119 protein-coding genes, 2 tRNA genes and 2 pseudogenes (1 of these 123 only partly in view) are annotated in these 112,854 nt (G+C 69.5%); 83 read left to right on the top strand and 40 right to left on the bottom strand.

The window, feature by feature from the left end; translation table 11 throughout:
• The 11 genes from ABFX45_RS16355 to ABFX45_RS16305 all read left to right on the top strand — a co-directional run.
• On the top strand, positions 1-983 hold the 3' portion of the coding sequence (locus tag ABFX45_RS16355) for a putative cobaltochelatase (RefSeq protein WP_346130781.1). The gene continues 919 nt to the left of window position 1, outside the view; the window shows 983 of its 1,902 coding nt (coding positions 920-1,902); the start codon falls outside the window, past its left edge; it ends in the stop codon at positions 981-983.
• 12 nt (positions 984-995) lie between these two features.
• The gene (gene cobO, locus ABFX45_RS16350; RefSeq protein ID WP_346130779.1) at positions 996-1,610 is read left to right on the top strand and encodes a cob(I)yrinic acid a,c-diamide adenosyltransferase; all 615 of its coding nucleotides are present in this window, start codon (positions 996-998) and stop codon (positions 1,608-1,610) included.
• A complete protein-coding gene (locus ABFX45_RS16345) occupies positions 1,607-2,983 on the top strand; it encodes a cobyrinic acid a,c-diamide synthase CobB (RefSeq protein ID WP_109635159.1) in 1,377 nt (458 codons plus the stop codon). The genes cobO and ABFX45_RS16345 overlap by 4 nt, the downstream gene beginning before the upstream one ends.
• A gap of 28 nt (positions 2,984-3,011) precedes the next feature.
• Positions 3,012-4,046: a cobalt-precorrin-4/precorrin-4 C(11)-methyltransferase gene (locus ABFX45_RS16340; protein ID WP_346130776.1), complete on the top strand. Its 1,035-nt coding sequence runs from the start codon at positions 3,012-3,014 to the stop codon at positions 4,044-4,046.
• Positions 4,046-4,867 (top strand): hypothetical protein, encoded by an 822-nt coding sequence (locus ABFX45_RS16335; protein WP_346130774.1) that lies wholly within the window; start codon positions 4,046-4,048, stop codon positions 4,865-4,867. Before ABFX45_RS16340 ends, ABFX45_RS16335 begins: the two co-directional genes overlap by 1 nt.
• Complete coding sequence (locus ABFX45_RS16330) at positions 4,849-6,120, top strand: cobalamin biosynthesis protein (protein WP_346130772.1); 1,272 nt, start codon at positions 4,849-4,851, stop codon at positions 6,118-6,120. Before ABFX45_RS16335 ends, ABFX45_RS16330 begins: the two co-directional genes overlap by 19 nt.
• Positions 6,121-6,220: 100 nt before the next feature.
• Positions 6,221-7,582 carry a M36 family metallopeptidase gene (locus ABFX45_RS16325; protein WP_346130770.1) on the top strand — a complete coding sequence of 454 codons (1,362 nt, stop codon included), beginning with the start codon at positions 6,221-6,223 and terminating at the stop codon, positions 7,580-7,582.
• Positions 7,583-7,704: 122 nt separating this feature from the next.
• Positions 7,705-8,478, top strand: coding sequence for a S1 family peptidase (locus ABFX45_RS16320; protein WP_109633883.1), 774 nt, complete (start codon positions 7,705-7,707; stop codon positions 8,476-8,478).
• Positions 8,479-8,586: 108 nt separating this feature from the next.
• Positions 8,587-9,300, top strand: a complete 714-nt coding sequence (locus ABFX45_RS16315; protein WP_109635157.1) for a PIG-L deacetylase family protein — start codon at positions 8,587-8,589, stop codon at positions 9,298-9,300.
• A 51-nt stretch (positions 9,301-9,351) separates the two neighbouring features.
• Positions 9,352-10,560: a uroporphyrinogen-III C-methyltransferase gene (gene cobA / locus ABFX45_RS16310; RefSeq protein WP_346130767.1), complete on the top strand. Its 1,209-nt coding sequence runs from the start codon at positions 9,352-9,354 to the stop codon at positions 10,558-10,560.
• A gap of 82 nt (positions 10,561-10,642) precedes the next feature.
• Positions 10,643-11,542 (top strand): ricin-type beta-trefoil lectin domain protein, encoded by a 900-nt coding sequence (locus ABFX45_RS16305; RefSeq protein ID WP_346130765.1) that lies wholly within the window; start codon positions 10,643-10,645, stop codon positions 11,540-11,542.
• Here ABFX45_RS16305 and ABFX45_RS16300 read toward each other — a convergent pair.
• Both ABFX45_RS16300 and ABFX45_RS16295 read right to left on the bottom strand, forming a co-directional pair.
• Positions 11,461-12,681: an MFS transporter gene (locus tag ABFX45_RS16300; protein ID WP_346130762.1), complete on the bottom strand. Its 1,221-nt coding sequence runs from the start codon at positions 12,679-12,681 to the stop codon at positions 11,461-11,463. The genes ABFX45_RS16305 and ABFX45_RS16300 overlap by 82 nt on opposite strands.
• A gap of 66 nt (positions 12,682-12,747) precedes the next feature.
• On the bottom strand, positions 12,748-14,490 hold the full coding sequence (locus ABFX45_RS16295) for a proline--tRNA ligase (RefSeq protein WP_109633874.1): 1,743 nt from the start codon (positions 14,488-14,490) through the stop codon (positions 12,748-12,750).
• Positions 14,491-14,627: 137 nt separating this feature from the next.
• On the opposite strand from ABFX45_RS16295, the gene ABFX45_RS16290 reads away from it, so the two are divergent.
• Positions 14,628-14,987 (top strand): VOC family protein, encoded by a 360-nt coding sequence (locus ABFX45_RS16290; RefSeq protein WP_109633871.1) that lies wholly within the window; start codon positions 14,628-14,630, stop codon positions 14,985-14,987.
• On the opposite strand, the gene ABFX45_RS16285 is transcribed toward ABFX45_RS16290, so the two are convergent.
• Positions 14,984-15,940: a GNAT family N-acetyltransferase gene (locus ABFX45_RS16285; protein ID WP_346130759.1), complete on the bottom strand. Its 957-nt coding sequence runs from the start codon at positions 15,938-15,940 to the stop codon at positions 14,984-14,986. The genes ABFX45_RS16290 and ABFX45_RS16285 overlap by 4 nt on opposite strands.
• An 86-nt stretch (positions 15,941-16,026) precedes the next feature.
• On the opposite strand from ABFX45_RS16285, the gene ABFX45_RS16280 reads away from it, so the two are divergent.
• Complete coding sequence (locus tag ABFX45_RS16280; protein ID WP_346130757.1) at positions 16,027-16,782, top strand: SAM-dependent methyltransferase; 756 nt, start codon at positions 16,027-16,029, stop codon at positions 16,780-16,782.
• Positions 16,783-16,792: 10 nt separating this feature from the next.
• Here ABFX45_RS16280 and ABFX45_RS16275 read toward each other — a convergent pair.
• The 3 genes from ABFX45_RS16275 to ABFX45_RS16265 form a co-directional block, all read right to left on the bottom strand.
• Positions 16,793-16,863, bottom strand: a tRNA-Glu gene (locus tag ABFX45_RS16275).
• Between the two features lie 6 nt (positions 16,864-16,869).
• Positions 16,870-16,941 (bottom strand) — tRNA-Pro (locus ABFX45_RS16270).
• Positions 16,942-16,957: 16 nt separating this feature from the next.
• Entirely contained in the window at positions 16,958-18,295 is a 1,338-nt protein-coding gene (locus ABFX45_RS16265) for a hypothetical protein (RefSeq protein ID WP_346130755.1), read from the bottom strand.
• A gap of 60 nt (positions 18,296-18,355) precedes the next feature.
• Between ABFX45_RS16265 and yaaA the strand changes: the two genes are divergently transcribed.
• The 3 genes from yaaA to ABFX45_RS16250 all read left to right on the top strand — a co-directional run bounded on the left by yaaA (position 18,356) and on the right by ABFX45_RS16250 (position 22,064).
• Complete coding sequence (gene yaaA, locus ABFX45_RS16260) at positions 18,356-19,084, top strand: peroxide stress protein YaaA (protein WP_109633861.1); 729 nt, start codon at positions 18,356-18,358, stop codon at positions 19,082-19,084.
• Between the two features lie 202 nt (positions 19,085-19,286).
• Positions 19,287-20,255 carry a serine protein kinase RIO gene (locus tag ABFX45_RS16255; protein ID WP_428834154.1) on the top strand — a complete coding sequence of 323 codons (969 nt, stop codon included), beginning with the start codon at positions 19,287-19,289 and terminating at the stop codon, positions 20,253-20,255.
• 234 nt (positions 20,256-20,489) lie between these two features.
• Positions 20,490-22,064 (top strand): DEAD/DEAH box helicase, encoded by a 1,575-nt coding sequence (locus ABFX45_RS16250; RefSeq protein WP_109633858.1) that lies wholly within the window; start codon positions 20,490-20,492, stop codon positions 22,062-22,064.
• 52 nt (positions 22,065-22,116) lie between these two features.
• Here ABFX45_RS16250 and ABFX45_RS16245 read toward each other — a convergent pair whose 3' ends face one another.
• From ABFX45_RS16245 to ABFX45_RS16235, 3 genes are all read right to left on the bottom strand, one after another.
• On the bottom strand, positions 22,117-22,761 hold the full coding sequence (locus ABFX45_RS16245) for a hypothetical protein (protein ID WP_109633856.1): 645 nt from the start codon (positions 22,759-22,761) through the stop codon (positions 22,117-22,119).
• The gene (locus ABFX45_RS16240; RefSeq protein ID WP_346130750.1) at positions 22,758-23,348 is read right to left on the bottom strand and encodes an AAA family ATPase; all 591 of its coding nucleotides are present in this window, start codon (positions 23,346-23,348) and stop codon (positions 22,758-22,760) included. The genes ABFX45_RS16245 and ABFX45_RS16240 overlap by 4 nt, the downstream gene beginning before the upstream one ends.
• 85 nt (positions 23,349-23,433) lie before the next feature.
• Complete coding sequence (locus ABFX45_RS16235; protein WP_346130748.1) at positions 23,434-24,414, bottom strand: DUF8017 domain-containing protein; 981 nt, start codon at positions 24,412-24,414, stop codon at positions 23,434-23,436.
• Between the two features lie 118 nt (positions 24,415-24,532).
• Here ABFX45_RS16235 and ABFX45_RS16230 point away from each other — a divergent pair, with 118 nt between their 5' ends.
• The gene (locus ABFX45_RS16230; RefSeq protein ID WP_233439298.1) at positions 24,533-25,492 is read left to right on the top strand and encodes an ABC transporter permease; all 960 of its coding nucleotides are present in this window, start codon (positions 24,533-24,535) and stop codon (positions 25,490-25,492) included.
• Here ABFX45_RS16230 and ABFX45_RS16225 read toward each other — a convergent pair.
• The 3 genes from ABFX45_RS16225 to ABFX45_RS16215 are packed head-to-tail and all read right to left on the bottom strand — an operon-like array spanning position 25,388 to position 27,330.
• The gene (locus ABFX45_RS16225; protein WP_109633846.1) at positions 25,388-25,795 is read right to left on the bottom strand and encodes a secondary thiamine-phosphate synthase enzyme YjbQ; all 408 of its coding nucleotides are present in this window, start codon (positions 25,793-25,795) and stop codon (positions 25,388-25,390) included. The genes ABFX45_RS16230 and ABFX45_RS16225 overlap by 105 nt on opposite strands.
• A gap of 4 nt (positions 25,796-25,799) precedes the next feature.
• Positions 25,800-26,357: a sugar O-acetyltransferase gene (locus tag ABFX45_RS16220; protein ID WP_346130745.1), complete on the bottom strand. Its 558-nt coding sequence runs from the start codon at positions 26,355-26,357 to the stop codon at positions 25,800-25,802.
• 10 nt (positions 26,358-26,367) lie between these two features.
• The gene (locus ABFX45_RS16215; protein WP_112229828.1) at positions 26,368-27,330 is read right to left on the bottom strand and encodes a GlxA family transcriptional regulator; all 963 of its coding nucleotides are present in this window, start codon (positions 27,328-27,330) and stop codon (positions 26,368-26,370) included.
• 115 nt (positions 27,331-27,445) lie between these two features.
• Between ABFX45_RS16215 and ABFX45_RS16210 the strand changes: the two genes are divergently transcribed.
• From ABFX45_RS16210 to ABFX45_RS16185, 6 genes are read left to right on the top strand one after another with little or no spacing between them, the layout of a single operon-like run.
• Complete coding sequence (locus tag ABFX45_RS16210; RefSeq protein ID WP_346130743.1) at positions 27,446-28,285, top strand: NAD(P)-dependent oxidoreductase; 840 nt, start codon at positions 27,446-27,448, stop codon at positions 28,283-28,285.
• A gap of 1 nt (position 28,286) precedes the next feature.
• Positions 28,287-28,856 carry a maleylpyruvate isomerase N-terminal domain-containing protein gene (locus ABFX45_RS16205; protein WP_346130741.1) on the top strand — a complete coding sequence of 190 codons (570 nt, stop codon included), beginning with the start codon at positions 28,287-28,289 and terminating at the stop codon, positions 28,854-28,856.
• Positions 28,857-28,865: 9 nt separating this feature from the next.
• A complete protein-coding gene (locus ABFX45_RS16200) occupies positions 28,866-29,813 on the top strand; it encodes a glycosyltransferase (protein ID WP_346130739.1) in 948 nt (315 codons plus the stop codon).
• 11 nt (positions 29,814-29,824) lie between these two features.
• Positions 29,825-30,289 carry a DUF4442 domain-containing protein gene (locus ABFX45_RS16195; RefSeq protein ID WP_109633833.1) on the top strand — a complete coding sequence of 155 codons (465 nt, stop codon included), beginning with the start codon at positions 29,825-29,827 and terminating at the stop codon, positions 30,287-30,289.
• Positions 30,282-31,235, top strand: a complete 954-nt coding sequence (locus ABFX45_RS16190; RefSeq protein WP_346130737.1) for an aminotransferase class V-fold PLP-dependent enzyme — start codon at positions 30,282-30,284, stop codon at positions 31,233-31,235. Before ABFX45_RS16195 ends, ABFX45_RS16190 begins: the two co-directional genes overlap by 8 nt.
• A gap of 55 nt (positions 31,236-31,290) precedes the next feature.
• On the top strand, positions 31,291-32,019 hold the full coding sequence (locus tag ABFX45_RS16185) for a hypothetical protein (protein WP_109633829.1): 729 nt from the start codon (positions 31,291-31,293) through the stop codon (positions 32,017-32,019).
• A gap of 4 nt (positions 32,020-32,023) precedes the next feature.
• Here ABFX45_RS16185 and ABFX45_RS16180 read toward each other — a convergent pair whose 3' ends face one another.
• Together ABFX45_RS16180 and ABFX45_RS16175 are read right to left on the bottom strand one after the other, a co-directional pair.
• Positions 32,024-32,452 (bottom strand): ferritin-like domain-containing protein, encoded by a 429-nt coding sequence (locus ABFX45_RS16180; protein ID WP_346130735.1) that lies wholly within the window; start codon positions 32,450-32,452, stop codon positions 32,024-32,026.
• Entirely contained in the window at positions 32,449-32,892 is a 444-nt protein-coding gene (locus ABFX45_RS16175) for a hypothetical protein (protein ID WP_233439296.1), read from the bottom strand. Before ABFX45_RS16175 ends, ABFX45_RS16180 begins: the two co-directional genes overlap by 4 nt.
• 128 nt (positions 32,893-33,020) lie before the next feature.
• Between ABFX45_RS16175 and rimP the strand changes: the two genes are divergently transcribed.
• From rimP to ABFX45_RS16070, 21 genes are all read left to right on the top strand, one after another.
• Entirely contained in the window at positions 33,021-33,545 is a 525-nt protein-coding gene (rimP, locus tag ABFX45_RS16170; protein WP_109633824.1) for a ribosome maturation factor RimP, read from the top strand.
• Positions 33,542-34,555: a transcription termination factor NusA gene (nusA, locus tag ABFX45_RS16165; protein ID WP_109633822.1), complete on the top strand. Its 1,014-nt coding sequence runs from the start codon at positions 33,542-33,544 to the stop codon at positions 34,553-34,555. The genes rimP and nusA overlap by 4 nt, the downstream gene beginning before the upstream one ends.
• A gap of 18 nt (positions 34,556-34,573) precedes the next feature.
• Entirely contained in the window at positions 34,574-34,921 is a 348-nt protein-coding gene (locus tag ABFX45_RS16160) for a YlxR family protein (RefSeq protein WP_109633819.1), read from the top strand.
• Positions 34,922-35,008: 87 nt separating this feature from the next.
• Positions 35,009-38,185 carry a translation initiation factor IF-2 gene (gene infB, locus ABFX45_RS16155; RefSeq protein WP_346130732.1) on the top strand — a complete coding sequence of 1,059 codons (3,177 nt, stop codon included), beginning with the start codon at positions 35,009-35,011 and terminating at the stop codon, positions 38,183-38,185.
• 71 nt (positions 38,186-38,256) lie between these two features.
• The gene (locus tag ABFX45_RS16150; RefSeq protein WP_109633814.1) at positions 38,257-38,553 is read left to right on the top strand and encodes a DUF503 domain-containing protein; all 297 of its coding nucleotides are present in this window, start codon (positions 38,257-38,259) and stop codon (positions 38,551-38,553) included.
• A 13-nt stretch (positions 38,554-38,566) separates the two neighbouring features.
• Positions 38,567-39,016, top strand: coding sequence for a 30S ribosome-binding factor RbfA (gene rbfA / locus ABFX45_RS16145; protein WP_109633811.1), 450 nt, complete (start codon positions 38,567-38,569; stop codon positions 39,014-39,016).
• Positions 39,017-39,151: 135 nt separating this feature from the next.
• Positions 39,152-40,138, top strand: a complete 987-nt coding sequence (locus ABFX45_RS16140) for a DHH family phosphoesterase (protein ID WP_109633809.1) — start codon at positions 39,152-39,154, stop codon at positions 40,136-40,138.
• Positions 40,135-41,268 carry an ROK family transcriptional regulator gene (locus tag ABFX45_RS16135; protein ID WP_109633807.1) on the top strand — a complete coding sequence of 378 codons (1,134 nt, stop codon included), beginning with the start codon at positions 40,135-40,137 and terminating at the stop codon, positions 41,266-41,268. Before ABFX45_RS16140 ends, ABFX45_RS16135 begins: the two co-directional genes overlap by 4 nt.
• A gap of 530 nt (positions 41,269-41,798) precedes the next feature.
• Entirely contained in the window at positions 41,799-43,136 is a 1,338-nt protein-coding gene (locus ABFX45_RS16130; protein ID WP_346131015.1) for an MATE family efflux transporter, read from the top strand.
• A complete protein-coding gene (locus ABFX45_RS16125) occupies positions 43,105-43,398 on the top strand; it encodes a hypothetical protein (RefSeq protein WP_346130728.1) in 294 nt (97 codons plus the stop codon). The genes ABFX45_RS16130 and ABFX45_RS16125 overlap by 32 nt, the downstream gene beginning before the upstream one ends.
• Positions 43,399-43,435: 37 nt before the next feature.
• The gene (locus tag ABFX45_RS16120; protein WP_428834153.1) at positions 43,436-44,797 is read left to right on the top strand and encodes an MFS transporter; all 1,362 of its coding nucleotides are present in this window, start codon (positions 43,436-43,438) and stop codon (positions 44,795-44,797) included.
• A gap of 11 nt (positions 44,798-44,808) precedes the next feature.
• Positions 44,809-45,696: a tRNA pseudouridine(55) synthase TruB gene (truB, locus tag ABFX45_RS16115; protein ID WP_267900053.1), complete on the top strand. Its 888-nt coding sequence runs from the start codon at positions 44,809-44,811 to the stop codon at positions 45,694-45,696.
• 35 nt (positions 45,697-45,731) lie between these two features.
• Entirely contained in the window at positions 45,732-46,664 is a 933-nt protein-coding gene (locus ABFX45_RS16110; protein ID WP_109633800.1) for a bifunctional riboflavin kinase/FAD synthetase, read from the top strand.
• Positions 46,665-46,748: 84 nt separating this feature from the next.
• Positions 46,749-47,225: a helix-turn-helix domain-containing protein gene (locus ABFX45_RS16105; protein ID WP_109633797.1), complete on the top strand. Its 477-nt coding sequence runs from the start codon at positions 46,749-46,751 to the stop codon at positions 47,223-47,225.
• Positions 47,222-47,668, top strand: coding sequence for a 2'-5' RNA ligase family protein (locus ABFX45_RS16100; protein ID WP_109633795.1), 447 nt, complete (start codon positions 47,222-47,224; stop codon positions 47,666-47,668). The genes ABFX45_RS16105 and ABFX45_RS16100 overlap by 4 nt, the downstream gene beginning before the upstream one ends.
• A gap of 127 nt (positions 47,669-47,795) precedes the next feature.
• Positions 47,796-48,065, top strand: coding sequence for a 30S ribosomal protein S15 (gene rpsO / locus ABFX45_RS16095; protein ID WP_030471762.1), 270 nt, complete (start codon positions 47,796-47,798; stop codon positions 48,063-48,065).
• A 229-nt stretch (positions 48,066-48,294) separates the two neighbouring features.
• The gene (locus ABFX45_RS16090) at positions 48,295-50,541 is read left to right on the top strand and encodes a polyribonucleotide nucleotidyltransferase (protein WP_109633792.1); all 2,247 of its coding nucleotides are present in this window, start codon (positions 48,295-48,297) and stop codon (positions 50,539-50,541) included.
• Positions 50,542-50,645: 104 nt separating this feature from the next.
• Positions 50,646-51,938 (top strand): M16 family metallopeptidase, encoded by a 1,293-nt coding sequence (locus ABFX45_RS16085; protein ID WP_170154811.1) that lies wholly within the window; start codon positions 50,646-50,648, stop codon positions 51,936-51,938.
• Positions 51,935-52,672, top strand: a complete 738-nt coding sequence (dapB, locus tag ABFX45_RS16080; RefSeq protein ID WP_112229795.1) for a 4-hydroxy-tetrahydrodipicolinate reductase — start codon at positions 51,935-51,937, stop codon at positions 52,670-52,672. The genes ABFX45_RS16085 and dapB overlap by 4 nt, the downstream gene beginning before the upstream one ends.
• Entirely contained in the window at positions 52,669-53,106 is a 438-nt protein-coding gene (locus ABFX45_RS16075) for a tetratricopeptide repeat protein (protein WP_109633785.1), read from the top strand. Before dapB ends, ABFX45_RS16075 begins: the two co-directional genes overlap by 4 nt.
• Positions 53,103-53,660, top strand: coding sequence for a GrpB family protein (locus ABFX45_RS16070; protein WP_346130721.1), 558 nt, complete (start codon positions 53,103-53,105; stop codon positions 53,658-53,660). The genes ABFX45_RS16075 and ABFX45_RS16070 overlap by 4 nt, the downstream gene beginning before the upstream one ends.
• A gap of 25 nt (positions 53,661-53,685) precedes the next feature.
• On the opposite strand, the gene ABFX45_RS16065 is transcribed toward ABFX45_RS16070, so the two are convergent.
• Complete coding sequence (locus ABFX45_RS16065; protein WP_346130719.1) at positions 53,686-54,729, bottom strand: hypothetical protein; 1,044 nt, start codon at positions 54,727-54,729, stop codon at positions 53,686-53,688.
• A gap of 84 nt (positions 54,730-54,813) precedes the next feature.
• On the bottom strand, positions 54,814-56,013 hold the full coding sequence (locus ABFX45_RS16060) for a winged helix-turn-helix domain-containing protein (RefSeq protein WP_346131012.1): 1,200 nt from the start codon (positions 56,011-56,013) through the stop codon (positions 54,814-54,816).
• Positions 56,014-56,083: 70 nt separating this feature from the next.
• On the opposite strand from ABFX45_RS16060, the gene ABFX45_RS16055 reads away from it, so the two are divergent.
• Positions 56,084-56,626: a GNAT family N-acetyltransferase gene (locus tag ABFX45_RS16055; protein WP_109633778.1), complete on the top strand. Its 543-nt coding sequence runs from the start codon at positions 56,084-56,086 to the stop codon at positions 56,624-56,626.
• A 21-nt stretch (positions 56,627-56,647) separates the two neighbouring features.
• Positions 56,648-57,154 (top strand): YqaA family protein, encoded by a 507-nt coding sequence (locus tag ABFX45_RS16050; RefSeq protein ID WP_325051032.1) that lies wholly within the window; start codon positions 56,648-56,650, stop codon positions 57,152-57,154.
• Between the two features lie 170 nt (positions 57,155-57,324).
• Here ABFX45_RS16050 and ABFX45_RS16045 read toward each other — a convergent pair whose 3' ends face one another.
• Together ABFX45_RS16045 and ABFX45_RS16040 are read right to left on the bottom strand one after the other, a co-directional pair.
• On the bottom strand, positions 57,325-58,191 hold the full coding sequence (locus tag ABFX45_RS16045; RefSeq protein WP_346130716.1) for an SRPBCC domain-containing protein: 867 nt from the start codon (positions 58,189-58,191) through the stop codon (positions 57,325-57,327).
• Complete coding sequence (locus tag ABFX45_RS16040; RefSeq protein WP_109633772.1) at positions 58,188-58,730, bottom strand: winged helix-turn-helix domain-containing protein; 543 nt, start codon at positions 58,728-58,730, stop codon at positions 58,188-58,190. The genes ABFX45_RS16045 and ABFX45_RS16040 overlap by 4 nt, the downstream gene beginning before the upstream one ends.
• Before the next feature lie 128 nt (positions 58,731-58,858).
• On the opposite strand from ABFX45_RS16040, the gene ABFX45_RS16035 reads away from it, so the two are divergent.
• Genes ABFX45_RS16035 through ABFX45_RS16025 form a run of 3 tightly spaced genes read left to right on the top strand, consistent with a single transcriptional unit; the run spans position 58,859 to position 60,968 of the window.
• Positions 58,859-59,842 carry an aldo/keto reductase gene (locus ABFX45_RS16035; RefSeq protein WP_346130713.1) on the top strand — a complete coding sequence of 328 codons (984 nt, stop codon included), beginning with the start codon at positions 58,859-58,861 and terminating at the stop codon, positions 59,840-59,842.
• A gap of 4 nt (positions 59,843-59,846) precedes the next feature.
• The gene (locus tag ABFX45_RS16030) at positions 59,847-60,455 is read left to right on the top strand and encodes a TetR/AcrR family transcriptional regulator (protein ID WP_346130711.1); all 609 of its coding nucleotides are present in this window, start codon (positions 59,847-59,849) and stop codon (positions 60,453-60,455) included.
• A gap of 18 nt (positions 60,456-60,473) precedes the next feature.
• Entirely contained in the window at positions 60,474-60,968 is a 495-nt protein-coding gene (locus tag ABFX45_RS16025) for a hypothetical protein (protein ID WP_109633765.1), read from the top strand.
• Between the two features lie 30 nt (positions 60,969-60,998).
• Here ABFX45_RS16025 and ABFX45_RS16020 read toward each other — a convergent pair whose 3' ends face one another.
• Positions 60,999-61,892: a DUF4097 family beta strand repeat-containing protein gene (locus ABFX45_RS16020; protein ID WP_109633763.1), complete on the bottom strand. Its 894-nt coding sequence runs from the start codon at positions 61,890-61,892 to the stop codon at positions 60,999-61,001.
• A gap of 5 nt (positions 61,893-61,897) precedes the next feature.
• On the bottom strand, positions 61,898-62,401 hold the full coding sequence (locus ABFX45_RS16015) for a toxin-antitoxin system HicB family antitoxin (protein ID WP_109633761.1): 504 nt from the start codon (positions 62,399-62,401) through the stop codon (positions 61,898-61,900).
• Between the two features lie 68 nt (positions 62,402-62,469).
• Here ABFX45_RS16015 and thyX point away from each other — a divergent pair, with 68 nt between their 5' ends.
• The 10 genes and pseudogenes from thyX (at position 62,470) to ABFX45_RS46475 (ending at position 70,539) form a co-directional block, all read left to right on the top strand.
• Complete coding sequence (thyX, locus tag ABFX45_RS16010) at positions 62,470-63,174, top strand: FAD-dependent thymidylate synthase (RefSeq protein ID WP_109633759.1); 705 nt, start codon at positions 62,470-62,472, stop codon at positions 63,172-63,174.
• Positions 63,175-63,179: 5 nt separating this feature from the next.
• Positions 63,180-63,581 (top strand): ACT domain-containing protein, encoded by a 402-nt coding sequence (locus tag ABFX45_RS16005; protein WP_109633757.1) that lies wholly within the window; start codon positions 63,180-63,182, stop codon positions 63,579-63,581.
• A gap of 68 nt (positions 63,582-63,649) precedes the next feature.
• The gene (locus ABFX45_RS16000) at positions 63,650-65,092 is read left to right on the top strand and encodes a serine/threonine-protein kinase (protein ID WP_109633755.1); all 1,443 of its coding nucleotides are present in this window, start codon (positions 63,650-63,652) and stop codon (positions 65,090-65,092) included.
• A 1-nt stretch (position 65,093) separates the two neighbouring features.
• A complete protein-coding gene (locus ABFX45_RS15995) occupies positions 65,094-65,507 on the top strand; it encodes a hypothetical protein (protein ID WP_346130707.1) in 414 nt (137 codons plus the stop codon).
• Positions 65,508-65,530: 23 nt separating this feature from the next.
• Positions 65,531-66,142: a TIGR03085 family metal-binding protein gene (locus ABFX45_RS15990; RefSeq protein WP_109633751.1), complete on the top strand. Its 612-nt coding sequence runs from the start codon at positions 65,531-65,533 to the stop codon at positions 66,140-66,142.
• 19 nt (positions 66,143-66,161) lie between these two features.
• A complete protein-coding gene (gene dapA, locus ABFX45_RS15985; RefSeq protein WP_109633748.1) occupies positions 66,162-67,058 on the top strand; it encodes a 4-hydroxy-tetrahydrodipicolinate synthase in 897 nt (298 codons plus the stop codon).
• A complete protein-coding gene (locus tag ABFX45_RS15980; protein ID WP_109633745.1) occupies positions 67,055-68,734 on the top strand; it encodes a ribonuclease J in 1,680 nt (559 codons plus the stop codon). Before dapA ends, ABFX45_RS15980 begins: the two co-directional genes overlap by 4 nt.
• 82 nt (positions 68,735-68,816) lie before the next feature.
• Positions 68,817-69,614, top strand: a complete 798-nt coding sequence (gene atpB / locus ABFX45_RS15975) for a F0F1 ATP synthase subunit A (protein WP_346130704.1) — start codon at positions 68,817-68,819, stop codon at positions 69,612-69,614.
• Between the two features lie 58 nt (positions 69,615-69,672).
• Positions 69,673-69,849, top strand: coding sequence for a hypothetical protein (locus tag ABFX45_RS15970; RefSeq protein WP_346130702.1), 177 nt, complete (start codon positions 69,673-69,675; stop codon positions 69,847-69,849).
• 95 nt (positions 69,850-69,944) lie between these two features.
• Positions 69,945-70,539, top strand: a pseudogene (locus tag ABFX45_RS46475) (DUF6891 domain-containing protein).
• Here the strand turns inward: ABFX45_RS46475 and ABFX45_RS15965 are convergent.
• On the bottom strand, positions 70,536-71,150 hold the full coding sequence (locus ABFX45_RS15965) for a class I SAM-dependent methyltransferase (protein WP_109633740.1): 615 nt from the start codon (positions 71,148-71,150) through the stop codon (positions 70,536-70,538). The pseudogene ABFX45_RS46475 and the gene ABFX45_RS15965 sit on opposite strands and share 4 nt — an antisense overlap.
• 138 nt (positions 71,151-71,288) lie before the next feature.
• Here ABFX45_RS15965 and ABFX45_RS15960 point away from each other — a divergent pair, with 138 nt between their 5' ends.
• Genes ABFX45_RS15960 through ABFX45_RS15950 form a run of 3 tightly spaced genes read left to right on the top strand, consistent with a single transcriptional unit; the run spans position 71,289 to position 75,567 of the window.
• Positions 71,289-74,060, top strand: a complete 2,772-nt coding sequence (locus tag ABFX45_RS15960; RefSeq protein ID WP_346130700.1) for an AfsR/SARP family transcriptional regulator — start codon at positions 71,289-71,291, stop codon at positions 74,058-74,060.
• 9 nt (positions 74,061-74,069) lie between these two features.
• Positions 74,070-74,843, top strand: coding sequence for an alpha/beta fold hydrolase (locus ABFX45_RS15955; protein WP_109633735.1), 774 nt, complete (start codon positions 74,070-74,072; stop codon positions 74,841-74,843).
• 43 nt (positions 74,844-74,886) lie between these two features.
• Complete coding sequence (locus ABFX45_RS15950; RefSeq protein ID WP_346130698.1) at positions 74,887-75,567, top strand: hypothetical protein; 681 nt, start codon at positions 74,887-74,889, stop codon at positions 75,565-75,567.
• On the opposite strand, the gene ABFX45_RS15945 is transcribed toward ABFX45_RS15950, so the two are convergent.
• Positions 75,464-76,207 (bottom strand): lysophospholipid acyltransferase family protein, encoded by a 744-nt coding sequence (locus ABFX45_RS15945; RefSeq protein ID WP_346131010.1) that lies wholly within the window; start codon positions 76,205-76,207, stop codon positions 75,464-75,466. The genes ABFX45_RS15950 and ABFX45_RS15945 overlap by 104 nt on opposite strands.
• 148 nt (positions 76,208-76,355) lie before the next feature.
• On the opposite strand from ABFX45_RS15945, the gene ABFX45_RS15940 reads away from it, so the two are divergent.
• On the top strand, positions 76,356-78,746 hold the full coding sequence (locus ABFX45_RS15940; RefSeq protein WP_109633730.1) for an FtsK/SpoIIIE family DNA translocase: 2,391 nt from the start codon (positions 76,356-76,358) through the stop codon (positions 78,744-78,746).
• A gap of 17 nt (positions 78,747-78,763) precedes the next feature.
• On the opposite strand, the gene ABFX45_RS15935 is transcribed toward ABFX45_RS15940, so the two are convergent.
• The 8 genes from ABFX45_RS15935 to ABFX45_RS15900 form a co-directional block, all read right to left on the bottom strand.
• The gene (locus tag ABFX45_RS15935) at positions 78,764-79,300 is read right to left on the bottom strand and encodes a phospholipase (RefSeq protein WP_346130695.1); all 537 of its coding nucleotides are present in this window, start codon (positions 79,298-79,300) and stop codon (positions 78,764-78,766) included.
• A 13-nt stretch (positions 79,301-79,313) separates the two neighbouring features.
• Positions 79,314-79,967, bottom strand: coding sequence for a nitroreductase family protein (locus tag ABFX45_RS15930; protein ID WP_346130693.1), 654 nt, complete (start codon positions 79,965-79,967; stop codon positions 79,314-79,316).
• 4 nt (positions 79,968-79,971) lie between these two features.
• On the bottom strand, positions 79,972-81,126 hold the full coding sequence (locus tag ABFX45_RS15925; protein WP_170154808.1) for a YcaO-like family protein: 1,155 nt from the start codon (positions 81,124-81,126) through the stop codon (positions 79,972-79,974).
• Complete coding sequence (locus tag ABFX45_RS15920; protein WP_346130691.1) at positions 81,123-81,647, bottom strand: hypothetical protein; 525 nt, start codon at positions 81,645-81,647, stop codon at positions 81,123-81,125. Before ABFX45_RS15920 ends, ABFX45_RS15925 begins: the two co-directional genes overlap by 4 nt.
• Before the next feature lie 153 nt (positions 81,648-81,800).
• Positions 81,801-82,589 (bottom strand): hypothetical protein, encoded by a 789-nt coding sequence (locus ABFX45_RS15915; protein WP_109633718.1) that lies wholly within the window; start codon positions 82,587-82,589, stop codon positions 81,801-81,803.
• Positions 82,573-83,424 carry a MerR family transcriptional regulator gene (locus ABFX45_RS15910; protein ID WP_233439295.1) on the bottom strand — a complete coding sequence of 284 codons (852 nt, stop codon included), beginning with the start codon at positions 83,422-83,424 and terminating at the stop codon, positions 82,573-82,575. The genes ABFX45_RS15915 and ABFX45_RS15910 overlap by 17 nt, the downstream gene beginning before the upstream one ends.
• Before the next feature lie 63 nt (positions 83,425-83,487).
• A complete protein-coding gene (locus ABFX45_RS15905; protein WP_267899903.1) occupies positions 83,488-83,988 on the bottom strand; it encodes an amino-acid N-acetyltransferase in 501 nt (166 codons plus the stop codon).
• A 5-nt stretch (positions 83,989-83,993) separates the two neighbouring features.
• Positions 83,994-84,617, bottom strand: coding sequence for a hypothetical protein (locus ABFX45_RS15900; protein ID WP_109633712.1), 624 nt, complete (start codon positions 84,615-84,617; stop codon positions 83,994-83,996).
• 55 nt (positions 84,618-84,672) lie between these two features.
• Between ABFX45_RS15900 and rimO the strand changes: the two genes are divergently transcribed.
• The 7 genes from rimO to ABFX45_RS15865 all read left to right on the top strand — a co-directional run bounded on the left by rimO (position 84,673) and on the right by ABFX45_RS15865 (position 91,156).
• Complete coding sequence (gene rimO / locus ABFX45_RS15895; RefSeq protein WP_211337210.1) at positions 84,673-86,085, top strand: 30S ribosomal protein S12 methylthiotransferase RimO; 1,413 nt, start codon at positions 84,673-84,675, stop codon at positions 86,083-86,085.
• Positions 86,082-86,660 carry a CDP-diacylglycerol--glycerol-3-phosphate 3-phosphatidyltransferase gene (pgsA, locus tag ABFX45_RS15890; RefSeq protein WP_109633706.1) on the top strand — a complete coding sequence of 193 codons (579 nt, stop codon included), beginning with the start codon at positions 86,082-86,084 and terminating at the stop codon, positions 86,658-86,660. Before rimO ends, pgsA begins: the two co-directional genes overlap by 4 nt.
• Positions 86,657-87,136 carry a CinA family protein gene (locus ABFX45_RS15885; RefSeq protein ID WP_109633703.1) on the top strand — a complete coding sequence of 160 codons (480 nt, stop codon included), beginning with the start codon at positions 86,657-86,659 and terminating at the stop codon, positions 87,134-87,136. Before pgsA ends, ABFX45_RS15885 begins: the two co-directional genes overlap by 4 nt.
• A gap of 102 nt (positions 87,137-87,238) precedes the next feature.
• A complete protein-coding gene (locus ABFX45_RS15880) occupies positions 87,239-87,667 on the top strand; it encodes a helix-turn-helix domain-containing protein (RefSeq protein ID WP_109633701.1) in 429 nt (142 codons plus the stop codon).
• A 358-nt stretch (positions 87,668-88,025) separates the two neighbouring features.
• On the top strand, positions 88,026-88,877 hold the full coding sequence (locus ABFX45_RS15875) for a PspA/IM30 family protein (RefSeq protein ID WP_346130686.1): 852 nt from the start codon (positions 88,026-88,028) through the stop codon (positions 88,875-88,877).
• 37 nt (positions 88,878-88,914) lie between these two features.
• Positions 88,915-89,736 (top strand): phage shock envelope stress response protein PspM, encoded by an 822-nt coding sequence (gene pspM, locus ABFX45_RS15870; protein WP_109635138.1) that lies wholly within the window; start codon positions 88,915-88,917, stop codon positions 89,734-89,736.
• A 235-nt stretch (positions 89,737-89,971) separates the two neighbouring features.
• Entirely contained in the window at positions 89,972-91,156 is a 1,185-nt protein-coding gene (locus ABFX45_RS15865) for a uracil-xanthine permease family protein (protein WP_325051031.1), read from the top strand.
• A 16-nt stretch (positions 91,157-91,172) separates the two neighbouring features.
• On the opposite strand, the gene ABFX45_RS15860 is transcribed toward ABFX45_RS15865, so the two are convergent.
• The 6 genes from ABFX45_RS15860 to ABFX45_RS15835 are packed head-to-tail and all read right to left on the bottom strand — an operon-like array spanning position 91,173 to position 96,191.
• Positions 91,173-92,150, bottom strand: coding sequence for a quinone-dependent dihydroorotate dehydrogenase (locus tag ABFX45_RS15860; RefSeq protein WP_346130683.1), 978 nt, complete (start codon positions 92,148-92,150; stop codon positions 91,173-91,175).
• A 49-nt stretch (positions 92,151-92,199) separates the two neighbouring features.
• Complete coding sequence (locus tag ABFX45_RS15855) at positions 92,200-92,718, bottom strand: hypothetical protein (protein WP_346130681.1); 519 nt, start codon at positions 92,716-92,718, stop codon at positions 92,200-92,202.
• Complete coding sequence (locus tag ABFX45_RS15850) at positions 92,715-93,269, bottom strand: RNA polymerase sigma factor (RefSeq protein ID WP_109633688.1); 555 nt, start codon at positions 93,267-93,269, stop codon at positions 92,715-92,717. Before ABFX45_RS15850 ends, ABFX45_RS15855 begins: the two co-directional genes overlap by 4 nt.
• A gap of 51 nt (positions 93,270-93,320) precedes the next feature.
• Complete coding sequence (locus tag ABFX45_RS15845; RefSeq protein ID WP_346130679.1) at positions 93,321-94,571, bottom strand: cytochrome P450 family protein; 1,251 nt, start codon at positions 94,569-94,571, stop codon at positions 93,321-93,323.
• 20 nt (positions 94,572-94,591) lie between these two features.
• Positions 94,592-95,353 carry a DNA-formamidopyrimidine glycosylase family protein gene (locus ABFX45_RS15840; RefSeq protein WP_112229742.1) on the bottom strand — a complete coding sequence of 254 codons (762 nt, stop codon included), beginning with the start codon at positions 95,351-95,353 and terminating at the stop codon, positions 94,592-94,594.
• The gene (locus ABFX45_RS15835; protein ID WP_109633683.1) at positions 95,346-96,191 is read right to left on the bottom strand and encodes a ParA family protein; all 846 of its coding nucleotides are present in this window, start codon (positions 96,189-96,191) and stop codon (positions 95,346-95,348) included. Before ABFX45_RS15835 ends, ABFX45_RS15840 begins: the two co-directional genes overlap by 8 nt.
• 33 nt (positions 96,192-96,224) lie before the next feature.
• Here ABFX45_RS15835 and ABFX45_RS15830 point away from each other — a divergent pair, with 33 nt between their 5' ends.
• Both ABFX45_RS15830 and ABFX45_RS15825 read left to right on the top strand, forming a co-directional pair.
• Positions 96,225-96,944, top strand: coding sequence for a class I SAM-dependent methyltransferase (locus ABFX45_RS15830; protein ID WP_346130676.1), 720 nt, complete (start codon positions 96,225-96,227; stop codon positions 96,942-96,944).
• A 99-nt stretch (positions 96,945-97,043) separates the two neighbouring features.
• Positions 97,044-97,613 carry a sigma-70 family RNA polymerase sigma factor gene (locus ABFX45_RS15825; protein ID WP_109633678.1) on the top strand — a complete coding sequence of 190 codons (570 nt, stop codon included), beginning with the start codon at positions 97,044-97,046 and terminating at the stop codon, positions 97,611-97,613.
• Positions 97,614-98,014: 401 nt separating this feature from the next.
• On the opposite strand, the gene ABFX45_RS15820 is transcribed toward ABFX45_RS15825, so the two are convergent.
• Positions 98,015-98,293: a hypothetical protein gene (locus ABFX45_RS15820; protein ID WP_346130674.1), complete on the bottom strand. Its 279-nt coding sequence runs from the start codon at positions 98,291-98,293 to the stop codon at positions 98,015-98,017.
• A 56-nt stretch (positions 98,294-98,349) separates the two neighbouring features.
• On the opposite strand from ABFX45_RS15820, the gene ABFX45_RS15815 reads away from it, so the two are divergent.
• The gene (locus tag ABFX45_RS15815; RefSeq protein ID WP_346130672.1) at positions 98,350-98,505 is read left to right on the top strand and encodes a hypothetical protein; all 156 of its coding nucleotides are present in this window, start codon (positions 98,350-98,352) and stop codon (positions 98,503-98,505) included.
• Between the two features lie 259 nt (positions 98,506-98,764).
• On the opposite strand, the gene ABFX45_RS15810 is transcribed toward ABFX45_RS15815, so the two are convergent.
• Positions 98,765-98,953 carry a hypothetical protein gene (locus tag ABFX45_RS15810; protein ID WP_346130670.1) on the bottom strand — a complete coding sequence of 63 codons (189 nt, stop codon included), beginning with the start codon at positions 98,951-98,953 and terminating at the stop codon, positions 98,765-98,767.
• 137 nt (positions 98,954-99,090) lie between these two features.
• Between ABFX45_RS15810 and ABFX45_RS15805 the strand changes: the two genes are divergently transcribed.
• The 3 genes from ABFX45_RS15805 to ABFX45_RS15795 are packed head-to-tail and all read left to right on the top strand — an operon-like array spanning position 99,091 to position 102,208.
• Entirely contained in the window at positions 99,091-100,212 is a 1,122-nt protein-coding gene (locus tag ABFX45_RS15805) for an ABC transporter substrate-binding protein (RefSeq protein WP_346130668.1), read from the top strand.
• Entirely contained in the window at positions 100,197-101,669 is a 1,473-nt protein-coding gene (locus ABFX45_RS15800; RefSeq protein ID WP_346130666.1) for an FAD-dependent monooxygenase, read from the top strand. The genes ABFX45_RS15805 and ABFX45_RS15800 overlap by 16 nt, the downstream gene beginning before the upstream one ends.
• Positions 101,666-102,208, top strand: coding sequence for a cupin domain-containing protein (locus ABFX45_RS15795; RefSeq protein WP_346130664.1), 543 nt, complete (start codon positions 101,666-101,668; stop codon positions 102,206-102,208). Before ABFX45_RS15800 ends, ABFX45_RS15795 begins: the two co-directional genes overlap by 4 nt.
• A 605-nt stretch (positions 102,209-102,813) precedes the next feature.
• On the opposite strand, the gene ABFX45_RS15790 is transcribed toward ABFX45_RS15795, so the two are convergent.
• Together ABFX45_RS15790 and ABFX45_RS15785 are read right to left on the bottom strand one after the other, a co-directional pair.
• Entirely contained in the window at positions 102,814-103,041 is a 228-nt protein-coding gene (locus tag ABFX45_RS15790; protein WP_346130662.1) for a hypothetical protein, read from the bottom strand.
• Between the two features lie 91 nt (positions 103,042-103,132).
• Positions 103,133-103,450, bottom strand: coding sequence for a hypothetical protein (locus tag ABFX45_RS15785; RefSeq protein WP_346130660.1), 318 nt, complete (start codon positions 103,448-103,450; stop codon positions 103,133-103,135).
• A gap of 592 nt (positions 103,451-104,042) precedes the next feature.
• Here ABFX45_RS15785 and ABFX45_RS15780 point away from each other — a divergent pair.
• The 7 genes and pseudogenes from ABFX45_RS15780 to ABFX45_RS15750 all read left to right on the top strand — a co-directional run bounded on the left by ABFX45_RS15780 (position 104,043) and on the right by ABFX45_RS15750 (position 112,354).
• A pseudogene (locus ABFX45_RS15780) lies at positions 104,043-105,079 on the top strand (family 2 encapsulin nanocompartment cargo protein polyprenyl transferase).
• Positions 105,080-105,102: 23 nt separating this feature from the next.
• On the top strand, positions 105,103-106,326 hold the full coding sequence (gene ispH, locus ABFX45_RS15775) for a 4-hydroxy-3-methylbut-2-enyl diphosphate reductase (protein WP_346130658.1): 1,224 nt from the start codon (positions 105,103-105,105) through the stop codon (positions 106,324-106,326).
• On the top strand, positions 106,323-108,113 hold the full coding sequence (locus ABFX45_RS15770) for a 1-deoxy-D-xylulose-5-phosphate synthase (RefSeq protein ID WP_346130656.1): 1,791 nt from the start codon (positions 106,323-106,325) through the stop codon (positions 108,111-108,113). The genes ispH and ABFX45_RS15770 overlap by 4 nt, the downstream gene beginning before the upstream one ends.
• Positions 108,113-109,231 carry a flavodoxin-dependent (E)-4-hydroxy-3-methylbut-2-enyl-diphosphate synthase gene (gene ispG / locus ABFX45_RS15765; protein WP_346130654.1) on the top strand — a complete coding sequence of 373 codons (1,119 nt, stop codon included), beginning with the start codon at positions 108,113-108,115 and terminating at the stop codon, positions 109,229-109,231. The genes ABFX45_RS15770 and ispG overlap by 1 nt, the downstream gene beginning before the upstream one ends.
• Positions 109,228-110,565, top strand: a complete 1,338-nt coding sequence (locus ABFX45_RS15760; protein WP_346130652.1) for a cytochrome P450 — start codon at positions 109,228-109,230, stop codon at positions 110,563-110,565. Before ispG ends, ABFX45_RS15760 begins: the two co-directional genes overlap by 4 nt.
• A gap of 38 nt (positions 110,566-110,603) precedes the next feature.
• Positions 110,604-111,269, top strand: coding sequence for an isoprenoid biosynthesis enzyme family protein (locus ABFX45_RS15755; protein WP_346130650.1), 666 nt, complete (start codon positions 110,604-110,606; stop codon positions 111,267-111,269).
• A gap of 74 nt (positions 111,270-111,343) precedes the next feature.
• Positions 111,344-112,354, top strand: a complete 1,011-nt coding sequence (locus ABFX45_RS15750) for a terpene synthase family protein (RefSeq protein ID WP_346130648.1) — start codon at positions 111,344-111,346, stop codon at positions 112,352-112,354.
• The last annotated feature ends 500 nt before the right edge of the window (positions 112,355-112,854 follow it).

Here is a 112,854-nt window from a genome sequence, read left to right as displayed (position 1 = left end):
GCCGCGACCCGTTCGACGAGCCCGGCATCGAAGAGCAGCAGCTCGAGGACGCCATGCGGCAGGCGGCCGAGCACGCCGAGGAACCCGACGGCCCGGACGACGACAGTCCCGGCGGCGGTGAGCTGCCCGAACCGCAGGAAGGCCCGGCCGGCAACGGGAACGCGCCCAACGACCGCCCGGCTCCGGAACCCGCCCCGGCGTTCAAGGCACGGCTGCTGGAGGTTCCCGGCGTCGGTGAAGGCGCGCCCGGCAAGCGGTCCAGGGCCCGCGCCCGCACCGGCCGGATCGTCCGGTCGTCCAAAGTGGACGGAAGCGGTCTGCACCTCGTCGACACCCTCACCAACGCGGCCCCGCACCAGCAGGCGCGCGGCCGCAGCGGTCCAGGACTCCTGCTGACCGCCGCGGACCTCCGCAAGGCGGTCCGCGAGGGCAAGGAGTCCAACCTCATCCTGTTCGTCGTCGACGCCTCCGGCTCGATGGCCGCGCGCCAGCGGATGTCCGCGGTGAGCGGTGCGGTCGTGTCGCTGCTGCGGGACGCCTACCAGCGACGCGACAAGGTCGGCGTGATCACGTTCCGCGGCAGGGCCGCCGAGGTCGCCCTGCCGCCCACCACGTCCGTCGACGCGGCGGCGACCCGTCTGAAGAAGATGCGCACGGGCGGCAGGACCCCGCTCGCGGACGGCATCCTCAAGGCGCACAAGGTTCTTGAGATCGAACGCCTGCGCGACCCGCGGAAACGCCCGCTGGTCGTCCTGCTCACCGACGGCAGGGCGACGTCGAGCGGACTCGGCGGCGACCCGACCAAGGACGCGCTGAAAGCGGCAGGGCTGCTCGAACAGACCGCGGTCGTCGTCGTGGACTGCGAACAGGGCCACATCCGCCTCGGCCTCGCGCAGAAGATCGCGGAGGCGTTGCAGGGCACCTGCGTCCGCCTCGACCAGCTCAGCGCCGACCAGCTCGCCGGCGTCGTCCGCGCCGCGTAAGGAGAAACCCAAGTGCCACAGGGACAGCCCACCGAGGTGCCGAAGGACGGCCTGACGACGCGGCAGCGTCGCAACCGGCCGTTGCTCATGCTGCACACCGGTGAGATGAAGGGGAAGTCGACGTCGGCGTTCGGCATGGCGTTGCGAGGCTGGAACCAGGGCTGGGACATCGGTGTGTTCCAGTTCGTGAAGTCCGCCAAGTGGAAGGTCGGCGAGGAGTCCGCGTTCAAGGCGCTCGGCAGGCTGCACGACGAGACCGGTGAGGGCGGCGCCGTCGAGTGGCACAAGATGGGCGAGGGCTGGTCCTGGTCCCGCAAGCAGGGCACCGAGTCCGACCACGCCGCCGCGGCGCTCGAGGGCTGGCAGGAGATCGCCCGCAGGCTCGAGTCGGAACGCCACGGCTTCTACGTGCTCGACGAGTTCACGTATCCGCTGCACTGGGGCTGGATCGACGTCGACGAGGTGGTGAACACCCTGGTCAACCGCCCCGGCCACCAGCACGTCGTGATCACCGGCCGGTACGCGCCGCAGCAGCTGGTCGACGCCGCCGACCTCGTGGTCGAGATGACCAAGGTGAAGCACCCGATGGACGCCGGGCAGAAGGGCCAGCGGGGGATCGAGTGGTGAACAGGCTGGTCGTCGCCGCTCCCGCCTCGGGCAGTGGCAAGACGACCGTCGCGACGGGCCTCATGGCCGCGTTGCGCCGCGCCGGGTCGCGGGTCGCTCCGTTCAAGGTCGGCCCCGACTACATCGACCCCGGCTACCACTCGCTGGCCACCGGGCGGCCGGGGCGCAACCTCGACCCGGTCCTGGTCGGCGAGCACCGGATCCCCGGCCTGTTCGCGCACGGCGCCAAGGGGTGCGACATCGCCGTGGTCGAGGGCGTCATGGGGCTGTTCGACGGTCGAGTCGACACCGCTGGCGTCGGCTCGACCGCGCACGTCGCCAAGCTGATCAACGCGCCGGTGCTGTTCGTGGTGGACGCGCGGGGCCAGAGCCGGTCGCTCGCGGCGCTGCTGCACGGCTTCCGCGGCTACGACCCGACGGTCCGGCTCGGCGGCGTGATCCTCAACCAGGTCGGGTCGGAACGGCACGAGCAGGTGCTCAGGTCTGCCTGCGACGAGGTCGGCCTCGACGTGCTCGGAGTGCTGCCGCGCGATCCGCAGTTCTCCTTGCCCTCCAGGCACTTGGGGCTCGTGACGGCGGCGGAGCACGGCCCGGAGGCGATCACCGCCGTCGACGCGATCGCCGCCGCCGTGGCCAAGCACGTCGACCTGGACGCAGTGCGCGCGCTCGCGTCGTCTGTGCCGTCGATGGCCGTGGCCGCGTGGGAGCCGCAGGTCGAAGCGGTGACCGGTGAGCCGTTGATCGCGGTCGCGGGTGGAGCGGCCTTCACGTTCGGCTACGCGGAACACGTCGAGGTGCTCAAAGCGGCAGGTGCGGCCGTGGCCGTCGTCGATCCGCTCAACGACGAGGATCTGCCGGAAGGAACCGCAGGTCTTGTGCTGCCGGGCGGATTCCCGGAGCAGCACGCGGAAGCGTTGTCCGCCAACGCGAAGTTGCGCGAGGCCGTGGCCGGGTTCGCTCGATCGGGCGCGCCGGTCCACGCCGAGTGCGGCGGGCTGCTCTACCTCGCGAGATCACTCGACGGGCACCCGATGTGCGGCGTGCTCGACGCCGACGGGTTCATGACCCCGAAGCTGACCCTGGGCTACCGGGACGCCGTCGCGTCCACCAGTTCGCCGCTGCACCCGCCCGGCAGCCGCGTGACCGGCCACGAGTTCCACCGGACCCAGCTGTCCACACCGCACTCGACGCCACCCGCGTGGCACTGGCGCGGCGTCGACTCCCGGCCCGTCACGGAGGGTTTCGTGGCCGGGGGAGTGCACGCTTCGTACCTCCACACGCACCCCGCAGGTGATCCGGAAGCCGTAGCCCGGTTCGTGCGGGCCTGCCACCCGTTCGTGGCACGGGCGGGAGGCGGTACGGTCTTCGCCTAAGCCTTCGTCAAACCCCTGTGGAGCTGTCGTGACGACGACCGGTCGGGTTTCTTTCGTCGGCGCCGGTCCGGGCGCCGCCGACCTCATCACTCTCCGAGGCGCGCGCCGCATCGCGGAAGCCGACGTGGTCATCTGGGCTCCCAGCGCGATCGACGCCGAGTGCGTCCGCGAGCACGCCCGCGCCGACGCCGAGCTGGTCGACTTCTCCCGCGTCACGCAGGAGGAGATCACGGACCTGTACCGCCGCGCCGCCGCGTCGCGTCAGGCGGTCGTCCGGCTGCACGCGGGTGACGCCGCGACCGGTGGTGGCGTGCAGGAGCAGCACGACCTGTGCGTGCGGCTCGGTCTGGACGTCGAGGTGGTGCCCGGCGTGTCCGTCGTCGCCGCCGCTGCCGCCAAGATCGGCCGCGAGATCACGCTGACCGAGGCCTCGTCGGCCGTCCTGGTCTCGCCGGAGAGCAGCGAGCTGGTCGCCGAGTTCGCCGCGCTGCAGACCACGATGGCCGCGACGGTCTCGGGCGCGCGCACCGGCCAGTTCGTCGAGAAGCTGCTGCAGGGCGGCTACTCGGCCGAGACGCCGGTCGTCGTCGCGTACAAGGTCAGCCAGGCCGACGAGCTGGTCGTGCACACCACGGTCGGCGAGCTGGAGTCGGTGGTGAAGCAGCACAAGCTGTACCGCCCGACGTTGTTCCTGGTCGGTGCGGCCGTGAAGGCGCCCACCCGGCGCGTCTCCACCTCGGCCGCGGCGTCGGTCGACGAGCCGATCCGTGCCGCCCGCCCGACCCGTTGGTCGCGCCGCGCCGCCTCGCGCATCGCGACGCGCCCCGACGAACCGGTCCCCGCCGCCATCCCCGCCACCCCCGCCGCCGAGCCGAACCCGGCGTGGACCGCGGTCGAGGAAATACAGCAGTCCGTGCGCAAGCCGGCTGAGGAGGCCGCGCCGAAGCCGAAGCTGACGGTCGTCGCCGCGGAGAAGACGAAGCCGACGACCGTGCGCGCTTCCACCTCGACTCCCGCCAAGAAGAAGCCCGCCGCCCGCAAACCCAAGAGGCCTACTAGCTGATGACAGTGGAGAAGCTGCTGGAGGCAGCCGGCCGTCCCGCCGAGATCGTCGACGCGGCAGACGGCCTGCGCCCCGCGCTGAACGTGTGCCGCGCCCGTTCCGCCGTGATCGTCAAGCTCGCCGACGGCATCGGCCCCGCCGAGATCGGCGCGGGACTCGCGGGGTGGCGCCGCACGCTGACGGTGGCGGACTCCGGCGAGCTGACCACTGTGGACCCGCGTGACGCGGTGACCAGGCGCTGGACCGCGCCGGACGCCGTGTTGTGCTTGGCGGACAACGAGTTCCTCACCTCCCGCGACGGCTGGGCGCTGCCGGACGAGGAGTTCGCCAGCCGCTCGCACGTGCTCGGTGCCGAGGTCCGCGCGTTCGTGCTGGCGAGGCTCGCCCCGCGGCCCGGTGTCCTGGTGTGGGACGTGCTGGCCGGTTCCGGCGCGGTGGCCGTGGAGTGCGCACGCCTGGGTGCGGCCGTGCTCGCGGTCGAACCGGATCCCGTGCAGTGCGTGCGGATCATCGCGAACGCGTCTGCGCACGGCGTCGACGTGCGCGTCGAGGAAGCCGAGCTGGACACGGCTTCGCTGCCGCGCCCGGACGCGGTGTTCGTCGGCCGCGGTCAGCTTGCCGAGGTGAAGGCGTGCGCGGCCGTGAGCGCACGGCGCGTGGTGGTCGTGACCGAGAGCGTGGACGAGATCGTGCCCGCCCGTGACGCGTTGCAGGCCGCCGGCTACGAGGTGGAGGGCGTGCACTGGACCGCCTCCCGCCTGCTCGACTCGGGGTTCGCTCCGGCCGTTCCGGTGACGGTGCTGTGGGGAAGCAAGAAGTGATCGGTGTCTTCGCGGGAGCGGCGCAGCGTGGCGACGCCGCAGACCTCGCAGGCCTGCTGGGTGCGGACGCGGTCGTCCCGGACGGCTCGGTCAAGCCCGCCGTGCAACGGCTGTGGTCCCGCCTGGGCGGAGCCGTCCTCTTCCTGGACGCGGGCTCCGCGGTCCGCCTGATCGCGCCCCTGTTGCGGGACAAGCGATCCGACCCCGCCGTGGTCTGCGTGGACCAGCACTTCGTCGTGGCGCTCGCCGGTGACGCCGACGCGCTCGCCCACCACGTCGCCGACCTGCTCAACCGCACGCCCGTCGTGACCGGCGGCCCGTCGATCGACTCGGTGCTCGACGAGCTCGTCGAGCAGCTCGACGCCACCGCAGACGGCAACGTCGAGGGCTGCGCCGCCGCCATCGAGGCGGGAGAGAAGGTCGTGCTGCGCAATCCGCTCGGCTTCCCGCTGCCCGCGTTGCCGCCCAACGTCGTCCCGGCCGGCGAGGACGCCACGTGGATGATCATCATCGACGACCGCGCCGCCGCTTCCAAGGACAACGTGCTGCGAATCGTGCCTCGCACGCTCATCGTCGGCGTGGGCTCGACGCGCGGAGCGTCGGCCACGAGCGTCGGCGCCGCGCTGGCGGAACTGGACGCGCAGGGCGGGCTGGACCTGCGTGCCATCAAGGCCTTCGCGACCGCGGAAGCCAAAGCGGACGAGCCCGGCATCGTGGACGCCGTGGAGGACTGGGGTTTCTGGCACGGCGACACCGCCGAGCTGCTGACGTTCCCGACCGAGGAGCTCGCCGAGATCGGCGTGCCGAACCCGAGTTCGGTGGTGCGCAACTCGATGGGCACCGCGAGCGTGGCGGAAGCGGCGGCGTTGCGCGGCGCGCAGATCCTGGGCCACGGCGCCCCGATCGAGCTGGCGGCGGAGAAGTTCAAGCGCGACAACGTGACGGTGGCCGCGGCACGGGTGCTGCCGCGCGGCAGGCTCGCGCTGATCGGGCTGGGGCCGGGTGCGTCAGAGGAACGCACACCGCGCGCGGAGGCGGAGATCAGGCGCGCGGCGTTCGTCGTCGGCACGCCGGAAGCGATCGACGCGGTCTCGTCCCTGCTGCGCTCCGGTACCGAGATCCGGCACGAGGGTGCGTCCGACCTGGCCGCCCGTGGTGCGGCGGTCGCGTTCGTCGCGTTCGGAGCCGGGCCGACGCTGGACGATCCGGTCGAAGCCGACGTGGTTGTTGTTCCCGGGGTCTGGGACCGGTAACAGATTTCCTCCTTTCGTAGGGTCTTGGTTCAGGATCTCTCGAATTAGCGTCGCCAGGCACACGGCCCACCCTGCGGGCCCGAGTGCATCGGAGACCGGCATGAGATCCCGTCGTCTCGTCGCGGTGGCCTGCACGGCAGGCGTCGCCCTGTCCCTGCTCGCGATCAACGCCCAAGCCGCCGCGCCCAAGGAAGGTCTGCGTCTGCTCACCGTCCGCGACTCCCTGCTCGCGACGCACACCTGGTACGAGCAGACCTACGACGGAAAACCCGTGCTGGGCGCCTACTACGTCGAGCACGTCGACAAGGCGACCGGCGTGAAGACCGTGGACGACGGCCGGATCGCGGTCGGCACGATCGACGCCACGCCCGCTGTCACCGCGGACCACGCGAAGCGCAAGGTCGCGGCGCCGCAGGACGCCAAGCTGTCGGTGCTGCCCGGTACGGGGCTCGTCTACGAGGTGATCTCGGGCGACACGACCGAACGCACGCTCGTGCACGCGGAGACCGGAGCGGTCGTCCACAGCGAGAGCCTTCTCGTGCACGCGGATGGAACCGGCAAGGTGTTCAGCCCGAACCCCGTGTCGTCGCAGCAGAACCAGAACCTGGTCGACGGGAACGACGAGGACTCGGCCGTGCCCAGCGCGGCCTACCGGTCCGTCACACTGTCCGGCCTGGACGGTTCCGGCTACCTGAAGGGCACGTACGCCCAGATCACGGGAACCAAGAACAAGCTGGCGTTCAGCAGCACCAACGACTTCAGCTACACCCGCAGCAACGACCTCTTCGAGCAGGTCAGTGCCTACTGGGGTGTCACCGAGTCGCAGAAGTACATCCAGAGCCTCGGTTTCACCAACGTCAACAACGAGCAGCAGGACATCACGACCCTCGGTCTGACGGCGGACAACTCGAACTACAACCCGCGCAAGGACCTGATCACGTTCGGCACGGGTGGCGTGGACGACGCCGAGGACGTCGAGGTGGTGTGGCACGAGCTCGGCCACGCCATTCAGGACGCCCAGGTGCCCGGCTACGGCACCAACGTCGAGTCGCGCTCGATCGGTGAGGGCTTCGGCGACTGGTGGGCGTTGATCATGTCCGCGGCCGACTCCCAGGACACCGCGACCACCCCGTTGGCGTGCATCGCGGACTGGGACGCGGTGTCCTACGCGCCTGGGACCCCGCACTGCCTGCGTCGCACCGACACCGAGCTGAAGTACGCGGACCGCAACGGTTCCGTGCACCACGACGGCCAGATCTGGTCGCGGGCGCTGTTCGACGTCTTCAAGGCGTTCGGCCGGGACAAGGCGGCGAAGATCGTCCTCGAGTCGCAGTTCTCGTACGCCCCCTCGACGACGTTCTCGGCGGCCGCCGCGGCGACCGTCGCGGCGGCGAAGAAGCTCTACGGCGACGGGGACGCGGCCGTGGTGCAGGCGGCCTTCACGGCCCGCGGCATCTCGTAGTCAAATGTCAAATCGCCCGTAACGACTAGTGGCGGTTGTGCGTTTGATTCCACGACCGTGACGCTGTGTGTGCCGTCGCTGTACACCCTGCACACACAGCGTCATCGGGAAGGACTGGCAACATGGCGAAAACCCTGCATCGCCTGATCGTGTCCGTCGTGGTGTCCGCTCTCGCGAGCATCTTCTTCGTTGCCCCGGCCGCCAGCGCCGACGTCTCACCGATGATCGTCGGTGGTACGAGGGCCAGCACCTCCACCTATCCCTGGGTCGTCTACCTGGCGTCGACCTCCGGCTCCCAGTTCTGCGGCGGAACGCTGGTGAAGGCCAACAAGGTCGTCACCGCCGCTCACTGCGTGAAGGGTCGTACGCCCGCCAGCACGCGAGTCGTGCACGGCCGTGACGACAAGCAGAGCACCGCGGGCACCGTGGCCAGCGTGACCCGCATCTGGGTGCACCCGAGCTACACCACCGCGACCGCCGGCTACGACGTCGCCGTGCTGACGCTGGACCGCAACATCAGCTCGGCCACCCTGCCGCTCGCCACCCCCGCCGACACCGCGCTGTACGCCGCGGGCAACTCCGCGCTGATCCTCGGCTGGGGCACCACGTCCTCCGGTGGTTCGGCCTCCCGGTACCTGCTCAAGGCGAACGTGCCGCTGACCTCGGACGCGACCTGCAAGTCCGCGTACTCGCAGTACAGCAACACCTCCATGGTGTGCGCGGGCTTCCCGCAGGGTGGCGTGGACACCTGCCAGGGCGACTCCGGTGGCCCGCTGGTGTTCGGTGGCAAGCTCATCGGTGACACGTCGTGGGGTCGCGGTTGTGCCGCGGCCGGCTACCCCGGCGTGTACGGCCGCATCGCCCCGTACTACTCGGTCATCAACGCCCAGCTGTAGCACCGGCAAGCCTTCGACGGCCACCACACCGATCCGCATCGGACGGTGTGGTGGCCGTTCTGGTAGGTCGGTTGCAGCGCGTGCGTGGTCACGCGCATCCTGCTGGGCATGGCTGATCTGGAAGCTGTGCCGGAAGACTGGTCGAGCGCGCTGGTCGTCGTCGCTCATCCCGATGACATGGAGTACGGCGGCGCGGGCGCTATCGCGCGTTGGACCGCTCAGGGCAAGAACATCGCGTACGTGCTGGCGTGCCGTGGCGAGGCGGGCATCGACTCGATGGAACCGTCGGTCGCCGGGCCGTTGCGGGTCGAGGAGCAGATCGCGTCGTGCGCGGCGGTGGGGGTCTCCGTCGTCGAGTTCCTGGACCACCCGGACGGCGTGATCGAGTACGGCGTGCCGTTGCGGCGCGACATCGCGGCAGCCATCCGCCGGCACCGGCCGGAGTTCGTGATCACCGGCAACTTCCGGGAGACGTGGCCGGGTGGCGCGCTGAACATGGCGGACCACATCGCGGTCGGCCGCGCGACCGTCGACGCCGTCCGGGACGCGGGCAACCGGTGGGTTTTCCAGGACCTGGGCCTTGAGCCGTGGAATGGCGTCAAGTACGTGGCGGCGGCGTCCTCACCGATGTCGACTCACGCCGTGGACATCACCGACTCGTTCGACGCTTCGGTGGCGTCACTACGCGCGCACAAGGCGTATCTGGCTGCGCTGAGCGGCGACATGGCGGATCCGGAACTGTTCCTCCGCGGCGCCGCGGAGGCCGTCGGGCAGCGGTTCGGCGGCGTGCTGGCCACCTCTTTCGAGTTGCTGCGGCTGTGAGCATGTTCCCTTCGGCTGGACACGGCCGGTCCGGTGTGGATGCTTCTACGCATGCCCTTTGAACAGCACTACCTGGCCGGCCTCGACCTGCGGGGCCGGCGCGTCCTCGTGGTCGGCGGAGGCACGGTCGCTCAGCGCCGCCTGCCCCGCCTGATCGCCAGCGGCGCCGCCGTCGAGCTCGTGTCGCCGTCCGTCACACCCGCAGTCCAGGGCATGGTCGACGCGGGGGAGCTGACCTGGCACCAGCGGCGCTTCCAGCCCGGTGACGTCGAGGGCGCGTGGTACGTGGTGGCCTGCACGTCGAACGTCCAGGTGAACACGCAGATCGGCGAGGAGGCGCTCGCTCAGCGCGTCTTCTGCGTGCGCGCGGACATCGCCGTGGAGGGCACGGCCGTGACCCCGGCGGTCGGCACGCACGACGGCCTCGTGCTCGGTGTGCTGGCGGGCGGCGAGCACCGCCGTTCGGCCGCCGTTCGCGACGGGCTCGTGGCGGCCCTGCGCGACGGCCGGATCGCGGACCAGGCAGCTCCGCCGGTCGGCGTGGCGCTGGTGGGCGGCGGCCCCGGCGACCCCGAACTGATCACCGTGCAGGGCAAGCGTTTGCTGGCCCACGCGGACGTGGTCGTCGCCGACCGCCTGGCACCGCGCGAGCTGCTGGAGGAACTGCCGGCACACGTCGAGGTGGTCGACGCGGCGAAGATCCCGTACGGCCGCGCGGCCACGCAGGAGTTCATCAACCAGACGCTGATCGACCGCGCCAAGGAGGGCAAGTTCGTCGTCCGGCTGAAGGGCGGCGACCCGTACGTCTTCGGCCGCGGCTTCGAGGAGCTCCTGGCGTGCGCGGAGGCCGGCATCCCGGTGACCGTCGTGCCGGGCGTGACGTCGGCGTTCGGCGTGCCCGCACTGGCCGGTGTGCCGGTGACACACCGAGGCGTGGCGCACGAGGTGGTCGTCGTCTCGGGTCACGTTGCCCCAGATGACCCTCGTTCGCTGGTCGACTGGTCGGCGATCGCACGCCTGCAGGGCACCGTCGTGCTGATGATGGCCGTCGAACGGGCCGGTGCGTTCGCCACGGCGTTGATGGAAGGCCGCCCCGGTTCGACCCCCGTCGCCGTGATCCAGGAGGGCAGCACGGCGGCCCAGCGCGTCTTCCGGTCCACTTTGGACTCGCTGGCCGAGGACGTGAAGCGCTGGGAGGTCCGCCCGCCGGCGATCATCGTCGTGGGCCCGGTCGCGGGCCTTGCTTCCGCAAATAGTTAGATAAGTTTCTTTACAAAAGCCGCGCGACCGGTGGACTCTGCAATCACGCCGCCTCAGTCCACCGGTTCTTGCGGAGGCACGCATGAAACGCGCCCTGTCTGTGGCGGCAGGCATATTGCTGATCATGTCCGGTTTGTTCGCTTCATCCCCGGCAACCGCGGCATCCCAACAGGTCTTCTGGACCTTCTACGGCTGGTACGACAACACACCGCCCGGCGGTAACATCGCCTACCCGCAGATCCACAACACCGCCGGCGGCAAGGGCACCTGGTCGGACCCGATCACGTTCGCGACGTCCCGCAAGGAAGCCAAGCCGGGCACGAAGATCTATTTCCCGCGCGTGAAGAAGTACTTCATCATGGAGGACTCCTGCTCCTCCTGCGAGCAGGACTGGGACGGCAACGGCCCCAACGGCGGCCCTCGCCTGTGGCACTTCGACGCCTGGGTCGGCGGCAAGGGCGGCAACGCCATGAACGTCATCGACTGCGAAGACGCCCTGACCAACTACCACCCCGACGGCAAGCCGGTGATGGAGGAAACCATCATCAACCCGCCGTCCAACCTGACCGTCGACCCGACGCCGATCTTCAACACCGCGACCGGTGAGTGCTACGGCGGCGCCAAGCCGAAGACCACCAACGGCGAGTACAAGAACGTCGCCACCGGCAAGTGCCTCCAGGGCGGCGCCTCCGGCTCGCAGCTGACGACGGCGGTGTGCAACGGCTCCGCCCCGCAGCAGTTCAAGTTCCACGGCGCCTTCATGGAGCAGGGCTCACCGCAGCTGTGCACCACCCTGTCGTCGGGCAAGGTCGTGCTGCGCAAGTGCGACGGCGGCCCGGCCCAGCAGTGGTCCATCAACCCGAACAAGACCATCTCGGACATGCAGCACAACACCAAGTGCTACCGGGACTCCTCGGGCAAGGCGGCGTCCTGCTCGGGGGACGCGGCCAAGTGGACGTTCAAGGCCGCGCCGGTGAAGTGATCGCGTAGCGGCTTGAGGCTGCCCACGCCGACCGCGGTTCGCAGCCCCACGGCCACGAACCACGGCGCCAGCAGCCCGAAGTGGTCAGCGACCAGTCCGCCCAGCAGCGCGCCGACCGGCTGAACACCCCAGGTGATCAGGGTCTGCGCGCTGCTGACGCGTCCGAGCAGGTTCGTGGGCACCGCCCGCTGCCGCAACGCCGCCGTGGCCACACCCCACACCGCGGTGCAGAACGAGCTGACCACCGCGAACACCGCAACCGTGGGCAGATCACGGGCGAGCGTCGCAATTCCCAGCCACATCAACGGAATCAGCACCACGGTCACCGCGACGGTGTGGCGGTACCTGGCGAGCATCCGCTCGGCGAGGAGCCCACCGGCGACGCCACCGCACGCGAGCGTGGCGAGAAACGCCCCGAATCCGGCGTTCGTCAGCCCCAGCCTCTGCTGCGCGAACAGCACCAGCGTCGCCATGGTCATCGCGATGCACAGGTTCGTGGTCGCGGACACGACCGTGACCGTTCTCAGCGCCTTGTGCTTCATCAACCACCGCAGGCCTTCGACGACCTTCGGCTTGGCCGGCCGAGGTTGCCGCCTCGTGCGCATCCTGGTCACCAGCAGTGCTGCTGTGGCGAACGTCAGCGCGTTGACCCAGAACGGTGCCGGTACCGCGATCGCGAACAACGACCCGCCCAGCGGCGGCCCCACGAACTGCAATGCCACCGCCTGCGACGCGAACAGCCTGCCGTTGGCTCGCTCCAGCAGGTGGTTCTCGACGGTCGCCTTGATGAGCGGCTGCCCCACCGCCCTCGGCACGTTCTCCGCGGTGCCGATCAGGAACGCCATGCCGTACAGGAACGCGATGTGCGCGCTGTGGAAGGCGGCGAGGACCGCCATGAGCGCGCATTGGATCCACAGGGCGGTGAGGAGGAGACGACGGCTGTCGTAGCGGTCGGCGGCTGCGCCTGCGGGGAGTGAGGCGAGGAGCCAGGGCAGGGATCCGAAGAAGCTGACCCCGGCGATCAGTTTCGGGTCCTGGGTGAGTGTGGCGGCCAGCAGCGGGAGTGCGGCGAGAAAGATGCCGTCGCCGAGCGCCGAGATCGCGCTGCCGCTCCACAGCAGGTACCAGTTCCGCCCCATGCCGCACCCTAGACGCGACGAACGCCCGGCCGGAGAACCCGGCCGGGCGTTCGGACGAAACAGGGATCAGCCGCGAACGACCTGGACCAGGTGGTCGACAGCCTCGGCCACCGGCACCTCGACGCGGTCTCCGGACTTGCGGTCCTTCACCTCGACGACGCCGTTGGCGAGCCCCCGGCCGATCACCAGGATCGTCGGGATGCCCACGAGCTCGGCGTCCGCGAACTTCACGCCGGGGCTCGCCTTGCGGTCGTCCAGCAGCACCTTCAGGCCGCGCGCGCTCAGCTGCTTCGCGAAGTCCTCACCGGCGGACACGAGCGTCTCGTCCTTGCCCGCGATGACCACGTGCACGTCGGCAGGCGCGACGTTGCGGGGCCAGATCAGGCCGCGGTCGTCGTGCGACTGCTCGGCGATGGCCGCGACCAGGCGCGAGACGCCGATGCCGTACGAGCCCATGGTGATGCGGACGGGCTTGGAGTCCGGGCCCAGGGCGTCGAGCGAGAACGCGTTGGCGTACTTGCGGCCCAGCTGGAAGATGTGGCCGATCTCGATGCCGCGCGCGGCGACGAGGACGCCCTTGCCGTCGGGCGACGGGTCGCCCTCGCGGACCTCGGCGACGTCGATGACGCCGTCGGGGGTGAAGTCGCGGCCTGCCACGAGGTCGACGACGTGGTGGTCGGCCTTGTCGGCGCCGGTCACCCAGGCCGTGCCGCGCACCACGCGGGGGTCGGCGAGGAAGCGGATGCCGTTCGCCTGGATCGCTCCCGGGCCGATGTAGCCCTTGACCAGGAACGGGTTCTTGGCGAAGTCCGACTCCTCGAGCATCGCGACCTCGGCGGGCTCGAAGGCCGCCTCGAGGCGCTTGAAGTCCACCTCGCGGTCGCCGGGGACGGCCACGGCGAGCAGTTCCCAGTCCTTGCCGGGGTGCTTGAGCTTCACGAGAACGTTCTTCAACGTGTCGGCCGCGGTGAACTTGCGGTCGGTGTTCGCGTTGAGGAAGTCCACCAGCGTTTCGATGGTGGGCGTGTTCGGCGTGTGGTGCACCTGGGCGGCGGGCTTGTCGTCGATCGGCTGCTCGGGGGGCGCGGGGGTCGTGACGGCCTCGACGTTCGCCGCGTAGCCCGACTCGGTGCTGCGGACGAAGGTGTCCTCACCCGTCTCGGCGACGGCCAGGAACTCCTCGGACGCGGAGCCGCCCATCGCGCCGGACGTCGCCGACACCACCACGTACTCCAGGCCGAGGCGGTCGAAGATGCGGATGTAGGCGTCGCGGTGGTCCTGGTAGGACTTGCTCAGGCCCTCGTCGGTCAGGTCGAACGAGTACGAGTCCTTCATCAGGAACTCGCGGCCGCGCAGGATGCCCGCACGGGGACGCGCCTCGTCGCGGTACTTGGTCTGGATCTGGTACAGCGTGACCGGGTAGTCCTTGTACGAGCTGTACTCACCCTTCACGGTGAGCGTGAACAGCTCCTCGTGGGTGGGGCCGAGCAGGTAGTCGGCGCCCTTGCGGTCCTTGAGCCGGAAGATGTTGGGGCCGTACTCCTCCCACCGGTTGGTCGCCTCGTAGGGCTCCTTGGGCAGCAGGGCGGGGAACTGGATCTCCTGCGCGCCGAACGCGTCCATCTCCTCGCGGACGACGGCCTCGATGTTGCGCAGCACCCGCAGACCCAGCGGCAGCCAGGAGTACCCGCCCGGCGCGACGCGGCGGACGTAGCCGGCGCGCACCAGCAGCTTGTGGCTGGGCACTTCGGCGTCGGCCGGGTCCTCGCGAAGGGTTCGCAGGAACAGCGACGACATCCTGGTGATCACGGTGGGTACTCCTCGTTCACGGGCTGTTGGGGCAGCGTACTGGTTGCGCTGCCGACGAAATCGCGGGCGGTCGGTTTGTTGGGCTCTGACCAGCGCGGACCTGGAATTGTCAGACCCCCTGAGTAGCGTCCGGAAGCATGTCCCTGACGATTGCCATGATCACCATCGACACCGGCGACGCGCGCAAGCTCGCCGAGTTCTGGACGGCGGCGCTCAACACCACCGTCCAGAACGACTGGGGCGAGTTCATCGTCCTCGCTCCGAACACCGAGAACGGCCCCGCGTTGGGCATCCAGCAGGTGCCGGACGCCACGCCGGGCAAGAACCGCGTCCACTTCGACTCGCACGTGCCGGACCGCAAGGCGGAGGTGGCCAGGCTGGTCGGGCTCGGGGCCACCGAGATCGCGGTGCACAGCATGCCGGGGCTCACCTGGTCGGTGCTGGCCGACCCGGACGGCAACGAGTTCTGCGTCGCCCAGGACGGCGAAGAGGTCTAGAGCGAGACCGGCAGGCCGTAGTCGATCCAGGTCCGCTTCAGCTCGAACCCCGCGCGCTCGTACACGCCGAGTGCGCGGGTCGGGTTGGCCGAGTCCACGGAGAGCCCCGCGCGCTGGTAGCCCTGCCCCTTCGCCTGCGCCAGCGTCCAGCTCAGCAGGGCGGAGGCCACCCCACGCCCGCGGTGTTCCCGCAGGGTGCCGACGTCCCCGATCCACAGCTCGCGCACGCCCGTCAGCTCCTCGACCACCGGGTAGTGCCGCGAGAGCACGAAACCGGCCACGGCGCCGTCTGCGAGCGCCAGGAAGGAGGTCTCCGGAACGAACCGCTTGCTGTTGGTGAACGACGCCGCCCATTCCTCCGGGCTGCGCTCGACCGAACCCCAGTGGCCGGCGAACGCCGCGTTGCACACCTCGCGGACTTCTTCGTCGCGGGCAGCGGAGAACGGCACGATCTCGTAGGCGGGCGGGATCGGGACCTGGGCGAGTGACTCGCCCAGTGCCACCTCCAGCTCGTTGAAGTAGCGGTCCGCGGTGAAGCCGAGCTCGGCGCACAGTGCGACGTGGCCTGCGCAGCGGCTCTCGACCATGGTGTTCACCACCATGGGCATGGCCGGGTGGCGTGCGGTGTGCAGCTTGCGCGCCAACGGGATGAGGCGCTGCAGCAGCTGCCGCCCGATGCCGTTGCGGCGGAAGTCCGGGTGCACGGCCCCGTCGAGCCGGACGCGGTGCGTGTTCACGGGATTGTCCCGCAGCGCGACCAAGCCGTACGCCACGAGTGCGCCGTCCACGAGCGCGGCCAGCGACCCGCCCGGCAGGTCCGTCTCGTCGAACCGTTCGGCGAAGTCCTCTTCGGACAGCAACTCGCCGGTGTCGTCGACCGCCTCGACGGCGCAGTAGAGCGCGGCCACCGCAGGGATGTCCGCTGTCGTGAGCGCGCGCCACACGAGTTCCACGTCAATGAAAGCTACGGGGAGGCGATGACCCCAACAACTGAATAAGCCGTTGTCCGGAACAGGGCGGCAACGCCATCCTGCGTGCGATGACGAAACCAGAGATCGCGCCACTGCACGAGGACCTCACCTTCCACGGACCGCTGTCCGAGGAACGGGCCGAGCGTCTCATCCGCAGCCTGCACCCGCTCGACGACGCACACGTGCTCGACGTCGGCTGCGGCTGGGCGGAGTTCCTGCTGCGGACCCTCGAAGCCGCGCCCACCGCCACCGGCACCGGTGTCGACCTCGACGTCACCGCCATCGCGCACGCCCAGGCCACGGCCGCAGCGCGAGGCCTGGCCGACCGGGTCAGCCTGCAGGTGGCCGACGTCGCCCAGTGGCAACCGGGCAGGCCTGTCGACGTGATCATCGTCAACGGTGCCAGCCAGGTGTGGGGCGGAGATCCGTTGCAGCACACGGCGAACGCGCTCACGGCGGCGAAGCAGCTGCTGCGGTCGGGCGGGAAGCTGTTGCTGGGTGAGGGTTTCTGGGAGCGCGAGCCGACCGACGAGCAGCTCGCCGCGATGCCGATCCCGCGTGACCAGTACGGCTCGCTCGCCGACCTGGTGGACCTCGCGCACGAGCACGGCTACCGGCTGCTCGCGGTGGAGCAGGCGAGCCTCGACGAGTGGGACGTGTTCGAGAACGGGCACGCCCTGGCGTGGGAACGCTGGCTGCGCGACAACCCGGACTCCGAGCACGCGGACGAGATCAGGACGAAGGCCGACACGCACCGCGCCCACCGCTTGCGCGGCTGGCGCGGCACGCTGGGCCTCGCGTACCTGACGCTGCAGGCGTCCTGAGACACCACGGAGAACACGGCCGGGCTCGAACCGGCGTCCTCCCGGATGAGAGCCGGGGCTCTACCACTGAGCTACGTGTTCCACGCGTCCGGCCGGCCGGGCTCGAACCGGCGTCCACCCGGTCCCGAGCCGGGCGTTCTACCGCTGAACTACAGCCGAACGAGGGCCAGCCTGCTCAGCCGGCGGCGTCCTGTCCACCGAATACCCCGGTGCGGACGGGCTTGCCGCTGAACACCCGAGCGTGCCGCAACGCCATCGCCCACACCGGGTCCGACACGGACACGCCGTGCACCAGCTCCGGGGTGGGGCGGAAGCGCGCGATCGCGGCGTGCGCGCGGGGTGCGGTCCATCCGGAGCGTTCCGGGTCGACGCCGTGCTCGCGGCACGCCGCCTCCACATCGGCGCGCGTGCAGACCGCTGTGCCGTCGAGCACTTCCCACGGCAACGGCAGGCGCGACCACACCGAGGTGTCCGGGTGGAGGCCGCCGCCCGCCTCGTGGTGCCAGAAGGCGAGGTCGGCGGCCATCACGCGCATGACCTTGCCCGGCCACGCGTGGTCCAGCAGATCCGGCACACCCGCGGCGTGCAGGCAGGCGATCCAGCCGTTGCGTGCGGCGTTGTAGGCGCCGGCCAGCGCGTTCCAGCTGGACGAGTCCACGCCGGTGCGCACGACCATGGTCGCCTTGTCGATCTCGGACGAACGCCACAGCCCGGCCAGCAGGCCCGCGACCGACCTGGTCACCGCCGACCACCGGCCGAGCAGCTCGCCGAGCTGGTCCGGCCGCAGGTGGCGCAGGACCTCCCAGGCCGGGCAGGCCAGCGCGATCATCGCCCAGTCGGTGTCGCCGCGAGCCCTGCATCGCGCGAGCAACGCCTCCGCGACCTGGTCGAACGGATTCACGCGGCCGGTCAGCGAGAACTCACGACGCAGCTTGCGCCGTGCCGTGTAGTAGGCGATGAAGCAGGCGGCGTCGGCATCCGCGCGGAACCGGTCGCGGTCGATCGCGCCGACGAATCCGGCCGAGGCGATGAGCGTCAGGCGGCGCAGCTCACGTACGCGCTCCAGCCTCGACGCCTTCGCCGAGAGCCGGCGCAGCATCCGGAAGCGCCGGTTGTACTGGCGCTTCGACAGCTCGATGCCCGCGGCGGCGCGCGCCTCGCGGTTCAGCCGGTCGGCGAGGAAGTCGGCGCGGTCCGGGTCCCAGTTGATCTCGGCACCGACGAACGACGCGAACTCCAGCACGGAGACGGGATCGTCGGCGTCGACCGGGCAGGTGTCCACACCGAACACGACTCGCGTCGCGGCGACCTGCCGCGCGGCACCGACAGGGCGGGCGTAGTCGGTGCTCATACCGGTGAAGCCGTGCCAACGGCTCGCGTGCGCCGCCACCTCGTTGATCACCGAGCGCTGGCGGCGCGTCAACGAGGGCAGCGCCTCCCGCACGAGGACGGCCACGTCCTCCGGGCGCAGCCGGGCGTCGAGCGAGTCGTAGAGACGGTCCAAAGCGTCCACGCATTCCAGAGCACCACGCCGGTCCAGCGGTTTTCCCGCATTGGCCTACGCTTGCCAACCGTGCTGGTGCTGCTTCCCCCGTCGGAGACCAAGGCGATCGGCGGCGAGGGTGCGCCGCTCGATCTCGACGCGCTGTCCTTCCCCGAGCTGAACCCCGTGCGCGACAAGCTCGTGTCCGCGCTGGCCGACCTCGCGACGGACGTCCCGGCGAGCCTCAAGGCGCTCGACATCTCGGAGCGCCAGGTCGACGAGGTGCACCGCAACGCGGCTTTGCGCACGTCAGAGACGACGCCCGCACTCCTGCGCTACACCGGCGTGCTCTACGACAACCTGGACTTCCCGTCGCTCAGGAAGGCCGACCAGGAGCGGGCCTTCGAACGGCTGGCGGTCGCGTCGGCGTTGTTCGGGGCGATCCGCGGCGGTGACCCGGTGCCCGCGTACCGGTTGTCCGGCGGCAGCACGCTCCCGTCGCACGGCAGCCTGCGCACGGTGTGGAAGCCCGCGCTGGAGCCGGTGCTCAGGCAGGCCGACGAGTTCGTCGTCGACCTGCGTTCCGGCGCGTACTCGAGCCTCGCGAGGATCCCGCACGCCGTCGTCGTCCGGGTGGTCACCGGCGAGGGCAAGGTCGTCAGCCACTTCAACAAGGCGCACAAGGGCCTGCTCGCCCGTGCCATCGCGACGAGCAAGACCGAGCCGGGCGACCTGAAAGGCCTGGTCAAGCTCGCGCAGAAGGCCGGGCTCACGATCGTGCCGACCGGCGAGAAGACCGCTGACCTGATCACCGGTTAATTCGGTTGCGGCCCCCGAGGGGACCGGGCAAGCTTCAGCGAGCCGACACGCGGCGAGAAGGAACGAAGGAGGTGCGTCGTGTCTGAGCCTGTCTTTGGACGTGGCACCGCGACCCGTCCTCCCGCCCCTCGCGCCTGATCAGCAGCGTCTGATCGCAGAGCGCCAGTGGGGCGGTCACCTTCACCTTCCGGGAGACCCCACCGTGCGCGAGCACGATCTTCACGAGCGTTTCGAATCCTCCTTTGACGACGCCGACACCATGCGGCGCAAGGGAAAGCGCGGTAAGCGCGCCAACGCCGACGACACGGAGCCAACGCGTCGCGGCCGCATGACAGAAGAAGAAAAGCTGCGGATCGCACGACTGCGCGAGGACCAGCTCAGCACGGCTGACACCCCCGAGGACGGCGACCGCTGGTCCACGTGGGGCGACGCCGAGCAGGGGCCCAGGCCGCACCCGGACTGGCTCGTCACCGAGCTGGCCGCGGTCGACCGCGAGCTGGGCATCGTGAAGACCGGCAAGGAAGCGGACGTCTTCCTGCTGGAACGCGCGATGGGCGAGAAGGCGTGCCTGCTCGCCGCCAAGCGCTACCGCAGCAACGACCACCGGATGTTCCACCGCGACGCGGGATATCTGGAGGGCCGGCGGATGAAGAAGTCCCGCGAGATGCGGGCCATCCAGAACCGCACCGCGTTCGGGCGCAACCTGATCGCGGAGCAGTGGGCGGTCGCGGAGTTCACCGCGCTCGCCAGGCTGTGGCAGATCGGCGCGCCCGTGCCGTATCCGGTGCAGCGCAGCGGCACCGAGCTGCTGCTGGAGTTCATCGGCGACGACGAGGGCAACGCGGCACCGCGGCTCGCGCAGGCGCGTCCGGACGAGGACGAGCTGCTCGACCTGTGGCGCCAGCTGGTCGCCACGCTGATGACGCTCGCCGAGGCGGGTCTCACGCACGGCGACCTGTCCGCGTTCAACCTGATGGTCCACGAAGGCAGGCTGATCATGATCGACCTGCCGCAGGTGGTCGACCTCGTCGCGAACCCCCGCGGCGTGGAGTTCCTCGACCGCGACGTCCGCAACATCAGCGGTTGGTTCGCCTCGCGCGGCCTCCCGCCGGAGATCGCCGACCCGTCTGCGCTGGTGGCGACGCTGCTGGACGTCGCGGGTATGGCGTGACCCACCTTGCGCGCCCGGCCGTGTCCAACGACACTGCCGGGCGCGCAAGGCATGGCCATTGATCAGCTAGACTGTGCTGTACACCGATGAAGGCTTGACGGCCGTTGACCGGTGTTTCCACCCACTCATCAGCGGCGTGACCCTCACGCCGGGCCCGTCCTTGTGATCGGCACCGCGGTAGCGCGCGGGGCAGCCTCGAGACGTGCCATGTCCCGGAGGTTTGTTTTGCCATCAATGTCCGAAGGTCGTTCCGAGCGCTCTTTCAGCCGCGGCAAGCCGCGTCGCCGCTCGGGCCGCCAGGGCAACTCCCGTCCGCAGGCGCGGGTCGAGGAGCCGATCGTCGCCGAGCACTTCGAGAGCACGCTGCCGGAAGGCCCGCTGCCCTCGTTCGCTGAGCTCGGCCTGGCAGACGCGCTGATCAAGTCGCTCGTCGCCAACGAAATCACCGCACCGTTCCCCATTCAGGCCGCCACCCTGCCCGACGCGATGTCGGGCCGGGACATCCTCGGCCGTGGCCAGACGGGCTCCGGCAAGACGCTGGCGTTCGGCCTCGCCATGCTGAGCCGCCTCGCGGGCGGCCGCTCGACGCCGCACAAGCCCCGCGGCCTGATCCTGGTTCCGACCCGCGAGCTCGCGATGCAGGTGGAGACGGCGCTCATGCCGCACGCCCGCGCGCTCAACATGTGGTGCCGCGTCGTCGTCGGCGGCACGTCGTTCCCGCGCCAGATCGATCACCTGCGCCGCGGCGTCGACCTGCTGATCGCCACGCCTGGCCGTCTGTCCGACCACGTGCGCCAGGGCACCTGCGACCTGTCCCAGGTCGAGATCACCGCGCTGGACGAGGCCGACCAGATGGCGGACATGGGCTTCATGCCCCAGGTCCGCGCGATCCTCGACCTGACCCCGCAGGACGGCCAGCGCCTGCTGTTCTCCGCGACGCTCGACGGCGACGTGGACAAGCTGGTCCGCCAGTACCTGCACAACCCGGTGACGCACTCGGTGGCCCCGGCCACCGCGAGCGTCACGACGATGGATCACCACCTGCTGTTCGTGTCCGCTGAGGACAAGCAGAACGTGGTGACCGAGGTGGCCGCGCGCGAGGGCCGCACGATCATGTTCGTGCGCACCAAGCACCACGTCGACCGCCTCGCCAAGAAGCTCCGTTCCGTCGGCGTCCACGCGGGCGCCCTGCACGGCGGCAAGGCGCAGAGCGCCCGCACCCGCGTGCTCGGCGAGTTCCGCGAGGGCACCACGCCGGTTCTCATCGCGACCGATGTGGCGGCCCGCGGCATCCACGTGGACGACGTCTCGCTCGTCGTGCACGTCGACCCGCCGGCCGACCCGAAGGACTACCTGCACCGCGCCGGCCGCACGGCTCGCGCCGGTCAGTCCGGCACGGTCGTCACACTGGTCACGCACGACCAGCGGCGCGCCGTCCAGGGCATGGCCGCCCGTGCGGGCATCCGCCCGGAGAGCACGAAGGTGCGCCCCGGCGACGACGACCTGATCCGCATCACGGGTGCCCGCACCCCGAGCGGTGAGCCGGTGATCGAGCGCGAGAAGCCGGCCCGTCGCGGTGGCGGTGGCGGACGCCGTTTCGGCGCCCCGGCCGCCGGTGGCCGCGGTGAGTACCGCGGCGGCTCCGGCCGTCGTACCGAGGGCGGCGAGTTCCGCAGTGGACCGCGTCGTCCCTCCGGTGAGAGCGGCGAGCTCCGCAGCGGCCCGCGCCGCTCGGAGCGCTCAGAGGGCGGCCGTGCTTTCGGCCGGACCGAGCGCACCGGCCGTCCGCGCCGGGCTCCGCAGCACTGACACGACGAGCAAAGGCCGCCTCTCCCGTGCCGGGGAGGCGGCCTTTGCCGTGTCAGCCCGCCCTGCGGTCCACGAGCGGCATCAGGTCCAACGCGGGTTCCGCGAACCAGGCGGCGGCACGCTCCTGCTTCTCCGAACGCACCGCGCGGGGCAGCTGGTCGGCCACGACGTCGCGCACCAGGCAGTGCCGGAAGCCGTATTCGATCTCGCCCGTCTCGCTGTTGCGGCCCTGGCGGCGCAGGAAGTCCCGTTGTTCCAGCAGTTCCAGCGCCTTGGCGACGTCACCGGGCTCTCGCTGACCGGTAGCGGCCACCGCGCCGGGGGACACGAGATCACCTCCCACGGCGGCGTCCCCGAGGACTGCCTTCACCGCCAGTGGCAGTGAGTCCAGCTGAGCCGTGATCACACTGCGCACGGGAGGCGGCATCGGCAGGCCGCCATCGTTGTGCACACAAGGCATGCGCGGGTCGGACACCATCCGCGCGTACTCGGTCGCGAAGAACGGGTTGCCGCCCACGCACGAGACCAGGGCCTGCCGCAGTTCGGCGGACAGTTCCCGAGCCTCCAGCAGCGAGTTCAACAGGCTGTGGGTGCCGTTGTGCGACAACGGTTCCAAGCTGATCGTGGTGGCGTTGCGCTTGCCTCCGAACCAAGAACGACGGCGCTGCAACAGCTCCGGCCGCGCGGTGGCGATCACAAACAGCCGGCTTGTTCGCTCAGCTCCTCCACGAAGTCGAGCACGATGTCGTTGGCCCGGTGCACGTCCTCCAGGAAGACGACCAGCGGCCCGGAATCGGCGATCTCCTCCAGGAACCGCCGCCACGCCGGGAAGTCGGCCGGCACCTCGGGCGACGTCCCGGCCAGCCCGGCGAGGCTCGAGTGCAGCCGATCGGCCAGCTCTGCGGCACCGACCAAAGAAGACAGAGCGGCGCGCAGGTTCTCGGGCGACGCGAAGCCGCGCACGACGTCGGACAACGGGCCGTAGCCGTGGTCGTCACCGAAAGCGGTGGCGGTGCCGCACAACGCCATGACCGGAGACGTGCAGGCGGCGGCCAATTCGGAGACCAGCCGGGTCTTGCCCACGCCCGCCTCGCCCAGCACGGTCACGAAGTGCGGGCGGCGGCGCACGCGAACCTCGTCCAGAAGCCCTTGCAGCACAAGGAGTTCACGTTCGCGCTCGACGAACGGCACGGGAACCCGGGCACGGCGGGTCGCGCCGCGCGGGCAGATGCACGAGACCGCCTGCCGGCCGCCGGTCGGGGCGGGGTCGGCGGCCCACGTCACCGACGCACTCGCGGCACGGGTCGCGGTGCAGGGACGGACGGCGCCCAGCGGTGCGAGTGCTGTCGGCTGACGGTCGCTGACCGGACTACGTGGTCGGCACCAGCGAGTCGATCATCTTCTGCAGCTCGGCCTCCTTGGGCAGCGGCGGGTTCGTGCCACCACCACCGCCCTCCAGGTCGCCGTTCACCACCAGCGCGTGCAGCTTGTTGCTGCCGTTGAGCACGACGACCTTGACCGCGCCCTTGCTCGCCAGGCACTTGTTGGCCGACTGGGTGATCGTGGCGTCGACCTGCACGCCCTCGACGACGACCTTCTTGCCGTCCTTCTGGGTGTGCTGGATCTGCACGGCCTTGGGCTGCGTCAGCGTCACCTGCGGGGTGCCGCCCGACGCGTAGAACTGCTCGGCCACGGCCTTGGTGAAGTCGGTCGCGGTCTGGTTGATGTCGCCCTTGGGGAGCAGCGCGCCGCCGTTGGTGCCCTTCGTGAACGGCTTGCCCTCGCACTCGTAGTCGCCGTAGGTGGTGACGGCGGACAGCGAGATGCCGGGGAACTTGTCGATCGGGATCCGCGCGTCGCTCACGACGTCCCAGTTCTTCGGGACCTCGTAGTTGTAGCCGAGCGACGTCTCGACGCACTGCACGCCCTCGTTCTTGCAGGCGCCGGTGGTCGGCTGCGACGAGGCACTGGTCGGGGTGGTCGGGTTGTTCTGCGCGTTCGGGTCGCCCGAGCCGCGCGAGAGCAGGTACCACGTCAGGCCGCCGCCGGCCAGCAGCACCAGCACGACGGCGCCGAGCACCAGCCAGAGGGTCTTCTTGCTCTTCGGCGGTTCGCTGTCGAAGCCGCCGTAGACGCCCAGGCCGCCGTACTGGCCGTAGCCCTGCTGCGGGAAGCCGCCCTGCTGCGGGTAACCGCCCTGGTCCGGGAAGCCGCCCTGCTGGGAGAAACCGCCCGTCTGCGGAGGGCCGCCGGCCTGGTAGCCACCGCCCGAGTAGTCACCACCCTGCTGCTGGCCCCAGCCCTGCTGGTCGTTCCAGCCGCCCTGTCCGCCGCCACCTGGGTAAGTCACGGGGAAACGGTACCTGGTGGGTCTGACGGGGCTTAATTCATCAAGCGTTGACTTCGACGGTGCGCCGGGCGTACCGTTCCATCAAATTCAACGTGTGATGAACAAATGGAGGTCAGTGATGCGCACCGCGCTGGTCACCGCCGTCGCAGGCGCGGTGGTGGCGTTTCTCCTGGGACTGCTGACATTCGGCGTGCAGGCGACCGTGCACCCGCACGACGTCCCGCTCGCCGTGGTGGCGCCTCCGCCGATCGCGGAACGCGTCAGAGCCGCCGACTCGGCCGAGGTCGACATCAGAGCCGTGGACGCGGCCGAGGCCCGGACCCTGCTGGCGGACAAGGAGGTCTACGGGGTTCTGGAGATCTCACCCGGCCAGGCGACGATCCGGCTCAACCCCGCGGTCAACCCGTCCGGCACGCAGGTCGCGCAGCAGGTGCTGACCGGTGTCGCCCAGGGCGCCGGGCTGCCGGTCAAGACGGAGACCCTGGCCGTCACAGCGGCCGAACGCACAGCGCCGCTCGCCGCGAGCGCACTGCTGTGGGTCGGCGGGATGGTCGCCGGGCTGTTGTTCGTGGTGCTGAAGGGAAGGCGGTTCCGGCTGCTGTCGGCGCTCACCACGTCCGTGCTGGTCGTCGGCGCGGTCATCGGCCTGCTCGCGTGGTGGGGCGTCACGTTCGGCGCGGCCGCGATCACGTTCATGTTCGCCGTCGCCGTGTCGTTCGCCCTGCTGCAAGCCGGGCTGTTCAAGCACCTCGGCATCCGCGCGATGGGCGTTCTCGGCCTGCTCTACCTGATGGCGCCCGCGGTGGCGGGTCAGGTGCCGGAACTGCTCAACCCGGCCTACAAGGCGGTCCTGTGGTCGTGGACGCCGTTCCGGTTCTCGACGGAAGGCCTGCGCAGCCTCATGTACGACGGCTCCATCAGCACCGAGTGGTGGGTGTTCGGCGGGATCGCGCTCGTCGGCCTGGTGCTGCTGCTAGCCGGCAAGGAAGCTCAGCCGGACCGTCCGGACGGGGTTGTCGACGTTGGTGTCGACCAGGCAGATGGACTGCCACGTCCCGAGCGCCAGCACACCGCCTAGCACCGGGATCGTCGCGTACGGCGGCACCAGCGCGGGCATCACGTGGTCACGACCGTGACCGGGGGTGCCGTGCCGGTGCCGCCACTTCACGTCGCGGGGCAGGATGCGCTCCAACGCGGTCAGCAGGTCGTCGTCGCTGCCCGCACCCGTCTCGATGATGGCGACGCCGGCGGTCGCGTGCGGCACCCACACGTGCAGCAGGCCGTCGCCGGTCTCGTCGTCGAGGAACCGCTCGCACTCACGCGTGAGGTCGTGGACGACCTCCTCGGAACCGGTGCGGATCTGGATCTCCTCGCTGCGCATGGCTTCAGATCTTACGAACGATCCGGGCGGGGTTGCCGACCGCGAGCACGTGATCAGGCAAATCACGCGTCACGACACTGCCGGCGCCGACCACCGTGTTGTCGCCGACCGTGACTCCGGGACACACGATCACGCCACCGCCGAACCACACCCTGTCGCCGATGACGATCGGCGCGGTCGTCTCCCAGCCCGCGATCCGGGCCTCGTGGTCCTCTATCGGGTGCAACGCCGTCAGCAGCTGCACGCGCGGTCCCATCATCACGTTGTCGCCGATGGTGACCAGCCCGCAGTCGAGGATGATGCCGTCGTAGTTCATGAAGCTGTTCGAGCCGATGCGCGTGTTGTAGCCGTACTCGATCTGCAGGCGGGGCAACAGGACCGTGTTCTCGCCGATCTCCGCGACGAAGTCCTTCAGCAGAGCGTGCATGCCCTCGTAGTCGCCCGGTTCGGAGGCGTTGTAGCGGATCATCAGGCGCTGGGCCCGCTGCCGGTCGTCCTCCAGTTCGGGGTCCATCGAGAGGTACGGCTCGCCGTTGATCATCTTCTCGCGGTTGGTTCCCAAGGTGGTCCCTTCAAGCGGTGTAAGCGCGACGGTAGTCAGTGGGCGGGACACCGACATGGGCGGTGAAGTGGCGGCGCAGGTTCGCCCCCGTCCCCAGGCCGCACCGCCCAGCGACCTGTTCCACGGACAGCGAGGTCGTCTCCAGCAACGCCTGGGCGTGGGCGACGCGCTGGGCGAGCAGCCACTGCAACGGCGTGCTGCCCGTGGCGTCATGCAGGCGGCGGAAGAACGTGCGCTGGCTCATCCCGGCGCGGCGGGCGAGCTCGGCGACGGTGAGCGGCCGTTCGAGGTGCCGCACCGCCCACTCCAGCACCGGCGCGATGCTGTCGTCGTCGGTCTCGGGCACGTGCCGGGTGACGAACTGGGCCTGGCCCCCGGTGCGGTGCGCGGGCACGCACAGCTTGCGGGCCAGCTGGTTGGCCACGTGCGCGCCGAGGTCCTGGCGCACCAGGTGCAGGCACAGGTCGAGCCCGGCGGCCGCGCCCGCGCTGGTGAGGACGTTGCCGTCCTCGATGTAGAGCACGGAGTCGTCGACCTCGACCCGCGGATACCGGCGGGCCAGACGGTCCGTGTAGGACCAGTGCGCGGTGGCGCGGCGGCCGTCGAGCAACCCGGCTTCGGCGAGCACGAACGCTCCGTTGCACAACGCGGCGATGCGCACGCCGTGGTCCGCCGCGTCCTGGAGTTCCTTGACCAGCAACGGGTTCAGCGGCTCGGTCCCGTCGAGAACGGCCTGCGGGACGGACGGGACGATGATCGTGTCCGCCCCGTGCAGACCTTCCAGGCCGTGCTCGGGGTTGAGCGTCCAGCCGTTCCCGGCCCGCGGTGCCGCGGGGTCCAGGCCGCACAACCGCATCGTGTACCAGGGATCGAAGTGGTCGACGCCGAACACCACGCACGCCAGCCCGGCCTCGTACACGTCCCAGAGAGCCGGCGCGTCGTCGTCGGTCACCAAGATCGCCACCACGCTCATGCCACCAGGCTAGCTGGCAGCAATCGTTCGACAGGAGGCATTTCTGCCACTGTCGGTGCGCGGCGCGACTTGCGAGGGTGGTGAACATCAACCACAACCCTTGGGGGACAACGCAATGCGATCCGATGTTGCCGTGCTCGGCCTCGGTCAGATGGGTTCGGCACTCGCGGAGGCATTCCTGCGCGCCGGGCACCGCGTCACGGTCTGGAACCGCTCGCCCGCCAAAGCCGAACCGTTGGTGGCACAGGGGGCTCAGGCGGCGAGCTCGGCCGTGGAGGCGCAACGCTCGGCACCTGTCGTCGTGGCCTGCGTGCTCGACTACCCGGCACTGACCGAGATCCTCGACCCCGAGCTGCCCGGCATCCTGGTCAACCTCACCTCGGGCTCACCGGAACAGGCCCGTGAGATGGCCGGGCGCGGCGGGCGCTACGTCGACGGCGGCATCATGACCACCCCGCCGGGCATCGGCGACCAGCGCTCGATGATCCTCTACAGCGGCGACCAGGACGCCCTCGCCGAGGCGTCCGGCCTGTTGTCGGCGCTGGCCGAGCCGATCAACCTCGGCGCAGACCCCGGCCTGGCCGCCCTGTACGACACGGCACTGCTCGGCATCATGTGGTCCACGCTCACCGGGTGGCTGCACGCCACCGCACTCGTCACCGCCGACGGCGCCACCGCCGAGCACTTCACGCCGCTGGCCACCCGCTGGCTCGGCCCGGTCGCGGGGTTCATCAGCAGCTACGCGCCGCAGGTCGACTCCGGTTCCTACCCCGGTTCGGACGCGACGCTCGACGTACATCTGGCCACGCTGGACCACCTCGTGCACGCCAGCGAAGTGCGGAAGGTCGACGCGGCGCTGCCGCGGTTGCTGCACGACTACGCGCGGAGGGCGGTCGAATCCGGTCATGGCGCGGACGGCTGGGCCCGGATCATCGAACTGCTGCGGGCGGCCTGAGATGGACTGGTCCACACTGCTCGACGCCACGACCGACGACTGCGTGCGGGTCCTGGGCACGCTGCCGGAAGACGGTTTCTCCCGCCACGCCAACGGTTTGAACTGGTCCTGCCGCGTGACGCTCGACCACGTCGTCGAGGGCCTGCTCGGCTACACGGCCCTGTTGACCACTCGTGCGGAGCGCCGCTGGACCAGCCTGCACGGCAGCCTGCGCGCCGAGTCCCTGGAGCACTGCCTGGAGGGTGTCGCGACCGCCGCCACGTTGCTGTCGCGCACAGTCGCCGCGGCCACTCCGGACGCGCGGGCGTGGCACCCGTGGGGCACTTCGGACGCGGCCGGGTTCGCCGCGATGGGCATCACCGAGCTGACGATGCACACGCACGACATCACTCGGGCCTTCGGCGTGGAGTGGCGGTCAGAGCACTGCGCGCCCGTGGTCGAGCGGCTGTTCCCTGACGCACCACGGCATTCCGACCCGTTCGCGCTGCTGCTGTGGTGCACCGGACGCGGTGAGCTACCCGGCGTGCCGCGACGAGAGCAGTGGCAGTGGTACGGAGCGGTCGCCGCGTAGATTCGCGTCATGCGCGTGCTCTTCGCGAGCATGGCCACCGTCGGCCACACCTACCCGTTGACCCCGCTGGCGCTGGCACTGCGCAACACCGGGCACGACGTCCACTTCGCGGTCGGCGACGAGATGCATCCCGAGCTGAACAGGCTTGGGCTGCAGCCGTTCCGTCCGGGCCTGGTCTTCGGCGAGATCTACGCCGAGGACATCAGGCCGGAGCTGGAACGCCTCCTGCCCGACCTGGTGATCAGCGGGTGGGCCGTGCCCGAGGTGTTCAAGGAGGCGCGCAGGCGGGCGTTCCCGGTGCTGTGGCACGGCTTCGGCCGCATGTTCCCGGACGGCATCGGGCTCACGCGCCCGGACGGTGGCAGGCACATCGACATCTGCCCGCCCTCGTTGCAGGACGCCGGCTTCCAGGACGACCGCATCCTGCTGCGGCCGGTGCCGCACTCAGCTCCCGATGAGGTGCCCCAGCGCACCCACGACAAGCTGATCTACCTCACGCTCGGCACCGCGTTCGGCACGGAGTCCGTGCTCACCACGGCCATCGCGGAGCTCGGGAAGCTGGACGCGCAGGTGGTCGTCGCCGCACCCCGCGTCCAGCTCACCGGCCTGCCACCGAACCTCACGGTGCACCCGTGGCTGCCGCAGACCGAGGTGATCAGGCAGGCGGACGTCGTCGTCCACCACGGCGGCAGCGGCACGATGCTGGCTGCTCTGGCCGAGGGGGTCCCACAGGTCGTGCTGCCACAAGGCGCCGACCAGTTCGGCAACGCCGCCGCTGTCGTCGAAGCCGGTGCGGGCGTGCGGCCGGACGCGGTGAGTGCCGAGGCGGTCGCGGAGTGCGCACGACTGTTGCCGATGGACGGAGAACACAGAAAAGCTGCAGGTCAGATGGCGGAAGAGATACGTCACATGCCTTCGCCGCAGGAAGTTGCGGACAGTCTGGCGGACGTTGTGTAACACTGTTTTTTATGAAGGCAAGCCGCCTGCGCCTGGGCATGAACCTGTGGCCGCCGTTCCTGTTCGCCGGGATCCGCGTTGTCGAGATCTCGCCGGACTACCGGTACGCGCGCGTCAAGATGCGTCTGCGCCCGTGGAACCGCAACTTCTTCGGCACCCACTTCGGTGGCTCGCTGTTCGCGATGACCGACCCGTTCTGGGTGCTGCTGCTGTTCAACCAGCTCGGCGGCGAGCACGTGGTGTGGGACCAGGCGGGCGAGATCGAGTTCGTCGCGCCCGGCCGCGGCACCGTCTACGCCGAGTTCCGGCTGACCGACGAGCACGTCGAGCGGGTGCTGGACCAGACCGCGTCCGGGGAGAAGGCGTTGATCTGGTTCGAGACGGACGTCGTGGGGCAGGATGGAACCGTGATCGCAAAGGTGAAGAAGCAGGTCTACGCGCGACGTAAGCGCGGTAAGCAGCTCGCCCATGCGTGAGGCGTTCGGGGCGGTCTTCGACATCGAGCCCGGTTACCTCAACACGGCGTCCATCGGCGTGCCTCCGCGGCACGTCGCCGACGCGGTCGCGGCCTCGCACGAACGATGGCGGCGCGGCCAGGACACGTCGTCGTCCTTCAACGAGGTCGTCGAGACCTCACGTGCGGCGTTCGGCCGGTTGATCGGGGTGCCCGCGACATCGGTCGCATGCGGCGCCACGGTCTCGCAGTTCGTGTCGATGGTCGCGCAGGCGTTGCCGGCGGGCTCGAAGGTCTTCCTGCACGACGGCGAGTTCACCAGCGTGACGCTGCCGTTTGTCGCGGCCGGGCACAAGATCGTGTCCACTGTGGACGAAGCGGATCTCGTCGCGCTGAGCGTGGTCCAGTCGGCGGACGGTGCGATCGCGGACCTCGAAGCGTTGCGGGCGTCGGGCAAGCCGGTGCTGCTCGACGTCTCGCAGGCCGCGGGGTGGATGCCGTTGTCGCTGGCGTGGGCCGACTTCGTCGTCGGTGTCGCCTACAAGTGGCTGATGGCACCGCGCGGCGCGGCCTGGATGGCGGTGCGGCCGGACCGGATGGACTTTCTCAGACCGGTGGCCGCGAACTGGTACAGCACCGAGGAGAACTACGGGATCGAGCTGCTGCTCCGTCCGGACGCACGGCGGTTCGACCTCTCGCCGACATGGTTCGCACACGTGGGTGCCGCCGTGGCGCTCCCGTGGATCGCCACACTCGACCTGGAGGCCGTGCGCGCGCACTGCGTGAATCTGACGGATCACCTGCTGACCGGACTGGGACTCAGCCCCCACGGCTCGGCGATCGTCTCGGTTGACGTGCCCCACATCCCCGGCGTCGTGTCGTCGATTCGCGCAGGCAGGACGCGGTTCGCCTGTCACCTGTACAACACGGTCGAGGACGTGGATCGGGTGCTCAAAGCGCTTGGCTGACCGCCGTCCGTTACCGTGGGTCCTTGTGTCGGAACCACGCCAGTCACCTGAAGAGGTGACCCAGAACCTGCCTCGCTTCCCACCGAGGCCAACCGACACCGCGCCGCTCTACCCGGCCGACGAGCTGATGAAGCTCCAGTCGATCATGGACAACCGCCAGGGGCAGCTGCCCCCGCAGCCGCCGTCACCGCCGCGCAGGACGACGTGGGTGGGCAAGGCGCTGGCGCTCGTCGGCGTCGCGGTGGTGTCGGGGTTCGTGTGGTGGGTGTTGCAGCCGTCGGACCCGGTGGACCAGCCCGTGGCGCAGCCGCAGAAGACCGCGGGGGAGTTCGAGTTCACCACCGTGCCGCAGCTGCCGGAGCCGGTGAAGGACAGCGACTGCGCGGCCCACGCGACGGGGCAGACGCAGGCGTTCCTCAAGACCACGCCGTGCCTGCAGCTGACGCGGGCCTTCTACACGGCCAAGCTGCCCGACGGCAGGGCCGTGTTCTCGTCGGTGTCCGTGGTGAAGATGCGGACGGCCGACGAAGCCAGGCAGCTGCGGGAGCTGACCCAGAAGGACGGCACCGGCAACGTCAAGGACCTGGTCCTGGACAAGGCGATCAGCGTGCCGCCGCTGACCACGCTGGCCAACGGCGGGTACGCCTCCGAGCAGCGCGACCAGCTGGTCGTGATCGTCGAGTCCGACTCGCCGGTCAAGTCCGCCGACGCGCTCACCCACAACAAGGAGATGAAGAAGGTCTCCGCGGACGCGATCAGGCTCGCGTCCTCCTTCGGCAGCTAACCGGCTAGCCGGAGGCGACACCCGGCATCGCGATCGATGCCGGGGTGGTTCCGGCGGCCTTGCGCCACCGGGTCGCGCGCACCGCCGCCGTCGTCAGCGCCTCCAGCGCCGTGGTCCGCAGCGCCGCGTCGTCGGTGCGCTCCAGCACCCCGCGCCACGCGGCACAGGTGTCCTGTTCGACGGCGACGAGCGCCGCGAGCGCGGACGGCCCGTCCGAGACGGGTGACGGCGGCAGGTAGGCGGCGGCGGGCGGGTTCGGCGTCGCGTTCTGGTCCCGCAGCCACCGCTCGGTCGTGTCCCGGCGCGCGCGGTGCGCGTTCGAGCCCTCCGCGACGGCAGCGGCCTGGTTGCCCAGGAACGCCGCCACCATGCCGTAGGTCCACAACGCCGCGTGCTCGGTGCCGAGCGCGGTCTGAACGGCGTCCACGTTCACGAGAGCACCTCCCGCAGCGAGGCGCAGCCCGCGGCCACCGAACCGACGAGACCGGCGCGGTAGGTGGGCACCTTGGCGACGAGGGCCGACGCCTCGCGCACCGCGTCGTCGAGCGCGGTCCGCAGCGCCGCCAGCGGATCCGGCGGAGTGGGCGGGATGGTGGGCGCCGGCGGGGCCGTCGAGGAGAGCGGGGGCCGTTCGCGGTCGACCTCCGCCTGCAGCAGGCCGGCGTGGGTCTCACGAGCCTTGGCGATCTCCGCGGCCGCGGGCACCGTGGTCAGCGTCTTCGCCAGCGCTGCGTCCGCACGGGCCTGAGCCGCGAGCGCCGACAACGGGTCCGGCGGCGGTGGCGCGGGAGGTTCTGTGGTGCACGCAACGGCGAGCGGTGCGACGGCCACCGCGAACAGCACACGGCGGCGGCTGACCGATTCGGAGATCACGCGAACCCATATTGCCAGCAGCCGTGCGGCGCGGTGGGAGGCGGGCAAAGGAGATAGTCTGGGCGTCCACGGCCGCCGAAACACCGTCGGCCGGGGTTTTCATGCGTTCGAACTGAAGGAGACACCACGTGTCCAGCCCGCCGCGCGGAGAGCTTGCCGCGCAGCTAGCACCCGTTGTGCGGGAAGCGCTCGAAGCGATCGGCTTCGACCTCGACGCACTCGACGTGAATCAGGCTGGGCGCCGCCGTCTGGTCAAGGTCGTGGTGGACGGCGAGGACGGCATCGGGCTCGACGAGGTCGCCGAGGCGAGCCGGGTGGTCTCCGCCGCGCTCGACGCGCACGACCATCTGATCAACGGGCCGTACACCCTCGAGGTCACCTCGCCGGGTGTCGACCGCCCGCTCACCCGCCCGCGCCACTGGAAGCGCGCGCACCTGCGTCTCGTGAAGATCAAGCAGCCGGAGCAGGTCGAGTGGTTCGGCCGGGTCGGCGAGTGCGACGAGACCGGTGTCGAGCTGCTGCACCAGGGCGAGCTGAAGCGCGTGGAGTACCGCCACATCGAACGCGCGGTCATGGAGATCGAGTTCAAGCAGCCGCCGGTCGAAGAACTGGCTCGGCTCACTCGGAAAGCACCGAAGGAGGAGCCGAGGTGAACGTCGACATCGCCGCCCTCAGGGCGATCGAACGTGAAAAGGACATCCCCTTCGAGACGGTCCTCGAGGCGATCGAGTCAGCACTGCTGACCGCCTACAAGCACACCGAAGGGCATCACTCGCACTCGCGAGTGGAGATCGACCGCAAGACCGGGGTCGTGCGCGTGCTCGCGCAGGAGCTGGGTCCGGACGGCGCGGTGCAGGAGGAGTGGGACGACACTCCGGAAGGCTTCGGCCGCATCGCCGCGACCACCGCGCGCCAGGTGATCCTGCAGCGCCTGCGCGACGCGGAGCACGAGCGCACCTTCGGCGAGTTCGCCGCCAAGGAGGGCGAGATCATCGCCGGTGTGGTGCAGCGCGACGCCCGCGCGAACGCCCGCGGCATGGTCGTCGTCCAGGTGGGCGACACCGAGGGCGTGCTGCCGCCGGCCGAGCAGGTGCCGGGGGAGCAGTACAACCACGGCGAGCGCATCAAGTGCTACGTCGTGAGCGTGTCCCGCGGTGCGCGCGGACCGCAGATCGCTCTCTCGCGGACGCATCCGAACCTCGTGCGGCGGCTGTTCGCCCTCGAGGTGCCGGAGATCGCGGACGGCACCGTGGAGATCCCCGCGGTGGCACGTGAGGCAGGTCACCGTTCGAAGATCGCGGTCCGTTCGACGGTCTCCGGCGTGAACGCGAAGGGCGCCTGCATCGGCCCGATGGGTGCCCGTGTGCGCAACGTGATGCACGAGCTCGGCGGTGAGAAGATCGACATCATCGACCACTCGGACGACCCCGCTACTTTCGTCGGGAATGCTTTGTCACCTGCGAAGGTTGTGTCCGTACGGGTGCTCGACGAGCGTGCCAAGACGGCACGTGTCGTGGTGCCGGACTTCCAGCTGTCGCTGGCGATCGGCAAGGAGGGGCAGAACGCCCGCCTGGCCGCCCGCCTGACCGGCTGGCGCATCGACATCCGCAGCGATGCGGAGTCTCCGGCTGCCGGAGCAGTCACATCCAGTTCGGCCGAATGAGCTCCAGGGGATAGACTCATCAACGGTTCAACGTCGGGTTCGGTCACCCAACACATCGGCCCTGTTCGCACGTGCATTGGATGCCGTACCCGGACGTTGCCCTCTGAGCTGCTGCGTGTGGTCGCGGTGGACGGTTCGGTGGTTCCGGACGTCCGCAGGCGGCTTCCTGGTCGGGGTGCTTGGTTGCATTTCGATCTCGAATGTCTGCGCAACGCCGAGCGGCGACGGGCGTTCTCGAGGGCCCTCCGGGTCCAGGGGGCACTCGACGTCGCTTTGTTGCGCGAGCACTTGGAGCAGCACGGGAACAAGGCCTCGGGACAGCCCCGAGGTCAGCAAGAAACAAGGAAGCAGGTCGACCCGTCATGAGTCAGCCGTGAAGCTGAAGACATGAACGCGCGACGTTAAGACGAGGTCGATGGGACTTGCCCGCCGGCCTCACGACCAAGGAGAGCAGTGGCAGGCAAGGCCCGCGTGCACGAGCTCGCGAAAGAGCTCGGTGTTACGAGCAAGGAAGTTCTCAACAAGCTCGCCGAACAAGGTGAGTACGTGAAGTCCGCGTCCTCGACCGTCGAGGCCCCCGTGGCCCGGCGGCTTCGTGACGCCTACGAAGCCAAGTCCTCGAAGCCGTCGGCTCCCAAGCCGGCCGCTCCGAAGCCCAAGGCACCCGCACCCGCTGCTGCCGCAGCGCCCGCCGCCCCGGCGGAGTCGAAGCCGGCAGCCACGACGGACAGCAAGCCCGCTGCGCCCAAGGCCGTTCCCGGCCCGAAGCCCGCGGCTCCGCGTCCCCCGGCCCCCAAGCCCGCGCCCGCCGCTCCGGCCGCGCAGGCTCCGGCCACGCCCGTCCAGCAGCCCGAGGCTCCGGCCGCCGCCGCACCGGCACCCGCCGCGTCGGCTCCGGCCGCTCCCAAGGCTGCCCCGGCTCCCGGCGGCAAGCCGGGTGGCCCGCGTCCGGGCCCGCGCCCGGCTCCGCAGCAGCAACAGCCCCAGCAGCCGCAGGCTCCGGCCGCGTCCGCTGGTGCGCAGACCCCGTCCGTGGTGCCGCCGCGCACGCAGGCTCCCAAGCCTGCCGGCCCGCGTGCCCCGCGTCCGGGCAACAACCCCTTCGGCGTCGGTGGCGGCAACGCTCCCGGCCCGCGTCCTGGACCTCGTCCCGGCCCGCGTCCGGAGCAGGGCGGCGACCGCCCCTCCGGCCCGAAGCCCGGTGACCCGCGTCCTGCCGGTCCCCGTCCGGCGGCTGCCCAGGGTGGCGGCCGTCCTGCTCCCGGTCAGGGCGGACCTCGTCCTGCTCCCGGCCAGGGTGGGCCTCGTCCCGCTCCCGGTCAGGGCGGTCCTCGCCCCAACCCGGGCAACATGCCTCCGCGCCCGAACCCCGGCATGATGCCGGGCCGTCCGGCCGGCAACCGTCCTGGCCCTGGTGGCGGCGGTGGCCGTCCCGGTGGCGGTGGCGGTGGCGGCGGTCGTCCCGGTGGGGGCGGCGGCGGTGGCGGCTTCCGCGGTGGCGGTGGTGGCGGTGGCGGCGGCGGTGGCGGCTTCCGCGGTGGCGGTGGCGGTGGCGGTGGCGGCGGCTTCCGTCCCGGTGGCGGCGGTGGCGGTGGCGGTGGCTTCCGTCCCGGCGGTGGTGGCGGTGCCGGTGGCGGCGCCCCGGCCGGTGGTGGCGGCGGTTTCCGCGGTCGTCCCGGTGGTGGCGGCGGCGCAGGCCGCGGCGGTACCGCTGGTGCCTTCGGTCGTCCGGGTGGTCCGGCGCGTCGTGGACGCAAGTCCAAGCGGCAGAAGCGCCAGGAGTACATGGACAACATGCAGGCGCCTTCGGTCGGTGGCGTCCGCCTGCCCAAGGGGCAGGGCGAGACGATCCGGCTGCCGCGCGGTGCCTCGCTGACCGACTTCGCCGACAAGATCAACGCCAACCCGGCGTCGCTCGTGCAGGTGCTGTTCCACCTGGGCGAGATGGTCACGGCGACCCAGTCGGTGTCCGACGAGATCCTGGAGCTGCTCGGCTCCGAGATGAACTACGTCGTGCAGGTCGTGTCCCCCGAGGAGGAGGACCGCGAGCTGCTCGAGACGTTCGACATCACCTACGGCGAGGACGCCGGTGACGAGGACGACCTGCAGGTTCGCCCGCCGGTCGTGACCGTCATGGGTCACGTCGACCACGGTAAGACGCGACTCCTCGACACCATCCGCAAGGCGAAGGTGCACGAGGGCGAGGCCGGTGGCATCACCCAGCACATCGGTGCGTACCAGGTGGAGACCGAGCTCGAGGGCAACCCGCGGCTCATCACCTTCATCGACACCCCCGGTCACGAGGCGTTCACCGCCATGCGTGCCCGTGGTGCGAACGCGACCGACATCGCGGTCATCGTCGTCGCCGCTGACGACGGCGTGATGCCGCAGACGGTGGAAGCGATCAACCACGCCCAGGCGGCCTCCGCGCCGATCGTGGTCGCGGTGAACAAGATCGACAAGGAGGGTGCGAACCCCTCCAAGATCCGTCAGCAGCTGACCGAGTACGGCCTGGTCGCCGAGGAGTACGGCGGCGACACGATGTTCGTCGACATCTCCGCGAAGCAGGGCATCAACATCGACAGCCTCCTCGATGCCATCCTGTTGACCGCCGACGCTTCGCTGGACCTCCGCGCCAACCCGGACATGGAGGCCCAGGGTGTCGCGATCGAGGCGCACCTCGACCGCGGGCGCGGTCCGGTCGCCACGGTGCTGGTCCAGCGCGGCACGCTCCGCGTCGGCGACTCGATCGTCGCGGGCGATGCCTACGGCCGCGTCCGCCGCATGGTGGACGAGCACGGCGACGACGTCCACGACGCGACCCCGTCGCGTCCGGTGCAGGTCATCGGCCTCACGTCGGTGCCGCGCGCAGGTGACTCGTTCCTCGTCGTCGACGAGGACCGCGTCGCCCGCCAGATCGCCGAGCGTCGTCAGGCCCGCACCCGCAACGCGCAGAACGCCGCGAAGCGCAAGCGCGTCAGCCTGGAAGACCTGGATGCGGCGCTGAAGGAAACCAGCGCTCTCACCTTGATCATCAAGGGTGACAACTCGGGTACCGTCGAGGCCCTCGAGGACGCGCTCATGAAGATCGAGGTCGGCGACGACGTCGAGCTGCGCGTGATCCACCGCGGTGTCGGTGGCATCACCGAAGGCGACATCAACCTCGCCGTGGCCGGTTCCGCCATCGTCCTGGGCTTCAACGTCCGGGCCGAGGGCAAGGCGACCGAACTCGCGAACCGCGAGGGTGTGGACGTCCGTTACTACACGGTCATCTACCAGGCGATCGACGAGATCGAGGCGGCCCTCAAGGGTCTCCTCAAGCCGGAGTACGAAGAGGTCCAGCTCGGCCGCGCCGAGATCCGCGACGTCTTCAAGTCCTCCAAGGTCGGCACGATCGCGGGCTGCATGGTCCTGTCGGGCGAGATCCGCCGCAACGCGCGCGCTCGCCTGATCCGTGACGGCAAGGTGATCGCGGAGAACCTCCCGATCAGCTCGCTCAAGCGGTTCAAGGACGACGCCACCGAGGTCCGCGAAGGTTTCGAGTGTGGTCTCACGCTCGGCAACTACAGCGACCTCAAGCTCGAGGACGTCATCGAGACCTACGAGATGCGCGAGAAGCCGCGCGCCTGATAGGCCTGGATGGGGGTGCGGAGCCGTTTAACCGGTGGCTCCGCACCCTTTTCTTCTGGAGGATCTTGCCCATGTACGTGGGGGCTCTGGAACTGGACGTGCTTTTGGGCGACGTCCACTCGTTGAAGGAGAAGCGCTCGGTGGTCCGGCCCGTCGTGGCCGAACTGCGCAAGCGCTTCGAAGTTGCCGCTTCCGAAGCCGGTCATCAGGATCTGCATCGGCGCGCGTTGATCGGTGTTGCCGCGGTCTCCGGTGATGCGGCGCATGTCAGGGAAGTCCTGGCCGGCTGTGAAAGGCTGGTCGCAGGACGACCCGAACTGGAACTGCTCTCCGCCCGCACGCGTCTCGTCGGGCCGGAGGACGACTAGGAAGGGGAGGCTCGTGGCCGACACGGCACGTGCCCGCAAGCTCGCCAAGAGGATCTCGCAGATCGTCGCTTCCGCTCTGGAGCACGAGGTCAAGGATCCTCGGCTGGCTCGGGTCACCATCACCGACACGAAGGTGACCGGGGACCTGCACGACGCGACCGTGTACTACACGGTTCTCGGCGAGCGGTTGGATTCCGAGCCCGATCTCGCCGGAGCCGCCGCGGCTCTGGAAAAGGCCAAGGGTGTGCTGCGGTCCATGGTCGGGCAGCAGACCGGGGTCCGGTTCACGCCCACTTTGACGTTCATCACGGACACCGTGCCGGACACGGCGCGGAAGATGGATGAGCTGCTGGCCCGCGCTCAGGCGGCTGACGCCGAGGTGGCCCGGCTGGCGGCAGGGGCTCAGCCCGCCGGCGAGGCGGATCCTTACAAGGCGCCTCGTGAGGACGAGGACGACGACTGATCGTCCGCGTGTGGGGTGGGACGGAACCACCCCACCTCGCGTTGTCAGGCGCGGTCACCTCGTCAGACCGCGGAAATGGTCTTGTCGGTGGGTGCCCTGCGGCACATTGCGATCGTGAGCAGCTAACGTCTCCCTGTGGCAGATGACCTGAGCACCACCATTGCCGAGGCTGCGCGGTTACTGGCCGACGCCCGTGATGTGACCCTGTTCGGCCACATCAACCCCGACGCGGACACGCTCGGGAGTGCGTTGGCGGTGGGGCTCGCGCTGCATCGGCGCGGAGTCGTGGTGCGCGTGGCCTTCGGTGAGCCGGAGGACGTGCCCGAAAGTTTGAAGGCCTTGGACACGGCCGGGCTGCTGGTGCACAGAGACGACGTGCCGCAGGAGCCCGAGCTGCTCGTCGTCATGGACACCGGAAGCTTGCAGCGGCTGGGGCCGCTCGCTGACCGGGTTGAGCGGGCCAAGGGGCCCGTCATCGTCATCGACCACCACGTGTCGAACACGCGCTACGGCACGTTGCACTGCATTGACGAGCACGCCGAGGCCACAGCGCTCATCGCGCTTCGACTGCTCGACGAGATGGGCGTTGAAGTCGACGAGCCGATCGCGCGGTGCATCTACGCCGGGCTTGTGACGGACACCGGGGGCTTCCGGAAGGCAGGGCCCGCGGCGCACGAGACGGCGGCCCGGCTGTTGCAGACCGGCGTCGATGCGTACAGCGTCACTCGTCCGTTGATGGACGCGCATCCGTTCGCTTACTTGGGCATGTTGTCGCGAGTGCTCGCCAAGGCCGAGCTGGACGAGCGTGCCGCCGGCGGGCTAGGGCTCGTGCACGCCGTTGTGGGCATGGACGACGCGCGGGACGTGCGCAGCGAGGAGGTGGAGAGCGTGATCGACGTCGTGCGCTCCGCATCCGAGGCCGAGGTGGCCGCTGTGCTGAAGGAGTTGCGGCCCGGGTTCTGGTCGGTCTCGCTACGAGCCGTCAGCCAGGTCGATGTGCGTGAGGTGGCGCAGGCGCTCGGCGGTGGTGGGCACCGGCTGGCGGCCGGATTCACGTTCGACGGGGCCGCGGAGCAGGTCGTCGCCGCGCTCAAGGGCGCGTTGGAGCGGGTGGAGTCATGACCAGGACAGGAAGCCCGCGGCTGCTGCGGGAGATCAACGACCGGGCGGCCATCGAAACGTTGCTGCGCAGCGGCGCGATGACACGCGCCGAACTGGAAGAGGTCATCGGCCTCTCCAAGCCCGCGACAGCGCAGCTGCTGGCGCGGCTCGAAGAAGACGGCATGGTCGTCCGCACCGGCTTGCGCGGCGGCGGCCGTGGCCCGCGCGCCCAGATGTGGGCCGTCAACGGCGGCGTGGGGCACGTGGCGGCCGTAGCGCTGACGCCGGACCTCATCGACGTGGCCATCGCGGACATCACCGGCTCGCTGCTGGCCGAACACAGCGCGCCGATGCCCAAGGAGAACACCCTGGCGGCGTTCCGCGAGACCGTGCAAAAGGCAGCGGCGCTGGCCGGCCTGCGCCTGGACGCCCTGTCCCACGTCGTGGTCGGCACGCCGGGCGCGGTCGACCCCGCCACCGGCCACCTGGGCTTCGCGCCGCACCTGCCGGGACTCGTGGACGTAGACCTCCCCGCAACCCTGCGCGAGCTGCTGGGCACGTCGGTGTCGATCGAGAACGACATCAACCTGGCCGCCCTGGAGGAGATGAGCTCCGGCAAGGCCGTGGGCGTGCGCAACTTCGTGCTCTTCTGGCCAGCCGACGAGATCGGCTCGGCAGTCGTGGTCAACGGCGTGCTGCTGCGCGGCGTCACCGGCGGCGCGGGCGAGATCGACTCGATGCAGGTACCGGGCGGACGCTACGGCGACCAGGTGGACAGCGACGCCATCGTGGCGCTGGCCGCCACCCACGGCATCTCCGCCGACTCCGGCCTGGAGGCCGTCGCACACGCGCTGACCACCGGCACCGAGGGACGCGCGTTTTTGTCAGACCTCGCTCGTAGGATCGCTTTGGGTCTGGCGAACGTGGTGTGCGTGCTCGATCCGGAACTGGTGCTGCTGTCGGGCGGAGTGGCACAGGCCGGCGGCGAGACGTTGTGCGAGCTGGTGTCGTCGGAACTGCGCAAGCTGGTGGTGCCGCGCACTCCGGTGCAGCTCGCGCAGATCACCGCCAACCCCGTGCGCTCGGGAGCTCTGCACTCGGCTCTCGCGGTGGCTCGGGAGCGGGTGTTCGGCTTGCCGCAGCGGGCTTAGGTCGGCTTTGGCGGCTGGTCCGCGTCCTGCGGATCTGTTCGGTGTTCGTGTGGGTCTCTGATGGTGTTGCTGTCGGAGGGCTTCCTCGGGCGCGGTTGTTGCGGACGGGTGTGCGGGGCGTGGTCTTGGTCGCTCGTGCGGCTGAGACGTGTCCTGAGGGTTCGTTCGGTGCCGTCGTCTTCGTGCGGGTTTCTGATGGTGTTGCTGTCGGAAGGCTTCTCGGGCGCGGCTGTAGGAGGCTTCGCGGTCGCGGCTGTTGTGGACGGGTGTGCGGGGCGTGGTCTTGGTCGCTCGAACGGCTGATCCGTGTCCCGAGAGCTCGTTCGGCGCCGTCGTGTTCGTGCGGACATCTGGCGGCGTCGCCGTCAGAAGGCTCGCCGGACGCGCCTGCCGCGGACGAGGCGTGCAAGACGCGGCTCAGGTCGCTCAACCGGGTGAACCGTGTCCCGAAACGCTGTTACCGAATCTCGCGTACGAGGAAGCGCGCGGGGGAGCGGAACAGGAGGTGAGTGCTTTCCATCGCTAAAGAGATGGAGTGCGCTTCCCGACCACCTAGGTTCGGTCGTGTGGAGGATCGGGTTCCCGCGCGGCGGGTGATCGGGCTGGCGGTGCCCGCACTGGGGGTGCTGGCAGCCGAGCCGTTGTACGTGCTCGTCGACACGGCCGTGGTCGGGCACCTGGGCGCGCTGCCACTGGCCGGCCTGGCACTGGGCGGTGTGCTGCTTACGCAGGTGTCGACGCAGCTGACGTTCCTGTCCTACGGCACGACGGCGCGCACGGCCCGGCTGCACGGAGCCGGGCGGCGTGCGGAGGCGGTCGAGGAGGGCGTCCAGGCGACGTGGCTGGCGGTCGCGGCGGGCGTGCTGGTGGTGTTGCTCGGGCAGCTGTTCGTCCGGCCCGTGGCGGAGGTGCTCGCGGGCGGCGGCGCCGTGGCCGATGCCGCGGTGCAGTGGGTGCGCATCGCGTTGTTCGGGGCGCCGTTCATCCTCGTCACGATGGCGGGCAACGGGTGGATGCGTGGCGTCCAGGACACCCGGCGGCCCCTGAAGTACATCCTGATCGGCAACGGCATCAGCGCGGTGCTCTGCCCGGCGCTCGTCTACGGCGCGGGCTGGGGGCTTGAGGGCTCGGCCATCGCCAACGTGGTCGCGCAGCTGCTGTCGGCCGGGTTGTTCATCAAGGCGCTCTTCGCCGAACGCGTGCCGTTGCGGCCGCATTGGGCTGCGATGCGCGCGCAGCTCGGCATGGGGCGCGATCTGGTGTTGCGGAGCCTGGCGTTCCAGGCGTGCTTCATCAGCGCGGCTTCGGTGGCGGCGCGGACGTCTGTCGCGGCCGTGGGGGCGCATCAGGTCGTGCTGCAGCTGTGGACGTTCCTCGCGCTGGTGCTGGACTCGCTGGCGATCGCGGCGCAGTCGCTCGTCGGTGCGGCGCTCGGGGCGGCGAACCGCCGGCAGGCCGAGAAGCTGGCGTGGCAGGTCACTCGGTACGGGCTGGTGTTCGGGATCGGGCTCGGGGTGGTTTTCGCCGCGCTGGCACCGGTTTTGCCGCAGGCGTTCACTTCGGACGCTGGCGTGCTGGGGGAAATTCCGAACGCGTGGTGGTTTTTCGTTGCGCTGCAACCGATCGCGGGCGTGGTGTTCGCGTTGGACGGGGTGTTGCTGGGCGCGGGCGACGTGAAGTTCATGCGGACGGCGACGCTCGGGTCCGCGGTGATCGGGTTCCTGCCGCTGGTGTGGGCCTCGTACGTGTTCGGGTGGGGGCTCGCGGGGATCTGGACCGGGCTGTCGGCGTTCATGGTGTTGCGGCTGGTCGCGGTGGTGTGGCGTACACGATCGGGTGATTGGGCGGTGGAGGGCGCGGTCCGCTGACACCCACGCCGTCGGCACTCACGCCGTCGGCACTCACGCCGTCGGCACTCACGCCGTCGGCACTCACGCCGTCGGCACCGACGGCGCTGACACCGACGGCGCTGACACCGACGGCGCTGACACCGACGGCGCTGACACCGACGGCGCTGACACCGACGGCGCTGACACCGACGGCGCTGACACCGACGGCGCTGACACCGACGGCGCTGACACCCACGCAGCTGACACCCAGGTGGGCGCTGTGTCCGACCTCACGGCATGAAATCGTTACCAAGAAGGTTGTTTAGGCGATGTAACTAATGTCTACCCGCCTCCGACCTGGGGAGAGTGCCGTCTTGCCGTCGGTCGATCGCGCCACCCGTACCTCGTGGCTGATCTGGACCACCGCCGTCTTCGTCTACTTCGCCGCCGTCTTCCACCGCACCACGCTCGGCGTCGCCGGGCTGGAGGCGAGTGAGCGGTTCGGGCTCGGGCCCGCGCAGCTCGGTGTGTTCACCGTGTTGCAGGTTGGCGTCTACGCCTTCCTGCAGATTCCCACCGGTCTGCTCGTGGACCGTTTCGGTCCGCGCAAAATTCTCACCATCGCCGCGTTGCTCATGGGCACCGGCCAGTTGCTCTTCGCTGTCGCCGACTCGTACGGGCTGGGGCTCGTCGCACGGGCCGTGCTCGGCATGGGCGACGCGATGACGTTCATCAGCGTGATCCGGATCGTGGCGGCGCACTTCCCGCCGCGCCAGTACTCGCTGGTGGTCGCGGTCACGGCCGCGCTGGGCGGTGTCGGCAACCTCGTCGCCACGGTGCCGTTGACGCTCATGCTTGGCTCGATCGGGTGGACCTGGGCGTTCCTCATCGCGGGCGGCGCGACCGCCGCGTACTCGATCATCGCGTTCCTGCGGCTGCGGGACGTGCCGGACGGCTTCACGGCTCCCAAGCCCGAAGCCGTGCCGCTCAAGAAGATCTGGCCGAAGGTGCGGCAGGCGTGGAGCGTGCCCGGCACCCGGCTCGGGTTCTGGGCGCACTTCAGCACCATGTCCACACCGGCCGTGATCGGTCTGCTGTGGGGGTACCCGTACCTCGTGCAGGCGCAGGGCATGTCGCCCAAGGCGGCGTCGTCCACGCTCGGACTGCTGGTCATCGGTGCGATTGTGTCGAGTCCGATCGTTGGGGCGTTGTTCTCTCGCAATCCCGAGTGGCGCATGCCGATCGCGGGCTGGTTCCTGGCGTTCGCGTTCGCCGGGTGGGGCGTGCTGCTGCTGTGGCCGGGCGGTCACGTGCCGGTGCCTGTCATCGCGGTCGTGTTCCTCGTGCTGACCGTCGGCGGGCCCATCTCCGGCGTCGCGTTCGCGTTGGCCCGCGACTACAACCCGTCGCACCGCCAGTCCACGGCGAGCGGCCTGGTCAACGTCGGCGGCTTCCTCGCGGTGACCGTCGCGGCACTGGGTGTGGGTGTGTTGCTGGACCTGCTCGAGAACCTCGTGACGCCGCAGACGGCGTTCCGGGTCGCGCTCAGCTTCTGCGTCGTCGTGCTGGCGTTGGGCGGCTGGCGGATGCTCGTGTGGTGGCGGCGCGCGCGTGCGGCGGTGTTCGCGGCAGAGGAGCGTGGTGAGACGGTGCCGGTGCAGTTGCGGCGTCGTCGTTGGGACGCTCTGCGCGTCGCTTAGGATTTCGCGCCGTGAAACCCTCTGTTGCACCGGGCCTGGTGGTCGTCGACAAGCCGGACGGCATGACCTCGCACGACGTGGTGGCGCGTGTGCGCAGGATTCTCGGCACCCGCAAGGTCGGGCACGCCGGCACGCTGGACCCGATGGCGACCGGCGTGCTCGTGCTCGGCATCGAACGCGCGACGAAGCTCCTCGGCCACCTCGCGCTCGACAGCAAGGCCTACCTCGCGACGATCGTGCTCGGCGCGTCCACGACGACGGACGACGCCGAGGGCGAGGTTCTGTCCACTGTGGACGCGTCGGGGGTGGCCGACGACGCGATCGCCGCGGAGGTGGCCAAGCTGACCGGCCCGATCCAGCAGGTGCCGTCGGCCGTGTCCGCGGTGAAGATCGACGGCAAGCGCGCCTACGCACGGGTGCGTGCGGGTGAGCAGGTCGAGATCCCCGCACGGCCCGTGACCGTGCACCGCTTCGACGTGCTGTTCACGCGCCGTGAGGACAAGACGGTCCTGCTCGACGTGATGGTCGAGTGCTCCTCCGGCACCTACGTGCGCGCGTTGGCCCGCGACCTCGGCGCGGCGCTGGGCGTCGGCGGGCATCTGGGTGCGTTGCGGCGTACCAGGGTCGGCCCGTTCGACCTCCGCGTGGCCAAGACGCTCCAGCAGCTTGAGGAGACGCCCGGTCTGTCGCTGGACCTCGACGCCGCGGTGGCAACGGCGTTCCCGCGCCGCGAGATCGACCCGCGCGAGGCGTCGGCGCTCTCGCACGGGCAACGGCTGCGCGCGGGCGGGTTCGAGGGCACCTACGGGGTCTTCGGGCCGGACGGTCACGTCATCGCGCTGGCGAAGGACGAGGGCGACGCGTGCAAGCCCGTGGTGGTCCTCAGTCCGGCTGGGTGACGCCACGAGTCGTGCCGCGACGTAGGCTGATCACCGTGCAACGCTGGCGCGGACTAGATCACCTTCCCGGCGGCTGGGGCCGCTGCGTCGTGACGATTGGCGTGTTCGACGGTGTCCACAAAGGCCACCAGGCCCTCATCGGGCGGGCGGTGGCCCTCGCGGAGCAGCGCGGGCTGCCGAGCGTGCTGATGACCTTCGACCCGCATCCCTCCGAAGTGGTCCGGCCCGGCAGCCATCCCGCGCAGCTCACCACGCTGCGGCGCAGGGCGGAGCTGGTCGAGGAGCTGGGCGTCGACCACTTCGTGGTGGTGCCGTTCAGCCTGGAGACCTCCCGGATGCCCGCGGACGAGTTCGTGCACGAGGTGCTGGTCGAGAAGCTGCACGCGGCGGCTGTCGTGGTGGGGGAGAACTTCACCTTCGGGCACAAGGCGGCGGGTAACGTCGCGTTGCTGCGCAGGCTCGGGCAGCGGTTCGGATTCGTGACCGAGGGGGCTGATCTGGTGTCCGCTGACGAGGTGACCTACTCGTCGACCTACGTCCGGGCGTGCATCGACGCCGGGGACGTCAAGGCGGCGGCGGAGGCGCTGGGCCGGCCGCACCGGCTCGAAGGGATCGTCGTCAGAGGAGATGGGCGCGGGAAGGATCTGGGTTTCCCGACCGCCAACCTCTCGACGCCCAAGTTCGCGGCTGTTCCCGCCGACGGCATTTACGCCTGCTGGTTCACCGATTCGAAGGGCAAGAAGCTCAAGGCCGCGGTGAGCGTGGGGACGAACCCGACGTTCTCCGGCCGGGAACGCCGGGTCGAGGCGTTCGTGCTGGACGTGGACGAGGACTACTACGGGCAGCGGGTCGCGGTGGACTTCGTCGACCGTCTGCGCGAGATGGTGAAGTTCGACTCGGTCGAGGCGCTTCTCGAACAAATGCATCGCGATGTAGACCGAACGAGGGAACTGCTGACTGAGTCGTGACCGTCAGATTGGGCGAAGCGGCCGTGGGGGCGTCCGCAGGCTGGCAGGATGCGGGTCGGAGTGCGGGCTACGGGAGAGGCCAAGGTGGAGGACCACAAGATCGTTCAGCGCAACCTCGCCCTGCAGAGGGAGTGGTACGGGGAGCCTCTGGGTGACCGCGTGCGCCGGTTGGTCGTCGCCTTCAACGTGTCGCAGGCCCAGCTCGCGGACGTGCTGGGGATCAGCGCGCCGATGCTCAGCCAGGTGATGAGCGGCCGCCGGGCCAAGATCGGCAACCCCGCCGTGCTGGCGCGGCTGATCATGCTCGAGCGCAAGATCCTCACGCCGGACGTGGCGACCGGGGCGCCGGAGGCGTTGCAGCGGGCGCTCGACGACGTGCGCGAGTCCAAGCCGACCGTGTCCCGCGACTCGCTGCCGGTCAACGGGGACGAGAGCGTCGCGTACCCGGTGCTGCGCAGGGTCGCCGACCGCACCGAGCTCCAGCAGGCCGCGGACCTGCTGTCCGCGGACTTCCCGGCGATCGCCGAACTGTTCCGCAGGGCCGTCCGCGCCGCCAGGTGAAGTTCTTCACCGCGCTCTTCCCGCCGCGGCACGTGGTCGCGGAGCTCGAAGCGGTGCTCGACCGCACGCACGGCCTGGAGTGGACGAAGCCGGAGAAGTGGCACATCACGCTCTGCTTCCACGGCGAGACCGCCGATGAGGAACGTTTCCGGGCACTTGAGGGCCACGAGGTGCCGCAGCTGCGGCTGAAGGACTTCGGCGACTTCCGCGGCAGGATCCTGTGGGCGGGAGTGGACGGCGAGTTAAATCGGTTGGCAAGGGCAGCGGGCGCGAACGACAATTGGCAGGCGCACCTGACAGTGGCGTACGGGTACCGGGGGCAGCCGATGCCGGCGTTCCTGAGCAGCCCGTGGCAGCCGTCAGAAGCAGTGCTCGTGAGCAGCGCCGATGGTGTCTACACGCCCGTCGCACGGGTGGGCTTGCGCACGTCAGCGCGCCGCTGAGCACCGTGCCTGATAACCTTCCCAGTTGGGTCTGGCTGCGGTCCGTGGCGGCCAGTACCGGCTACCCCGGCCAGCAATTCGGCGGGCGTGGGGCCGCACGGACCTGAACATGTAGGAGAAGTACCTAGTGGCACTGTCCACGGAGCAGAAGAAGTCCATCCTCGGCGAGTACGGTCTGCACGACAGCGACACCGGCTCCACCGAGGCCCAGGTCGCCCTGCTGAGCAAGCGCATCGCTGACCTCACGGAGCACCTGAAGCAGCACAAGCACGACCACCACTCCCGCCGTGGTCTTCTGCTGATGGTCGGCCGTCGCCGCCGTCTGCTGAACTACCTGACCAAGGTGGACATCAACCGCTACCGCGCGCTGATCCAGCGCCTCGGTCTGCGCAGGTGATACTTGCCGAGGGGGAGTGACCGGCCGGTCACTCCCCCTCGGCGTACAGCCGGGTGTATACAGACCCCTGGTTGAAAGACGAACAAAACAGGGCCCGCAGCGCGCGAAGCAGTTTTCGCCGGTCCTCGGTAGTGGCCCCCTGGTGGAAACGCCCCAGGGGACTTCGATCGAAGACCGGCCTCGTCAGAACGCGCGTAGCGGTGTCCAAAAGACGAGGAGCAACAAGTAAATGACGGACATCGAGGTCCACGAGGCGACTGCCGTTATCGACAACGGCAAGTTCGGCTCGCGCACCATCCGCTTCGAGACCGGGCGCCTCGCGCGTCAGGCCGCCGGAAGCGTGGTCGCGTATCTGGACGACGACACGATGCTGCTCTCCGCCACCACGGCGTCGAAGCAGCCCAAGGAACACTTCGACTTCTTCCCCCTCACGGTGGACGTCGAGGAGCGCATGTACGCCGCGGGTCGCATCCCCGGCTCGTTCTTCCGGCGTGAGGGCCGTCCGAGCACGGACGCCATCCTCACCTGCCGCCTGATCGACCGTCCGCTGCGCCCGTCCTTCGTGGACGGCCTGCGCAACGAGATCCAGGTCGTCATCACCGTGATGAGCCTGAACCCGGCCGACCTGTACGACGTCGTGGCGATCAACGCCGCGTCCGCGTCCACGCAGCTCGCCGGCCTGCCGTTCTCCGGCCCGATCGGTGGCGTCCGCGTCGCTCTGATCGAGGGCCAGTGGGTGGCGTTCCCGACGCACGAGCAGCTCGAGAAGGCCGTGTTCGACATGGTCGTCGCGGGTCGCGTGGTCGAGTCCGGCGACGTCGCGATCATGATGGTCGAGGCCGAGGCCACCGAGAACGTGATCGACCTGATCGGCGAGGGCGCCGTCGCCCCCACCGAGGAGGTCGTGGCCGCCGGTCTCGAGGCGTCCAAGCCGTTCATCAAGGTCCTCTGCGAGGCGCAGGCGCAGCTCGCGCAGGTCGCCGCCAAGGAGACCGGCGAGTACCCGACGTACCCGGCCTACCAGGCCGACGCGTTCGAGGCCGTCGAGGCCGCCGCTTCGGGCGAGCTCGCCCAGGCGCTGACCATCGCGGGCAAGCACGAGCGCGAGGACAAGCTCGACGAGATCAAGGCCGCCACGCTGGACAAGCTGGCCGAGCAGTTCGAGGGCCGCGAGAAGGAGGTCGGCGCCGCGTTCCGCTCGCTGACCAAGAAGCTCGTCCGCCAGCGGATCCTGCGCGACAACGTCCGCATCGACGGCCGTGGCCTCACCGACATCCGCGACCTGGGTGCCGAGGTGGCCGTGATCCCTAGGACGCACGGCTCGGCGCTGTTCGAGCGCGGCGAGACCCAGATCCTGGGTGTCACCACGCTGAACATGCTGCGCATGGAGCAGCAGATCGACTCGCTGTCTCCCGAGACGCACAAGCGCTACCTGCACCACTACAACTTCCCGCCCTACTCGACCGGTGAGACCGGCCGCGTGGGTTCGCCGAAGCGCCGCGAGATCGGCCACGGCGCACTGGCCGAGCGCGCGCTCATGCCGGTGCTCCCGAAGCGTGACGAGTTCCCGTACGCGATCCGTCAGGTGTCCGAGGCTCTCGGCTCCAACGGCTCGACCTCGATGGGCTCGGTCTGCGCGTCGACCCTGTCGCTGCTCAACGCCGGTGTCCCGCTGAAGGCCCCGGTGTCCGGCATCGCGATGGGCCTCGTGTCCGACGAGGTCGACGGCGAGACCCGCTACGTGGCGCTGACCGACATCCTCGGTGCCGAGGACGCTTTCGGCGACATGGACTTCAAGGTGGCGGGCACCAAGGAGTTCGTGACGGCGCTGCAGCTCGACACGAAGCTCGACGGCATCCCGTCCGAGGTGCTGGCGGCGGCGCTGGGCCAGGCCCGCGACGCGCGCTACACCATCCTGGAGGTCATGGCCGAGGCCATCTCCGACCCGGACGAGATGAGCGCCTACGCTCCGCGCGTCACGTCGGTCAAGATCCCGACCGACAAGATCGGCGAGGTCATCGGCCCGAAGGGCAAGATGATCAACTCGATCACCGAGCAGACCGGTGCCGACATCTCGATCGAGGACGACGGCACGATCTACGTCGGTGCGGCGGACGGCCCGTCGGCCGAGGCCGCGATCGGCATGATCAACGCGATCGCGAACCCGCAGCTGCCGAAGGTCGGCGAGCGCTTCCTGGGCACCGTGGTGAAGACCGCGGCGTTCGGCGCGTTCGTCTCGCTGCTGCCCGGCAAGGACGGCCTCGTCCACATCTCGAAGCTGGGCAACGGCAAGCGCATCGCGAAGGTGGAGGACGTCGTCAAGGTCGGCGACAAGCTCCGCGTCGAGATCGCCGACATCGACCAGCGCGGCAAGATCAGCCTCGTCGTCGTGAACGACGACGACGCCGCCAAGCCGGCTGACGCCCCGGAGGCCGCAGAGGCCACCGAGGCTGCTGAGGCGGCTCCCGCGCAGTGAGCGTGACAGACAAGGGGACGGCCGCGGGTGCATCCACCCGCGGCCGTCCGCGTACCGGACGGTTGGGGCACCTCCAGCGGCCGGGCAGCACGCGGGTGCTCGAGATGTCCGAGGGGTCCGAGGTGCGGCGCAGCATGCTGCCCTCCGGCCTGCGGGTCATCACCGAGCGCATCCCGAGCGTGCGGTCCGCCTCGGTCGGGCTGTGGGTGCAGGTCGGCTCCCGTGACGAGCGGCCGGAGGTGGCGGGCGCCGCGCACTACCTGGAACACCTGCTGTTCAAGGGAACCGCGCGCCGGTCGGCCGCCGCCATCGCCGAGGAGATCGACGCGGTCGGTGGCGAGCTGAACGCGTTCACCGCCAAGGAACACACCTGCTACTACGCGCACGTCCTGGACGAGGACCTGCCGCTGGCGGTCGACCTGGTCGCGGACGTGGTGTTCGAGGCGATCTGCGGTCCGCGTGACTTCGAGACCGAACGCGGTGTCGTGCTCGAAGAGATCGCGATGCGCGACGACGACCCCGAGGACCTGCTGCACGACGCGTTCATCGAGGCGTTGTTCGGCGGACATGCCCTGGGGCGTCCGGTGCTGGGCACCGAGAAGTCCATTCAGGACATGGAGAGGGACAACCTCTACTCGTTCTACAAGAAGAACTACACGTTGCCGCGCATGGTGTTCTCCGTCGCGGGCAACATCGAGCACACGCACGTGATGCGCCTGGTGCGCAAGGCGATCGGCGACCGGTTGTCGCGGGTGGGCAACGCGGTCGCACCGCGAGCGGGCCGCGCGCGCATCGCCGACGCCCGCAAGCTGGTGCTGCACACCGACGACACCGAGCAGGCGCACATGATGCTCGGCATGCGCGGCCTGGACCGCCACGACGAGCGCCGGTTCGCGCTGAACGTGCTGAACGCGGCCATCGGCGGCGGCATGAGCTCGCGGCTGTTCCAGGAGGTGCGTGAGCGGCGGGGCCTGGCGTACCAGGTGTACTCGTCCGTCGGCCTGTACGCGGACACCGGCACGTTCTCCGTGTACGCGGGCTGCCAGCCCGATCGGCTGGGCGAGACCGCCGGCGTGATCCGCGAGGTGCTCGTGGACGTCGCTCGTGGCGGCCTGTCCGACGCGGAGGTGGCGCGGGGCAAGGGCCAGCTGCGCGGTGCGTTGGTGCTGGGCCTGGAGGACACCAGCTCGCGGATGTCGCGCATCGGCAAGTCCGAGCTGAACTACGGGGACCACCTGAGCGTCGAGGCGACTCTCGCGCGCATCGACGAGGTCTCCGCCGACGAAGTGGCGTCGCTCGCACGTGATCTGCTGCGCCGCCCCGTCGCTGCCGCCGTGGTCGGCCCCTACGATCATGCCGACGATCTGCCGGACCAGGTACACGAGGTGATTGCATGATTCGCGTCGGAGTTCTCGGCGCGCGGGGCCGCATGGGTTCCGAGGTGGTCCGCGCGGTCGAGGCCGCGAAGGACATGGAGGTCGTGGCCGCCCTCGACGCCGACGACCCGCTGTCCGGGCTCGTGGATGCCCGTGTCGAGGTCGTCGTCGACTTCACGCACCCCGACGTGGTGATGGACAACCTCTCGTTCTGCATCGAGAACGGAATCCATTGCGTCGTCGGCACTTCCGGCTTCGACCAGTCGCGTTTGGACGCTGTCGCCGCACTGCTCGCGGACAAGCCGTCCGTCGGCGTGCTGATCGCGCCGAACTTCGGCATCGGCGCCGTGCTGCTGATGCGCTTCTCGGAGATCGCCGCCCGCTACTACGAGTCGGCCGAGATCATCGAGCTGCACCACCCGCGCAAGGCCGACGCCCCGTCGGGCACGGCCGCCCACACGGCTCGCCTCATCGCGGCGGCTCGCTCCGGCATGGACCCGATGCCCGACGCGACCACGCAGGAGGAGCCGGGCGCGCGCGGTGCGGTCGTCGACGGCGTGCGGGTCCACTCGCTGCGGATCTCCGGGATGATCGCGCACCAGGAGGTCGTGTTCGGCGGCGAGAGCGAGACCCTGACGCTGCGCCAGGACTCGCTGCACCGGACGTCGTTCATGCCGGGCGTCGTGCTGGGCGTGAGGGAGATCGTGTCCCGCCCCGGCCTGGCCGTGGGCCTCGACAAGTACCTGGACCTGTGAAGGTCAGGGTCACCGTCGGGCTGCTGATCGCGGCCCTCGCGGTCTACTTCGTCCTGCTCACCGGTCGCGCTCTGGCTCTGCTGCAGACCGGTGAGCTGGTCGGGATCCTGCTCGGCGCGGGCGTGCTGATCCTGCCGCTGCTCGGGGTGTGGCTCGTGTACTCCAACCTGCGGTTCGGGTGGGAGACCGAGAAGATGGCCCGCGAGCTCGACGCCGAGGGCCTGCTGCCGGACGTCTCGCACCTGCCGCGCCGGCCGTCCGGCCGGGTGGACCGGGACGCCGCGGACTCGTGGTTCGAGGAGCGCCGGGCCGAGGTCGAGGCGTCGCCCGAGGACTGGCGGGTGTGGTTCCGGCTCGCGTACGCCTACGACATCGCGGGGGACCGCGGGCGGGCGCGCGAGACGATGCGCAAGGCCATCCAGCTGCACTCATGAGCGAGGGTGCTCCGGCGTGGGCTCATGAGCGGGCAGAGGTTCGTCCGCACGACCCGCGGTGGATCGCGCGTGCGGAGGCGGAGTGCGCCAGGCTCGCCGGTCTGCTCGCACCCTGGCTGGTCGACGGTGTCGAGCACATCGGGTCGACGGCGGTCCCCGGCTTGGCCGCCAAGCCGATCGTGGACCTGATGGCTTCGGTGTCCGACCTGGACATCGTCGTCGCGCAGGCGTCCGGACGTCTCGTGGCTGACGGCTGGTCGTACGTGGCTCCGGAACTGGATCGCCGGCCGTGGCGCCGTTTCTTCGTCAAGCCGGACGCGTCGGGGCAGCGGCGCGAGGCGCACCTGCACCTCATCGAGGCCGGGCACGCCAGGTGGACCGACCATATCCGGTTCCGTGATGCGCTGCGCAACGACGCACGCCTCGTACAGGCCTATGAGGACTTGAAGCGACGGTTGGCCCAGCAGAGTGGGCACGACCGTGAGGCGTACACGGCGGGCAAGGCGGCCTTCGTCGCGAGGGTTCTTGCTGATCCTGACTGCCAGACTCGTTGAGTACAGCCGTCTTCGACGCCTTGGCTCAGGTCGTGGTGAGGTCGTCGAGTGCGTTCTGGATCCGGTACAGGTACGTGAAGTCGCTCTCCCTGACTCCTCGCGGCACGGGGTTCGACGCCCAGTTCGCCGCGACCGAGGCCATTGCGGCGCCTGTAGGTCCCGCTACCGCAGCGCCTGCGCCAGCAGCCACGGTGAACCACGCCGTGCGCCGTACCCAACCTCCGAACCTGCATCGCCCGGCCTGCTCCAGGTCGGCCAGGGCCTGATCCAGTTCTTCCCGCACATCACGTTCGACGTCGGCCGGTTCCTCCATTCCGTGGGTGCGAGCCGCCTCCTTGACCAGGCGTTCAACGGCACGGATCAGTCGTCGCCGTTCATCGTCATAGCGTTGCCTGAACGCGATCACCGCAGCGGTGTCGACACCTGGAGGCGGTTCCGGCAAAAACCGGCCCACGTCCATGCGCGTAAGCAGATGCCCACCAACGCCAACGGCTGTGCAGTCACGTACCACCTGCGAGACTTCATTCGGATAAGCGGGCAGAAGGAGCGGTGCAGCGACGTCTCGCCTGAGCCGGCCGGCGAGTGCCACTGCGGTGCCCACCAAGATGGCCGTCTGCCAACTGTCGACTGCTACTGGTGCCACGGGCCGCGGCTGCCCTGCCCTCCACCATCCACCCGAGATTTCGTCGACCACTTCAGCCACAACCTCTGACCAAGCGGTTGGCCAGGAAGCGAAGTCGATTGCAACGAGATTCACCTCGGAGTCATGGGCGCCCGACGGCTTCGTCCCATCGGAAGCCCCGAAAGTGATCACGTGCCCGTTTCGGCGGGCAGCGGTTTTCAGACTCCGGCGCATGCCTTCGACCGATTCCTCGCGCACAGACGGGTCGTGCCACACGTCACGGATCGAACGTGGATGGAACACACCCGCATCCTGCGCGAGCGCGGTTCGATGTGACAGGCGGTGGCCGACGGGTACCAGAGTCGAGATCCTGTCCCTGTAGAGGATCGCGTGGTGGAGAACCTGTTCCGGCGGATTGATCTCGGGAACGCAGAGCAGCTCACGCATCTGGTGTCCTCCGGGGGCGGGGCAACGGTTCCCCAGTTCAACGCACCTGAACCAGCAACCGTTGCGTCCAGAGCCTCCGGCCACTCAGCCGACCGCGACCGCCAGTTGCGCGGCGAGATCTCCCTTCTGCACCACCAGAACGTCCTCCAGTCCCAGCCACTCGGCCATGTGCTTCAACTCGGCCGCCAGCTCGGCCGCGACCCGGCCGCGCTCAACCCCTTCCTCCGCGAACGCCGACTGCACCCGCAGCACGCCTGCTGCCCGGTCCGCCTTCAGGTCGACCCGCCCCACCAGCTGACCGTCCAGCAGGAACGGGAACACGTAGTAACCGTGCACCCGCCGCGGCTCCGGTACGTAGATCTCGATGCGGTACCGGAAGCCGAAGATCCGTTCCGTGCGCGCCCGCTCCCAGATCAGCGGGTCGAACGGGCACAGCAACGCGCGGCCCTCCACGCGCCGCGGCGCCTTCGCCTCGACGTGCCGGTAGCCGGTGCCGCGCCAGCCGTCGACCGACACGGGCTCCAGCACGCCGTCTTCCACCAGCGAGGCCACCGCGGTCTGGGAGCGGCGGGGGTCCAGGCGGTAGTAGTCGCGCAGGTCGGGCTCGGTGGCCACGCCCAGGGCCACGGCGGAGCGCTTGACCAGTTCGCGGGCGCCCTCTTCCGGCGTCCACCTCTGCGCCAGGACGTCCGGCGGGATGACGCGCTCGGTGAGGTCGTACAGGCGCTCGAAGCTGCGGCGGGTGCCGGTGGTCAGGACGCCGACGCCGAAGAGGACCTCGCACACCCGCTTGACCTCGGACCAGTCCCACCACGGGCCCTTGGAGCGGCTGGAGTCGCCGATCAGGGCCTTTTCCAGGGCGCCTGCACCGATCGGGCCGAGCTCCTTCACGGCGGCGAGGACCTCGTCCACCAGCTGCGGGGAGCGTTCGAGGATGGTCTGGTAGTTCTGCCACCAGCCGCGCTTCTTGGCTCCGGAGTGGAACAGCGGCCAGTCCAGCACCGGGACCAGCGACGCCTCGTGCGCCCAGGTTTCCACCAGCATGCGGGGTCTGCGCGACGAGTGCGTCCACGCGGCCTCGTCCAGCAGCGTCGGCTCGTAGGCGCCCAGGCGGGAGAAGAGCGGCATGTAGTGCGCGCGCACGGCCACGTTCACCGAGTCGATCTGCAGCAGCTGCACGCGCGAGAGCACCCGTTGCAGGTGCCTGCGGGTGGCCGTGGACGGCCTGGGGTCGGTGAAGCCCTGTGCGGCCAGGGCGATTCGGCGGGCCACGTCCGCGCTCATCCTCTGCACGTGGCCGATGTTGCCACGCACCCCTGACAATTCTGCGACGCGGCGTCGATAAGGTGCGGTTATGGCCGACGCCGGCGTGCACACCGCCACCGCTGCTGATCTTCCGGAGATCGTCCGCATCCATCGGGAGACGTGGCGGCTCGCCTATGCCCAGCTGCTGCCGCCGGAGGTGCTGGACACGCTCGACACCGACGAGGCGTGGGCGTTGGCCGTCCAGCAGAACGCGGTGCTCAAAGCGACTGAGGGCGACTTCATCGTCGGGTTCGTCGTGGCGAGCAAGGCTCCGGACGACGAAGTGGCCAGAGCGGACGGGTCGCTGCCACCGGACGCGGCGACGACCGCGCTGCTCAGCGTTCTCGTCGAACCGCGCTGGGGGAGGCGCGGCCACGGAACGCGGCTGGTCGCGGAGGCGTGCAGGCGCTTGGAGGAAGCCGGTGCGACGCGGGGGATCGCCTGGGTGCCGGAGGCGGACAAGGCGTCGCGGAACTTCTACGAACGGTTCGGCTGGACGGGTGACGGCACGGTACGCACGTTGGACGCAGGCGGGCGTCCGCTGCGCGAGGTCCGGGTGTCCGGGCCGCTGACCGTCCGGCTCGAGCACTGAGACCTGTGTAGCCTCGGCCAGGTGCTCGCCTTGGTTGGCCTCACCTTCGGGGTCGCGCTCGGCTCAGCGGTGGTCCCCTTCGTCAGCATCGAAGCCTGGGTTCTGGGACTGTGCACGCGCTGGCCGGACATCTCGTTCTGGATCGTCGGCCTGGTCGTGGCCGTCGGCCAGGTCCTGGGCAAGCTCGTTTACTTCTACGCGGCGCGGGGCGACATCCACCTGCCGAAGTTCTTCCACCGCAAGCCGAACGACAAGCCGTCGCGGTTTCGGCGCTGGTTCGGGCCGGGCACGCGCGTGCACCGCTGGTACGACTGGGTGCACGTGAAGTGCAAAGCGCACCCGAACTGGATGGCCGGCACCCACGCCGTGAGCTCGCTGGTCGGGGTGCCGCCGTTCATGGCGACGAGCGTTCTCGCCGGGCTCGCGGGCATGTCCACGGTGATGTTCGTCGTGACCGGCATGGTGGGCAGGTTCGCGAGGTTCAGCTTCCTCGCGGCCTCGCCGGCCATGGTGATGGCCTGGTTCTAATGGCTGAGGACGATCGACGCGGTCACTGAGAACGCGATCACGAGCGCGGCAACGGTGATGCGGGCTGAATCGAGCACGAAGTTGACGATATAGATCCGCCGCCGACGAAAGCCACGTGCAAACGGGTGAGAGCCGAATGATCTGGCTCTCACCCGCCGTTTCACGCCCGATTATTCAAGAACGAGGATGCCGTCGGGCAAGCCGGGAATGTCGTACGAATGCCACATCGGACGCCAGCCGGGCAGCTCCAGCATCCGGCGCAGGTCCGCGAAACCGCTGAGCCAGCCCATCCACGCGCCGTAGGGCGGCTTGCCGGTGTCGAACCCGCTCTGCACGAACGTCAGGTGCGTCCGGCCCTCCGAGCCCTTCAGCTCCCAGGACGCCACCATTCCTTCCTGGAAGTCGAGCGCGAAGTGCCCCTCGTCGAGCGCGATGATCTTCGCCGGGTGGTCGTTCTGCTCGAAGCTGCCCATCGTCCACCGGCCGCCGACGTGCGGCTCGATCTCCATTCGCGCCCCGAACCACCGCGCGAACACGTCCGGGTCGGTCAGCGCGTCGATGATGGCCGCCGGTGAGGCGGCGATGTCGAACTCGAACCGCTGCTCTGGCGTCGTGAAGTCGCAGAACCCCAGCACCGGCCGGCCCTCGACGTGTTCGACCAGGTTGCCCAGCACCAGCGGCCAGAACGTCTGGAGGATCTCCGCCTGCTCGTCCCCGAGGCCCCAGGACGGGTACGGCGTCTGCGCCACCGCGATGAGCGTCTCGCCGTCACGCTGCTCCACGCCGAGATCGACCGTGTACTCGGTGCCGTACAGCTGCCACGAGAAGCGCACCGACGTGTCGTCGTGGCCCAGCAGCTTCTGCCGGCCGCGTTCGCCGTCCGGGGTGTAGCGCCCCCAGAACTCGTACTCGCCGCCCTCCAGGTCCACGTGCGCGTGCTCGGCCAGCCACACCCGCAGGTCGTCGGCGGTGGTGAGTGCCTGGTAGATCCTGGCGACAGGCGCGGACGTGCGAACGCGGATGGTTCCGGTGCTCATCGGTTGTCTCCTTTGGGGTAGCAGGCGAGCGCGATGCGGAACGCATCCCCTTCCGCGCCGCCGTATCGGGTGAAGAGGTCCTGCAACGTCGTCTGCAGCTCGGCGAGGAACTGCTGGCGCTCTTCCGGCCGGACTCTGATCTCGCCGGACACGCCCACGGACGGCAGCTCGGCGTTGCGGTCCAGTGCCGCCACGTCCGCCTGCACCTGCTCGGCGAGGTCCACGAGATGCCCCAGTGCCAGCTCGTCGCGCGACCCGATCCGGCCGACCAGCCGCGGCGACAGCCAGTACGAACGCGCCACGGCCTGGTAGAGGCCTTCCTGGACGCCGCGCACCTTGCGTTCGGCGACCTGCGTGGCCAGGCCGGCCTTGACCAGCTGTTTCACGTGGTAGTGCACGCGTTGCGGCGTCTGGTCGAGCATCTCGGCGACCTCGGTGCACGAGCGCGGCGCGGCGAGCTGCCGCAGCACCTCCACGCGCTGCGGCTTGAGCAGGGTCTCGGCCTGCTCCATCCGGTCCAGATAGATCACGTCTCTCATCGTAAAAACAACTTTGAACGTTCAAAACTGTTTTGTCAATCCCACAGACAACTGACGGCTGACGGATATTGAAATCTGTCAGTCCATCGGCCACGGTGGAGTCACCGAAGAGACGAAGGAGTTCGGAGATGCAGAAGCGTCAGCTCGGAGCCACCGGCCCGGTCGTGTCCGCCATCGGGCTCGGCTGCATGGGCATGTCCCACAGCTACGGCCCGGCCGACCGTGACGAGAGCATCGCGACGATCCGCGCGGCGATGGACGCGGGCGTCACGTTGCTCGACACCGGTGACTTCTACGGGATGGGGCACAACGAGCTGCTCATCAGCGAGGCCGTCCGGGGCCGCAGGGACGAGGTGCAGCTCAGCGTCAAGTTCGGCGGGATGCGGGACGCGGACGGCGGGTTCATCGGCTTCGACACGAGGCCGGCCGCGGTCGCCAACTTCCTCGCGTACTCGTTGCAGCGGCTCGGCACCGACCACGTCGACATCTACCGGCCCGCGCGGCTCGACCCGAGCGTGCCGATCGAGGACACCGTCGGCGCCATCGCCGAGCAGATCGAGAAGGGCCACGTCCGGCACATCGGCCTCAGCGAGGTCGGCGCGGAGACCATCCGCAGGGCCCACGCCGTCCACCCGATCGCCGACCTGCAGATCGAGTACTCGGTGCTGGAACGCGGTGTCGAGCGGGAGATCCTGCAGACCACGCGCGAGCTCGGCATCGGCATCACGGCCTACGCGGTGCTCGCTCGCGGGCTGATCTCGGCCGCGCCGCCCGCCCTCGACGCCGGCGACTGGCGCGGCCACTCGCCCCGGTTCCAGGGCGACAACCTGAACCACAACGTCGTGCTCGTCCAGAAGCTCGACGAGATCGCGGAGAACAAGGGCGTCACGGTCGCGCAGCTGGCCATCGCCTGGGTCGCGGCGCGCGGTGAGGACGTGGTGCCTCTCGTCGGCACGACCAAGCGTGCGAGGCTGAGCGAGGCGATCGGTGCCGTCGACGTGACGTTCACCGAGCGGGAATTGCAGGAGATCGAGGCCGTTGTTCCTGTTGGGGCCGCTGCGGGCACGCGCTACGCGGCCGCGCAGATGGCCATGCTGGACAGCGAGAGGTGAGTACGTGGCGGAGGCGTTGACCTCAGAGGCGATCCTCGCGGCGACCGAAGAGGTCCTGCGCAGGTACGGGCCCGCCAAGGCGACGGTGGTCGACGTCGCCAAGGCGCTCGGGGTCAGCCACGGCAGCGTCTACCGCCACTTCGCCACGAAGGCCGCGCTCAGGGAGGCGGTGACCCGCCGCTGGCTCGACGCCGTCCACGAGCAGATGACGCCGAGGTTCGACCAGGGCCTCACCGTCGCCGAGACGTTGAAGACCTGGCTGCAGCAGCTCTTCGACAAGAAGCGGCACGGCCACACCGAGGACCCTGAGCTGTTCGCGACGTTCCAGGTGCTGGTCAAGGAGAGCAAGGCCATCCCCGAGTACCACATCAGGCACATGGTGGGTCTGGTCGCGCGCATCATTTCGGCGGGAGTGGAAACCCAGGAGTTCGTGACCGACGACGTGGCCGCGACGGCGAAGGCGGTCTGGGACGCGACGGAGAAGTTCCACCACCCCGCGCACGCGCAGGAGTGGGGGGATCCTCACATTCAGGACGCGTTCGACGCCGTCGTCTCACTGGTCATCGCCGGACTGCGGTACAACCGAACCCCGAGTGCCGCAGGCGATGCTTGAGGGTCACGGAGGTGAGCGGTGCCGCCTGACGAGTGGATCGATCTGCTGGGAGCGCCGGAAAGGCGTCCTGACCCGGTTGACTGGGACGCGGTCAAAGCGCGGGCGGGCACGGAACTGCCCGGCGACTACGTCCACCTCGCTGAGGCCTACCCCCCGCTGATCGTCGGCGGCTACGTCCGGATCCTGCACCCCACCGCGCGGGCCGGATTCATGAACTGGATGGCGCAGGCGCCCAAGATCCTGCGGGCGTTGCGCAGGCAGCCGGGTCTCCGCGTGCACCCGGACGTGCCGGGTCTGCTGCCGTGGGGCACGACGCTCAACGGCGACCACTGCCTCTGGTACACCCGCGGCGAGCCGGACGAGTGGACCGTGGTGATCACGGACCTGCGCCAGAGCTGGTCGTTCGACGGGAGCTTCTCGGCCTTCGTCCGGAAGTTCCTGACCGGCGAGATCCGCTGCCCGATCTTCCCGGACGACGTCCCCGGCGGCTCCAAGCCGTTCCAGGAGCCGTAGGGGACGCCGTCCGTTTCCTCCGACCCCCGGTCAGTTCGCGGCGGCTGTCACGAGCGCGTTGCCACTGCCTGTGCGGCCCGTGACCGACAGCGACGCGTCACCCAGCGGTTCGGCCGAGACCTCGAAGTCGCTGCGGGCGTTGCCGGACGTGGACACCAGGTCGATGCGCGCGAGCGTGCCCTGACGGATGCCCACGCGGATGTTGCCGGACCCGGTGCCGAGATGGATCTCGCCGGAAGCCGCGTCGGCCACGGTCAGGTCACCGCTGCCGGTGCGGACCTGGACGTTGCCCTGCACCGCGCCCAGCCACACGTCGCCGGTTCCGGTGATCAGCGTGGTGTTGCCGCCCACGGACGACACCTCGACGTCACCGCTGCCGGTCTTGGCCTTCAACGACGCGAGCATCGTGCCCAGCCGCACGGTTCCCGCGCCCGAGTTGACCTTGGCCTCGCCGGCCGCCCGGTCCGCGGACACGCTGCCCGTGCCGGTGTTCAGGTCGAGCCGGCCGGCGCCACCCGTCACGGTGACGTCAGCCGCGCCCGTCCGTGACGTCACGTGTGACCCCGCAGGTGCCGTCACGACCACGGACAGCGGCACCGCGCGCAACGGCAGCGCCTTGGACGACTCGATGCGCAAACGGTTGCCCAGCAGCTCGACGCGGGCGTCCCGGACCGCCTCCTCGGGACCGGCCGCCGCGGGAGCGCCCTTCTCGGGCCCGAACTGGCCGCTCACCCAGCTGAGCACGCTGGACAGGCCCTCTGTCCACGAGTTGCCGGCGGTCGGGTCGTGCCGCACCTCGACGTGCACGCCCGGCTCGTCCACCAGCCGCACCTGCACGCGCCCGCTGAGCAGCGAGATGTCGATCTCGGCGATGCCCGCGAACTCGAAGCTCTGCTGACGCACCACGCCTGTCGGTTCGGTCATCCCGCTCACCCCTGCACCCATCCGCGGACACGCGACCCGGAGCCGGTGCCTCCGCTCCACCCCTTGTGCTGATGCTTGTGCTTGCCGTGCACCGCGCCACCCACGGCCTGCTGGATGAACGAGTTCAGCGACACACCCTGGGCCGCCGCGGCGGCCTCGGCCTTCGACTTGAGCTCGTTGATCATGCGCAGCGTGATGCGGCTGATGTCACCCGTGGCGTCACCGAGCGGCACCTCGTGCCGCGGGGCGGGCTCAGGCTCCGGCTCCGCGGACCCGGTGACGACCACCTGGACGTCCCGGCCGGCCAGCCGAACCTCCACGACCTGGCCGTCCAGGGAGGCGGTGACCTCCGCGGCCAGGTCCGACAGTGCGTTCATGATTGCCAGTCGCGCGGCTGGTTCGAGCGCTGCGGACAACGCGGCGGCCGTTCGACGGGTGTTCTCGTCCCCCGCTGATGCGGCCGTCGCCAGGTCCTCGCGCAGTGACGCGATGTACGGCGACAGATCCATGACACCACTATGACGTCACTTCTGGTGTCGTGCAACCGCCACCTGGCATCAGGACTAATGTCCGGGGCATGCCGAGAGTGCGCTTGGTGGCGAAAACCGAGTTCATCCCACCGGACGACGTGCCGTGGACGACCGACGCGGACGGTGGCGCGGCGCTCGTCGAGTTCGCCGGCCGGGCCTGCTACCAGTCGTGGGACCGCTCGAACCCCATGACGAACACGAACGCGACGTTCCTGCACCACCTGCTCGACGTCGGCCACCTCGCCGCGTTCGAGCACGGCAGCGCGACGCTCTACCTGACCGAGCTGCCCCGCTCGCTCACCCACGAGCTGATCCGGCACCGGCACTTCTCGTACTCGCAGCTCTCCCAGCGCACCGACCCGACCGACGTGGTCGAGCCCGGGCTCATCGCCGGGGACCCGGAGTTGCACGCCCGGTTCGTCGCGGCGACCGAGGCGAGCCTCAAGGCGTACGAGGACCTGGTGCGGAGCCTGGAGAAGACGGTCAACGGCCGGCGCGCGCGGCAGATCGCCAGGTCAGTGCTGCCCAACGCGACCGGCACCGAGATCGTCGTGACGGGCAACTACCGCTCGTGGCGGCACTTCGTCGCGATGCGCGCGACCGAGCACATCAACGTCGAACTGCGCGAGCTCGCCGTCGCCTGCCTGCGTGAACTGATCAAGGCCGCGCCGAACGCGTTCGCCGACTTCGTGATCTCGACACTCCCGGACGGCACAGAAGTTGCTTCGAGCCCACTGGTGGTTGAAGGCTGACGCCCATGAAGCGGCTCATCGTGGACGTCCGCCCCGGCGAATACACGGTCACGCGCCTGGCGGCGGACGCCCCGCTCCCCGCCGGGCTGCTCGACCTGACCGACGTGCTGGTCTCCGTGACGAGGACCCCGGACGAACTGTCGATCATCGCGCCGTCGTCGTTCGCCCTGCCCGGCGAGAACGCGGAGAAGGGCTGGCGGCTGCTCACCGTGCGCGGGCCGCTGGAGTTCACGCTCACCGGCATCATGGCCGCGCTCGCGGGTGAGCTCGCCGCCGCGGGTGTCTCGCTCTTCGCGGTGTCCACTTACGACACCGACCACCTGCTCGTGAAGCACACCGACCTCGGTCGTGCCGTGCTCGCGCTGCGTGCCGCAGGTCACGAACTGGTTGTAGCGCCGGAAGTGTAGGAACCGATCCTCCACATGGCGGGTCTGAAGTACCGTCATCGCCCCCGGTTCTTCTGGTGTAGGAGCGCATGTTGCACGGACAGGCTGTCGAACCACGCGTCATCGCGGGCAGGTACGCCCTGGTAGCGGAGCTCGGTCGCGGTGGCATGGGCATCGTGTGGCGCGCGCAGGACCGTCACATCGGTCGCTTCGTCGCGATCAAGGAACTGCATCTGCCCGACGGCATCGCGCCCGAAGAACGCCGTGTGCTCGAAGAGCGCGCTCTGCGTGAGGCACGCACCGCGGGCAAGCTCAACGATCCCGGCATCGTGACGGTGTACGACGCGATCAACGAGAACGGCACGACGTACATCATCATGGAGCTGGTCGAGGCGGCGACGCTGTCGACGTTGATCAGCACCCACGGCCCGATGCCGCCGAACCAGGTGGTGTCGATCGCGCTGCAGGCGTTGTCCGCGCTCGAGACCGCCCACGCGGCCGGGATCGTGCACCGCGACGTCAAGCCCGGCAACCTGATGGTCCGCCCGGACGGCAAGCTCAAGCTCACCGATTTCGGCATCGCCCAGGCCGTCGACGACCCGCGCCTGACGACCAGTGGCAGCCTCATCGGCTCACCCGCGTACATGGCGCCGGAACGCATCCACGGCCACGAGGCGGGCCCGGCGGCCGACCTGTGGGCCCTGGGCGCCACCCTTTGCTACGCCGTCGAGGGCTGGAGCCCGTTCGAGCGCTCGTCCACGGCCTCGACGCTGCACGCGATCATGAGCGAGACGCCGCGGCTGACCCGCGCGACCGGTGTTCTCGGTGCCGTCATCACCGGTCTGCTGATCGCCGACCCGAACGCGCGGCTGTCCGGCCCGCAGGCCCGCGCGATGCTCGGCAGCATCGGCAACCAGCCGACGCCGCCCACCGGCATCCCGCCCGCTCAGACCCAGCAGTACCAGCAGACGAAGGCCGTCGACCCGGCGAAGAAGAAGCGCAACCGCATCCTCGCGCTGGTTGGTGCCGTGGTTCTCGCCGCGGCCGCGTTCACCGGCGGCATCTACGCGCACAGCTGGGCCACGGCGCCGGGCGGCAGCGGCAGCCAGGCGCTGACCTATGGCGAGGGCGGTGAGATCCCCGTCTTCGGTCTCTCCGAGAACGTCTGCGGCAACGGCCAGGTCGCGCCCACCAAGCAGCTCGACTCCGACAGCCGCGAGGAGTGCGACAAGCCGCACGACTTCGAGGTGTTCGACGCCGTGGAGACGCTGCCGGTGCAGTCGAACCTGCCCGACGCGGCCTACCCCGGCATCGACGCGCTGAGGAACCTCGGCCTCTCCCGCTGCGAGCTGACGCTGAAGTCGCAGTGGATCAAGGACGGCGGCAAGCTCAAGCTCACCACCTTGATCCCCACCGAGTCGGCGTGGAAGAAGGACAAGAACGACAACGCGCAGCGCCGCATCTACTGCGTGGCGGGCAAGAAGGACGGCAGTTCTCTCGACGGCACCATCAGCGCGAAGAAGGACAACTAGCGTGAAGAGAAGGATCATCTCCGTCCTGCTGGCGCTCGGCTGCGCGGCCACCCTGTCGGCCTGCTCCGGCAACGAGGACAAGTTCGTCGCCGAGCTCAAGGCCGCCGGTTTCACCGGCATCGGCGAGCCCAGCACGGAGAAGTCGAAGAAGTCCAAGAAGATCGGCAAGCGCACGGTGAAGTCCTCGGAGAAGACCATCGAGGTCACCGTGCGGGTGAAGGGCTGCGACCTGGAGTTCGCCAAGACCTCCGGCCAGTCCGGCTACTGGCTGGACGAACTGCACGTCAACGGGCAGGAACCGGACTGGCCCGGCTACCCGGAGAACCTGAACCGCGAGCAGGTGGTCGCCCTGATGGCCGGCAACTCGGCCAAGCCTGACGGCTTCACCAGCTGCTACGAGCCGAACGAGTCCTGAGCCGGTTGTGGTGCAATGGTCGGGTGAGTCTCGCCCGTGAAGAGCGCAAAGCACTCGTCGAACTGATGACCGAGCTCGGCCCGGACGCGCCGACGTTGTGCGGCACGTGGCTGACCAAGGATCTTGCCGCCCACCTCGCGATCCGCGAGCGGCGGCTGGACACCGCGCCCGGCATCCTGCTGCCGGTCTTCACGAAGTGGACCGAGAAGGTCCAGGAGGACTACGCGCACAAGGCGTGGAGCGAGCTCCTCGACCTCGTGCGCACGCCGCCGTTCTGGGTCCAGCCCATCGACGCGTACATCAACGCAACCGAGTACTTCGTGCACCACGAGGACGTGCGGCGCGCACGGACCGACTGGGAGCCGCGGCCGTACGACGCGAGGCGGGAGAACGCGCTGTGGAAGCTGCTGCCGTTCACCGCCAAGTTCACCTACCGGTCGTCCCCGGTCGGCGTGACCCTCGTGCGGCCCGATGGCGAGCACATGGTCGCCAAGCCGGGCGCGAACGGCGTGGTGATCACCGGCGAGGTGTCCGAACTCGTGATGCTCGCGTTCGGGCGCGACGAGGCTCGCGTGGAATACAGCGGTGACGCCGACGCGGTCGAACGCGTGCGGTCGTTGAACCGAAGTGTCTGATCTCGGGTAGTTTCTGCGCATGCCCGGAAGCCCGTACGCAGCGCCGAACCGCCCGTTCGGCCGCGTTCTCACCGCCATGGTCACGCCGTTCGACACCCGCGGCGAGGTCGACCTCGCCAAGGCGCAGGAGCTGGCGAAACACCTGGTGGACCTGGGCAACGACGGCCTGGTCGTCAACGGCACGACCGGAGAGAGCCCGACGACGACCGACCGCGAGAAGGCAGCGCTGATCACGGCCGTCGTCGAAGCCGTGGGCGACCGGGCCACCGTGGTGGCCGGCGCGGGTACCTATGACACCGCGCACAGCATCCACCTCGTGCAGCAGGCCGAGAAGGCGGGCGCGCACGGCGCACTCGTCGTGACGCCGTACTACTCGCGGCCGCCGCAGGAGGGCCTGCTCGCGCACTTCACCGCCGTCGCCGACGCGTCGGACCTGCCGGTGATGCTCTACGACATCCCGCCGCGCGCGGTCGTGCCGATCGAGGTCGACACGCTCCTGCGCCTGGCAGAACACCCGCGGATCCTGGCCGTGAAGGACGCCAAGGGCGACCTGCACGCGGGCAGCAGGGTGATCGCGAGCACCGACCTCGCCTACTACTCGGGTGACGACCCGCTGAACCTGCCGTGGCTGTCCGTCGGCGCCGTCGGGTTCGTGAGCGTCATCGGCCACCTCGCCGCGGACCGCCTCCGCGACCTGGCCGACGCCTACGAGTCGGGTGACGTGGTGCGCGCGAAGGAGATCCACGAGTCGCTGCTGCCGCTGCTGCGACCCTTCCGCCGGGTTCCCGGCGTGACCTACACGAAGGCCGCACTGCGCCTGCGCGGACTGGACGTGGGCGACCCGCGTCTGCCGCTGGTGCCCGCCGCGGCCGAAGACATCGAGGCCATCGCGGCCGAACTGGGAGTCAACGCGTGACCCAATCGACCGAAATCCCGCCCGCTCTGCCGGAAGGCGGTCTGCGGATCGTCGCACTCGGCGGAATCGGCGAGATCGGCCGCAACATGACGGTTTTCGAGCACGCCGGCCGGCTGCTCGTCGTCGACTGCGGCGTTCTTTTCCCCGAAGACGACCAACCGGGCGTCGACCTGATCCTGCCCGACTTCCGCGCCATCGAGGACCGGCTCGACGACATCGACGCCATCGTCCTGACGCACGGCCACGAGGACCACATCGGCGCGGTCCCGTTCCTGTTGAAGCTGCGCCCCGACCTGCCGGTCGTGGGCTCCCGCTTCACGCTGGCGCTGCTCGCGGCGAAGTGCAAGGAGCACCGCCAGAACCCGCGGCTGGTGGAGGTCCGCGAGGGCCAGCGTTCGTCCTTCGGGCCGTTCGAGCTGGAGTTCTTCGCGGTCAACCACTCGATCCCGGACGCGCTGGCCGTCGCCATCAGGACCACCGCCGGGCTCGTGCTGCACACCGGTGACATCAAGCTGGACCAGCTGCCGCTGGACGGCCGGCTGACCGACCTGGCGGGCTTCTCGCGGCTGGGCGACGAGGGCGTGGACCTGTTCCTGGTCGACTCGACCAACGCCGAGGTGCCCGGCTTCGTCGTGCCGGAGCGCGAGATCGGCCCGGTGCTGGAGAACGTGATCCGCAAGGCCCGTCAGCGGGTCATCGTCGCGTGCTTCGCCTCGCACGTGCACCGCGTGCAGCAGGTTCTCGACGTCGCCGTGCAGTACAAGCGCAAGGTCGCGTTCGTGGGGCGCTCGATGGTCCGCAACATGGGCATCGCGTCGGATCTGGGCTTCCTGAACGTCCCCGATGGCCTGTTCGTCGACCTGGACGAGGCCATGCGGATGGAGGAGGACGAGGTCCTCTTCGTGTCGACCGGTTCGCAGGGCGAGCCGCTGTCGGCGTTGTCGCGCATGGCCCGCGGCGAGCACCGGCAGATCTCGATCCGCGAGGGCGACACGGTGATCCTCGCGTCGTCGCTGATCCCCGGCAACGAGAACGCGGTCTTCAACGTCGTCAACGGCCTCGCCAAGCTGGGCGCGACCGTCGTGCACCAGGGCAACGCCAAGGTTCACGTCTCCGGTCACTCCCCGGCGGGCGAGCTCCTGTTCCTCTACAACGCCGTCCGGCCGTCCAACGTGATGCCGGTGCACGGCGAGTGGCGGCACCTCCGGGCGAACGCGGCTCTCGCGGTCGCGACCGGTGTGGCCGAGGACCACGTGGTGATCGCCGAGGACGGCGTCGTCGTGGACCTGATCGACGGCAAGGCCGCCGTCAGCGGCCGCGTCGTCGTCGGCCACGTGTACGTCGACGGTCTGTCCGTGGGTGACGTCGGCGAGTCGACGTTGTCCGACCGGCTGGTCCTGGGCGAGGGCGGGTTCATCTCGATCTCCGTCGCCATCGACACCGCGACCGGCAGGGCCGTGTCGTCGCCGACGATCTCCGGGCGCGGCTTCTCGGACGACCCCAAGGCGCTGGACCAGGTCGTGCCGCTCGTCGAGATGGAGCTGGCGCGCACCGAGGCCGAGGGCATCACCGACACGCACCGGGTCGCTCAGGCGGTGCGGCGGGTCGTGGGCCGCTGGGTCGCCGAGACGTACCGCCGCCGGCCGATGATCGTGCCCACCGTCATCCCGGTCTGATCAACGACCGTGACCCTGCTGTGATCTGCGTCCCTCTCGTCCGCTAAAGTCAGATCTCTGACCTTGGACGAGGGGGACGCCCATGGCCGATGAGTTTGTTCCGCCCGGCAAAGACGACATTCTTCTGCCGCCCATCTTCACCTGGCACGATCCACTCGGACTGCCGTTCACGTTCGCGCCGACCAAACCGCAGGTCCTGCTGGTCCTGTCGGTCGTCATCATCCTGACGTTCTTCCTCGTCACCACGAGGAACCTGAAGATCGTCCCGAGCCGCTGGCAGTTCGCCGCCGAGTCGGTCTACGACTTCGGCCGCAACACGATCGCGCGGGAGCAGATCGGTGCGAAGGAGTTCACGCCGTACGTGCCGCTGATCGTCAGCATCTTCTGCTTCGTGCTGGTGAACAACGTCTACGGGCTGATCCCGCTCGTGCAGTTCCCGACGTTCACGCACAGCGGGTTCCCGTTCGCGATCGCGCTGATCATCATCTTCCCGCTCTACCACTTCGTGGGCATCAGGAAGTTCGGCCTCAAGGGCTACCTGCGCAACCAGTTCATCATCGCGGACGTGCCGAAGCCGGTGCTGTGGGGTCTGCTGATCCCGACCGAGGTCATCCTGAAGTTCTTCTTCGACCCGGTGAACCTCGCGATCCGGGTGTTCGCGGCGATGTTCGCGGGCCACCTGCTGGTGCTGGTGTTCACGCTCGGCGCCGAGTTCCTGTTGCTGCAGGCCCCGATCTGGCTCAAGCCGTTGTCGGCGCTGGGCTTCGCGCTCGCCATCGCGCTGTACCTGCTCGAGGCGCTGGTGCAGGTCCTGCAGGCCTACATCTTCGCCCTGCTGTCGGCGCACTTCATCGGCCGTGCGCTGGCCGAGCAGCACTAAGGGATCTGCGCATGCTCGAGATCGTGGTGAAACGGAGAACGGGGAGCGGCACGTCCGTGTGTCCATCGAGGAGCTGGCTGCGCTGGTCCGGCGAATCGGTGGCGAGGGTGACCGGTTTCTGGTGGTTCAGCGGATACCCGACCTGCCCGACGTCTCGTCCAGGTCTGGCACGAGGCCGGTGGTGACTACGAGCTGGAGCATCGCGCAGGTGCCGCTGACCGGCACTTCCAGGTGACGTCGGACGCGCCCGACGTCGTGATCGAGACGATCACCGGCTGGGCCCGCCAGGACGCCGGTCGGAACAACGGTCCGGCCTGGTCGCTGCTGGACATGGGGCCCGTCCGCGAGGCGCCGCGGCTCGATCTCGACGAGGACGAGCGCGCGGAGTTGGAGAACCGCGTCCGCGAGGTGCTGGTCGGCGGCTACGCCTCCCGCGCCGAACTGGCCGAGCTCGCCGAGGAGTACCTGGTCACCGAGAACCGCAGGCCCGTTTCGCGTGCGCAGGCGCAGGCGCTGGCCGACCGGTTGTGGCTCGAGCGGGTCGCGGAGCAGGCCTCATGGCAGGGGAGACCGATCCTGAGCGGCTCACTCGCGCGTTCGCCGCACTGCGGGAGGCAGGTATCACCGCCCGCGAGAACTTCACCTGTTGCCGTAGTTGCGGCGAGTCCGAAATCGGCGGTGAAGGCGGCTCCGATCCCGCGGCTTCGTCTACTTCCACACCCAGTGCACGGATTCCGCCGCGGCCAGTCACGGGCTGACGCTCGTCTACGGCGGCTTCGACGGGTCGTCCGAGACCACTGCGGCCATCGGCCACGAGGTCGTGGCCGCCCTCGAAGCGGTCGGCCTCCACACCGAGTGGGACCGCGACCCCGGCAGGGCCATCACCGTCAGTCCTCTGGACTGGCGCCGCCGCCTGGTCGGTTAGGGACGTTGGCACACCAGGTGCAGCGACTCCTCGGGCGTGGCGCCGGGGAAGGACGGCGTGAAAACCGGCCGGCTCCGGCGCACGACCCGCAGACCGACGTTGCCGAGGTGCTCCTCGAAGTTCTCCTCGGAGAACGAGGACACCTCGATCTCCTGGCCCATCCACGGCAGCGTGATCTGCTCGACGTCGATGGCCACGGTGGCGAGGAAGAAGTGGCCGCCGGGCCGCAGCCACGCCGAGACGCGGCCGAGGGTCTGGATGATCTCGGCCTGCGGCATCTGCAGCAGGGAGAAGACGGCGCAGATGACGTCCCACGAACCGGCCGGCGACTCGAAGTCGCGGATGTCGATCTTGTGGAACGTCGCTTCCGGGACCTGGGCGGTCGCGATGTCGACCATCACCGGGGACACGTCCAGGCCGGTGACCTTCATGCCCGCCTTGGCGAGGGTGCGCGCGACGGGAACGCCCGTGCCGCAACCGATGTCGAGCACGCGCGAGCCGGAGGGCTGCGTCGCGGCGAACCAGGCGAGGGTGCCGTGCAGCGCCGGCTGGTGCGACCAAGCGCGTTGGTATTCCAGCCCGAGCGTGTCGAAGACATCGGCCGCGTTCATCTCCGCCCCCTCATTTCGGCCCAATCCACCTGATGTGAAGTGTGGAGAAGCCCTCTGCACGGCCTCTGGATGGCTTCTGGACGAAAACTGACGGTAGGTTGCTAGGTGACTGCGGACAGCGACGGAGTGAGACACACGGTGCGGAACGAGTTGCGCGTCAGCATGCTGGGCGCGCTCGCGGCGACGGTGGACGGTCAGGAGCTCACCCTGGGTCCACCGCGGCAGAGAGCTGTGCTCGCGGTGCTCGCCTTGCGTGCCAACCACGTCGTCTCCCGCAGCGAGCTGATCGACGCCGTCTGGGGTGACGAGCCGCCCGCCAGCGCGGACAACGGCATCCACACCTACGTGGCCGGCCTGCGCAGACTCTTCGAACCGGGCAGGGCCTCGCGGGCGCCGAGCTCGGTGCTGCTCTCGACGGACGCTGGATACTTGCTGAGGCTCCCGTCCGGTAGTTCCGACGTCGCCATGTTCCGCGCCCATCTGGACGAGGCCGGACGGCTGCGTGCTCAACCCGCGGACGCCATCAGCGCGTTCGACGCTGCTTTGGGCTTATGGCGCGGCATCGCGCTGGAGGGCGTGCCAGGACCGTTCGCCGCCGTGGAACGTGCGCGCCTCGCCGAAATGCGACTGACGGCCGTGGAGCAGCGCGCCGCGTTGATGCTGTCCGTCGGGCGTGAGGCTGAGGTGGCGGCGGAGCTCACGACGTTGATCAGTGCGCACCCGTTGCGCGAGAGGCTCCACGGCCTGCTGATGTCCGCGTTGTATCGCGGCGGCAGGCAGGCGGAGGCTCTCGCCGTCTACACGGACCTGCGCCGGCTGCTGATCGAGGAGCTCGGCATCGAGCCCGGACCAGAGCTTCGCCAGCTCCACGAACGACTTCTCGTCGGCCGCCACGACCCGCAGCCGGAACCCGCGGCGCCCGCGCTGGTGCCCGTCCAGCTGCCGCACGAGATCCGCGACTTCACCGGCCGCGCCAAGGAACTCGCGAAGCTCGCCGAACTCGTCCCGCACGACCACTCCCCGGTGCTCGTCGCCATCACCGGCACCGGCGGTGTCGGCAAGACCGCGCTCGCCGTCCGGTTCGCGCACCAGGTCGCTTCCCGGTTCCCCGACGGGCAGCTGCACGTCGACCTGCGCGGGTTCGACGCGTCGTCGCCGCCCGTGCAGCCCGTCGCCGCTCTGCACCAGCTCCTGCAGAGTCTCGGTGTGCCGGCCGAACGCATCCCGGACGACCTGCCCGCGAAGTCCGCTCTGTACCGGAGTGTGCTCGCAGGCAAACGGGTGCTGGTGCTGCTCGACAACGCGCGGCTCGCCGAACAGGTGCGCCCGCTGCTGCCGGGCCGTTCGTCGTCGATGGTGCTGGTGACCTCGCGCAACCACCTCGGCGGCCTGGTCGCCCGCGATGGCGCGCACTCGGTGACGTTGTCGACGCTGACCCGCGACGAAGCCTTGGCGTTGCTGACTTCCGCGGTGGGTTCGGACCGTGTCGCCGCCGAACCCGATGCCGCCGCGAAACTCGTCGAGCTGTGCGGCCACCTGCCGCTGGCGGTGCGGATCGCGGCCGAACGCGTCGTCACCCGGCCGCACCTGACGCTGGCCGATCTGGCCGGCGACCTCGCCGACGAACGCGACCGGCTCAACGTGCTGGCGACCGGCGACGACGAGGACACGGCAGTGCGCGCGGCGTTCTCGTGGTCGTACCTGGCCCTGAAGCCGGACGCGGCGAGGATGTTCCGCCTCATCGGCCTGCATCCCGGCGCCGAGATCAGCCTGAACGCCGCCGCCGCGCTGACCGGCGTGCCGGTGTCCAAGGCGCGGATGCTGCTGGACGTGCTGGCAGGCGGTCACATGCTGGAGGAGGTCGCTCGCGGCCGCTTCCGCCTGCACGATCTGCTGCGCCTGTACGCCACGGAGCTCAGTGCCACCGAGGAGTCTTCCGAGGGCCGCTCCGAAGCCGTGAAACGCCTGCTGCGGTGGTACTTCGACACCGCGAACGCCGCCGGCACCGTGATCGCCCCGCCGGACCACCCGTCGTTTCTGCTCCCGTCGCTGTCCACTCAGGACTTCACCTCCCACGACGAGGCCTTCTCCTGGTGCCGCAGGGAGTCCTCGAACCTGTTGGCAGTGTCCCGCCTCGCCGAGGACCACCACTCGCCCACGGCCTGGCAGATCCCGGTCGCGCTGTGGAACTACTTCATCGTCTCCAGCGCACTGGACGAGTGGACCCGCACCTACCGCATCGCCGAACGCGCCGCGGCCCGCGACGGCAACCAGGCCGCCCGCTCCTGGGCGATCCACGGCCAGGGCCTCGCCGCCTTCCGCGGCCAGCGCTTCGCCGACGCCCTCGAGCTCTTCGACCGTGCTCTGTCGATCCGCCGCGAGATCGGCGACCAGGTCGGCGCCGCGTGGAGCCTCACCGGCCTGGGCATGGCGTACGGCGGCATGCGCCAGTTCGACCTCGCCGTCGACAGGTTCGGAGAGGCTCTGAAGGGCCACGCCGAGGTGGGGTCGTGGTTCGGCGAGGGCGGCACGCGCATGTTCCTGAGCGACATCCTCCGCTCGGCCGGCCAGTACGAGGCCTCGCTGGCCTCGGCCCGGACGGCGTTCGAGCTGATGGACTCCCACGACGCCGTGCACGGCAAGGCGATGGCCCTGGTCAGCATCGGCTGGGCGCAGTTCAAGCTGGACCACCGGATCGAGGCCCGCGACTCGTTCCGGCGCGCGCTCGGTTTCCTGCGGGTGCTGGGCGACCGCAAGAGCCTCGCGGAAGCGTTGCACGGTTTGGGGGAGACGAGCGCGGGCCAGCCCGACGTCGCCCGCACGCACCTGCTCGAAGCGTTGACGATCTACGAGGACTACGACCACCCGCTCACCGCGGAAGTGCGGGCGCGGCTGCACGAGTTGGCATAGAACTATTTCGTGCACTTCGTAGAACACGGTGCGGGCACCCCGGTGCTCGCGATTCACGGCTGGACCCCCGACCACCGCCTGATGCTCGGCTGCCTGGAGCCGTTCTTCGAGACCAGGCCCGGTTATCGGCGCCTTTACCCCGACCTGCCGGCGATGGGGAAGTCGCCGGCGGACGGCATCGACTCCAGCGACGACATGCTTGCGGCGCTTGAGGAGTTCGTCGACACCCAGATCGGCGGCCCGTTCCTGTTGGTCGGGGAGTCCTACGGCGGTTACCTCGCACGGGCCTTGGCGCATCGGCGACCGGATCAGGTGCGCGGGCTGGCGCTGATCTGCCCGACCGGTACCAACGTGTTCCTGGCCGACCGGACGCTGCCGCGGTTCCAGGTGCGCCGGTCGGACGGCGTCGTGCTCGATCCCGGACTGGCCGCGCAGTTCGACGGCATGGCCGTGGTGCGGACGGCGGAAACGGCGCGGCGCTTCGCCGCCGAGATCGTGCCCGGTCTCGAGCTCGCGGATCGCGACGCGATGGAGCGGATCCACGGGAGGTGGGTCCTGTCCGCCGATCCGGAGCTGGGGACGTACGAGCGGCCCGCGTTGTTCCTGACCGGCCGCCAGGACAACGTGACCGGCTACGAGGACGTCTACGCGTTGCTGCCGCACTACCCGTACGCGTCGTTCGCCGTGCTGGACACCGCTGGGCACAACCTGCAGATCGAGCAGCCTGTGCTGTTCAACGCGCTCATGGGGGAGTGGCTGGATCGGGTTGCCGAGTCAGGGTGATCCCTGATGCGTGACGCCATGATATGTAGGCAAGCTACATGTCATGGCGAAACGCGCGAGAACGCTGGTGGTGTGGCTGCACGTCGTGACCTCGGTCGGCTGGCTCAGCCAGGCCGTCGGGCTGCTGGCGCTGGTGCTCTACGGAATGAACACGGGTGACATCAACGCGTTCAGGATGGCACGCGTGCTGGATCACCAGGTGCTCGCGTTCATGGGCGCCGCCAGTGCGTTCACCGGCATGATGCTCAGCGCGACGACGCCGTGGGGCTACTTCCGGCACTGGTGGGTGCTTTCGAAGTTCGCGATCACCATCGTTCAGCTCTACATCGGCATCTTCATCCTGAGCGACAACCTCGAAGCTGCCGCGCACGGTCACGTGACCCCGTGGTTGCCGGTCGGCACCGCCTGCATGATCAGCGGGTTCGCGTTCCAGACGTGGCTCAGCGTCGCGAAGCCGTGGGGCCGCACGCCGTGGGCGGACCCGAAGGTCAAGCTGCCCACGGCGAGCACCAAGGCGTTCGTGCTGGCATTGGTGATCCCGTTGGCGGACCTGGTGATCGGCATCTACACCAGCAGCCCGGCGCCGTTCCTGATGCTGATCACCGTGATCGCCTACTCGATCAGGCGGGCCGCCAGGGGGAGGAACCGGTCGTCGGTCGTGTCGGGTCGTGGAAGCGCGGCAGGTCCGGCTCGTCGAGACGCAGCGGCACCAAGCCCTCGGTGATCGCGATCATGATGCGCTCGTGGGCGCGGCGGGCGTCGCCCATCGTCTCCGCCGAGAGGTCCGAGAGCTCGACGGGCTTGCCGAAGTGGACCTTGAACGTCGGGCGCTTGCGGATCGCGGACAGCCACGACCTCAGGTACGGCAGGAAGTCCCGCCAGCCGGAGACGTGCAGGTTGCCCCAGTACACGGCCTCGTGGGCGCCCCACTGGCTGATCGGGATCACCGGGATGCCGCCGCCCAGCGCCATGCGGGCGACACCGGTCTTGCCGCGCTCCGGCCACATGCCGGGGTCGAGCGTGATCTTGCCCTCGGGGTAGACGGCGATCGGGTCGCCGCCCTTCCGCAACGCCTCGACGGCGCGGTGCATCGCCTCGCCGACGTTCGCCGACCTGCGGTCGACGCGCAGGTGGCCGCACGCCTTCAGGGCCGGGCCCATGATCGGTGCGTCGAGGAGGCCGCCCGCGAGCATGAAGCGCGGGTTGATGCCGATCTTGCGGCACGCCGCGATGAGCACGAACGGGTCGAGGTTGCCGATGTGGTTCGAAGCGAGCAGCAACGGTTTGCCGAGCAGCTCCTGAGGAACGTCGCCGGACACCTCGAGCCTGCCGGTCAGCGCGACGAAGCCACGGTCGATCGCCATGAGCACGCGCCAGAAGAGCGGTGTGGACACGCGGGGCAGCGTACGGCGTGTCGGAACGACACCGTGCCGAATCCGGTGAACCATGAGCTTTCGCACGCGTCCCAGTTGCAAACGTGGCTGGTGAGACGCGAGGGACTACCTTATACACATGGCCGGGCGTACAGGGACTTCGAGAAAGACCACGTCACGCGGCAAAGCACCAGCCAAGCCGCGGGCGCGCTCCACCGCGTCCAGAAAGCCCGCCCCGCGCAAGAGCGGCGGCGCCATCAGCGCCGTGTGGGGCGCGTTGGGACGTGGTGTCGGCAGCCTCGTGCGGACGGTCAGCCGTACCAAGGACCTGGATCCCGAGCACCGCCGGGACGGGCTCGGGCTGCTGCTGATCGCGCTCGCGTTCATCACCGGCGCCGGCGTGTGGTGGCAGGCGGGCGGACCGGTCGGCCAGTGGGTCGACGTCGCGGTGCGCAGCTCCGTCGGGTTCCCTGCGGTGATCGTGCCGGTCGTGCTGCTCGGCATCGGCATCACGCTGATGCGCACCGACCCGAAGCCGGAAGCGCGGCCGCGGCTGATCATCGGCTCGCTGCTGATGATGATCGGCGTGCTCGGCATGTTCCACCTCATCGGCGGCCTGCCGATGGATCCGATCGAACGCCGCAGCGCCGGTGGTGCGCTGGGCTACCTGGCCGGCGGTTTCCTCGCGCAGGGCCTCACGTCGTGGGTCGCGGGCCCGTTGCTGTTCCTGATCTTCGCGTACGGCCTGCTGGTCGTGACGCACACGCCGATCCGCCAGGCGCCCGAGCGGATCCGCTCGCTGCTGCACCCCGGCGCGTCCAAGGAAGAAACCCCGTTCGACGAGGAAGAGACCGCGGAGGAGCCGAAGCCGGTTCGCCTGCGCCGTCCGTCGCGCCGCCGCCAGGCAGCCGCGCCCGTCGAGGAGGAGCCGCAGGCCGAACTGCCGCTGGAGGAGCCGGAGCCCGCGCCGAAGCCTGCCCCTGCTTCGAAGAAGGAGAAGGCCGCTGCCACGGCGATGGTCGTGCGCGCCGTCGAGGGTGAGTACCAGCTGCCGCCGCCGGACGTCCTCAAGAACGGTGACGCGCCGAAGACCCGCAGCAAGGCCAACGACCAGATGATCGAGGCCATCACCGGCGTGCTGGACCAGTTCTCGATCGACGCCCAGGTCACCGGCTTCACCCGCGGCCCGACGGTCACGCGCTACGAGGTCGAGCTCGGCCCCGGCGTGAAGGTCGAGAAGATCACCGCGCTGACCAAGAACATCGCGTACGCCGTGGCGACGGACAACGTGCGCCTGCTGGCCCCGATCCCCGGCAAGTCGGCGGTCGGCATCGAGGTGCCGAACAGCGACCGCGAGATGGTGCGGCTCGGCGACGTGCTGCGTGCGCCGTCCACGGTCAAGGACACGCACCCGATGCTGATCGGCCTCGGCAAGGACATCGAGGGCCACATGGTCACCGCGAACCTGACCAAGATGCCGCACCTGCTGGTCGCGGGCTCCACGGGTTCCGGCAAGTCGTCGTTCGTCAACTCGATGCTGGTGTCGCTGCTGTCCCGCGCGACGCCGGACGAGGTCAGGATGATCCTGATCGACCCGAAGATGGTCGAGCTGACGCCGTACGAGGGCATCCCGCACCTGATCACGCCGATCATCACGCAGCCGAAGAAGGCCGCGGCCGCGCTGGCGTGGCTCGTCGAGGAGATGGAGCAGCGCTACCAGGACATGCAGGTCAACCGGGTGCGCCACGTCGACGACTTCAACCGCAAGGTGAAGTCCGGCGAGATCACCGCGCCGCCCGGCTCCGAGCGCGTCTACCGGCCGTACCCGTACATCATGGCGATCGTCGACGAGCTCGCCGACCTGATGATGACCGCACCGCGTGACGTCGAGGACGCCATCGTCCGCATCACGCAGAAGGCGCGTGCGGCCGGCATCCACCTGGTGCTGGCGACGCAGCGCCCGTCCGTCGACGTCGTCACCGGTCTGATCAAGACGAACGTGCCGTCGCGGCTGGCGTTCGCGACGTCGTCGTTGACCGACTCGCGAGTGATCCTGGACCAGCCGGGCGCCGAGAAGCTGATCGGCATGGGCGACGCCCTGTACCTGCCGATGGGCGCGTCGAAGCCGGTGCGCATCCAGGGTGCGTTCGTCGGCGACGAGGAGATCTCGTCGATCGTCGAGTTCACCAAGAACCAGGCCCAGCCCGAGTACACCGACGGCGTCACGTCGCAGAAGGCCGGCGAGAAGAAGGAGATCGACGCCGACATCGGCGACGACCTCGAACTGCTCGTGCAGGCGACCGAGCTGATCGTCACGTCGCAGTTCGGCTCGACGTCGATGCTGCAGCGCAAGCTCCGCGTCGGGTTCGCGAAGGCGGGGCGCCTCATGGACCTGCTGGAGACCCGCGGGGTGGTCGGGCCGTCCGAGGGCTCGAAGGCACGTGAGGTGCTGATCAAGCCGGACGAGCTCGAGTCCGTGATCCACCTGATGCGTGGAGGCGGCCCCGCCGACGTCGGCGACGAGGACTGAGTCCTGCTTTCAGGGACTTACTTCAGGCCTGCCTGCTGGATGCTCGTGGCCGTGGAGCTCGCGCTGCCACCGAACTCACGAACCGCCGCGTAGTAGAGATCGGCGGTCCGCCTGCACGTCCAGTTGCTGCCGCACTGCTTGTACATGTCGGACTTGAAGTTGTTGTCGATGCGCAGCCGGTTCGCCTCGCTGAACCGGCCCTGGCGCTTGTAGTTGCGGTAGCCGAAGTCGTGCCGGTGGCAGGTCGGCAGGAACTTGAAGCCGAAGGGGTTGTCCGGCGAGTACGAGCAGCCGTCGGACGACCAGTCGAGCTGGCCGGCGTGGGCTGTTGGGCGCGCAGTGTTGTGAACTGGCTGAGTGTCTTCGAGTAGAGGTAGTTGTCGGTCACCGCGACGATGTCCACGGCGTGGGCCGGTGCACCCGTGAAGATCAGGGCCAGGGATGCGGTGGCACCCACGAATGCCGAGCGCAGGGTCTTCGACATGGCGAGCTCCTCGGTGTGTGAGCAGGGTCTCGCCAGTTGTAGCGTGTGATCGACAGTCCTCGGTAGACACGATCTGATGAACGTCAGGTGATCAGGTGACCGCACGCGATCGCTGTGGCCACGCGAAGTTCGCGCGGTAAGCCGAGTGAGTGAAGCATCTCGTGGTCCGCTACTCCGCCGAGCAGGTAGCCGCCGAGTTTCTGCTCCGCCAGACGGAGGCAGATGCTCTGGGCGGCGGCGCCGGCCTCGAGCAGGCCGAACCTGCCCGCTCGTTCGCCGTACTTCTCGAACGCCTCGTCGTCCTTCAGCACCAGCACGATCGCGAGCGGCGGCACCTCGGGCGTGCCGAGGATCTCCGCCAGATCCGCCGGCGCCGGGCCGATGTCCTGCAGGGCGTGCCGGCGGATGTCGTAGCGGACGGCACGATCGTTCACGAACGCGTAGCAGCGCAACGGGTACAGGCCGCCGGCGGACGGGTGGCTGTTGTCGCCCAGCGCGCCGAGGACTGCGCCGAGTTGCTTGTCCGTCAACGGTTTCGGCGCGAACTCGCGGGTGCTCTTCCGTGCCTGGAACAGCTTCTGCAGCCGGTCGTGAGGTTTCGGCAGCGGTCGTGGCGCGGAAGGCAGTTCCAGCGGGTCGATCAACGGCGGCTGCGGCCGGAAGTCGCGCAGCCGTTCGCCGAGCCTGCGCTGGTGCAGCGGTGAGAACCGGCTGGCGGCCCAGAAGTCGTCGAACACGCGATCACCCCAACGGATGTGGTGCTGGATTGGGGAACACGCCCGGTGAGGCGTGCGGGTAGCGCCAGTGCAGCTCGCGGACGCGGCCGCCGAGGTGCGGCCAGCGGTGGTCCGAGTGCAGCGGCGCGAGGTCGGGGGAGAGGACGCGGACGCAGTGCAGGCCGACCGCCGACAGTTCCGGCGTGGTGAGCTCCCGGTACGCGAGCCGGATGCCGCGGTCGTCCAGCGCGTGCACCAGCTCGGTGAGTTCAGCGGCGACACCGCGGCATGCCGCGTCCGGTGGCGGGTCCGTTTCGATGCCGTTCCACCACGGCAGCGCTTCCCACTCGTCGGGGTGGGTCGCGTAGTAGACCGCGTGCTTGTCGAAGTCGGTGACGTCCAAGACGGGCTGATCACCGTTGCGCGCCAGCCACACCTCGATGAACACCGTGCCCTGCACCCACTCCTCGTACGCCTTCCGCAGCGCCTCCGCCACGGTCGCGCGGCAGGCGAGGCCGAGTGTCGGCCGCGGTTTGCCGGCGATCGGCAGGGAGCCGGCGACGGCGATCACCGGGTGCGGGCTGTAGTCGGGCGTGAGGTCGAACGCCTGGGCGCCGTGCGGAAGATCGGCAGCGAACCGTTGTGGTGCAATGGAATGCAGCCACGTCGTGGTGAACGCGTCGCGCTCGACCAGTTCCTGCGTGGCCCTCAGCAACGCGCTGGTGGTCGACGGGCCTGCCGCCAGACCGGACGAGGTCGTGGGCAGACCATGTGAGGCGTCCAGGCCGACGAGCCCGGCCGGCACGCGGATCGGGGAGTTGCCGGGCAACGTCCAGGCCCGCGTGTACCGCGTGTCGACGTATCCCCTGCGGTAGCGGTAGTCGCCCCGAACCCGCTGTTCCACGGTGTGCAGGCTGAAGTGCTCCAACGGCCAGCACTCCCCGTCGGTCGCGACCTCCAGCGGAGCACGCGCGGCAGCGTGCCGTTCCAGGGCTTCGGCAACAGCCGCGACCCGGGTCGTGCCGCCGGAAGTGCCGCCGCTCGCGAAGGGCTCCGGCACCGCTGCCCAGCCCTCGATGTCCACATCGGACAGACTGTGCGGCACGGGGTGCAGCTGTGACACGACACCCTGCCGCCACCCGACCGCGCGCTCGATCAGCGCCTCGGCGACGGTCTTCACCGCTTGCCCCGGTAGTGCCGGAAGAGCCGGTACCCGAACGCCGATGCGCCGCCGACGTAGATCACCGCGATCACCGAGATGTGCGTGGCTTCGGCGAGCGGTCCCAGCAGAGGCAGCACGACGAACGGCTCGACGCACCACAGGAACGCCCAGCCGAGCAGCCGTATCGCGCTCATCCCCGGCCTCGGCGATCGAGCGATGACGCCGGACGCGACCGCCCACCCGAGCGCCACCCCGAAACCGCCGACCCACCAACCCCAGTGGAGGTCGAAGACCTCGCCCAGCGTGACGAACGGCAGCACGACGACGAGCAGCGGGTAGAGCGCGGCGGGCAGTACCAGGAGGCTGCGCGGGCGTTCGAGCTCTTTGGTGTCCTGGTGCAGCGCTTCCGGGATGTGCACGGCGGCGCCGACCGAGGAAATCGCGCAACAGCAACAACAACAGCAACAGGTGGGCGTCGCGGCGTTCGCGGCGGCCGCACCGGGTGAGAACTGGTCGGGCAACCGGACCGCGGTGGTCATCGCCTGGACCTCCTCAAGAGGTGGACAGCACCGAAGACGAGGCCCGTGAGCAGGCCTGACAAGACCGCCGCGCAGGCGACGACCACGAAGAAGAAGAAGACCCAGGCGAGCAGGTCAAGCATCACGAGCCCGCCGGCCACGCCGTCGAGTGGTTCAGGTGGTGGCTGTACCGCTTTCACTGTCCCCCCAGGGCAACGACACGCGCCCGACGGGAAGCACCGGGCAGATCTCGCAGTCGGCGGCGGGCAGCACGCTCTCGCGCGTGGTCGTGAACTCGTCGAGGTTGACGGTCACGACCGCGTCCAGCAGCGCCAGCGAACCGTTGCGGATGTTCTGAACCGCTTGCAACGCAAGAGAAACCGGGAACTCCGAAGACATCGCTCCCGGCTGCGGGGGAGGTGGCGGGTCCCCCCACCGCCGCCCCGCCCGCACCGCGAGGCACGCCAGGCACGCGCCCGCGCCGGGCACCACGAGGGGCCCGATCGCGGCGGTGTGGTGGTACGCGAGGTCCAGCAACAGGTGCGGAACCTCGGTGGTGCGCGCCACCTCGACCAGGTCGACCAACGTGCCGGTGGTCCGCACAACGAGCAAGAGGTCCGGATCGTCGTTGTGCGGCAACCGCTCCACCAGCCCGGCGGGTGCCTCGCCGACGAACCGCGTGCCGACCCCCATCGGCTTGCGCTCGTCGGCGGGCAACCGCGCCGGGCGGAGAGCGCCCAGGGTCCTCAGCTGGGCCACGTGCCGGCGAACCGGTTCCCCCAACCGGCTTTCGTCGACCGTTCGAGCCACTCCCCTCAAAACCGGCTCGAACAGTCCCGCCAGCGCCACGGCCACCGCCCTGGGCAGGTCTGGAATCAGGTACGCGAGGTCAGCGCCCGCGTAGACGACCAGGCCTTCGTCTCTCATCTGCGCGTGCCACCGGGGATCAGCGACCAGGCTCATCCTCGTCCCCCCTCGCCAGAAAACACTCGATCTCCTGCTCGCTCGGCAGTTCCCCGTCCGGATCGACGATCTTCTCGGCGATCGGCGGCAGCGGCTGCTCCGCCCACGCGGGCTGGAACTCGTCGCTGGGCAGCAACCCGTGCCGCGACGCGAACTCCTCCGCCGCGTCCCTGATCGACTCCCGCAGCGTCCCCACCACCGCGGTCTCCGCCGTGTAGGTCAGCTCGACGAGCAACGTCCGCACGTTCTCCAGCTGGTTCTCGTCACCGGCCTTGCGGGCCAGCTCCGGCCAGAACTGCTGCTCGAACAACCGCACGAAGTCCGCCGCGATCGCGTCGGTCGCCGTGCGCAGGCGCGTGAAGCTGTCCATGACGTCATCGCTGGGCACCCTGAGGCCGGCGAGCCTGCCGCCCGCTTCGAGTGCCCAGCGACGCGCGTGCGGCCAGCCGTACTTCCACCGCACCAAGCCCAACCGCATAGCCCGGAGGAGGAGTCGCGGTTGGACGTCTCCCATCGGAATCAGGTGCTTGATGTCGCGCACCTTGATCCGAACCCAGTCGTCGGGTCCCTCGGCCTCGCCCATGCCGAGCACCGCGGCGACCGACTCGCCCTTCTCGCGTGCCGTGATCAGCTCCGCGATCGCCGGCAGCGAGAACCCCCGCTGCTGCAACCGCTGGACCAGCGTCAACCGCTCGACGTGCGAGGCGTCGTAGAACGCCACGCGCCCCTGCCTTCTCGGCGCGTGCAGCACACCCTTCGTCTGGTACATGCGAATGGTGCTGCTGGGCAGGCCGATCCGGGCAGCGAGCTCGTCGATGGTCAGCGATTCGGGCACACCGCAAATCTTGGTGTGCCCAGGTTCGTCGAGTCAAGACTCTTCGAGTAATTACTCGAAGAGTTACAACTCCAGGAGCATCCGGCTGTTGCCGAGGGTGTTCGGCTTCACGTAGCTCAGGTCGAGGAACTCGGCGACACCCTCGTCGACGGACCGCATGATCTCCTCGTAGACCTCGGGGCTCACCGGCGTGCCCTCGATCTCCACGAACCCGTGCTTGCCGAAGAACTTGGTCTCGAACGTCAGCACGAAGATGCGCGCGAGCTGCAGCTCCTTGGCCGTCGCGATGAGCTGCGCCACGATCCGGTGACCCACGCCGCGGCCGAGCGCCAAGGGGGAGACCGCGACGCTGCGGATCTCGGCCAGGTCCTCCCACATCACGTGCAGGGCACCGCAGCCGAGCAGCTCACCGTCCTCCTCGGCCACCCAGAACTCCTGGACGGCCTCGTAGAGGGTGACCAGCGGTTTGGACAGCAGGACCTTCCCCGCGTACCCGTCGATCAACGCCTTCATGGCGCGCACATCACTGGTGCGGGCGCGCCGCACGACTACCCCACTGGTCACGATCGTCAAGTATGAGTGCCCATCACGGACGTCCACCGGCGGGCAAGCACCTCGCGTTCGGCGGGGGTGTACAGGTCCTGCTCCAGCCCCCAGGCCGCCGCGACCGCGCAGTCCCGTGCGTCTCGCCACATCTCGTCGTCGCGGTACTCGGCCGCGCGTTCGACTGCGCGGTGCACCTCCAGGTACGAGTTGCCCCAGCCGTCGTCCCAGTGCTTCTCGTACAGCCTTCGCTCATGGGTCCCGTCCATCGCCGCGATGCGGTCCACCTGGTCGTGGCGCAGCCGCGCGGCCTGGTCGAGGATCGTGAGCACCTGGTCGCCGCGCGGGCCGAAGAACTGCCACGACGGAAGTTCCTCGACGACTGTCAGTTCCCGGACGCGAGAGAACTTCAAATGAGGGTGTTCGCTCACGGGCGGGCCCACGTCCGTCACGCGCCAGATGCGGCACGGCCACGCCACAACGTCGCGCGGACTCTCGTGCACGACCATCCCGTCGTACGGGTCGAGCTCGCGTGGTGGGACCTGGGCGAAGAACACGTCCGGGTCGAACGTGCACCGGGCGCCGGGGGCGAGCGGTGGCGAGCCGTAGAACCCAGAGCCGTCCGGGCGGGTCGAGACGAACAGGTCCACGGCCGGGACCGTAGCAATTGAAGGCGGGAGACCTGGGCCGGTTACGCTGAGCGCCGTGTCTTCTCCCACCACTCCGCGACGCGTGTCGCTGCTGACCCTGGGCTGCGCCCGCAACGAGGTCGACTCCGAGGAACTCGCCGGGCGCCTCGGCGAGGGCGGCTGGGAGCTGGTGGACGAGGGCGCGGACGTCGTCGTCGTCAACACGTGCGGCTTCGTCGAGCAGGCCAAGAAGGACTCGGTCGACACGCTGCTCGCCGCGTCCGACACCGGCGCCAAGGTCGTCGCGGTCGGCTGCATGGCCGAGCGGTACGGCAAGGAGCTCGCGGACAGCCTGCCGGAGGCGGCGGCCGTGCTCGGCTTCGACCAGTACAACGACCTGGCCGAGCGCCTCGACGACGTGCTGCACGGCAAGCGGGTCGAGTCGCACGTGCCGGTGGACCGCCGCACGCTGCTGCCCATCACGCCGGTGAAGCGCCAGGAGGCGGCCGCCGACGTCCAGGTGCCCGGCCACGGCTGGGGGCCCACCAAGGTCCAGCGCCGCAGGCTCGACGACGCCCCCGTGGCCCCGCTGAAGATCGCGAGCGGCTGCGACCGGCGGTGCTCGTTCTGCGCGATCCCGAGCTTCCGCGGCGCGTTCGTGTCGCGGCACCCCGACGAGGTCGTGGCCGAGGCCATGTGGCTCGCCGAGAACGGCGTCAAGGAGCTTTTCCTCGTCAGCGAGAACTCGACGAGCTACGGCAAGGACCTGCCGCGTGAGCACGGCGCGCTGGAGCAGCTGCTGCCCCGCCTCGCGAGCATCCCGGGCGTCGAGCGCGTGCGGGTCAGCTACCTGCAGCCGGCCGAGACCAAGCCGTCGCTGGTGGCCGCCATCGCGAAGACCGAGAAGGTCGCGAACTACTTCGACATGTCGTTCCAGCACTCCAGCGAGAACGTGCTGCGGCGCATGCGCCGGTTCGGCGACACCGACAGCTTCCTCAAGCTCGTGTGGCAGATCCGCGAGCACGCGCCGGAGGCGGGCATCCGCAGCAACTTCATCGTGGGCTTCCCGGGCGAGACCGAGGAGGACCTGCAGGAGCTGGAGCGGTTCCTGACCGAGGCGCGCCTCGACGCGGTCGGCATCTTCGGCTACTCCGACGAGGACGGCACCGAGGCCGAGAACCTCGACGGCAAGCTCGACGCGGACACCATCGCGGAGCGGGTCCAGCGCATCGGCAACCTCGTCGAGGAGCTGACCAGCCAGCGCGCGGAGGACCGCGTCGGCAGCGAGGTCGTCGTGCTGGTCGAGCACGAGGAGGACGACGAGAGCGACTGCGTCGGCAGGGCCGAGCACCAGGCGCCCGAGGTCGACGGCGAGTGCATCGTGCTCGAAGCCGAGGACCTCAAGCGCGGTGACCTCGTGCGGTGCCGCGTGGTCGACTCCGAGGGCGTCGACCTCGTCGTCGAAGTGATCGAGGTGCTGGGGACATGACGGAGGCCAGGAAGGTCCCGCTGCTCAACGTCGCCAACATCCTCACGATGGCGCGGATGGCACTGGTTCCGGTCTTCCTGCTCTCACTGTTCGCGGCGGGCGGCTTCGACACGACGTGGCGGCTCATCGCGTTCGGGATCTTCGCCGTCGCGAGCTTCACCGACCACATCGACGGCACGCTCGCCCGCAAGCACGGGCTGATCACCGACTTCGGCAAGATCGCCGACCCGATCGCGGACAAGGCGCTGACCGGGTCCGCGCTGGTGGGCCTGAGCATCCTCGACGTGCTGCCGTGGTGGATCACGATCGTCATCGCCGTGCGCGAGGTCGGCGTGACGCTGCTGCGGTTCTGGGTGATCCGCTACGGCGTCATCCCCGCCAGCCGCGGCGGCAAGGCCAAGACGTTGCTGCAGATCATTGCGATCGGGTTGTTCCTGCTGCCGCAGAACGACGTCATCGCGATCATCGCGTGGGTGATCATGGCCGCCGCGCTCGCCCTCACGGTGGTGACGGGAATTGATTACGTCATCCGGGCGTTCAAGTTGAAAGCTCGCGCAGGTAGGGCGGTGGCGTGACCGACGTCGTCGGACTGCTGAAGGAGCGCGGGCAGACCGTTGCCACCGCCGAGTCGCTGACCGCGGGTCTGCTGTGCGCGACGATCGTCGACACACCGGGGGCGAGTGCCGTGGTCCGCGGTGGGTTGATCGTCTACGCCACCGAGCTCAAGCACGAGCTCGCGGGCGTGGATCAGCAGTTGCTCGACGAGCACGGAGCCGTGCACCCCGATGTTGCGATCCAACTGGCCGAAGGAGCCCGGAACCGGTGCAAATCGGACTGGGGGATCGGACTGACCGGGGTCGCAGGCCCCGATCCGCAGGATGGAGTCGCTCCAGGAACGGTCCACATCGGCTTGAGCGGTCCTGGAGTGTCCACAGTGCGGACAATCACTGTTAGTGGTGACCGGAAAGCGGTGCGTTTCACAGCCGTTGAAAAAGCGCTGGTCCTGCTGTCGGATTACCTGCTGATCACCGCGGACGGGAACAAACGATGACTTCGCGTTCGTTCGCCCTTGGCGGACGTGTTCGGAACTCACTGCCCGTTGTCGGTGTCGATCGGTAACGTAGGGACACGGCCGGCCGGAAGGAGGCGCGCGATGACCGTGCTGCTACGCGAGGCGATCGGTGATCGGCTTCGCCATGCCCGCACCAACCAACGCCGCACGCTGCGCGAGGTCTCTCGGACCGCCCGCGTGAGCCTGGGGTACCTGTCCGAGGTGGAGCGCGGCCGCAAAGAGGCGTCCAGCGAGCTCCTCGCGGCCATCTGTGAAGCATTGGACCTGCCGCTGTCCGAGCTGCTGCACCACGTCGCCTCCGACATCGGCGCCGTTCAGCAGACGCCCGACACGGTGCCGGACACCGTTCCGGACGGCCGCTCGGCGCACGAGCGCGGGAAGCTGGAGGGTGGCCGCGTGCTGCCGACCACGCTCTCGGACGACCTGTCCGACCTGCGGCTGCAGCCGATGCTCACGCACAGGCTCACGAGCAAGATCGGCGAGCCGCCGAAGGCAGTCGTCGCAGCTTGATCACACGTCGTTGCCGACCCCGCTCGCCCAGAGGCGAGCGGGGTCGCTCGCATTCGGCTGCCCGGCCCTGCGCTGTGGCCCCCGACACGTGACGGTCTGCAACAAGAACGGCCGTTCGCACGTTCAACTGACAACGACGGCAGCGTGCCGGACGGCAGGCAACGGCTTGGCCACAGCACGCTGGGTCACCGCGTCCTCGGGCGCGGGTGCGGGCAGGATTGGCACGTCGTCAGGCGTGTACTCCTAAGTCCCGGGGTGAGTCAGGGTGTTCCCGGATATCTCCCCAGGTTGGTGGAACCGCCGACGCACAATTGAGACGATGGATCCAACACCGGCACCGAGAAGGCAGGCGTAGGAGATGGCCAGTCCGTTCGTGAAGTTCTGGAAGTACCTCATGGCGGCGTTCTCGTCCAAGATCGACGAGCACGCTGACCCGAAGGTGCAGATCCAGCAGGCCATCGAGGAGGCGCAGCGTCAGCACCAGGCGCTCTCTCAGCAGGCCGCGGCCGTGATCGGCAACCAGCGTCAGCTGGAGATGAAGCTGAACCGGCAGCTCGGCGACGTCGAGAAGCTGCAGGCCTCCGCGCGTCAGGCGCTCGTGCTCGCCGACGAGGCGCGCTCGAAGGGCGACGAGCAGAAGGCGCAGCAGTTCGAGAACGCCGCACAGGGTTTCGCCACCCAGCTCGTGACGGCCGAGCAGGGCATCGAGGACCTCAAGACGCTGCACGACCAGTCGTTGCAGGCCGCCGCTCAGGCCAAGCAGGCCGTCGAGCGCAACGCGATGATGCTGCAGCAGAAGCTCGCCGAGCGCACCAAGCTCCTCAGCCAGCTGGAGCAGGCGAAGATGCAGGAGCAGGTCTCCGCCTCGCTGAACCAGATGAGCGAGCTCGCCGCGCCGGGCAACGTGCCGTCGCTCGAAGAGGTCCGCGACAAGATCGAGAAGCGCTACGCGACCGCGGTGGGGTCGGCGGAGCTGGCCCAGAACTCGGTGCAGGGCCGCATGCTCGAGGTGCAGGCCTCGACCACGCAGCTCGCGGGTTCGTCGCGGCTGGAGCAGATCCGTGCGTCCATGCACGGTGGCCAGGCCAGCACGCCGCCGCAGGTCACCGCGGGCAACAGCGCCGCGGCGCAGATCCAGGCCGAGATCGCGCAGCGCGTCCAGCAGGAGCAGAAGACCACGCAGCAGCAGGTCCCGCCGACTCAGAGCTAGAACTGAGCATCGGGGCAGGAGGAGTCAGCAGGTGATCATGGAGCCCTGGAGAAACCGTCCCAACAACGAGATCGTCCGCAAGGTCGTCAACGAGTTGGGTGCGTCGCTCCAGGGCCACCCGCTGGCCGAGCAGGCGCGCTACCGCTTGCAGAAGTGGAACGACCCGCGCGCCAAGCTGGAACGCAAGCGCAAGCGCACCAACGCCGTGCTGACGTTCTGGCTGGCGCTCATCACGATCTTCGGCACGCTCGCCGTCTTCGGCTACACCGGCGTGCTCGGTACGTGGGCCGCCGTCTCCGGGACGATCGGTGCCGCCGTGCCCGGACTGCTCGCCGTCCGCAGCGGGTTCAAGCTGCGTGAGCTGGGCGCGGCCCGCCGGCGGCTCGAGCTGGCTCCGCCGCCACCGCCCAGGCCGCCACTGCCCGCGCACATCTCCGCGGCGCGCGTTCCGATGGAGAAGCTGCACGAGGCCGAGGACGCCATGAACGAGCTGCTGCGTCAGCTCGACTCGCCGACGCTCACGTCGATGCCGACCGAGTCCGTACAGCACGCCCGGCAGACCGCCCAGGAGGCTTCCGCAGCCATCCGCTCGGTGTCCGCGCAGCTTCAGGCCGTGGAGCGCGCTCGCGACACCGCCCCGCCGCTGGAACGCGCGCCGTTGGTCGAGGGCGTGCGCGTGCTCAGAATCCAACTGGCGGACGGCGTGGACCGCTACTGTTCGCTGGTGGCGGCCGCCGGTCAGGCGCTGGCGGCGAGCACGGCGTTCCAGGATCCGCGTGAGGTGCTCGACGACGCCACGGACCACATGGCCGGTCTCGCGTCTGCGATGCGAGACGTATCAGGCTATTCAGCCTACTGAGGGTGACGTTGGGTAGTCGCGCGCGCCTATTAGACGGTTCCCCCTGGAGATCTTTACAGCAATCGTGTGATTATCAGACCGTTATCTAGCCGTGGCCACTACATCGCGTGGCAGGATTCCGGGGCCGGGCAGCGGGAACCCGGCTGGGTTGCCGGGAGGCAGTGCGTTGGCGTTGTGGACCGTGCACGGGGACGGTCGGATCACCGACAGTGAAACCGTTGCACCGCAGGAGCGGGTGAGCTGGCCGCTCACCATCGGGTTCGGAGTGCAGCACCTGGTCGCCATGTTCGGCGCGACGGTGCTCGTCCCTACCGCCACCGGCCTCCCCGTCGCCACCACGCTGCTGTTCTCCGGCCTGGGCACGCTGCTGTTCCTGGTGATCACCAAGAACCGCGTCCCGAGCTACCTGGGCTCGTCCTTCGCCTTCGTCGCGCCTCTCGTCGCCGCCCGCGAACAGGGCATCGCCGCCCAGCTGGGTGGCGTCGTCGCCGCCGGCCTGCTGGTGATCGTCGTCGGCATCGCGGTCAAGGCGCTCGGCGTGCGCCTGCTGGAGTCGGTCATGCCGCCGGTCGTCACCGGCGCCGTCGTGATCATCATCGGCCTGAACCTCTCGCACCAGGCCACCTCGAACTTCGCCAGGCAGCCCCTGCTGGCCGCGCTGACGACCGTGGTGATCCTGCTGGCGGGCGTGCTGGGCCGCGGCCTGCTGTACCGGTTCTCGATCCTGCTGGGCTTCGTGGCGGTCTGGCTGGGCGGCCTCGCGTTCGGTGCCGTCCCGAGGGAGAAGTTCGACGCGCTGCGCGACGCCGCGTGGGTGGGCCTGCCGCAGCTGCACCAGCCGGAGCTGCGGCCGTCCGTGGTGCTGCTGATGCTGCCGGTCGTGATCGTCCTGGTCGCCGAGGTCGTGGGCCACGTGAAGGCCGTCGCGGCGCTGACGGGCCGCAACCTCGACGGCAGCGCGGGCGACGCGATCATCGCGAACGGGCTGTCGACCGCGTTGTCCGGACTGGGCGGTGGAGCCGGGACGACGACGTACTCCGAGAACATCGGCGTCATGGCCGTGACGCGCGTCTACACGACGGCGGCGTTCGCGTTCGCCGGTGTGTTCGCCGCGGCGCTGGCGTTCTCCCCGAAGGCCATCGCGCTGTTCGGGACCATCCCGGCAGGTGTGCTGGGCGGCTGCACGTTGGTGCTCTACGGCCTGATCGTGCTCATCGGCGTCCGGATCTGGATGGACCGCGGCGTCGACCTGACGAGCCCGGTGAACGCGATGGTCGGCGGCGCCGCGCTGGTGGCCGGTGTCGGCGACCTGACCATCGAGATCGGCGACCTGTCGATGGGCGGCATGGTCTGGGGCTCGCTGCTCGTCGTGATCCTGCACCCGGTCATGCGCTGGCTGCGGGCCGCTCGCCGAAGCTGAAGGTCGAAGCTGAAGGTCACCGCAGTGCGCGGTTGATCCTCGTGACGAGCCCCGGTCCCTCGTAGATGAACCCGGTGTAGATCTGCACGAGGCTCGCGCCGGCGTCGATCATGCGCTTGGCGTCGTCCGCGCTGGCGATGCCACCGACTCCGATGACCGGCAGCTCGCTGTTCTTGGTGATGAACCGGACGACGTCGTTCGCGCGCTGGGTGAGCGGCCTGCCGCTGAGGCCGCCAGTCTCGTCGCGGTGGACGCTCTCGAGGCCCTCACGGCTGAGGGTCGTGTTCGTGGCGATGAGGCCTTTCACACCGTTGTCCAGGCACACCTGGATGACCTCTTCGATCGCGTCGTCGGTGAGATCCGGCGCGATCTTGACCAGCATCGGCTTGTCCGTGGCCCGCGTGAGCGCCTGCACCAGCTCGGTGAGCGCGCCCTTGTCCTGCAGGCTGCGCAGTCCCGGCGTGTTCGGGGAGCTGACGTTGATCGCGTAGTAGTCGCCGTGGTCCTTCAGGGCGTTCAGCGAGTTCAGGTAGTCCTGGACGGCGTCCTCGACCGGCGTGATCTTGGACTTGCCGAGGCTGATGCCCAGCGGCGCCCTGAGCGTGGTCTGGTCGAGCTTGCGCGCGAGGGCCTGCGCACCCGCGTTGTTGAAGCCCATCCGGTTGATGATCGCCTCGTCCTCGCGGAGCCGGAACAGCCGCGGCTTGGGGTTGCCCGGCTGCGCGTGCCACGTGACCGTGCCGACCTCGACGAACCCGAACCCGAGCGCGGCCCAGGCGGGCAGGGCGCGTCCGTCCTTGTCCAGTCCGGCCGCGAGCCCGACGGGGTTGGGGAACCGCACGCCGAAGACCGTGCGCGGGTTGTTCTGGTTGCGCGCGAACCTTGCCAGCGGGCTCAGCCGGGCCATGACGTTGAGCGTGGTCTCGTGGACCCGCTCCGCGTCGCCGCCGTGCATCCCGAACAACGCCCTGCGAACCACCTGCTTGTAGACCACGCGCCCACCCTATAACGGCAGTTCAGGGCGGGCGCGCGGTCCTCTGTTCCTAGTTGCCGGCCTCACGCAGGCAGTCTGGCGCGGGGTTGCGGATCGGCCCGGTGAACCCGAGCCCGTTGCCCCTGTTCGGCATGTTCGAGATGCCCAGCAGCACCGTGTACCCCTCAGGCACGTCGTTCGGCGCCATGGTCACCGAGCCGTCCGTGATGCGCGGTACGGCGACGAAGGTGCCGATCTTGCTCTCGTCCAGCTCCGCGCAGATCGTCGACATCGGCACCGCCTTGGCCCGGATGCCGTACTCGCGCAGCTTGGCGTTGGCCGCGTCGACTCCTTTGATGTCCCGGATGGTCACCGTGACGCTGCCGTCGGGGTTCTTGGTGACCGCGTACGCCTCCGGAGCGTTGCCACCGGTCGTGAGCGCCACGGTGGCGGCCCCCGCGACCGCCAGCACCCCTGCCGCCGCCAGCACCGGTCGCGCGGACCGCCTGGTCCGCTGCTCGGGCAGCTCGGCCAGCGCAGGCCCGTGCTCACTCATCAGGTCCTGCAGAAGGTTGTCCTTGAAGCTCATCGGTCCCCCTTTGAAGCCAGGTCGCGGATCTTGCCGCGAGCCCGGAAGAGCCTGATCCGCAGCGCGCCGGACGAGACGCCCAGCACGGCCGCGGCTTCCTTCGGTGTCATGCCCACGAGGTCGACGAGCTCGACCACCTCGCGGTCGAGCGCCGGCAACGAGGCCATGGCGGCAACCAGCTCACGGCCCTTCCGCTCGGCGTCGATGCGCCCGACCAGGTCGTCGATCTCGTCACCGGACAGCACCCGGCGCCCGTTCATGCGCACGACGACGTCCCGCCCGCGCGAGACGGTCTCGCAGTGCTGGGCGAACACCCGGCGGGCGATGCCCAGCAGCCAGGACCGCGCGGTGCCTCTCGTGCGGTCGAACGTGCCGAACGACGTGATGGCGGCGACGAACGTGTCCGCGGTCAGGTCGGCGGCGGTCTGCGGGTCGGCGGTGCGGCGGGCGAAGTACGCCATCACCACGTCGAACTCGGCCTGGTACACGGCTTCGAACTCACGTGCCGCCGGGGCGACCGGTGGTGGATGGACTGGAGGTGGAACGGTCATCGGCTGGCTCACGTAGATGGTTGCCGACTTCCGGCAACGCCGTTACGCCAGTCAGGACGGCTTCGGCACCTTGATCGTTGCCTGCTCGTCCAGCGGCATGGCCGGCTTGGTCCGGAACGTCACCGGCAGCGCCCGCAACCCCCGGCTGCCCAGCGACACCCGCCAGCCCAGCGGCTGCGCGGTGTCGAGCGTCAGCCCGGCGCACCGCGACAGCAGCGTCCGGAACGCCACCTCGCCCTCCAGCCGGGCCAGCGGCGCGCCCAGGCAGAAGTGCATGCCGTGACCGAACGCCAGGTGCTGGCGGTCCGCCCGTTCGATGTTGAGCTGGTCCGCCCGCGGGTAGCGCGCGCTGTCGTGCTCGGCCGATGCCAGCGACAGCAGCACGACGTCGCCCGCCGGGATCTGCACGCCGCCGATCGTCACCGGCTGCGCGGCGAAGCGCAGCACGTGCGAGGTCGGGCCGTCGAAGCGCAGGAACTCCTCGATGGCGCCGGGCAGCAGTGAAGACGAGCGCTGCAGCAGTTCCAGCTGCTCCGGGTTGCGCAACAACGCCAGCACGCCGTTGCCGACCAGGTCGACGGCGGTCGTGTAGCCGGCCACGAGCAACAGGAACGCCAGCGACGCCAGCTCGCCGTCGGTCAGCGCGGCCTCGCCCGTGGCGCGCGCCAGGGCCCCGATGAGGTCGTTGTCCCCGGACGTCCGCTTGTGGACCACCAGGTCGCGGAGGTAGCCGGACGCCTCTTCACGCGCGGAGGAGGCGTCGCCGTCCGCCAGGCCGGTGACCACGTCCGCCCAGTACCGGAAGTTCTCCTGGTCGACGGCCGGCACGCCGAGCAGCTCCATCAGCACGGTGATCGGCAGCGGCGCCGCGAAGTCCGCGATCAGGTCGCAGCCGCCCGAGTCGGCGAAGGAGTCGGCGAGCGATGCCGCGAGCTGCTCGATGCGGGGCCGCAGGGCGGTGATGCGGCGCGTGGTGAGCTCGCTCGACACCGCGCGGCGCAGGCGGGTGTGGTCGGGGGCGTCGCTGTTCATCATGTGGTGCGACAGGTCGCCGAACCACCACGAGGCGAAGTGCGGATGGCCGCGCAGGGGTTCGGCGAGCGCGGAGCCGTGCGAGGACAGCAGCGGGTTGTCCAGTGCGGCGCGCACGTCGGGGTAGCGGGTCACGAGCCACATCGGCACGCCGAGCGTCTCGACCCGGTGCACGGGACCGGCTTCACGCAGGCTCTTCAGCACCGAGTACGGGTCGTCGGTGAAGCCGGGGCGCAGCGCATCCAGATTTACCGCCATGTCGGAGGACACGGCCCGGAGACCGTTCCGGTTCAACCGGACTGGCATTTTGGGCAGAAGTACACGAATCTTGTCTCGAACTCGCCCGATCGGACCCTTGTGCCGCAACGCAAACACGGTTTACCGGTGCGCTCGAAAACGTAGTGCTTGACGCGACGGTCACCCGTGGTGATCTGTTCGGGCCGCCACTGGTTCGCCTGCAACAGCTTGCGGGACAATGCAACCGCACGCGCCGCGTCCACAGATGACACGGGTGCCGTCGGCAGCACACCCAGCAGGAAACACACTTCCGCGCGGTAGAGATTGCCGACACCGGCCATCACGCGTTGATCCAGCAATGCGAGACCGATAGGTCGTGAATGGTCTTCCGTCAACCGCCGAACGGCCTCAGCGGCGTCGAAGTCCGGGGAGAGCAGATCGGGTCCCAGGTGCGAGATCAGCTCGTCTTCGCGAGAGGTCGGGACGAACTCCATGTCGTGCAACGCGAATCCGATGGCCTGCCGGTCGTCCACCTCGAGCACCGCGCGGGCCTGGTGGGCGGGACGACGCCAGCGCTCGCCGAGCCGGTAGAGGTGCCACGCGCCGTCCATCCGGAAGTGGCTGCGCAGGCTGTTGCCGTCGGAGAACCTCGTGAACATGTGCTTGCCGTACGTGCGCACGCCGAGCACGTCGAGCCCGGCGAGGTCCAGTGTGGACAGTCGAGGGTGGCGCAGCTCGCCGCGCCGCAGCGTCTTCCCGGCCAGTGCCTCGTTCATCCGATGGCCGGCCAGGAAGACGGTGTCGCCCTCAGGCATCCACCGCCTCTTGGATCTCGTCGTCGTCGAAGTCCTGGTGCACGGCGCGGCGTCTGCTCCGCGAAATGCGCTGGATGCGGGCGAGCAGCAGGTTGAACGCCAGCGCCACCTCGCGCGCGCCCGGCGTGCCCCACTCGTGGATCGGCATGCACGCGCCCTGGGCCTGCTGCACGGCGAGACGGTCCGGCAGCGCCACCGGCATCACCAGCGGCCCGAAGATGTCACGCAGCTCGTCGATGCGGAACTGGTGCTCGTGCGACCGCGGCCGCACCCGGTTCACCACGACGCCCAGCGGCTGCAGGTCGGCGTTGTTGCTCTCGCGCTCGTTCTGCACCGCCTCGAACGCCCGCTGCACACCGGCCACCGCGAACATCGTCGGCTCGGTGACCAGCAGCGCGCGGTCGGCCGCCACCAGCGCGGACCGGGTCAGCTGGCCCAGCGACGGCGGGCAGTCGAGCAGCACGAGGTGGTACGGGAACTCGTCGTACATGTCCCGCAGCGTGCGCAACGCGTCTTTGAGCCGGTGCAGCCGCGACTCGTTCGGATCCGGGTGGTTGAGCAGCTCGGCGTCCTCCGACCCGGACAGCACGTCGATGCCGTCGCCCCACCTGCTCGGGCGGATCGCCTGTTCCAGGTTCTCCTCGGACGGGTCCTGCAGGACGTCGTAGATGCTCGCCTTGGACTCCTCTGGCTCCAGCGTCGACGTGGCGTTGCACTGCGGATCAAGATCGATCACAAGCGTGCGGACGCCGCGACGGAGAGCGGCCGAGGCGAGGCCGAGCACCACCGTCGTCTTGCCGACGCCTCCCTTGAGGCTGAGCACGGACACCGTATGCACGGACCCACTCTAGGGTCTCCTACTCTTACTGCCATGCGACCGGACGCCGTACACAGGGTGCTCGACGCCGAATTGGCCGCCGCACGCACGCGCCGGGGTGGAGAACCCCCGCGCGTTCTCGACGTGGGCGGTGGCAGCGGTGTCTGGGCCGTGCCCCTCGCCGTGGCGGGCTGCGCGGTCACGGTCGTCGAGCCGTCGCCGAACGCTCTGGCCACGCTGCACACCCGTGCGCGCGAGGCCGGCGTGACGATCGACTCGGTCCAGGGCGACACCGACTCGCTCGGCGTTCCCGCTGGTGAGGCCGATCTGGTGCTCGCGCACGGCGTGCTGGAGGTCGTGGACGACGCGGCCTCCGCGCTGTCCTCGCTGGCTGCCGCCGTCGCTCCGGGTGGTGCGGTGTCGGTGCTGGTCGCGAACCGGTTCGCGACGATCCTGCACCGCGCGATCGCCGGCCGTATCGTTGATGCCCGGAGGTTGCTGGACGACGACGCCGGTCAGCTGGCGGGCACACGTGACCCGCTGCAACGCCGGTTCGACGTCCCAGGTCTTGAGAAGCTGGTTCTCGAGGCGGGGCTTTCTGTCGAACTCCTGCAAGGTCATGGCATCGTTTCCGACCTCGTGCCCGGCGTGGTGCTGGACGCGAATCCGGGTGCCGCGGACGCGCTCGCCGAGCTGGAACTGGCCGCTGCCACGCGGTCTCCGCTCAGAGACGTCGCCGCCCGCCTGCACGTGCTCGCCCGTCGTACCGCCTGAAGCGTTTGCATCAGAGATTTTGTGGTCCTGATGAGTCGTCCCAAACGACTTTGCGGCGAAAAATAGTGGCTCCGCTGCCGACGTAGGGACCAAACCGCCATGGAGAGTTCCGACCTGCTTGCCTCGTTGGTCAACGAGGCTGTTGCGGGTGACCGGCGCGCCGTCGAACGGCTGCTGGCGTCCGTGCGGCCGCTCGTGTCGCGGTACTGCCGTGCGCGCGTTGGCCGTACAGAGCGGGCGTACGCGTCGGCGGACGACGTCGCTCAGGAGGTCTGCCTGGCGGTGCTCACGGCGTTGCCCGCCTACCGCGAGCAGGGGCGGCCGTTCCTCGCGTTCGTCTACGGCATCGCCGCCCACAAGGTCGCGGACGCGCACCGGGTCTCGGCGCGCAACCGGTCCGAGCCCGTCGCCGAGGTGCCGGACGGGCCGTCGCAGGCCATCGACCCGGAGGAGAGCGCGCTGCTCGGGTCGCTCTCGGTGCGGCTGGGCGGGTTGCTGCAGGTGCTGCCGGACAAGCAGCGCGAGATCCTGCTGCTGCGCGTGGTGGTCGGCCTGTCCGCGGAGGAGACGGCCGAGGCGGTCGGCTCGACACCGGGCGCGGTGCGGGTCGCTCAGCACCGGGCGCTCGCGAAGCTGCGGTCGTCCGTGGGGGTCGAGGAGCTGATTTGACCGGGCCTTCTACGACGGTCTGGCTGGGACGTACGACCTGATGTTCCCGCTTCGACACCCACATCCGGGACCGATCCCGTAACAGCGGCACTTCGACCGCCCACGCGCCCGTCCGGTCACCGCCCGGAACACATCCCGGACCCGTCCGACAATCGGCACCGCGGAGACGGTCATGAGTGACGGGATCGTCCCGGCGCTCGAGTTCGGGAACACCACCGCCGCTGGCGGCACCACGTCCGGGTCACCGTGCCGGCCACGCCTACTCGACCTCAGGCGGACCGAGAGCCCTGGACTCGGCGACATGCCCAGGGCGCGAGGAAACAACCGGCATCGACGGCGCTACGGGAGCTGGCCGCTGGCATCGCTGCGACTGGGCATGCCCGCGCACACTCCGTGGGACGTCAGACGGGTGCGAATGCCTGGTTGCCGAGCTCGCGCAGGATGTGGTGCGACCGGCGTAGGATCTTGCGGGCCACGGCCAGCGCCGCCCGGTTCCCGCCGGTCCGGTCACGGACCTCGAGGTAGTAGGTGTGGTCGGGTGAGGTCTTCCGGGCGGCGCAGTAGCCGGCCTCGTAGGCGGCCCACCGCAGTAGCGGTGATCCCTGCCGGGACAGGTGACCAGGGCCGCGCCACTCGAGGTCCGGGTCGACTGGATCACCGCAGACGGCACAAAGCCGCAACAGAGCAAGGCAAAGGCCGTTCTCGATCTCGATCTGACGGTTCAGCCGGTCAAGTGGTGGTCACTCGCGAGATCACGGACGGCTTGTTCAAGGGTTACCAGATCGCCGCCGACACACCCGTCGTGGCGATCGACGCGTTCACGAAGGCCTGCGAGTCACCGGAAGGACTGACCCAGGTCGTCGCCAGGCACTCGATCAGTCTGTCGCGCTGACCGGCCGCCCGCACGCTGCTGCCTGGCAATGGGCAGCGCGCAGGAGCTTGGCCTCCGAGATGCCGGCGGTGGGTTGCGGGCGCCGTGATGAGGACAAGGCGCTGAATCCGTGGTTCTCCAGCGCGGCGCGTATGGCGGACACCGATGCCGATCCCACAACCAACGGCTCTCCGGTTGTTCCGGCGGTCACTGACGCGCTGTTGACGGGCATGGGCGCACGCGGGGGCCCGATCGCGAACTGTCCTCACAAGACACCTGATCAGGCTGATCCCGCCTGCCAACTGCGGGCAGCTCCGCGGGCGCGTGACCATCCATGATCAACCATCATGGATGCCGTCGGGTTCGGCATGGCGATCGTGGTCAGCACGGCGACGCGTTCGGGGCCACCGCCGACGACGGAGAGGCAGATCAGGTCGCCGTTGCGAAGGTTCCCTTCCTCGATGACCACAGGCACGTCTGCCAGCGAATCCACCGCTGTCTGGAGCTCGGCAGCGGGCGCGAGGTTCGGTGCTGGCAGACCGTGGCGTAACCAGGTCGGGTGATGGCACCCAGCGGGCTCACGATGCTGGGTGCACGATCTGAACCATGGTTGAGACACGGTTGTCCAGGCGCGCCGTCCTTGGTGGAGCGTTCGCCGCGGCCGCGAGTCCGCTGGTGTTGCAGACCTCCGTCGCCGCACAGGACCAGCCGCCGTTGAGGGTCGGGGTCCTGGTCGACACCAGCGGACCGGCGTCCATCCACGGCGCCCGGCAGTTGCTCGGCGTCGAGCACCAGGCCGAACTCATCGGGCGTGGGGTACGGCTCGATGTGCGGGACGCCCAGGGCGACGTCGCGAACACCCGCAAGGCTGTGGCCGCGCTCATCGAGGATCGGGTGGACGCGCTGATCGGCACGTCGATGCCGCCGACGGCAGCGGTCGTGATGGAGGCGGCGCAGGCCACGGGTGTTCCGCTGGTCGTGCCCACCTCGCCGCCGCCGTTGCCGCCGTTCGTGTTCACCAGCTCGCCCACTTCGCCGCAGAGCCGGGGAGGGATCATGGACGCGCTCGCGGCGGCGTCGGTGCGCCGGGTCGGTCTGCTGATCCTCGACACGCTCGCCACCGACAAGGCGCTGAAGGTCTACGAGGAACAGGCCGCGATACGCGGCTTGGAGCTCGCCGCGGTCGTCAAACACACGATGACCGACACCTCGCTCACCCAGCCGATGACGGCGTTGGTCAACGAGAAGCCTGACGGGATCATCCTCGCCACGCCACCGCCGTTCAGCGCGCTCGGCGTCCGCGCGGCGCACGAGCTGAAATGGGACGGGGTGCTCTGTTGCGGACCACCGGCCGGGCATCCGGGGTTTCTCGAACGCGCCGGTGAGGCGGCCGAGGGTGTGCGCGTCGTGGCACCGTGGTTCGTGCTGGGTGACCGGATCCCGGACAACTTGCCGAACAGCTGGGCGGTGCGGGCGTTCGTCGAGAGCTTCACCGCGAAACACGGTCCGGTCGGCACGTACGTCGGCTTCGGGGCCGACGCTCTCGCGATGCTGCACCACGCGTACACGGGTCACCGCGACCGCGAACGCGCCAGGACTACGCTCGAGCACATGACCTTCGTCGGGCTCACCGGTGTGTTCCGCATGACACCGGACAACCATGCCGGAATCGACGATGCCGCGCTCACCACCCTCATCGTCCGAAAACGACAGTGGGCGATCCTCTGAGGCCCGTCGAGGTCGTCGTCGCCGGCGGTGGTCCGACGGGGCTCGCGACCGCGGCCCTGCTGGACGCCGCCGGTGTCCGGGTCGAGGTGTTCGAGCGGAAGCACGGCCCCAGCACGCACGCCAAGGGGTTCACCATGCACCCGCGCACGCTCGAGGTTCTCGACGTGCTGGACGGCGTCTCCGACGCGCTCGTCGCACGAGGGCGGACAGTGCCGCACGCGCATTTCGCCGCGCTGCCGAACATGGTGGACTACACCGGTCTGCCGACGCCGTATCCGTTCGTGCTGATGGTGCCGCAGTCGTGCACCGAACGCGTGCTCGCCGACCACCTGTCCCGGCGCGGTGTCCGGGTGCGCTACGGCTACCCAGTCACCGGGTTCGAGCAGCACGCGGACGGTGTGCGGGTGCAGGTCGACGACACCGTGCACGAGGCCGGCCACCTCGTCGCGGCGGACGGTGCGCGCAGTGCGTTGCGGCAGCAGGCCGGCATCGCGTTCGCCGGCACACTGCCCACCGCTGTGGGGTTCGGCGCGGACGTCGAGCTCGCCGATCCACCGGACGGGCCGGGACACCGCTGGCACCCGGACGCGGGCTGGGCCGGAATCGTGCCGCTCCCCGGCGGCATCTGGCGGATCTACGGCATGGAGCCCACGGCCACGGGTCTCTCGCCGGAGCAGGCGCGAGCTCGCCTGACCGCACCGCTGCATCTCGGCGAGCTGCGCGCGAGCGTGCGCCGCGTCGTCTCCACGGACTTCGGTCTGCATTCCCCTCGCCGTCTTTTCCGCTACAGCAACGCATCCCTGCTCGCGGACCGCCTGCGCGCGGAGCGGCTGCTGCTCGTTGGCGACGCCGCGCACGTGAACCTGCCCGCCGGAGGCCAAGGGTTGAACGCGGGTCTGCAGGACGCCGCCTGCCTGGCATGGCGGCTCGCCGCCGAGATCCAGGGGTGGGCGGGTGAGCGGGTAACCGGGTTCGGCTACGAACGGGAACGCAGACATGTCGCGGAGCTGTTGCGCGCCAACACCCTCGCCCAGGACGCGATCATGAACACGTTCGGCGCGGCCGGCGCGGCGCTGCGCGAGCTCGTCGGCGGCTTCCTCACCCGAGGGGCCGGTGAGCTGATCGGGCTGATGTCCGGGTTGGGCGTGCGCTACCCGGCGCTTCCCGGCGCTCACCCGCTGAGCGGGACCAGGGTGCCGAACCTGATGGTGGATGGCGAACCCGTCTGGCGAGTGCTGCGCCCAGATCGGTTCCTGCTGCTGGATCTCAGCGGTCGTGACGCTTTCGGCGCGCTCGAGGCGCGGCGGGTCGACGTCGCGGCGGCGCCGTCGTGGTCCGGGCTGAGCGCGGTGCTGGTCCGCCCGGACGGTTACGTCGCCCATGCCTCGAGTTCCGATGACGTCGACGAGATGGTCACCGCGATCACCGCGTGGACCGCGTGGAGTGAACAACGATGACCACTGGCTCGATACTGCCCGCGGGGCACGGGCGCACGCTGACAAGCGCGGCCGTGCAGGTCACCTTCAAGATCACCAGCCCGCACACGACCGTCGGCTCGCTGTTCGAGCTGGTCGTCCCGCCGGGGTTCGACGTCGGCGCCCATCTGCACGTCCGCGCCGAGGAGTTCTTCTACGTGCTGGAGGGCGAGGCCGACATGTTCGCGTTCACCCCCGTCGACCGCACGGACGGCGACTGGCGGACGTGGCGCTGCGCGGACGGCCGTCAGGTCGTCCGCGGCGGGCCGGGGGCCGTGCTGCACGTCCCGCCGGGCTGTCCGCACGCGTTCGCCAACCCCGGCCCCGGCCCGGCGCGGCTGCTCTTCGGGTCCGCGCCGCCGCCGGATCACGAGCGCTACTTCGAGGAACTGTTCGAGCTGCTGGCAAACGACGGCCCGGTGGCTCCCGGCGCGGTGAAAGCGGTGCGGGAGCGCTACGACATCCGTCAGCTCACACCGCTGCGCGCGCCCGGCATCCGGGTCGGCGCCGCCGGGTCGTAGGCGTTCTCCCCAGTGCTCGACGACGCGGCCGTCACGGAAGCGCCAGAGTCCGCGGAACGGGGTCGCGACGGCGTCACCGGCGCGCAGGGAAACCCAGCACCGCGCCGAAGTGATCGTTCGAGACGATGTGCGCGCGACGTCCATCATGAGAGTCCGCCGGTCGCCTCGATCAGCGCGACCCCGCTCGCCAGGGCGGCACCTGTCCCTCGAAGCTCGGCGTCCGCAATGGGGCGATGTTCGCGGCGTTCATCGCACCGCGTGGTCCGCCGCCGCAGTGATGACCCGCATGTCGGTGTCGCTCAACACGACGTCCGCGGCGCGCATGTTCTCCTGCAGTGCCGCGTCAATGTCGTGCCGGGAATCGGCAACATCACCGGGAACAGCGCGGCAGCCAGGCCAGGGCGGACCGCGCGGGGCTCAGGCCGAACTCACGCGCGACTGGTGCGAGCCGCACAACGCCGTCGACGATCTCGCGGCTCACCTTCAAGACCTGTACGACGTAGCCGGCCCCGCACGACTTGGGTCTTCCGGCCTGGACGCGCCCGCGATCCCCGAAGGTCTGCGGGCACGTCGGCCGTCAGCTCACCTGCGCCGAGTGACGGATCTCAGCCGAGCCCCACTCCTCCGAGGAGGTCGGGAACCAGACCGCAATCGGTGATGAGGCTTCCGTCGCTGCCCAGCAACCCGCTGTCGAGCACTCCGGTGTCACAGACCTCGACAGCCGGCTCCCCGCGATCCGCACCGATGGCGGCGTTGGCCGTCGCCGCGGTGCCCGATGCAAGGCACGCGACGACGGCGCCGACGGTCACGACAGTGGCGATGCGATGACGCATGAACCCTCATGACTACCTGGATGAAGATCGCTATATCAGCACCGGACGGTCGATCCGCAGGACTAATTCCGGCCGAGTCGGCACGGATTCATCAGATCGAGCGACAACTCGCTCGCCGATGGAAACTGCGTCTGGATGCGAGAGAAGGGCGGATGCAGAACACGATCACGGCGCCGCGTGCAGCGCAACGTGCTCCGCGCAGGTCGCCGGTCGCGGATGAGGAACCGGAAGTCGTCGGCTCGGTGGTGAGGTCCATGAGCAGGTTGCGGGCCTGCTGGGTGGTCCATGGCCCGTCGGGATGGGTGGTGGTGACGTGGACGTGGCGGGTGGCGACCTCCATCACGAAGAACACGTAGATCTGTTTCAGGGTGATGGCGCAGTCGACGTGGAAGAAATCGCAGGCCAGCATGCTTGCGGCCTGAGCACGCAGGAACTGCCGCCAGGTGGCCCGTCATGCACGATCACCGCAGCTCAACGGCCTGGTGCAGAGTTGTGGCACCCACAGGTGTTTGCTGATCACCTTCCCTGGCGGCAGCCAGGCATGATCGCGCTCCCACGGGCACCCAGGCAGGCTTCGGCAGATCATCCGCCGATGTCCGGCAGGTCGTGGACCAGGTCGACTGGGTGAACGAGCCCGGTCTCATCCAGGCCACCGACTCGTCGTGGCACCCTGACCGTTCAACCTCGGTAGCACCCCTGCCGAACGATGGCCTCGATCATGCGACGGTACCCGGTCAGCACCCGGCACCGCCGGAGGCCCCGCTCGCCGTGACGGCCGCTCGCCGGATCGTGCATCTCTCCTCCCTCGTCCGGTGTGCGGAGTGAGCGGGTCTTCGAGATATCCGGGTTGGTCGGGTGGAAGGCGTTAAACATGGCTGAACTCTGGACACATCCGTGGGCCGCAGCGCCTTTCCGTGACGCCGGAAGCGGAGTCCACTGGAGCCGGCCCAACGTCACCCGGTCGCTGGGCGGCAGGCCAGAGCACGATGGGGGTGGGGGTTGTGGCAGGAGTGGAGAAGACGGCGGTCGCACGCACCGACCGCGAGGTGCTGCGATGGGGGCGAGCCGTAGTCGATCCGGTCCTGCGCTCGACGGTGGACCGGCTGCCGGCGTCGATGCGGCGCATCGCCGGCTATCACTTCGGTTGGTGGGACGAACACGGTCATCCGCTGGAGACGTGTGGTGGCAAGGCGATCCGGCCCAAGTTGGTGTTGCTCGCGGCGCGGGCTGTGGGGGTACCGCGGCCACGGCGGTGCCGGCGGCCGTGGCGGTGGAGTTGGTGCACAACTTCTCGCTGCTGCACGACGATGTGATGGACGGTGATCGCACCCGCCGCTACCGGCCGACCGCGTGGAGTGTTTTCGGTGTCAGCGCGGCGATTCTGGCCGGGGACGCGTTGCTGGCGGCGGCGTTGGAGGTACTGGCCGCGAGTGGGCATCCGGCCGCGACGGCAGGCGTGCGGATGCTCGGCGGCGCGGTGCAGGAGCTGATCGGCGGGCAGAGCGCGGATCTGGAGTTCGAACGCCGCGACGATGTCACGGTGGCCGAGTGCGTGGTGATGGCCGAGGGCAAGACCGCTGCGCTGCTCGGTGCCGCGTGCGCTCTCGGCGCCTGTTTCGGTGGCGCGGACACGGGCGGGGTGGCGTCGATGGGCGAGTTCGGGCGGCTGGTCGGGGTGGCGTTCCAGCATGTCGACGATCTGCTGGGGATCTGGGGTGATCCGGCGGTGACGGGCAAGCCGGTGTTCGCGGATCTGCGGGCCCGCAAGAAGTCCCTGCCGGTGGTGGCCGCGCTGAACTCCGGCATCCCTGCAGGCCGTGAGCTCGCGGCCCTGTACCGACGGGAAACGTTGTCCGACACCGATCTGGCCCACGTCGCGGAGTTGGTCGACGCTGCGGGCGGACGTGCCTGGAGCCAGACCCAGGCCGACGAGCTGCTGGCCCACGCGCTGGCACAGCTGCGGTCGGCCGCCGTGGATTCACGCGCCTGCGCCGAACTCGCCGCCCTGGCCAGGCTGGCCACCCACCGCGACCACTGACACCTCGGACGGAGACCACCGGGATGAACACGCTTGTTTCCACGGGCTCGGTGCTCGTCGCCGACCGGCTGCTGGTCCCTGGGCAGCCCTCGATCCGGTGCCAAGCCGCCGACGCCGTGCGCGGCCACCTGCGCAGGCGTGGAGTCACGCCGGTCACCGGTCCGTTGCAGGTGCTCGACGGCACTGATCGAAACTTCGCCGCTGTCCTGCCCGGCACCGGCGGGCAGGTCGGGCTGGGATTGGCGGCCGCGGAACACGATCCGACCGGCCAGGCGATCGCGGCCACCACACTGGCCGCCTGGCTGGCCGTCGCGCGGCCGCGCACGGTGCTACTGGCCTCCCCACGGTCGTTCTGCGCGGGCGTGGCGCGGGCGATCGAGGTCGTCGAGCGGTTGCTCGAGCAGCGCGACGGTCCGATCTACGTGCGCAAGCAGATCGTGCACAACACCCACGTGGTCGCGAAGCTGCGGGCGGCGGGCGCGGTGTTCGTCGACGAGCTCGACGCCGTTGTGGACGGGGCGACGGTGGTGTTCTCGGCGCACGGCGTGTCCCCGGCCGTACGAGCGGAGGCGACGCGCCGCGGCATGGAGGTCATCGACGCGACCTGCCCCCTGGTGACCAAGGTGCACGTCGAGGCACGCCGGTTCGCCGGCCGCGGCGACACGGTGGTGCTGATCGGCCACGCGGGGCACGAGGAGGTCGACGGCACTCTCGGCGAGGCGCCCGAGCGCACGGTGCTGGTCGAGACCGTCGACGACGTCGCGAACCTGGTCGTCGACGACCCGGAACGCGTTTCCTACCTGACGCAGACCACCCTCGCCGTCGACGAGACCACGGAAGTGATCTCGGCGCTGCGAGCCCGGTTCCCCGCCTTGCGCGGGCCCGGCTCGGACGACATCTGTTACGCCTCGACCAACCGGCAGGACGCGCTGACGGCAGTCGCCGGCGACGCCGATCTCGTGCTGGTGGTCGGCTCGGTGAACTCGTCGAACTCGCTGCGGCTGGTCGAGCTCGCCCAGCGCGCGGGCACGCCCGCGCACCTGATCGACGACGCGGGCGACATCCGGCCGGAGTGGCTGGCCGGCGTCGACGTGATCGGGGTGACGGCGGGCGCGTCCGCGCCGTCGCACCTGGTCGAGGCTGTCGTCACCACGCTTGGCGGGCTCGGGCCGGTCACCGTCGTCGAGCGCGAAACCAGCAGGGAGACCCTGCACTTCTCGCTGCCCGCCACTGTGAGGCGATCATGAGCGCACTGCCGGCCAGTGTCACCGATCCGGCCGCGTTGCGCGCGCTGCCCGCCGCGGCCTTGCCGGAGCTGGCCGGGCGGATCCGTGAGTTCCTGGTCGACAAGGTCTGCCGGGCGGGCGGGCATCTGGGCCCGAATCTCGGGGTGGTCGAGCTGACCATCGCCCTGCACCGAGTGTTCGGCTCACCGCGCGACGTGCTGCTGTTCGACACCGGGCACCAGGCCTACGTACACAAGATCCTCACCGGACGCGGCGACGACTTCGACACCCTGCGCCGCACGGGCGGGCTGTCCGGCTACCCGGCCCGCGCCGAGTCCGAACACGACGTGATCGAGAACTCGCACGCCTCCACCGCACTGTCCTATGCGGACGGTCTGGCCAAGGCTTTCGCGTTGCGTGGACAGGTCGATCGGCGGGTGGTCGCGGTCGTGGGGGACGGCGCGATGACCGGCGGCATGTGCTGGGAAGCGCTCAACAACATCGCCGCCGCGCCGGACCGGCCGGTCATCGTCGTGCTCAACGACAACGGCCGCTCCTACTCACCGACCGTCGGCGGCTTTGCCGACCACCTCGCCGAGCTGCGGCGGGACGGTCACCAAACCGGGCAGAACCTGTTCACCGGTCTCGGCATGGCCTACGTCGGTCCCATCGACGGACACGACATCGCCGTGCTCGAGCGGGCGCTCGGTCAGGCCGCCGCGCTCGGCCTACCCGTCGTCGTGCACGTCGTCACGGTCAAGGGCAAAGGATATGAGCCCGCCGAGCAGGACGAGACCGATTGCCTGCACGCGGCCGGCGTCGTGGATCCCGCCACCGGCAAGCCCGCAGCGGCCGGCGGCCCCAGCTGGACGTCGGTGTTCGCCGACGAGATCGTCGCGATCGGCGCGAAACGCGATGATGTCGTGTGCCTGACCGCGGCCATGCTCCACCCGGTCGGGCTCGGGCCCTTCGCGCGACGCTTCCCCGACCGGGTCTTCGACGTCGGTATCGCCGAGCAGCACGCCGTCACGTCCGCCACCGGGCTGGCCATGGGCGGACTGCACCCGGTGGTGGCGATCTACTCGACGTTCCTGTCCCGTGCGCTGGACCAGCTGCTGATGGACGTCGCGCTGCACCGGCTCCCGGTGACCTTCGTGCTCGACCGCGCCGGCATCACCGGCCCGGACGGCCCCAGCCACCACGGCATGTGGGACGCCTCCGTGCTTCCGGTCGTGCCCGGACTTCGGCTGGCCGCACCCCGTGACCCCACGCGACTACGGGATCTGCTGCGCGAGGCCATCGCCACCCACGACGGCCCCACCGTCATCCGCTACCCGAAAGCCACCGCCGGGCACGACATTGCGGCGGTCGCCCGGATCGGGAACTGCGACCTGCTCCGCGAGACACCCGCGGCCGAGGTCCTGATCGTCGCGGTCGGCCCGCTGGCCGGCGCGTGTCTCGCGGCCGCCGACGACCTCACCGCACACGGCGTGGCCGCCGGCGTCATCGACCCCCGCTGGATCGCGCCGGTGGACCCCGAACTGGTCAAGCTCGCCGCGCGACACCGGCTGGTGCTGACCGTGGAGGACACCACGGCCACCGGTGCGCTCGGCGCGCGCCTCGCTCAGGAGCTCGCCGCCGCCGGTGCTGCCACCTGCGCGGCCACGTTCGCCCTGCCGGCCCGGTTCCTGGCGCACGGCCCCCGCGAGGACATCCTGCGCGCCCACGGCCTCGACGCCGTCGGCATCGCCACCACCGTCCTCAAGCGACTCGCGCTCATCCACCATCCCAAGGAGGTGCGGCCCTGATGACAGTCGATCTCGGTCTGCCCACCGCACCGCGTCCCGCGCGCCGTCGCACCCGCCAGGTCCTGGTCGGCCGCGTACCGGTGGGCGGCGGCGCGCCGGTGTCCGTGCAGTCCATGACCACCACCCCCACCTGCGACATCGACGCCACTCTCCAGCAGATCGCCGAACTCACCGCCACCGGATGCGACATCGTCCGCGTCGCCGTGCCCTCCCAGGACGACGCCGACGCCCTGCCCGCGATCGCGGCCAAGTCCCCGATCCCGGTCATCGCCGACATCCACTTCCAGCCCCGCTACGTCTTCGCCGCCATCGACGCCGGATGCGCCGCCGTACGCGTCAACCCCGGCAACATCAAGAAGTTCGACGACAAGGTCGCCGAGATCGCCCGCGCCGCAGAAGCAGCGGGCATCCCGATCCGCATCGGCGTCAACGCCGGATCACTGGACCCACGCCTACTCGCCAAACACGGCCGCGCCACCCCGGAAGCACTCGTCGAATCCGCGCTGTGGGAATGCTCCCTGTTCGAGGAACACGGCTTTCGCGACCTGAAGATCTCCGTCAAGCACCACGACCCGCTCGTGATGATCGCCGCCTACCGCCTGCTCGCCCAACGCTGCGACTATCCACTCCACCTCGGCGTCACCGAAGCCGGACCACTACTCCAAGGCACCGTCAAGTCCGCCGTCGCCTTCGGCATCCTGCTGGGCGAGGGCATCGGCGACACTATCCGGGTCTCGCTGTCCGCACCGCCCGTGGACGAGGTCAAGGTCGGCACCCAGATCCTCGCGTCGCTGGGGCTGCGCCCACGCAAGCTCGAGATCGTCTCCTGCCCCTCCTGCGGCCGCGCCCAGGTCGACGTCTACACCCTCGCCGCCAAAGTAGAAGCCGCCTTCGACGGATTCCCCCACCCACTGCGGGTCGCGGTCATGGGCTGCGTCGTCAACGGCCCCGGCGAAGCCCGCGAAGCCGACCTCGGCGTCTCCTGCGGCAACGGCAAAGGACAGATCTTCGTCAAAGGGCAGGTCGTCAAAACCGTCCCCGAACACCAGATCGTCGACACGCTGCTGGCGCACGCACTCGAACTCACCGACACCAGCGACCGCGAGAAACAGCCATGACAACCCTGACTTCGATCCCCGCCGCGCCGAAAGCACTGCCGCTACTCGGCCATCTCGCGCCGATGCTGCGTGACCCGCTGGCGTTCCTGACGTCGCTGCCCGCCCACGGGGACCTGCTCCAGATCCGCGTGGGCCGCCTGAAGATGATCGTGGTCTGCGACTCGGAGCTGCTTCGGCAGGTCCTGCGTGACGACCGCACCTTCGACAAAGGCGGCCCCTTTTACGATCGAGCGCGAGAGGCGGTCGGTGACAGCCTGGTGACCTATCGGCACGATCAGCACCGCCCGCAACGGCGGCTGGCCCAGCCCGCCTTCCACTCGGCCCGCCTGCCGGGCTACGCGCAGACCATGACCTCCCGCATCGTCAACGTGATGGATACCTGGCAGGACGGCCAGATCGTGCACGTGCCCACCGAGATGATGACCATCACCTCCAGGGCGCTGGTAGCCACCATGTTCTCCGACACGCTGTCCGCTCCGGTTGCCGACGGACTGCTCGACGACGTCCGGGCCATCCTCGACGGGATCCTCCAGCGCATGCTCATGCTGCCACCGTTGGACCGGCTGCCCACCCCTGGCAACCGCTCCTACTGGCGCGCCAACTCCCACCTGCACCACGCCATCGGCGGTGTCATCGACCAGTACCACACCGGCGGCGCCGACCGCGGCGATCTGCTGTCCGCACTGTTGGCCGTACCCGATGCCGAAAGCGATGGCCAAGGCCTGACCGACACGGTCGTCACCTTCTTCCTGGCCGGAATCGAGACGACCGCCACCACCCTGGCGTGGGCGCTGCACCTACTCGGCCAGCACCCCGTGATCGAGCAGCGACTGCACGCCGAGGTCGACGACGTCCTCGCCGGCAGGCCGGCCACCTACGAAGACCTGCCCAGACTGGAACTGACCGGCCGCATCATCACCGAAACGCTCCGGATGTACCCGCCCGCCTGGTTCTTCACCCGCGTTGTCACCGCCGATGCTCACCTGGGGGGACATCCCATTCCCGCAGGGGCGACCGTCGTGTTCAGTCCCTACCTCATCCACCACCGTGACGACCTGTACGACCAGCCGGAATCCTTCGACCCCGACCGATGGGACTCTGGCCTGCGCCCGCAGCCACCACGCCACGCCTTCGTCCCCTTCGGGGGAGGCGCCCGTAAATGCATCGGCGATACCTACGGCATCGTCGAGGCCACCCTCGCCCTGGCGACCATCGCCGCCCGCTGGCGCCTGGAACCCGTGCCCGGCCGCCGCGTCCATCCCACCAGGGGCACGATATTGCGGCCCCGTGACTTGCGCATGCGCGTCACCGCTCGAACCAGTGCCGGACGCTGACACGTCGTCATCCCTCGGTTCGACAAAGGAGATCCACCTTGCCCCAAGGCGTCCTACTCGATATGCCCTCGCGCCACCGCGTCAGTGACGATGTCGGCCGCGCCCGGCGGGAACATCTGGCGTGGCCGATCAAGTTCGGGCTTATCACCACAGCGAAACAGGCGCACTGCCACCTGGGCGCCGACTTCGCCGACATCGGCGCCCAGCTCCATCCCCACGCCCAGGGCCCCGATCTGGACCTCGGGGTGGACCAGCTGTCCTGGATGATTCTGTTCGACGACCTGTTCGACGGGCCACGGGGCGACGATCCAGCCCAGGCACGCACGTTGACCGATGCGGTGGCCGACACCTCGACCGACCCTGACAACACCAGCGGCATACCGATCGCTGAGGCATTCGCCGACTATGGGTCCGCAGCCAAGACGGCATGTCCGCGGCCTGACGGCACCGCGACGCCGAAACGTGGTGGGAGTACCTGGCTGCTCACGTCCGCGAGGCCACCAGCCGCCACACCGGCATTTCCTGTTCCTTGGATGACTGTTTCGAGCCGCGTCGTATCACTGCCGGTTTGCACCCCGTGGTCGACATGGCCGATTCGAAAACATGATGCTGGAGCTGTAGACCTTCATCGCCGACCGCGCCATGTAATACACGGCCACGTTCCTGAATCCGCATTGTTCACTCCACCGGAGGAGTCTTTGTGAATGAGACATCTTCTCCCCTGCGAATTCCCGCGTGCTACTGCCCTATACCTCCCTCGCGGCATCCGAAGTCTGCGGTGTTCGACCAGCGTTCCATCGACTACTTGACGCGTTTCGGGCTTGGCGGCGACGAGGAACAGCAAGCTCGGCTGGCGGCGGGAATGGGGGGAATAGCCGGGTGGCTGGTGCCTCGCGGCAGCGAAGAGGGAGTGCAGCTGTTCAGCGACCTCGCCGCGTGGACGTTCGCTTTTGACGATATCTGTGACGAGGGGGCATTGCACGGTCGGCCCGGTGAATTGGCCGAGACAACCGTCCGGTTACTGCGTGTTCTCGAGGCTCCTTATCTACCCATCCACGGAGACCCCTTCGCCGAGGCCTTGCGTGCGGTCCGTCTGCGTCTGGACTCGCTGGCCACCCCAGTCCAGATAGGGCGCTGGATCGAGGCTATGCGGGGATCTTTCTTCGTCGATTTATACAAGGCCTGCAACCTTGTCCGCGGAGTGACGCCCACCCTGGACGACTTTGCCTACTTCCGCCTGTACTCCGGCGGTGCTCTGGCCTTCCCCGTACTGACGCATATCGTGGACAACATCCCTCTGCCCCAGGAGACTTGGGAGGACCGCCGCGTCCGCGCTCTGACGGAAATGGCTGCCTCGGTGCCGACGTGGGACTCTGACATCTTCTCCTATGTCAAGGAGTCCCACCGTAGCGGTGACGGTCACAATCTGATCGACGCGGTCCGCGTCACCTTCGGTTGTTCCCCGCAGGAGGCGCTCCGGAAGGCCGTTGCCCTGCGCGACCGGGCCATGTGCCGCTTCCTGTGCCTGCGGGACGAGGTGGCCGCTGAAGGTGATCCTCTGCTCAACCGGTATCTGCAGAGCCTGGGACACTACATGCGGGGTGTTCTGGATTGGGGCCTGTCCACCGAGCGTTACAGATACTTGGACGGACTCAGTGGGGGCACTGTGGCCTTCGAGAGCATGGGCGTGAGTGAAACGCCCAGCGACGATTCACCAGAGCCGTTGCCCATCGCCTCCATCGCCTGGTGGTGGAAGGTCGGCACCCATCAGGACGGAACGAAGTCGTGACGGCCTCGGAGGGGGCTGCGTACCATGCCACGGCACTGCCCGCAGGCGACTGTGCCCTGCCGCGATCGACCGTATGGAGGTCGACCGCGCATCTCCTCTGCCATCTGGATGACCGGGGAGTGGTACGGGACCGCTGCGGCAGCAGAGTCCTGGAATCCGCCCTGATGCTCGCCCTGCCGCACCGGGAACAGATCTGTCCCGGCACCCTCACCCGGTTCCCGCACGAGCGCAAGAGGCATTCCATCCTGATGCCTCTGGAACGGCAGCCGGCAGAAGCCTGCCTGTCAGGGCGCCGGTCTCGAGTCGGCTGGGCCGAACCGCTCCCGGACTTCAACCATTTCACTGTGGCTCACAAGCACCAACTGCGGCATCACGAGCTATTGTCAAGATCTGTGGATCAAGATCTTTAGGCGGCTTCCTCGTCGGGGCGTTCGACAAGCTTGCCGTTGACGAAGGTGGCGCCGGCTCGGACGAGGGCGACGAGCTGGGGTGCGTTGACC

This window comes from Lentzea roselyniae (assembly GCF_039537795.1).
GTDB lineage: Bacteria > Actinomycetota > Actinomycetes > Mycobacteriales > Pseudonocardiaceae > Lentzea > Lentzea atacamensis.
This window is presented reverse-complemented; position numbering and strand designations above follow the sequence as displayed.

Coding starts and splice junctions, on each gene's coding strand:
- ispG (WP_346130654.1), top strand. CDS start 108,113: ATGACAGTCGATCTCGGTCTGCCCACCGCACCGCGTCCCGCGCGCCGT.
- ABFX45_RS16215 (WP_112229828.1), bottom strand. CDS start 27,330: ATGAGCGTGGTGGCGATCTTGGTGACCGACGACGACGCGCCGGCTCTC.
- ABFX45_RS16090 (WP_109633792.1), top strand. CDS start 48,295: ATGACGGACATCGAGGTCCACGAGGCGACTGCCGTTATCGACAACGGC.
- ABFX45_RS16300 (WP_346130762.1), bottom strand. CDS start 12,681: ATGGGGCGGAACTGGTACCTGCTGTGGAGCGGCAGCGCGATCTCGGCG.
- ABFX45_RS15940 (WP_109633730.1), top strand. CDS start 76,356: ATGGCCGGGCGTACAGGGACTTCGAGAAAGACCACGTCACGCGGCAAA.
- ABFX45_RS15795 (WP_346130664.1), top strand. CDS start 101,666: ATGACCACTGGCTCGATACTGCCCGCGGGGCACGGGCGCACGCTGACA.
- ABFX45_RS16200 (WP_346130739.1), top strand. CDS start 28,866: ATGCGCGTGCTCTTCGCGAGCATGGCCACCGTCGGCCACACCTACCCG.
- cobA (WP_346130767.1), top strand. CDS start 9,352: ATGCCCTTTGAACAGCACTACCTGGCCGGCCTCGACCTGCGGGGCCGG.
- ABFX45_RS15840 (WP_112229742.1), bottom strand. CDS start 95,353: ATGCCTGAGGGCGACACCGTCTTCCTGGCCGGCCATCGGATGAACGAG.
- pspM (WP_109635138.1), top strand. CDS start 88,915: ATGGAGCCCTGGAGAAACCGTCCCAACAACGAGATCGTCCGCAAGGTC.
- ABFX45_RS16065 (WP_346130719.1), bottom strand. CDS start 54,729: ATGCGTGAGCTGCTCTGCGTTCCCGAGATCAATCCGCCGGAACAGGTT.
- ABFX45_RS15790 (WP_346130662.1), bottom strand. CDS start 103,041: ATGCGTCATCGCATCGCCACTGTCGTGACCGTCGGCGCCGTCGTCGCG.
- ABFX45_RS15785 (WP_346130660.1), bottom strand. CDS start 103,450: ATGCTGGCCTGCGATTTCTTCCACGTCGACTGCGCCATCACCCTGAAA.
- ABFX45_RS15965 (WP_109633740.1), bottom strand. CDS start 71,150: ATGAACGCGGCCGATGTCTTCGACACGCTCGGGCTGGAATACCAACGC.
- ABFX45_RS16305 (WP_346130765.1), top strand. CDS start 10,643: ATGAAACGCGCCCTGTCTGTGGCGGCAGGCATATTGCTGATCATGTCC.
- ABFX45_RS15880 (WP_109633701.1), top strand. CDS start 87,239: ATGACCGTGCTGCTACGCGAGGCGATCGGTGATCGGCTTCGCCATGCC.
- pgsA (WP_109633706.1), top strand. CDS start 86,082: ATGACGGAGGCCAGGAAGGTCCCGCTGCTCAACGTCGCCAACATCCTC.
- ABFX45_RS16205 (WP_346130741.1), top strand. CDS start 28,287: ATGGACTGGTCCACACTGCTCGACGCCACGACCGACGACTGCGTGCGG.
- ABFX45_RS16250 (WP_109633858.1), top strand. CDS start 20,490: ATGTCCGAAGGTCGTTCCGAGCGCTCTTTCAGCCGCGGCAAGCCGCGT.
- thyX (WP_109633759.1), top strand. CDS start 62,470: ATGCCGAGAGTGCGCTTGGTGGCGAAAACCGAGTTCATCCCACCGGAC.
- ABFX45_RS16045 (WP_346130716.1), bottom strand. CDS start 58,191: ATGAGCACCGGAACCATCCGCGTTCGCACGTCCGCGCCTGTCGCCAGG.
- ABFX45_RS15850 (WP_109633688.1), bottom strand. CDS start 93,269: ATGACCGTTCCACCTCCAGTCCATCCACCACCGGTCGCCCCGGCGGCA.
- ABFX45_RS16150 (WP_109633814.1), top strand. CDS start 38,257: ATGTACGTGGGGGCTCTGGAACTGGACGTGCTTTTGGGCGACGTCCAC.
- ABFX45_RS16060 (WP_346131012.1), bottom strand. CDS start 56,013: ATGAGCGCGGACGTGGCCCGCCGAATCGCCCTGGCCGCACAGGGCTTC.
- ABFX45_RS15915 (WP_109633718.1), bottom strand. CDS start 82,589: ATGAGCCTGGTCGCTGATCCCCGGTGGCACGCGCAGATGAGAGACGAA.
- ABFX45_RS16040 (WP_109633772.1), bottom strand. CDS start 58,730: ATGAGAGACGTGATCTATCTGGACCGGATGGAGCAGGCCGAGACCCTG.
- ABFX45_RS16130 (WP_346131015.1), top strand. CDS start 41,799: ATGGAGTGCGCTTCCCGACCACCTAGGTTCGGTCGTGTGGAGGATCGG.
- ABFX45_RS16055 (WP_109633778.1), top strand. CDS start 56,084: ATGGCCGACGCCGGCGTGCACACCGCCACCGCTGCTGATCTTCCGGAG.
- ABFX45_RS16020 (WP_109633763.1), bottom strand. CDS start 61,892: ATGACCGAACCGACAGGCGTGGTGCGTCAGCAGAGCTTCGAGTTCGCG.
- ABFX45_RS16280 (WP_346130757.1), top strand. CDS start 16,027: ATGACGAAACCAGAGATCGCGCCACTGCACGAGGACCTCACCTTCCAC.
- ABFX45_RS16325 (WP_346130770.1), top strand. CDS start 6,221: ATGAGATCCCGTCGTCTCGTCGCGGTGGCCTGCACGGCAGGCGTCGCC.
- ABFX45_RS16195 (WP_109633833.1), top strand. CDS start 29,825: ATGAAGGCAAGCCGCCTGCGCCTGGGCATGAACCTGTGGCCGCCGTTC.
- ABFX45_RS16230 (WP_233439298.1), top strand. CDS start 24,533: ATGCGCACCGCGCTGGTCACCGCCGTCGCAGGCGCGGTGGTGGCGTTT.
- atpB (WP_346130704.1), top strand. CDS start 68,817: ATGGCCGATGAGTTTGTTCCGCCCGGCAAAGACGACATTCTTCTGCCG.
- ABFX45_RS16085 (WP_170154811.1), top strand. CDS start 50,646: ATGTCCGAGGGGTCCGAGGTGCGGCGCAGCATGCTGCCCTCCGGCCTG.
- ABFX45_RS16070 (WP_346130721.1), top strand. CDS start 53,103: ATGAGCGAGGGTGCTCCGGCGTGGGCTCATGAGCGGGCAGAGGTTCGT.
- ABFX45_RS16000 (WP_109633755.1), top strand. CDS start 63,650: ATGTTGCACGGACAGGCTGTCGAACCACGCGTCATCGCGGGCAGGTAC.
- ABFX45_RS15805 (WP_346130668.1), top strand. CDS start 99,091: ATGGTTGAGACACGGTTGTCCAGGCGCGCCGTCCTTGGTGGAGCGTTC.
- ABFX45_RS16210 (WP_346130743.1), top strand. CDS start 27,446: ATGCGATCCGATGTTGCCGTGCTCGGCCTCGGTCAGATGGGTTCGGCA.
- ABFX45_RS16035 (WP_346130713.1), top strand. CDS start 58,859: ATGCAGAAGCGTCAGCTCGGAGCCACCGGCCCGGTCGTGTCCGCCATC.
- ABFX45_RS15760 (WP_346130652.1), top strand. CDS start 109,228: ATGACAACCCTGACTTCGATCCCCGCCGCGCCGAAAGCACTGCCGCTA.
- ABFX45_RS16135 (WP_109633807.1), top strand. CDS start 40,135: ATGACCAGGACAGGAAGCCCGCGGCTGCTGCGGGAGATCAACGACCGG.
- ABFX45_RS15830 (WP_346130676.1), top strand. CDS start 96,225: ATGCGACCGGACGCCGTACACAGGGTGCTCGACGCCGAATTGGCCGCC.
- dapA (WP_109633748.1), top strand. CDS start 66,162: ATGCCCGGAAGCCCGTACGCAGCGCCGAACCGCCCGTTCGGCCGCGTT.
- ABFX45_RS15855 (WP_346130681.1), bottom strand. CDS start 92,718: ATGAGCTTCAAGGACAACCTTCTGCAGGACCTGATGAGTGAGCACGGG.
- dapB (WP_112229795.1), top strand. CDS start 51,935: ATGATTCGCGTCGGAGTTCTCGGCGCGCGGGGCCGCATGGGTTCCGAG.
- ABFX45_RS16120 (WP_428834153.1), top strand. CDS start 43,436: ATGTCTACCCGCCTCCGACCTGGGGAGAGTGCCGTCTTGCCGTCGGTC.
- ABFX45_RS16225 (WP_109633846.1), bottom strand. CDS start 25,795: ATGCGCAGCGAGGAGATCCAGATCCGCACCGGTTCCGAGGAGGTCGTC.
- ABFX45_RS16315 (WP_109635157.1), top strand. CDS start 8,587: ATGGCTGATCTGGAAGCTGTGCCGGAAGACTGGTCGAGCGCGCTGGTC.
- ABFX45_RS15875 (WP_346130686.1), top strand. CDS start 88,026: ATGGCCAGTCCGTTCGTGAAGTTCTGGAAGTACCTCATGGCGGCGTTC.
- ABFX45_RS15825 (WP_109633678.1), top strand. CDS start 97,044: ATGGAGAGTTCCGACCTGCTTGCCTCGTTGGTCAACGAGGCTGTTGCG.
- ispH (WP_346130658.1), top strand. CDS start 105,103: ATGAACACGCTTGTTTCCACGGGCTCGGTGCTCGTCGCCGACCGGCTG.
- ABFX45_RS16190 (WP_346130737.1), top strand. CDS start 30,282: ATGCGTGAGGCGTTCGGGGCGGTCTTCGACATCGAGCCCGGTTACCTC.
- ABFX45_RS15920 (WP_346130691.1), bottom strand. CDS start 81,647: ATGACCACCGCGGTCCGGTTGCCCGACCAGTTCTCACCCGGTGCGGCC.
- ABFX45_RS15770 (WP_346130656.1), top strand. CDS start 106,323: ATGAGCGCACTGCCGGCCAGTGTCACCGATCCGGCCGCGTTGCGCGCG.
- ABFX45_RS16005 (WP_109633757.1), top strand. CDS start 63,180: ATGAAGCGGCTCATCGTGGACGTCCGCCCCGGCGAATACACGGTCACG.
- ABFX45_RS16320 (WP_109633883.1), top strand. CDS start 7,705: ATGGCGAAAACCCTGCATCGCCTGATCGTGTCCGTCGTGGTGTCCGCT.
- ABFX45_RS16335 (WP_346130774.1), top strand. CDS start 4,046: ATGACAGTGGAGAAGCTGCTGGAGGCAGCCGGCCGTCCCGCCGAGATC.
- ABFX45_RS16015 (WP_109633761.1), bottom strand. CDS start 62,401: ATGGATCTGTCGCCGTACATCGCGTCACTGCGCGAGGACCTGGCGACG.
- ABFX45_RS15945 (WP_346131010.1), bottom strand. CDS start 76,207: ATGGCGATCGACCGTGGCTTCGTCGCGCTGACCGGCAGGCTCGAGGTG.
- ABFX45_RS16290 (WP_109633871.1), top strand. CDS start 14,628: ATGTCCCTGACGATTGCCATGATCACCATCGACACCGGCGACGCGCGC.
- ABFX45_RS15950 (WP_346130698.1), top strand. CDS start 74,887: ATGGCGAAACGCGCGAGAACGCTGGTGGTGTGGCTGCACGTCGTGACC.